This window comes from Mesorhizobium sp. P160187, assembly GCF_057766425.1.
Window position 1 is genome coordinate 1350254 of record NZ_JBYMDX010000004.1, and the last position, 113846, is coordinate 1464099.

The 113846-nt window shown below is 63.4% G+C and carries 105 protein-coding genes (1 of these 105 cut by a window edge); 44 read left to right on the plus strand and 61 right to left on the minus strand.

Annotated features, from left to right (window positions below; genetic code table 11):
* Positions 1-491, minus strand: partial view of an NAD-dependent epimerase/dehydratase family protein gene (locus AC3CCE_RS23540; protein ID WP_023682234.1) — the 5' portion only. 400 nt of this gene lie to the left of the window's left edge; the window shows 491 of its 891 coding nt (coding positions 1-491); the start codon lies at positions 489-491; its stop codon lies beyond the left edge, outside the window.
* A gap of 117 nt (positions 492-608) precedes the next feature.
* On the opposite strand from AC3CCE_RS23540, the gene AC3CCE_RS23545 reads away from it, so the two are divergent.
* Complete coding sequence (locus AC3CCE_RS23545) at positions 609-1547, plus strand: NAD(P)-dependent oxidoreductase (protein WP_023682235.1); 939 nt, start codon at positions 609-611, stop codon at positions 1545-1547.
* Between the two features lie 18 nt (positions 1548-1565).
* Here AC3CCE_RS23545 and AC3CCE_RS23550 read toward each other — a convergent pair whose 3' ends face one another.
* Positions 1566-2348 (minus strand): FadR/GntR family transcriptional regulator, encoded by a 783-nt coding sequence (locus AC3CCE_RS23550; RefSeq protein WP_023673051.1) that lies wholly within the window; start codon positions 2346-2348, stop codon positions 1566-1568.
* A 179-nt stretch (positions 2349-2527) separates the two neighbouring features.
* On the minus strand, positions 2528-3517 hold the full coding sequence (locus tag AC3CCE_RS23555; protein ID WP_023673050.1) for a sugar-binding protein: 990 nt from the start codon (positions 3515-3517) through the stop codon (positions 2528-2530).
* Between the two features lie 465 nt (positions 3518-3982).
* On the opposite strand from AC3CCE_RS23555, the gene AC3CCE_RS23560 reads away from it, so the two are divergent.
* The 12 genes from AC3CCE_RS23560 (at position 3983) to AC3CCE_RS23615 (ending at position 14995) form a co-directional block, all read left to right on the plus strand.
* On the plus strand, positions 3983-4723 hold the full coding sequence (locus AC3CCE_RS23560) for an ATP-binding cassette domain-containing protein (RefSeq protein WP_023673049.1): 741 nt from the start codon (positions 3983-3985) through the stop codon (positions 4721-4723).
* Between the two features lie 41 nt (positions 4724-4764).
* Entirely contained in the window at positions 4765-5763 is a 999-nt protein-coding gene (locus tag AC3CCE_RS23565) for an ABC transporter permease (RefSeq protein WP_023673048.1), read from the plus strand.
* A 39-nt stretch (positions 5764-5802) separates the two neighbouring features.
* Positions 5803-6573: an SDR family oxidoreductase gene (locus AC3CCE_RS23570; RefSeq protein ID WP_031246147.1), complete on the plus strand. Its 771-nt coding sequence runs from the start codon at positions 5803-5805 to the stop codon at positions 6571-6573.
* Between the two features lie 150 nt (positions 6574-6723).
* Positions 6724-7551 (plus strand): AraC family transcriptional regulator, encoded by an 828-nt coding sequence (locus AC3CCE_RS23575; RefSeq protein WP_023673046.1) that lies wholly within the window; start codon positions 6724-6726, stop codon positions 7549-7551.
* A 113-nt stretch (positions 7552-7664) separates the two neighbouring features.
* Positions 7665-8108, plus strand: a complete 444-nt coding sequence (locus tag AC3CCE_RS23580; RefSeq protein WP_352513499.1) for an SRPBCC family protein — start codon at positions 7665-7667, stop codon at positions 8106-8108.
* A gap of 16 nt (positions 8109-8124) precedes the next feature.
* Complete coding sequence (locus AC3CCE_RS23585) at positions 8125-8919, plus strand: FAD binding domain-containing protein (protein ID WP_352627116.1); 795 nt, start codon at positions 8125-8127, stop codon at positions 8917-8919.
* Positions 8920-8979: 60 nt separating this feature from the next.
* Positions 8980-9462 (plus strand): (2Fe-2S)-binding protein, encoded by a 483-nt coding sequence (locus AC3CCE_RS23590; RefSeq protein WP_023746979.1) that lies wholly within the window; start codon positions 8980-8982, stop codon positions 9460-9462.
* An 11-nt stretch (positions 9463-9473) separates the two neighbouring features.
* Positions 9474-10841, plus strand: coding sequence for a xanthine dehydrogenase family protein molybdopterin-binding subunit (locus AC3CCE_RS23595; RefSeq protein ID WP_352627114.1), 1368 nt, complete (start codon positions 9474-9476; stop codon positions 10839-10841).
* 1 nt (position 10842) lies between these two features.
* Positions 10843-11847 carry a xanthine dehydrogenase family protein molybdopterin-binding subunit gene (locus tag AC3CCE_RS23600; protein ID WP_023699673.1) on the plus strand — a complete coding sequence of 335 codons (1005 nt, stop codon included), beginning with the start codon at positions 10843-10845 and terminating at the stop codon, positions 11845-11847.
* 7 nt (positions 11848-11854) lie between these two features.
* Complete coding sequence (locus AC3CCE_RS23605; protein WP_352513495.1) at positions 11855-12736, plus strand: AAA family ATPase; 882 nt, start codon at positions 11855-11857, stop codon at positions 12734-12736.
* Between the two features lie 235 nt (positions 12737-12971).
* Positions 12972-14108, plus strand: a complete 1137-nt coding sequence (locus tag AC3CCE_RS23610) for a vWA domain-containing protein (protein ID WP_352626322.1) — start codon at positions 12972-12974, stop codon at positions 14106-14108.
* Complete coding sequence (locus tag AC3CCE_RS23615) at positions 14108-14995, plus strand: amidohydrolase family protein (protein ID WP_352626359.1); 888 nt, start codon at positions 14108-14110, stop codon at positions 14993-14995. The genes AC3CCE_RS23610 and AC3CCE_RS23615 overlap by 1 nt, the downstream gene beginning before the upstream one ends.
* 45 nt (positions 14996-15040) lie before the next feature.
* On the opposite strand, the gene AC3CCE_RS23620 is transcribed toward AC3CCE_RS23615, so the two are convergent.
* The 7 genes from AC3CCE_RS23620 to AC3CCE_RS23650 all read right to left on the minus strand — a co-directional run bounded on the left by AC3CCE_RS23620 (position 15041) and on the right by AC3CCE_RS23650 (position 24207).
* Positions 15041-15448, minus strand: coding sequence for a carboxymuconolactone decarboxylase family protein (locus tag AC3CCE_RS23620; protein ID WP_023699677.1), 408 nt, complete (start codon positions 15446-15448; stop codon positions 15041-15043).
* Between the two features lie 244 nt (positions 15449-15692).
* On the minus strand, positions 15693-17189 hold the full coding sequence (locus tag AC3CCE_RS23625) for a sugar ABC transporter ATP-binding protein (RefSeq protein ID WP_352626323.1): 1497 nt from the start codon (positions 17187-17189) through the stop codon (positions 15693-15695).
* A complete protein-coding gene (locus tag AC3CCE_RS23630; RefSeq protein WP_023696217.1) occupies positions 17189-18232 on the minus strand; it encodes an SMP-30/gluconolactonase/LRE family protein in 1044 nt (347 codons plus the stop codon). Before AC3CCE_RS23630 ends, AC3CCE_RS23625 begins: the two co-directional genes overlap by 1 nt.
* Entirely contained in the window at positions 18229-20352 is a 2124-nt protein-coding gene (locus AC3CCE_RS23635) for an ABC transporter permease (protein WP_352518736.1), read from the minus strand. The genes AC3CCE_RS23630 and AC3CCE_RS23635 overlap by 4 nt, the downstream gene beginning before the upstream one ends.
* Positions 20353-20431: 79 nt before the next feature.
* Positions 20432-21457, minus strand: a complete 1026-nt coding sequence (locus AC3CCE_RS23640) for a sugar ABC transporter substrate-binding protein (RefSeq protein ID WP_023668177.1) — start codon at positions 21455-21457, stop codon at positions 20432-20434.
* Positions 21458-21516: 59 nt separating this feature from the next.
* A complete protein-coding gene (locus tag AC3CCE_RS23645) occupies positions 21517-22503 on the minus strand; it encodes an ABC transporter permease (RefSeq protein ID WP_023668176.1) in 987 nt (328 codons plus the stop codon).
* 270 nt (positions 22504-22773) lie between these two features.
* Positions 22774-24207: a DHA2 family efflux MFS transporter permease subunit gene (locus AC3CCE_RS23650; protein WP_352626324.1), complete on the minus strand. Its 1434-nt coding sequence runs from the start codon at positions 24205-24207 to the stop codon at positions 22774-22776.
* 109 nt (positions 24208-24316) lie between these two features.
* On the opposite strand from AC3CCE_RS23650, the gene AC3CCE_RS23655 reads away from it, so the two are divergent.
* Entirely contained in the window at positions 24317-25318 is a 1002-nt protein-coding gene (locus tag AC3CCE_RS23655) for an ornithine cyclodeaminase family protein (protein WP_023687938.1), read from the plus strand.
* The gene (locus tag AC3CCE_RS23660; RefSeq protein WP_023752945.1) at positions 25315-26823 is read left to right on the plus strand and encodes an HAL/PAL/TAL family ammonia-lyase; all 1509 of its coding nucleotides are present in this window, start codon (positions 25315-25317) and stop codon (positions 26821-26823) included. The genes AC3CCE_RS23655 and AC3CCE_RS23660 overlap by 4 nt, the downstream gene beginning before the upstream one ends.
* Here AC3CCE_RS23660 and AC3CCE_RS23665 read toward each other — a convergent pair whose 3' ends face one another.
* The 12 genes from AC3CCE_RS23665 to AC3CCE_RS23720 form a co-directional block, all read right to left on the minus strand.
* Positions 26824-27627 (minus strand): 3-methyl-2-oxobutanoate hydroxymethyltransferase, encoded by an 804-nt coding sequence (locus AC3CCE_RS23665; protein ID WP_023682254.1) that lies wholly within the window; start codon positions 27625-27627, stop codon positions 26824-26826.
* An 85-nt stretch (positions 27628-27712) separates the two neighbouring features.
* On the minus strand, positions 27713-28804 hold the full coding sequence (locus AC3CCE_RS23670; protein ID WP_023712101.1) for a fatty acid desaturase family protein: 1092 nt from the start codon (positions 28802-28804) through the stop codon (positions 27713-27715).
* Positions 28805-28822: 18 nt separating this feature from the next.
* The gene (locus tag AC3CCE_RS23675) at positions 28823-29737 is read right to left on the minus strand and encodes a sugar phosphate isomerase/epimerase family protein (protein WP_023705643.1); all 915 of its coding nucleotides are present in this window, start codon (positions 29735-29737) and stop codon (positions 28823-28825) included.
* Between the two features lie 54 nt (positions 29738-29791).
* Entirely contained in the window at positions 29792-30880 is a 1089-nt protein-coding gene (locus AC3CCE_RS23680) for a Gfo/Idh/MocA family protein (protein ID WP_023712102.1), read from the minus strand.
* A 103-nt stretch (positions 30881-30983) separates the two neighbouring features.
* Positions 30984-32051, minus strand: coding sequence for an ABC transporter ATP-binding protein (locus tag AC3CCE_RS23685; RefSeq protein ID WP_023712103.1), 1068 nt, complete (start codon positions 32049-32051; stop codon positions 30984-30986).
* Complete coding sequence (locus AC3CCE_RS23690; RefSeq protein WP_023712104.1) at positions 32051-32839, minus strand: ABC transporter permease; 789 nt, start codon at positions 32837-32839, stop codon at positions 32051-32053. Before AC3CCE_RS23690 ends, AC3CCE_RS23685 begins: the two co-directional genes overlap by 1 nt.
* Positions 32839-33708 carry an ABC transporter permease gene (locus AC3CCE_RS23695; RefSeq protein WP_023712105.1) on the minus strand — a complete coding sequence of 290 codons (870 nt, stop codon included), beginning with the start codon at positions 33706-33708 and terminating at the stop codon, positions 32839-32841. Before AC3CCE_RS23695 ends, AC3CCE_RS23690 begins: the two co-directional genes overlap by 1 nt.
* A 66-nt stretch (positions 33709-33774) precedes the next feature.
* Positions 33775-34836: an ABC transporter substrate-binding protein gene (locus AC3CCE_RS23700; protein ID WP_023668165.1), complete on the minus strand. Its 1062-nt coding sequence runs from the start codon at positions 34834-34836 to the stop codon at positions 33775-33777.
* A gap of 33 nt (positions 34837-34869) precedes the next feature.
* Positions 34870-35844, minus strand: a complete 975-nt coding sequence (locus tag AC3CCE_RS23705) for a PfkB family carbohydrate kinase (RefSeq protein WP_023714831.1) — start codon at positions 35842-35844, stop codon at positions 34870-34872.
* Positions 35841-36869 carry an ADP-ribosylglycohydrolase family protein gene (locus AC3CCE_RS23710; protein WP_352626325.1) on the minus strand — a complete coding sequence of 343 codons (1029 nt, stop codon included), beginning with the start codon at positions 36867-36869 and terminating at the stop codon, positions 35841-35843. The genes AC3CCE_RS23705 and AC3CCE_RS23710 overlap by 4 nt, the downstream gene beginning before the upstream one ends.
* Positions 36870-36872: 3 nt before the next feature.
* Positions 36873-37598 carry a GntR family transcriptional regulator gene (locus AC3CCE_RS23715; protein ID WP_352512554.1) on the minus strand — a complete coding sequence of 242 codons (726 nt, stop codon included), beginning with the start codon at positions 37596-37598 and terminating at the stop codon, positions 36873-36875.
* 196 nt (positions 37599-37794) lie between these two features.
* Positions 37795-38565, minus strand: a complete 771-nt coding sequence (locus AC3CCE_RS23720; protein WP_352512552.1) for an IclR family transcriptional regulator domain-containing protein — start codon at positions 38563-38565, stop codon at positions 37795-37797.
* 116 nt (positions 38566-38681) lie between these two features.
* Here AC3CCE_RS23720 and AC3CCE_RS23725 point away from each other — a divergent pair, with 116 nt between their 5' ends.
* Genes AC3CCE_RS23725 through pcaF form a run of 3 tightly spaced genes read left to right on the plus strand, consistent with a single transcriptional unit; the run spans position 38682 to position 41531 of the window.
* A complete protein-coding gene (locus AC3CCE_RS23725; RefSeq protein ID WP_023685266.1) occupies positions 38682-39539 on the plus strand; it encodes a CoA transferase subunit A in 858 nt (285 codons plus the stop codon).
* The gene (locus AC3CCE_RS23730; RefSeq protein ID WP_023725442.1) at positions 39536-40324 is read left to right on the plus strand and encodes a CoA-transferase subunit beta; all 789 of its coding nucleotides are present in this window, start codon (positions 39536-39538) and stop codon (positions 40322-40324) included. Before AC3CCE_RS23725 ends, AC3CCE_RS23730 begins: the two co-directional genes overlap by 4 nt.
* Before the next feature lies 1 nt (position 40325).
* Positions 40326-41531, plus strand: coding sequence for a 3-oxoadipyl-CoA thiolase (gene pcaF / locus AC3CCE_RS23735; protein WP_352626326.1), 1206 nt, complete (start codon positions 40326-40328; stop codon positions 41529-41531).
* 13 nt (positions 41532-41544) lie between these two features.
* Here pcaF and pobA read toward each other — a convergent pair whose 3' ends face one another.
* The 6 genes from pobA to pcaD are packed head-to-tail and all read right to left on the minus strand — an operon-like array spanning position 41545 to position 46363.
* The gene (pobA, locus tag AC3CCE_RS23740) at positions 41545-42717 is read right to left on the minus strand and encodes a 4-hydroxybenzoate 3-monooxygenase (protein WP_352512550.1); all 1173 of its coding nucleotides are present in this window, start codon (positions 42715-42717) and stop codon (positions 41545-41547) included.
* A complete protein-coding gene (locus tag AC3CCE_RS23745) occupies positions 42717-43769 on the minus strand; it encodes a 3-carboxy-cis,cis-muconate cycloisomerase (protein WP_352626327.1) in 1053 nt (350 codons plus the stop codon). Before AC3CCE_RS23745 ends, pobA begins: the two co-directional genes overlap by 1 nt.
* Before the next feature lie 19 nt (positions 43770-43788).
* Positions 43789-44403: a protocatechuate 3,4-dioxygenase subunit alpha gene (gene pcaG, locus AC3CCE_RS23750; RefSeq protein WP_352512547.1), complete on the minus strand. Its 615-nt coding sequence runs from the start codon at positions 44401-44403 to the stop codon at positions 43789-43791.
* Positions 44403-45158 (minus strand): protocatechuate 3,4-dioxygenase subunit beta, encoded by a 756-nt coding sequence (gene pcaH, locus AC3CCE_RS23755; RefSeq protein WP_352626328.1) that lies wholly within the window; start codon positions 45156-45158, stop codon positions 44403-44405. The genes pcaG and pcaH overlap by 1 nt, the downstream gene beginning before the upstream one ends.
* Entirely contained in the window at positions 45148-45561 is a 414-nt protein-coding gene (gene pcaC / locus AC3CCE_RS23760) for a 4-carboxymuconolactone decarboxylase (protein ID WP_352626329.1), read from the minus strand. The genes pcaH and pcaC overlap by 11 nt, the downstream gene beginning before the upstream one ends.
* A complete protein-coding gene (pcaD, locus tag AC3CCE_RS23765) occupies positions 45554-46363 on the minus strand; it encodes a 3-oxoadipate enol-lactonase (protein ID WP_352626330.1) in 810 nt (269 codons plus the stop codon). The genes pcaC and pcaD overlap by 8 nt, the downstream gene beginning before the upstream one ends.
* A gap of 92 nt (positions 46364-46455) precedes the next feature.
* Here pcaD and pcaQ point away from each other — a divergent pair, with 92 nt between their 5' ends.
* From pcaQ to AC3CCE_RS23810, 9 genes are all read left to right on the plus strand, one after another.
* Positions 46456-47373 (plus strand): pca operon transcription factor PcaQ, encoded by a 918-nt coding sequence (gene pcaQ, locus AC3CCE_RS23770; RefSeq protein ID WP_352626331.1) that lies wholly within the window; start codon positions 46456-46458, stop codon positions 47371-47373.
* 276 nt (positions 47374-47649) lie between these two features.
* Positions 47650-48945: an ABC transporter substrate-binding protein gene (locus AC3CCE_RS23775; protein ID WP_352626332.1), complete on the plus strand. Its 1296-nt coding sequence runs from the start codon at positions 47650-47652 to the stop codon at positions 48943-48945.
* Positions 48946-48968: 23 nt separating this feature from the next.
* Complete coding sequence (locus tag AC3CCE_RS23780; RefSeq protein ID WP_488377206.1) at positions 48969-49709, plus strand: ABC transporter ATP-binding protein; 741 nt, start codon at positions 48969-48971, stop codon at positions 49707-49709.
* Entirely contained in the window at positions 49706-50434 is a 729-nt protein-coding gene (locus tag AC3CCE_RS23785) for an ABC transporter ATP-binding protein (RefSeq protein WP_352626333.1), read from the plus strand. The genes AC3CCE_RS23780 and AC3CCE_RS23785 overlap by 4 nt, the downstream gene beginning before the upstream one ends.
* Positions 50431-51327 (plus strand): branched-chain amino acid ABC transporter permease, encoded by an 897-nt coding sequence (locus tag AC3CCE_RS23790; protein WP_352626334.1) that lies wholly within the window; start codon positions 50431-50433, stop codon positions 51325-51327. Before AC3CCE_RS23785 ends, AC3CCE_RS23790 begins: the two co-directional genes overlap by 4 nt.
* Positions 51324-52388: a branched-chain amino acid ABC transporter permease gene (locus tag AC3CCE_RS23795; protein WP_352626335.1), complete on the plus strand. Its 1065-nt coding sequence runs from the start codon at positions 51324-51326 to the stop codon at positions 52386-52388. The genes AC3CCE_RS23790 and AC3CCE_RS23795 overlap by 4 nt, the downstream gene beginning before the upstream one ends.
* 2 nt (positions 52389-52390) lie before the next feature.
* On the plus strand, positions 52391-53176 hold the full coding sequence (locus AC3CCE_RS23800) for a coniferyl-alcohol dehydrogenase (RefSeq protein ID WP_031201463.1): 786 nt from the start codon (positions 52391-52393) through the stop codon (positions 53174-53176).
* Positions 53177-53271: 95 nt separating this feature from the next.
* The gene (locus tag AC3CCE_RS23805) at positions 53272-54717 is read left to right on the plus strand and encodes an aldehyde dehydrogenase (RefSeq protein WP_352626336.1); all 1446 of its coding nucleotides are present in this window, start codon (positions 53272-53274) and stop codon (positions 54715-54717) included.
* Between the two features lie 253 nt (positions 54718-54970).
* Entirely contained in the window at positions 54971-56002 is a 1032-nt protein-coding gene (locus tag AC3CCE_RS23810; protein ID WP_352626337.1) for a hydroxyacid dehydrogenase, read from the plus strand.
* Between the two features lie 297 nt (positions 56003-56299).
* Here the strand turns inward: AC3CCE_RS23810 and msuE are convergent, their stop codons facing one another.
* Both msuE and AC3CCE_RS23820 read right to left on the minus strand, forming a co-directional pair.
* Positions 56300-56860: an FMN reductase gene (gene msuE / locus AC3CCE_RS23815; RefSeq protein ID WP_352444550.1), complete on the minus strand. Its 561-nt coding sequence runs from the start codon at positions 56858-56860 to the stop codon at positions 56300-56302.
* Between the two features lie 133 nt (positions 56861-56993).
* Complete coding sequence (locus AC3CCE_RS23820; RefSeq protein ID WP_352626338.1) at positions 56994-57650, minus strand: glutathione S-transferase family protein; 657 nt, start codon at positions 57648-57650, stop codon at positions 56994-56996.
* Between the two features lie 126 nt (positions 57651-57776).
* On the opposite strand from AC3CCE_RS23820, the gene AC3CCE_RS23825 reads away from it, so the two are divergent.
* Both AC3CCE_RS23825 and AC3CCE_RS23830 read left to right on the plus strand, forming a co-directional pair.
* The gene (locus AC3CCE_RS23825; RefSeq protein ID WP_198020008.1) at positions 57777-58685 is read left to right on the plus strand and encodes an AraC family transcriptional regulator; all 909 of its coding nucleotides are present in this window, start codon (positions 57777-57779) and stop codon (positions 58683-58685) included.
* Positions 58686-58792: 107 nt separating this feature from the next.
* The gene (locus AC3CCE_RS23830; protein ID WP_352626339.1) at positions 58793-60439 is read left to right on the plus strand and encodes an acetolactate synthase large subunit; all 1647 of its coding nucleotides are present in this window, start codon (positions 58793-58795) and stop codon (positions 60437-60439) included.
* A 29-nt stretch (positions 60440-60468) separates the two neighbouring features.
* On the opposite strand, the gene melA (AC3CCE_RS23835) is transcribed toward AC3CCE_RS23830, so the two are convergent.
* From melA (AC3CCE_RS23835) to melA (AC3CCE_RS23860), 6 genes are all read right to left on the minus strand, one after another.
* Positions 60469-61839 (minus strand): alpha-glucosidase/alpha-galactosidase, encoded by a 1371-nt coding sequence (gene melA, locus AC3CCE_RS23835; protein ID WP_352626341.1) that lies wholly within the window; start codon positions 61837-61839, stop codon positions 60469-60471.
* Between the two features lie 21 nt (positions 61840-61860).
* Complete coding sequence (locus tag AC3CCE_RS23840; protein WP_352626342.1) at positions 61861-63528, minus strand: ABC transporter ATP-binding protein; 1668 nt, start codon at positions 63526-63528, stop codon at positions 61861-61863.
* A gap of 10 nt (positions 63529-63538) precedes the next feature.
* Positions 63539-64675: an ABC transporter permease gene (locus AC3CCE_RS23845; RefSeq protein ID WP_352626343.1), complete on the minus strand. Its 1137-nt coding sequence runs from the start codon at positions 64673-64675 to the stop codon at positions 63539-63541.
* Positions 64676-65683, minus strand: a complete 1008-nt coding sequence (locus AC3CCE_RS23850) for an ABC transporter permease (protein ID WP_023696253.1) — start codon at positions 65681-65683, stop codon at positions 64676-64678.
* Between the two features lie 99 nt (positions 65684-65782).
* Entirely contained in the window at positions 65783-67918 is a 2136-nt protein-coding gene (locus AC3CCE_RS23855; RefSeq protein ID WP_488377207.1) for an ABC transporter substrate-binding protein, read from the minus strand.
* A gap of 97 nt (positions 67919-68015) precedes the next feature.
* Positions 68016-69482: an alpha-glucosidase/alpha-galactosidase gene (gene melA / locus AC3CCE_RS23860; protein ID WP_023687911.1), complete on the minus strand. Its 1467-nt coding sequence runs from the start codon at positions 69480-69482 to the stop codon at positions 68016-68018.
* Between the two features lie 246 nt (positions 69483-69728).
* Between melA (AC3CCE_RS23860) and AC3CCE_RS23865 the strand changes: the two genes are divergently transcribed.
* Positions 69729-70571 carry an AraC family ligand binding domain-containing protein gene (locus AC3CCE_RS23865; protein ID WP_081725414.1) on the plus strand — a complete coding sequence of 281 codons (843 nt, stop codon included), beginning with the start codon at positions 69729-69731 and terminating at the stop codon, positions 70569-70571.
* 72 nt (positions 70572-70643) lie between these two features.
* On the opposite strand, the gene AC3CCE_RS23870 is transcribed toward AC3CCE_RS23865, so the two are convergent.
* From AC3CCE_RS23870 to AC3CCE_RS23900, 7 genes are all read right to left on the minus strand, one after another.
* On the minus strand, positions 70644-71711 hold the full coding sequence (locus AC3CCE_RS23870) for an ABC transporter ATP-binding protein (protein ID WP_352626344.1): 1068 nt from the start codon (positions 71709-71711) through the stop codon (positions 70644-70646).
* Between the two features lie 3 nt (positions 71712-71714).
* Entirely contained in the window at positions 71715-72563 is an 849-nt protein-coding gene (locus tag AC3CCE_RS23875) for a carbohydrate ABC transporter permease (RefSeq protein WP_023668128.1), read from the minus strand.
* Positions 72563-73486 carry a carbohydrate ABC transporter permease gene (locus AC3CCE_RS23880; RefSeq protein WP_352626345.1) on the minus strand — a complete coding sequence of 308 codons (924 nt, stop codon included), beginning with the start codon at positions 73484-73486 and terminating at the stop codon, positions 72563-72565. The genes AC3CCE_RS23875 and AC3CCE_RS23880 overlap by 1 nt, the downstream gene beginning before the upstream one ends.
* A 273-nt stretch (positions 73487-73759) precedes the next feature.
* Positions 73760-75037 carry an ABC transporter substrate-binding protein gene (locus tag AC3CCE_RS23885; RefSeq protein ID WP_023685297.1) on the minus strand — a complete coding sequence of 426 codons (1278 nt, stop codon included), beginning with the start codon at positions 75035-75037 and terminating at the stop codon, positions 73760-73762.
* Between the two features lie 26 nt (positions 75038-75063).
* Positions 75064-76260, minus strand: coding sequence for a PLP-dependent transferase (locus AC3CCE_RS23890; RefSeq protein WP_352626346.1), 1197 nt, complete (start codon positions 76258-76260; stop codon positions 75064-75066).
* Positions 76257-76991, minus strand: a complete 735-nt coding sequence (locus AC3CCE_RS23895) for a FadR/GntR family transcriptional regulator (protein ID WP_023668124.1) — start codon at positions 76989-76991, stop codon at positions 76257-76259. Before AC3CCE_RS23895 ends, AC3CCE_RS23890 begins: the two co-directional genes overlap by 4 nt.
* A gap of 121 nt (positions 76992-77112) precedes the next feature.
* Positions 77113-77820 (minus strand): DJ-1/PfpI family protein, encoded by a 708-nt coding sequence (locus AC3CCE_RS23900; protein WP_023685299.1) that lies wholly within the window; start codon positions 77818-77820, stop codon positions 77113-77115.
* Positions 77821-77906: 86 nt separating this feature from the next.
* On the opposite strand from AC3CCE_RS23900, the gene AC3CCE_RS23905 reads away from it, so the two are divergent.
* On the plus strand, positions 77907-78854 hold the full coding sequence (locus AC3CCE_RS23905) for a GlxA family transcriptional regulator (RefSeq protein WP_023685300.1): 948 nt from the start codon (positions 77907-77909) through the stop codon (positions 78852-78854).
* A 62-nt stretch (positions 78855-78916) separates the two neighbouring features.
* On the opposite strand, the gene AC3CCE_RS23910 is transcribed toward AC3CCE_RS23905, so the two are convergent.
* The 4 genes from AC3CCE_RS23910 to AC3CCE_RS23925 form a co-directional block, all read right to left on the minus strand.
* Positions 78917-79696: an SDR family oxidoreductase gene (locus AC3CCE_RS23910; protein WP_023739508.1), complete on the minus strand. Its 780-nt coding sequence runs from the start codon at positions 79694-79696 to the stop codon at positions 78917-78919.
* Positions 79697-79721: 25 nt separating this feature from the next.
* Positions 79722-80672, minus strand: coding sequence for an L-arabinose ABC transporter permease AraH (gene araH / locus AC3CCE_RS23915; protein ID WP_023815856.1), 951 nt, complete (start codon positions 80670-80672; stop codon positions 79722-79724).
* 11 nt (positions 80673-80683) lie between these two features.
* A complete protein-coding gene (gene araG, locus AC3CCE_RS23920; protein WP_352512525.1) occupies positions 80684-82195 on the minus strand; it encodes an L-arabinose ABC transporter ATP-binding protein AraG in 1512 nt (503 codons plus the stop codon).
* 70 nt (positions 82196-82265) lie between these two features.
* The gene (locus AC3CCE_RS23925; RefSeq protein ID WP_023668118.1) at positions 82266-83255 is read right to left on the minus strand and encodes an arabinose ABC transporter substrate-binding protein; all 990 of its coding nucleotides are present in this window, start codon (positions 83253-83255) and stop codon (positions 82266-82268) included.
* 245 nt (positions 83256-83500) lie between these two features.
* Here AC3CCE_RS23925 and AC3CCE_RS23930 point away from each other — a divergent pair, with 245 nt between their 5' ends.
* Together AC3CCE_RS23930 and dgoD are read left to right on the plus strand one after the other, a co-directional pair.
* On the plus strand, positions 83501-84190 hold the full coding sequence (locus AC3CCE_RS23930) for a FadR/GntR family transcriptional regulator (protein WP_245266096.1): 690 nt from the start codon (positions 83501-83503) through the stop codon (positions 84188-84190).
* Positions 84191-84197: 7 nt separating this feature from the next.
* Positions 84198-85346, plus strand: a complete 1149-nt coding sequence (gene dgoD, locus AC3CCE_RS23935) for a galactonate dehydratase (protein ID WP_023685304.1) — start codon at positions 84198-84200, stop codon at positions 85344-85346.
* A gap of 239 nt (positions 85347-85585) precedes the next feature.
* Here dgoD and AC3CCE_RS23940 read toward each other — a convergent pair whose 3' ends face one another.
* From AC3CCE_RS23940 to uxuA, 5 genes are all read right to left on the minus strand, one after another.
* The gene (locus tag AC3CCE_RS23940; protein WP_023702125.1) at positions 85586-87238 is read right to left on the minus strand and encodes an FAD-binding dehydrogenase; all 1653 of its coding nucleotides are present in this window, start codon (positions 87236-87238) and stop codon (positions 85586-85588) included.
* A gap of 49 nt (positions 87239-87287) precedes the next feature.
* Positions 87288-89000: an aldehyde dehydrogenase family protein gene (locus AC3CCE_RS23945; RefSeq protein ID WP_352512523.1), complete on the minus strand. Its 1713-nt coding sequence runs from the start codon at positions 88998-89000 to the stop codon at positions 87288-87290.
* A 79-nt stretch (positions 89001-89079) separates the two neighbouring features.
* Positions 89080-90252, minus strand: coding sequence for an alanine racemase (locus tag AC3CCE_RS23950; protein ID WP_352626347.1), 1173 nt, complete (start codon positions 90250-90252; stop codon positions 89080-89082).
* Positions 90249-91538: a D-arabinono-1,4-lactone oxidase gene (locus AC3CCE_RS23955; protein WP_023725469.1), complete on the minus strand. Its 1290-nt coding sequence runs from the start codon at positions 91536-91538 to the stop codon at positions 90249-90251. Before AC3CCE_RS23955 ends, AC3CCE_RS23950 begins: the two co-directional genes overlap by 4 nt.
* Before the next feature lie 202 nt (positions 91539-91740).
* Positions 91741-92925, minus strand: coding sequence for a mannonate dehydratase (uxuA, locus tag AC3CCE_RS23960; RefSeq protein ID WP_352512520.1), 1185 nt, complete (start codon positions 92923-92925; stop codon positions 91741-91743).
* 82 nt (positions 92926-93007) lie between these two features.
* Here uxuA and AC3CCE_RS23965 point away from each other — a divergent pair, with 82 nt between their 5' ends.
* Positions 93008-93793: an SDR family NAD(P)-dependent oxidoreductase gene (locus AC3CCE_RS23965; RefSeq protein ID WP_352512519.1), complete on the plus strand. Its 786-nt coding sequence runs from the start codon at positions 93008-93010 to the stop codon at positions 93791-93793.
* A gap of 49 nt (positions 93794-93842) precedes the next feature.
* Here AC3CCE_RS23965 and AC3CCE_RS23970 read toward each other — a convergent pair whose 3' ends face one another.
* Positions 93843-94679, minus strand: a complete 837-nt coding sequence (locus tag AC3CCE_RS23970) for an amidohydrolase family protein (RefSeq protein ID WP_023817860.1) — start codon at positions 94677-94679, stop codon at positions 93843-93845.
* A gap of 69 nt (positions 94680-94748) precedes the next feature.
* Positions 94749-96278 (minus strand): MDR family MFS transporter, encoded by a 1530-nt coding sequence (locus AC3CCE_RS23975; protein WP_352573762.1) that lies wholly within the window; start codon positions 96276-96278, stop codon positions 94749-94751.
* 116 nt (positions 96279-96394) lie between these two features.
* On the opposite strand from AC3CCE_RS23975, the gene AC3CCE_RS23980 reads away from it, so the two are divergent.
* Complete coding sequence (locus AC3CCE_RS23980; RefSeq protein ID WP_352626348.1) at positions 96395-97033, plus strand: MarR family winged helix-turn-helix transcriptional regulator; 639 nt, start codon at positions 96395-96397, stop codon at positions 97031-97033.
* A gap of 74 nt (positions 97034-97107) precedes the next feature.
* On the opposite strand, the gene AC3CCE_RS23985 is transcribed toward AC3CCE_RS23980, so the two are convergent.
* The 5 genes from AC3CCE_RS23985 to AC3CCE_RS24005 are packed head-to-tail and all read right to left on the minus strand — an operon-like array spanning position 97108 to position 102038.
* Positions 97108-98310 carry a mandelate racemase/muconate lactonizing enzyme family protein gene (locus AC3CCE_RS23985; protein WP_352626349.1) on the minus strand — a complete coding sequence of 401 codons (1203 nt, stop codon included), beginning with the start codon at positions 98308-98310 and terminating at the stop codon, positions 97108-97110.
* 8 nt (positions 98311-98318) lie between these two features.
* Complete coding sequence (locus AC3CCE_RS23990; RefSeq protein ID WP_023702115.1) at positions 98319-98645, minus strand: NIPSNAP family protein; 327 nt, start codon at positions 98643-98645, stop codon at positions 98319-98321.
* A 47-nt stretch (positions 98646-98692) separates the two neighbouring features.
* Positions 98693-100051, minus strand: a complete 1359-nt coding sequence (locus AC3CCE_RS23995) for a mandelate racemase/muconate lactonizing enzyme family protein (protein WP_023833966.1) — start codon at positions 100049-100051, stop codon at positions 98693-98695.
* A gap of 55 nt (positions 100052-100106) precedes the next feature.
* Complete coding sequence (locus AC3CCE_RS24000) at positions 100107-101273, minus strand: mandelate racemase/muconate lactonizing enzyme family protein (protein ID WP_023681194.1); 1167 nt, start codon at positions 101271-101273, stop codon at positions 100107-100109.
* A 54-nt stretch (positions 101274-101327) separates the two neighbouring features.
* Positions 101328-102038, minus strand: a complete 711-nt coding sequence (locus AC3CCE_RS24005) for a GntR family transcriptional regulator (protein WP_023833967.1) — start codon at positions 102036-102038, stop codon at positions 101328-101330.
* 204 nt (positions 102039-102242) lie between these two features.
* On the opposite strand from AC3CCE_RS24005, the gene AC3CCE_RS24010 reads away from it, so the two are divergent.
* From AC3CCE_RS24010 to AC3CCE_RS24035, 6 genes are all read left to right on the plus strand, one after another.
* Positions 102243-103721, plus strand: coding sequence for an ABC transporter substrate-binding protein (locus tag AC3CCE_RS24010; protein WP_031204070.1), 1479 nt, complete (start codon positions 102243-102245; stop codon positions 103719-103721).
* Positions 103722-103802: 81 nt separating this feature from the next.
* Entirely contained in the window at positions 103803-104762 is a 960-nt protein-coding gene (locus AC3CCE_RS24015) for a carbohydrate ABC transporter permease (protein WP_023725477.1), read from the plus strand.
* Positions 104759-105649 (plus strand): carbohydrate ABC transporter permease, encoded by an 891-nt coding sequence (locus tag AC3CCE_RS24020; RefSeq protein ID WP_352626350.1) that lies wholly within the window; start codon positions 104759-104761, stop codon positions 105647-105649. The genes AC3CCE_RS24015 and AC3CCE_RS24020 overlap by 4 nt, the downstream gene beginning before the upstream one ends.
* A 124-nt stretch (positions 105650-105773) precedes the next feature.
* Positions 105774-106871, plus strand: coding sequence for an ABC transporter ATP-binding protein (locus tag AC3CCE_RS24025; protein WP_352512510.1), 1098 nt, complete (start codon positions 105774-105776; stop codon positions 106869-106871).
* Positions 106872-106902: 31 nt separating this feature from the next.
* The gene (locus AC3CCE_RS24030) at positions 106903-108066 is read left to right on the plus strand and encodes a mandelate racemase/muconate lactonizing enzyme family protein (protein WP_352512509.1); all 1164 of its coding nucleotides are present in this window, start codon (positions 106903-106905) and stop codon (positions 108064-108066) included.
* 23 nt (positions 108067-108089) lie between these two features.
* Positions 108090-108833, plus strand: a complete 744-nt coding sequence (locus AC3CCE_RS24035) for a ribonuclease activity regulator RraA (RefSeq protein WP_023752140.1) — start codon at positions 108090-108092, stop codon at positions 108831-108833.
* Between the two features lie 71 nt (positions 108834-108904).
* Here AC3CCE_RS24035 and AC3CCE_RS24040 read toward each other — a convergent pair whose 3' ends face one another.
* Together AC3CCE_RS24040 and AC3CCE_RS24045 are read right to left on the minus strand one after the other, a co-directional pair.
* Positions 108905-110002 carry a DUF930 domain-containing protein gene (locus AC3CCE_RS24040; RefSeq protein ID WP_352512507.1) on the minus strand — a complete coding sequence of 366 codons (1098 nt, stop codon included), beginning with the start codon at positions 110000-110002 and terminating at the stop codon, positions 108905-108907.
* 141 nt (positions 110003-110143) lie between these two features.
* A complete protein-coding gene (locus AC3CCE_RS24045) occupies positions 110144-110479 on the minus strand; it encodes a DUF1127 domain-containing protein (protein ID WP_352573764.1) in 336 nt (111 codons plus the stop codon).
* A 54-nt stretch (positions 110480-110533) separates the two neighbouring features.
* Between AC3CCE_RS24045 and AC3CCE_RS24050 the strand changes: the two genes are divergently transcribed.
* The 3 genes from AC3CCE_RS24050 (at position 110534) to AC3CCE_RS24060 (ending at position 113795) form a co-directional block, all read left to right on the plus strand.
* Positions 110534-111403 carry a LysR family transcriptional regulator gene (locus tag AC3CCE_RS24050; protein ID WP_352626352.1) on the plus strand — a complete coding sequence of 290 codons (870 nt, stop codon included), beginning with the start codon at positions 110534-110536 and terminating at the stop codon, positions 111401-111403.
* 318 nt (positions 111404-111721) lie between these two features.
* Positions 111722-112702 carry a cell division protein FtsZ gene (gene ftsZ, locus AC3CCE_RS24055; RefSeq protein WP_023702103.1) on the plus strand — a complete coding sequence of 327 codons (981 nt, stop codon included), beginning with the start codon at positions 111722-111724 and terminating at the stop codon, positions 112700-112702.
* A gap of 451 nt (positions 112703-113153) precedes the next feature.
* A complete protein-coding gene (locus tag AC3CCE_RS24060; protein WP_352512503.1) occupies positions 113154-113795 on the plus strand; it encodes a hypothetical protein in 642 nt (213 codons plus the stop codon).
* Positions 113796-113846 lie beyond the last annotated feature (51 nt).

The following is a 113846-nucleotide window of genomic DNA, read 5'->3' on the forward strand; positions in this document are numbered from 1 at the left end:
TTGACGACCTTGGACAGAGCATAGCTGTCCATCGGATCGACGTCGTATTCTTCATCGAGGGGAAAATATTTGGGGTCGCGCGGTTCGTTGGCGAACACCACGCCATAGGTGGTCTCGCTGGACGCGATCACCACCTTAGGGATGCCGAGTTTCACCGCCGCCTCGATGACGTTGTAGGTGCCCATCGCATTGATGCGGAACACCTCATTGTCGGTCGTGATCATGATGCGCGGTATGGCGGCGAAATGCACCACGGCATCGACCGGCTGCGGGCGCAGCGACGGGTCGAATTCGTGCAGACCCATATAGCTCGACAGCGCGTTGAACACCTGGCCGCTGTCGGTGATGTCGGTGATCAGCGTGCGTACCTTGGGATTGTCGAGCGGCTTGGTGTCGATGTTGAGCACCTGGCAGCCCTGTTCGATCAGATATTGCACGACATGGCGACCGGCCTTGCCGCTGCCGCCGGTGAACATGATCCGCTTCGTCATTTTCGTCTCCAATGCCTAGGATTTCTGTGTATTGTCAGACAATATGGCATTCTGCAACCACCCTCGCCCGCAAGACGGCGGCGCCCAATATCAATCATCGCAACAGGACTTCAAGACATGACCACGACCGCCGCGAGCGAAAAGATCGGCTTTATCGGCCTTGGCCTGATGGGGCACGGCATTGCCAAGAACATCGTCGACAAGGGCTATGGCCTGACCTTCCTCGGCCGCAAGAACCGCAAGCCGGCGGAAGACTTGGCTGGCCGCGGTGCGAAGGAAGTGGCCACCTCGCGTGAGGTGGCAGCGGCATCCGATATCGTCTTCATCTGCGTCACCGGCTCGCGCGAGGTCGAAGCCATCATCCGTGGCCCCGGCGGCCTCAAGGAGGGCCTGAAAAGAGGCTCGGTTGTCGTCGATTGCTCGACCGCCGATCCGGTCTCGACCGTGGCGCTGGCGGCGGAACTGAAGGAGATCGGCGTCGACTTCGTCGATGCACCGCTCAGCCGCACGCCGAAGGAAGCCTGGGAAGGCACGCTCGACGCCATGGTCGGCGCGCCCGACGCGCTGTTTGCCCGTGTGAAGCCGGTCATCGAAACCTGGGCCGGCCGCATCGTCCATATTGGCGATACAGGTGACGGCCACCGCATGAAGCTGCTCAACAACTTCATCTCGCTGGGCTATGCCGCGATCTATTCCGAGGCGCTGGCGCTGGCCGAAAAGGTCGGCATCTCGCCACCGCGTTTCGACAGCGTCATCCGCAACGGCCGCATGGATTGCGGCTTCTACCAGACCTTCATGCGCTGGACGCTGGAGGGCGACCGCGACGCACATAAATTCACCATCGCCAACGCCTTCAAGGACCTGACCTATCTGGAATCGATGGCGGGCGCGGCCGGCATCGCCAACCCGCTCGGCAACGCCACCAAGAACTCCTTCGCCGGTGCCCATGCCACTGGCCCGGCCGAGCAATTCGTGCCGATGCTGGCGACATATATCGGCAAGGTCAACGGCGTCGACCTGATGCCCAGCAAGGATGGCAAGAAGCAGACGATTTGAGGTGGCGAAAAGCCTGTGTCAGCGCCTCGACCGGCCGATAACATCGTCGGTGTTGGCGAGCAGTTTGTGCACCGCATTGCGCGCGGCCGCAGGACGCTGCAGGCGGATGTTCTTCTCGATCGCCTCATGCAGCGCCTGCGCCCGCCGCTGATCGCTGGTCTCGCGTGTGACGAAGACAAAGAGATGATCGAGCGCCGACTCGATCAGAACGCCAAGCGGCACCAGCAGATCGTTGCCCGAGGCGCGCAGTATGGCGAGGTGAAAACGCGTATCGGCGCGGATACGCTCCTGCAGGTTCAGAGCCTCGCCCATCTCACGACAGGCCTGGCTGATCTCGTCCATCTGCTCGTCGTTGCGCCGCGTGGCGGCAAAGGCCGACGCTTCCGGCTCGATGATGTGACGGAACTCCTGCACCGTGCGCAGGAAGGCTTCCCGGTCCGGCCCGGTCGCGTACCAGGCCAGCACATCGCGGTCGAGCAGGTTCCAGCGTTCCCTGGGCTCGACCCAACTGCCGATCTTGGGCCGTGAAGCCAGCAGGCTTTTGGCCATCAGCATCTTGATGGCTTCGCGCACCGCCGAACGACTGACATCGAAGATCTCGGCCCATTTGGCCTCGTTGGGCAGAATGGTGCCGGGCGGATAATCGCCGCGCACGATTCTGAGGCCGATCTCGCCGGCCAGCGAGACATGGACGCTCGCTCCCGGAAAATGCGCGGCACCGGCCCTGCGCATGACAGCCGGACCGCGGCTGGCTTGTGCCTTGGCCCGCTCGGTTCGCTTCTTTGATTTCTCGTCCGGCATTCACGTTCCAATGCGTCGGCCGTCTGCGTCCGGACTGGTCCGAACCTGCACGGCGCGCCGATCTCGTTGCCGAAAATCCAAACTACAGACGCGTCAAAGCCGGAGCCTGCTGCCCCAACCGTTGCGTCCGTCCGGGAAGAGACGGGGCGCCCGTCAAAGGGCGCCCCGAAATCGAGAACCTACTTCTGGATGCAGGTGTCGACCGTGTCCTTTGTGCATTCGTCGAGGCCGGTGAACACCGGATCGGCGACGGCCTTGCCTTCGACCAGATCGATCATCACCGACGGTGCCTTGTAGCCCATTTCGAACGGCCGCTGACCAACCAGAGCGGTTACAAGGCCGTCACGGGCGATCGCCACTTCATCGCCGATCGTATCGGCGGCGCCGATGACGAAGTCGTTGCTGGCGATGCGGTCCTTGAGCGGCCCGAACAGGTCGCGATAGGGCTGCGGTGCGCCAAACAGCGGCCAGCCGCCCATGATGCCGAAGGCGTCGAGCTTGGGATTGGCGGCGAGGATGTCGGTCATCGCCTGCACGCCCTTGGCGCCGTCGTCATTGGTGAACACCGGGCAACCGGCGACTTCGGTCCAGCCGCCTTCGCCGGCAAGTGCCGCCAGGCCTTCCTTGCCCGACAGCGCGTCACGCATGCCCTGCGCGCGGCGCAGGATGTTGTCGGCCGCGGGATTGCCTTCGATGGTACAGATCGTGCCGCCGTTCGGCTTGCCCTTCTTGATGTACTCGCCGATCTTGTGACCCATCAAATAGTTGTCGGTGCCGAGATAGGTCTTGCGCAGCGCGGCATCTTCCTTGCTGAGATCGGCGTCGAGCGTCATGATCGGGATCGTCGGATTGGCGGTCTTGATCGTCTGAGCGATCAGCGGCGCGTTGGATGGCGAAATCGCCATTGCCACCGTGTCGGCCTTGCTCAGCATGTCCTGAACGATCTGCGCTTCGCCGGCCTCGTCGGAGGTCGATGCCGGGCCGGTGTAGAAGCATTCATATTCCGAGCTTGCATTTTCCTTGTTCCATTTCTCGCAGCCCTGGTGGATGGCTTCGAAGAATGGATTGTCGAGACCCTTCACCACGATGACGAGCTGTTTCTTGGCCAAAGCCGGCCCGGCGCCCAGCGCCATGGCGGCGACGGCGGCGAGCAAAAGTGTTTTCCTCATGTCAGTCCTCCCTTGAAACAGACGGACACGGCGTGCCCGCCACACAGATCGACCGGATGCTTAATGACCGAGGTTCGTTTCACGAGCACTCGTGTCGCCAAGACAGATCGATAAGCATTTCCAGATGCGGCATTGGCCCGGCTCACACAAGGGTGGCGCCGCAACCTCGACCGATAAACCTCCGCCGATTCCGCCCGGCTAACCGCCAGCGGCATCGGCATAATCTCCTCCGACGCTTAGCTAATATCGGCTTGCGGCCAACGTCAATGCTATTTGTCCTACAAAACGGATTTTTGGATAACCAAGGCTTCAATTCGTCCGACAATTGATTGACGAGCGCCGGCTTTTGCGTAAAAGAACGCTGACGCTGTTTCCGGGAGGAGATGGGGAGAGCGGGGCCAAAGCAGCGCCGGCATTCACGCCGGGAACAGCAGCGGGTCGCAAAACACGGGGAGGCAAAGACTGGTGGCGGTTCTCGAACTCACCAATATCTCGAGGCATTTCGGCGCCATCCAGGCGGTCAACGACGTATCGCTGTCGATCGAGCCCGGACAGGTGGTCGGCCTGATGGGCGACAACGGCGCCGGCAAGTCGACGCTGGTCAAGATGATCGCCGGCAATTTCCGCCCCAGCCATGGCGTCATGCGCATGGACGGCAAGGAGTTGATCCTGCACAAGCCGGCGGAAGCTCGCCAGCACGGCATCGAGATCGTCCACCAGGACCTGGCGCTGTGCAACAATCTGACCGCTGCCGCCAATGTCTATCTCGGCCGTGAATTGCGCCGCGGCTTCGGCCCTTTACGCATCCTCGACTATGCCGCCATGTACAAGCGCGCCGGCCAGCTCTTCGCCGAGTTGAAGTCCGAGACCCGTCCGCGCGACCTCGTCAAGCAGATGTCGGGCGGCCAGCGCCAGGCAGTAGCGATCGCGCGCACCATGCTGTCGCAGGCGAAGATCGTGTTGATGGACGAACCGACGGCCGCGATCTCGGTGCGCCAGGTCGCCGAAGTGCTGAACCTGATCCGCCATTTGCGCGACCAGGGCATCGCAGTGGTGCTGATCAGCCACCGCATGCCTGACGTGTTCACCGTCGCCGACCGCGTCATCGTCATGCGGCGCGGCCGCAAGGTCGCCGACAAGACGATTGCGTCAAGTTCGCCCGAGGAAGTCACCGGGCTGATCACCGGCGCCATCGAACAGGTTTGATCTCAGCGAATTTCACCACGCACAGCACATGAAGGTCGACGATGGCACTGACAATTGACCAGCCGATCGAACAAAAGCAGCAATCCTTGCCGGCAAGACTGTTTGCCAGCCAGACCTTCTGGGTGGTGATCGCGGTCATCCTGGCCTGCCTGTTCCTGTCTTTTGCCACCGACGCCTTCGCCACGTCGAAGAACCTTTACAACATCACCCGCAACATCACCTTCGTCGCCATCATCGCGCTCGGCATGACCTTCGTCATCATCACAGGTGGCATCGACCTGTCGGTCGGTTCGGTGCTCTGCCTGTCGTCGATGGTGCTGGCCGTCACCATGCATGCCGGCTACTCCATCGAGGTCGGCATCCTCGCCTCGATCGCCACCGCGCTCGCCATAGGCGCCTTCAACGGCATCATGATCGCCTATCTCGGCTTTCCACCCTTCGTGGTGACGCTCGGTATGCTGTCGATTGCCCGCAGCCTCGCCATGGTCGCCTCCAACAACACCGTCGTCTTCCAGTTCGGCCCGGATCACGACAAGCTTCTGGCGCTGGGCGGCGGTGCATGGGTGTTCGGCATCGCCAATCCGGTGCTCTACATGATCCTTTTGGCGCTGATCACCGGCTTCACGCTGCGCTGGACCAAGTTTGGCCGCCACATCTTCGCCATTGGCGGCAATGAGCACGCGGCGACGCTGACCGGCGTTCCCGTCAAGCAGATCAAGGTCGCCGTCTATATGATCTCGGCGCTGGCGGCGGGCATTGCCGGCATCATCCAGACCGGATGGCTGGGCGCCGTCACCACCAATCTCGGAACCGGCATGGAACTGCAGGTCATCGCCGCCACGGTCATTGGCGGCGCCAATCTCGCCGGCGGCGTCGGCACCGCCTTCGGCGCTATTGTCGGTGCCGCGCTCATCGAAGTGATCCGCAACAGCCTTGGTCTGCTCGGCATCAATGCTTTCTGGCAAGGCGTGTTCATCGGCGGCGCCATCCTGCTCGCGGTGCTGTTCGACCGGATCCGCAACTTCAGGCGCAATGACTGAATGTTTTTGGACTGAACCTTTCGGCTGGAAACCGTTGCCTTGACATCGAAATCCCTGTTCGAGCTCAACGGCCGGCTGGCGCTGATCACCGGCTCCGGCCAGGGCATCGGTCTGGCGCTGGCGCGCGGCCTTGCCGAGCATGGCGCAAGTGTCGTGCTCAACGGCCGCGATGCCGGCAAGGTTGCCGGTGCTGTCGCCGGCTTGCGCGACGCTGGCTTCAAAGCGCACCCCTCGACCTTCGACGTGACGGATTTTCGCGCGGTCGATGCCGATGTCGCCCGCATCGAGGCCGAGATCGGCGCCATCGACATCCTGATCAACAATGCCGGCGTGCAGTTCCGCGCTCCGCTCGAGGACTTTCCCGAGGAGCAGTGGGAGCGGCTGTTCAAGACCAATGTCTCCGGCGCCTTCCATGCCGGCAAGGCGGTCGCCCGCAATATGATCGCGCGCGGCAAGGGCAAGATCATCAACATCGGCTCGGTGCAGAGCGAACTCGCCCGGCCCAACATCGCGCCCTATACGGCCACCAAGGGCGCAATCCGCAATTTGACACGTGGCATGTGCACCGACTGGGCGAAATACGGCTTGCAGGTCAATGCCATCGCCCCCGGCTATTTCCGCACCGAGATGAACCAGGCGCTGGTCGACAACCAGGAATTCTCCGCCTGGCTGGAAAAGCGCACGCCGGCTGGCCGCTGGGGGTATGTCGACGAACTGATCGGCGCCGCCGTGTTCCTCGCCTCCGACGCCTCATCCTTCGTCAACGGCCATACGCTTTATGTCGACGGCGGCATGACGGCTTCGGTTTGACGGGAAACCCTATCGCTCAGTCTGAAAATCCACCACTACGGCCGGCAGCACACAGCGGCTTTCGCCCCGCGCCTTGACGCGAGCCCGAACTCAGCCGCACAATGCCGTCGCAGGCGAAGGGAGGCCAGTCGTCTGCGGGAGGTATAACCCATGACGGACGCGATCAGGCTCTATTGGGGCCGGTTCGGACATGTTTCTGTCCTGAATGTCGCCAGCGACTTCGTCACCCATGCGCATGTCGAGGCCCACATCATCATCTGGCTGGAGGGCACGGCCGGCGAGATGACCGTCGGCCGCGAGACGGTGCCGCTGGGTCCCGGCACCGCCGCCGGCATCAATTCCTACCAGCCGCACAGCCACATTCTGTCGCAGAACGGCAGGCCCGGCCTGTTCCTCGCTTTCTACATCGATCCGGATTGGGCGCGCCGGCGCCGCGACCTGCCTTCGTCGGCGCCGTTGTTTGCACAGGCTGCGATCACGCTCGAACCCTGGCTGCACCAGGCCGCCGCCAACCTGCTCGACCATTTGAGCGATAATGAAAGCATCGACGACGTCGCCAATTACGAGATCGAGCGCTTCATCGATAGCCTGCTCGACGCCGCCGACGCCTCGGCGCCGCAGGAGGCGCGGATCCGGGTCAACACAATGCAGGATTTCCGCGTCCGCAAGGCAATCCAGCTGATGAAGGCCAATGTCTGCGAACGCATCTCGTTCGACGACGTCGCCCGCAGCGTCGGCCTGTCGCGGCCGCACTTCTTTGCTTTATTCAAGGAACAGACCAATCTGACGCCCAATGTCTACTGGAACACGCTGCGCATGGAGGAAGCCGTGCGGCAGCTGCAGTGGTCGCAGGAGCCGCTGATCTCGGTCGCCTGCAATCTCGGCTTCACCACCCAGGGCAATTTCTCGCGCTTCTTCCGCGACCATGTCGGCGTGCCGCCGACGCTTTACCGCGAGGCGGCGCGGGCCATGGCCTGAGCCAAGCCGCTCGTTTTTCAGACTCCTTGATAGGGCCGCAAGACCCATTGATAAGCGCAGCGCCGGCCGCCGCCCTACCCTGCAGCGTATCGAATTCGTAGGGGAATGATCATATGGCTGAAGTCACCGTCTCCAGCGTCATCGACGCGCCGGTCGAAAAGGTCTGGGCGCGCATCCGCGACTTCAACGGCCTGCCGGGCTGGCATCCGCGCATGGTCAAGAGCCATATCGAAGACGGCAAGAGCGCCGAAACCATCGGCTGCGTGCGTAATTTCGAGCTCGCCAGCGGCGCGCGTGTCCGCGAAAAACTGCTCGACTTCTCCGATGCGAATTTCCGCGTCAGCTACTCCATCCTGGAGACGCCGCAGCCGCTGACCAATCACAAAGCGACGCTGCAATTGCGCCGCGTGACCGACGGCGACCGCACCTATGCCGAATGGACCGCGAGCTTCGACGCGGCGCCCGAAGAGGCCGACAAGATCGCCGCCGGCATGGCCGCCAATGTCTTCCAGGGTGGCTTCAATGCGTTGAAGAGCCATTTTTCTGGCCAGAGCTGAGTCAGGGGAGACTGCCATGGCGCTTGCCCTCCAGACCTTTTCGGCCGTAAGGGATGCCAACGCGGCGCTGAAGGCGCCCGGCACCCGCTATCTTGGCGGCGGCACACTGGTCGTGCGCGCCGCCAATGAAGGCGATATCTCCGTCTCCGGCCTTGTCCGTTCGACCGATCCGACCCTTTCCGGGATCACCGTTGCCGGCGGCAAGGTCCGCATCGGCGCTTCGATGACGATGGCGGCTATCGCCCGCCATCCCGAGCTTGCGGCGCTGTCCAAGGCCGCGCGCGCCGTCGGCGGCCCGGCGATCCGCAACATGGCGACTGTCGGCGGCAATCTGTTCGCACCCGCGCCCTACGGTGATTTCGCTGTCGCCCTGCTGGCGTTGGATGCGACGGTCGGCACCGATGATGGGGAATTGCCTATCGAGGATTTTCTGGCCAGGCGGGACGCCAGCCGCGCCATCGTCACTTCAGTCGCCTTCGCGTTGCCGAAGGCCGAGAATTTCCGCTTCCTGAAAGTGTCGCGGGTCAAGCCGAAGGGCGTCTCGGTGCTCAGCATCGCCGCCGTTCTCGAACAGGCCGGCGACGGCACTGTCTCCTCGGCGCGGATCGCGCTCGGCTGCATGGCAGACCGGCCGATGCGCGCCCGCGCTGCGGAAAAGGCACTGATCGGCAGCAGGCTTGACCAGGACGGCGTCGCAGCGGCGCTGGCTGCAGCCGGTGAAGGCACTTCGCCAATCACCGATCCGATCGCCAGCGCCTGGTATCGCGCCGAGGTTCTCTCGGTCCATCTCGGCCGGCTGCTGCTTACTTAACCACCGCTTGGGGGGCGCGTGTCTGTCCGATCAACCGGGCAGGCGCGCTGGGAGGAAAACATGGCAAAGGTTCCGGTTCAGTTCACGCTCAACGGCTCGGAGAAGGCCGAATTTGTCGACAGCGGCACGACGCTGCTGCACGCGCTGCGCGACAAGATCGGCGACACCTCGCCCAAGGGCGGCTGCCACCAGGGCACCTGCGGCGCCTGTTCGGTCATCATCGACGGCGAACTCCGGCTCTCTTGCCTGACCCTGGCCGAGACCTGCAGCGGCGCCGACATCCGCACCACATCGGGCCTCGCTGAGGCCGGCGTGCTGCACCCGCTGCAGCGTGCCTTCCTCGATGCCTTCGCCACGCAATGCGGCTTCTGCACGCCGGGCATGATCATGGCCGCCAAGGTGCTGCTCGACCACACGCCCAATCCGAGCCGCGAGGACGTGATCGAGGCGCTGTCCGGCAACATCTGCCGCTGCACCGGCTACGAGCCGATCATCCAGGCGGTGCTGACGGCGGCCCGAGCCAATTCGCAGAACGCGGCCTAAGGACCAAAAGAATGGAACTGCGCAAAAACTATTTCGCCGATCAGCGCAAGGACGGCCTGCACGAGATCGGCCATGGGCGGCCGCGGCTGGATTCGCCGGGACATGTGACGGGCAAGACCGCCTATTTCGCCGACCGCAACTTCCCGAATATGCTTCACCTGAAAATGGTGCGCAGTCCGCACCACCATGCCCGCATCCGTTCGATCGACACTTCCGAAGCGGAGAAGCATCCCGGCGTGGTGAAAATCCTCACCGCCAAGGATGTGCCGCACAATGTCTACACCATCCTGATCCTGATCCAGGTCGGACCGGAAGACGAGACGGTGCTGGCCGACGGCAAGGTACGCTGGAAGGGCGAGGCGGTGGTGGCGGTGCTGGCCGAGACCGAGCGCGCGGCTCAGGAAGCGGCAGCCAAGGTCAAGGTCGACTACGAGGTGCTGCCGGCCGTCTTCGACATGGAAGAAGCGCTGAAGCCTGGCGCGCCTTTGGTCAACGAATATCACGGCCAGAACTATTATCTCTATGACAGCGGCGAATGCCGCAAGGTGCGCTTCGGCGATGTCGAGGCGAGCTTCGCCGGCGCCGACCACATCCTCGAACAGAGTTATCAATCCTCGCCCATCGAGCATGCGCCGACCGAGACCACCGGTTGCGTCGTGGTGCCCGAAGGCAATGACCGCTTCACCTGCTACACCAACACCCAGGCGATGTTCTTCACCCTCGACAACGCCTCGATCATCCTGCAGATGCCCGGCTCAAAACTGCATTTCGTCGGCGGCACTGTCGGCGGCGGCTTTGGGGGCAAGGTCGACGTCATCGTCGAGCCGATCGCCATTCTTGGCGCCAAGCTCACAGGACGTCCCGTCTCCTTCATCTACAGCCGCGAGGAGGAGATGCAGATCTCGTCACCCCGAGCGGCCGAAAAGATAATCATCAAGGATGGCGTGATGAACGATGGCCGCATCGTGGCTCGCAAGGTGACCGGCTACACCGATGCCGGCGCCTATTCGCGCCACTCGCCTTATGGCGCGCAGAAGGGAGCGGCGCACTATCCCGGCCCCTACACCATTCCCAATGTCTGGATCGACACCTACTGCGTCTACACCAACCGCACCCCCTCCTCCGCGATGCGCGGCTTCGGCGTCACCATCGGCGACTTCGCGCTTGAGGTGCAGATGGACAAGCTGGCGCGGCTGATCGGCATGGACCCGCTCGAATTCCGCTTCATCAACGCCTATCGCGATGGCGACATGAAGGCGCATCGCCAGCCGACCGAAGGAGCGGCGCTGATCGAGTGCATGCAGGAGGCGTCGCGCGCCGCCAACTGGCCGGTGGCGGAGAAGTATATGGCGATGTCCTCCTACAAGAAGGGAGCTTGAGATGGCGATAAGGCGCGGACGCGGCGTCGCCGCGATCAACTACCCGACGGGCATGAATCTTGGCGGCGACCCGACGCAGGCGCTGGTGCATTCGACGCCGACCGGCAATTTTATGGTCACACTTTCGTCGGTCGATCTCGGCCAGGGCCTGAAGCAGATCATGGCGCAGATCTGCGCCGAGACCATCGGCGTGCCGACCGACCGGGTCACCATCGACACCGCCGACACCGACACCGGCCCGCACTGCATGGGTACCTTCGCCTCGCGCGGCACCCACCGCGCCGGCAATGCCGTCATCCAGGCGGCCAAGGAAGCGCGCCAGGTGATGTTGGAAGTGGCGGCGGAAGAGCTGGAGGTCAACGCTTCCGACCTTGAGACTGACGGCCAGGGCAATATTCTGGTCAAGGGCGCGCCGCAAAAGTCGATCTCGATCTTCGATGTCGCCTTGTCGGCGCATTTCAAGCGCGGGCGCTCGATATCCGGGCGCGGCATGTTCCTGATCCCGCGCTCCTATCCGGAGAAAGAGACCGGCGCGATGAAGCCGTCGACCTGCTACGCCCATGCCTGCACGGTGGCCGAAGTCGAGGTCGATGACGAGACGGGCGAGGTTACGGTGCTGACCGTGAAGAACGTCTTTGAGATCGGCCGCGCGCTGAACCCGAAAATGGTCGAGCAGCAACTGGTCGGCGGTTCCTGGATGGGCATCAGCCACGCGCTCTACGAAACGACCGAGCCCTATTATCCCAACCGCGACCATGGCGGCACCGACTTCAACCAGTATCTGATGCCGGGACCGGGCGATCTCGCCCAAACCGAGATCATCGTGCTGGAGCGGCCGTCGGCGGATGGTCCTTACGGTGCCAAAGGACCAGGCGAAATGTGCGCGAACCCGCAGATCCCCGCAGTTGCCAATGCCGTCTTCGACGCCGTCGGCGTGCGCATCGACACGCTGCCGATCACACCGGAGCGCATATTGCGCGCGCTGAAGGCGCAAGCGGCGAACTGAGGACGACATGCAGGAGCCGAATGCCGAGACTGTCGCGACCTCGCCGGAGGCGGTGGCACGCCACCTCGCTGGATCGCGCTACCTCGCCGACGACAGCCTGGCCACCGCCATCTTCCTGGCCATACGGCTCGGCAAGCCGCTGCTGCTGGAAGGCGCGCCCGGCGTTGGCAAGACCGAAGCTGCGAAGGCGATCGCGCAACTGCTTGGCCGCGATCTGGTGCGGCTGCAATGCTATGAAGGCATCGACGCAGCAAACGCGCTCTACGAATGGAACTACCAGCGCCAGCTGCTCGCCATCCGCCATGCCGGCGAGCATGAGATCGACATCTATGACGACCGCTTTCTGATCGCGCGGCCATTGCTGCAGGTGCTGCGGGCGCCGGAGCAGCGCGTGCTGCTGGTCGACGAGATCGACCGCTCCGACCACGAATTCGAAGCGCTGCTTCTCGAATTCCTTTCCGATTTCCAAATCAGCATCCCTGAGCGCGGCACGATCCGCGCCGAGGCGCAGCCGATCGTCATCCTGACCTCGAACCGAACCCGCGAACTGGCGGAGGCGCTGCGTCGGCGTTGCGTCTATCACTGGATCGGCTATCCCGACGCCGAGCGCGAAGCCGCCATCATCATGCTGCGCGCCGGCGATGTCGCCGAGACCACCGCCCGCGCCGTGGCGACCGCTGTGCAGGAGATCCGCGTCCGCCCGCTGGCCAAGCCGCCCGGCATCTCCGAGGCCGTCGAATGGGCCAACGCCGCCACCATACTGGAGAAAGGCGGCAGCCCATGGCCGCAAGCCTTCCGCCGAGCCATCGGTGTGCTTATCAAGGACGAGGAGGATTTGTCCGCGATCGCGCCGGAGCTTGGCCAGATTGTCGAGGAGGCGCTGGGGTGACGTGTGAGGTCAACAGCTCGTTCATAGCGAGGTGGCCTCACCTGGGCACTCTGCAACGCTGGCGGGACAGCGCCCCCCTCTGTCCTGCCGGACATCTCCCCCACAAGGGGGGAGATCAGCCGTCATCCTGGCTTTCGCCAATCTCCAGCGGCGCAGAAAGAACCGAAGCGCCAAAGCTGCTGATCTCCCCCCTTGTGGGGGAGATGTCCGGCAGGACAGAGGGGGGCGCGAAGGAATGATGCGTCAGGGAACCCTTCCTCTCGCCTCCGCGCCCTTCCTCCACTTCGCCCGGCTGCTGCGCCGCCACGCCTTTGCCGTCGCCCCCGAGCAGGTCTCCAGCTTCATGCAGGCGGTCACCCTGCTCGGCCCCCGCTCGATGGCCGACATCCGCGAGGCGGCGCTCGCAACGCTTGCCCCCCCGCCCGATCGCCGCGGCGAATTCGAGGCGCATTTTCGCAATCACTTCCATGGCGATGGCCAACCCTCCGTCGAAGGCGAAGACGACGAGGAAACCCGCATCAAGGACGATGGCGGCACGCGCCAGGAGGAGAAACAGACCACGCGCCAGGAGAAAGGCGGCGAGCTGTCGTCGGCAATCGAACAGCTCAGCAGCCGCGATTTCCTCCGCGACGACGATGGCCTTGGGCCCTTCCGCCGCAAGCTCGCTTCAGCCCTGCCCGCGCGCCGCTCCTTCCGCACCGTGCGCACCCATTCGCGCGGCAAGCTCGACCTGCGCCGCTCGCTCAGGGAAATCGTCAGCGCCGATGGCGATATCCCCTCGCCGCAGCTCCGCCGCCGCCAGACCGTTTCGCGCAAGCTGCTGATCCTGATCGATGTTTCCGGCTCGATGAAGCTGTACACGTCGGATTATCTCAAACTGGCGCACGCCGCCGTACAAGGTGCTGACCGTGCCGAAATCTTCACCTTCGGCACGCGGCTCACCCGCATCACGTCCGCACTGCGTATCCGCGATCGCGACCAGGCTCTCGCCCGAGCGGCGGCACTCGTAGACGACTGGGACGGCGGCACGCGCATGGGACCGACCCTGCTCGCCTTCCTCTCGGTGCCGCGTTTCTCAGCTTTCGCCCGCGGTGCCGCTGTGATCATCCTGTCGGACGCGCTGGAGCGCGGCGACCATGCCGATCTCGAGACCGCAATGCGCCGGCTGAGCGCCCGCGCCTTTCGCCTGTCGCTGGCCACACCGCTGGCCGGTGACCCGCGTTTCCTTCCCGCCACGGCAGCACTCCGCGCCATCCTGCCTGATCTCGACGATCTCATCGACGGCTCGTCGCTCGGGAGCCTCACCGATTTCATCCTGTCGCTCGCCCGCCCCGCCCCGGCGGCGTCGGCAATCTGGAAAAGGGTATCGTGATGCAGAAAGCCATCGACGCGCATTTCCACATCTGGCGCCAGCAGGACCAGCCATGGCTGGTCGGGCCGATGGTGCCGCGCATTTTCGGCCCCTACGAACCGATCCGCCGCGACTATCCGATCGAGGAATTTCTCGCCGATCAGCAAGGCGCAGGTGTCGAGAAGGCCGTCTATGTCCAGACCAACTGGGCCAAGGAGGATTTCGAAAAAGAAGTCGCCTTCCTGCAGAAGACTGCCGACGAGACCGGCTGGCCGCACGCTATCGTCGGCTATACCGATATGACCGTCGACGATGTCCGGCCCCAGATCGATCGATTGAAAAAGTACCCGCTGCTGCGCGGCGTGCGCATGCAGATGCATTGGCACGAGACGCCGGCCTTCCGCTTCGCTGCCTCGGCCGATCAGGTCATCGACCCCAAGGTGCGGGCCAATGTCGCGCGGCTTAAAGACTATGGCCTGTCCTTCGACCTGCAGCTTTTCCCTGCCCAGATGAAGGATGGGCTGACGCTGGTCGGCGAGAATCCTGAGACCAACTTCATCCTCACCCATGCCGGCATGCTGACCGGCATGGAGCCGGAAACCACCGAGGCCTGGAAAGCCGGCCTGAGTACTCTATCAACAGCGCCGAACTTCTACGCCAAGCTGTCGGGCCTCGGCACCTTCGCCCACCGCAACGATCCGGCGTTGATTGCCTACATCGTCGACAATGCCATCGACATTCTGGGCGCTGACCACCTGATGTTCGGCTCCAACTTCCCGATAGAGAAGCTCTGGACCAGCCACGCCGAACTGATCAAGGCGCATCGTGCAGCCGTGGCGAAGCACGGTCCGGTGGCGGAAGCGGATATCTTTTGGAATACAGCAGAGAAGGTTTACAGACCGGCATAGCGCACGCTTTCCCTTCTCCCACAGGGGAGAAGGGAAAGCCGCCCCTCACTTCACTTCAAACTCAGGATCGACCGGAATCTGCATCGCAGTCACCAGATGGTTGGTCTGCCCGGCCAGCCCGATGATCGACACCAGCTCGCCATGCTGCGCATCGGTCAAGCCTTTGGCGCGGGCGGCTGCCGTATGCGAATGGACGCAGTAGGAGCAGCCATTGGCGGTCGACACCGCGATATAGATCATTTCCTTGGTCAGCGGGTCGATGGCGCTCTCCGTGGCCATCACCACCTTCACCTGTTCCCATGTCCGTTTCAGCAAGGCCGGATCGTTGGCGAGCCCACGCCAGAAATTGTTGACGAAATCCGATTTGCGCGTCGCGCGGATGTCGTCGAACACAGCCTTCGCAACCGGGATTTTTTCGACCTCAGCATCGCTGAGGAGTTTTGTGGCGGCCATGGCGTTTCCTTTCGTTGAATCGGTGGATCAGGTGGTTGAATCAGGTCTCGAGCAAGGGCGGCTAACCGGCTATTCCGATTCAGTTTTTGATGCAGACAGAACCATGGCGATTGGCCGAAGCATCTCAGCTTCATTCACGTGCGAAGCAGGGGGAAGCGCCGTCGCGGAGACCCGAGGATGACGAAGGCGCTGAGGCCTTCGCCAATTGGCGACGTATGCGCACCCTCAAACACCGACCAGAAACCTAATGAACCGCCGCATACATGATCTTCTCCTCCGTCGCCTCCGCCGGCGAGAACTCCTCCACGATGCGCCCCTGTCGGCACACCAGAATCCGATCCGACAGGTTCATGATTTCCGGCAGGTAGGACGAGATCACCACCACCGCCAACCCCTCGTCGGCCAGCCGGTTGATGATCTGGTGGATCTCGGCGATGGCGCCGACATCGACGCCGCGCGTCGGCTCGTCGAAGATCACGATACGCGGCTGCTGCACCAGCCCCTTGCCGATCACCACCTTTTGCTGGTTGCCGCCGGAAAGCTCGACCACGCGGGCATTGTCGTTGATCGCCTTGATGTTCAGCGTCTTCGTCCATTCAGCGGAAAGCCTGCGCATCTCCTGCTGGTTGATCACCCAGGCCTTTTCGCGGCCCGCCGCCAGGAGCCCGCCGAACAGGTTCTCGGCAATGCCCATCGTCTCGAAAATGCCCTCGCTCTTGCGGTCCTCGGTAACATAGACGATGCCGTCGGCGACCGCCTCACTGGGCACGAGATAGCGCACCGGCCTGTCGTCGAGTTCAATCGCGCCACCGCGCAAAAAATCGCGCTTGTAGATGCCGGAGACGATCTTGAAGGTCTCGGTGCGGCCGGAGCCGATCAGCCCGAACACACCGGTGATCTGTCCCTGAAAGATCGAGAAGGAGGTGTTGCGCACGACATTGCTCATCGAAATGTCCTGCACCGACAGCACCTTCTTGCCGGCCTTGCGCAGCTTCGCCTCGTCGCGCTGGCGGTAGATCTGTCCCGACAAAGTGCGCCCTACCATGGCGGCGACGATCTTGTCGCGATCGAAGGCCGATGTGTCGTCGGTTATGACCAACTCGCCATCGCGCAGGATTGTGATGCGGTCGGCGATCATCAGCGCCTCTTCCAATGCATGGCTGATGAAGACGATCGAGACGCCGTTCGCCTTCAGCCGCCGGATCAGTGCGAAAAAGTGCCGCTTCTCCTCCGGCGTCAGCGTCGCCGTCGGCTCGTCGAAGATGATAATCTCGGCATTGTGGTGAACGGCGCGCGCGATCTCGACCATCTGACGCTTGGCCGCGCCGAGCGTTGCCACCATGGCGTTCGGGTCGACCGGGAAGTTCAGCGATTGCAAAAACTGTTGCGCCGAAATGTAGGTGCCGCGCAGCCGGTTGAGAAACTTTTCGGTGCCGAGATAGAGGTTCTGCGCCACTGTCATCGACGGCACCAGGCTGGTCTCCTGGAACACCATGGCGATGCCGGCCTCGAGCGCCGCATGCGGCGAGGCGTAGGCGATCTCGCGGCCTTTGTGGAACATCTTGCCGGAAGTGGCGTCGACGACGCCGGCAATGATCTTGGTCAGTGTCGATTTTCCGGCGCCATTCTCGCCGAGCAGCGCGTGGATTTCGCCCTTGCGCAGTTCGAAGCTGACTTGTCTGACCGCGGGCACGCCGCGATAGTTCTTGGTGACATTTTCCAGGCGCACGATCGGTTCCATCAGAAACCTCCCGCGTCGAGCACGCAATCGCCGCCCCTGGAGGCGATGAATAGAAGTCCGTCCTTCTCCGCCACGCTGCAAATGCCGTGGCGCGTGCCGTCGGCGCGGCTGTGCAGGCTGAATTGCGGCTGCATGGTCCGGTCGAGCTTCACCACCAGCCCGTAGGAGCGGCTCGGCGACCAGGGCTTGTGGATGCCCATGGTGCGGATGCCGCCACATTGCAGCGGTTCGAGGAAGCTGCGGTTGGAGGCCAGCGCCGGCGCGATCCAATAGGCCGGCGGCACTTGGTCGATCATGTCGCGCCGGTAATGCGTTTCCTGCAGCACGAATTCGATCAGCCGGTTGCGCGGCGCGAACAGGGCCAGCCACGCGCCGCCATCGCCGGCCGGCGCAAGGCGCGCGGGATAGCCGGGCAGATGCGTCAGCACGGTCGAGCGGCTACCGGTTGCACCATCGAAGCGAACGAGCTGGTGACGCCAGCTTTCGCTGACCAGCACATCTCGCCCCGTGGGATGGAGCCCATAGGGAAAGGCGATCTCGCCGGCCACTTTGCGGAACCCGCCGCCGGCTGCGTCCCGCCTCCAAAGCGATCCGGACGCGCCCTTCTTCATCAGGTCGGCGGCCCATAGCGACGGCGCATGCTCAGCCGAGCCATTGGCCAGCCACAACGTGTCGTCCTCGGCATAGGCAAGCGCGGTGATGCAGCTGACGCCAGACGGCAGCGAAACCTCCTTGCCGGCGACCAGCAGCTTGCCGCTCTCAAGTCCGACCGTCAGTTCTCCCGACAGTGATAGAGCCAGCGCAGTGATGGGGGAAGGAAAGGTCTCGACAACCTTCGGCTCCACTTCTGCGGCAAGCGAATAGATGGCGTTGCCGCTGGAAGCGAGCAGCCGGCCATCGGCAACCAGCAGATTGTCGGGTTCGATCAGTCCGGCAAAAACCGGCGCATCATCGAGCCGCGTGTTGGGCCGGAAGGCGCCGTCGAGCGGCGGGATGGTGACGGCCTTGCCGCGAAACATGTCCAAGATGGGATCGAGGATCATGGCTGCGTTCCCCAATAAGAAGCGGAGCTGGTCCAGGTCGGGTCCGCGCCCGCAATCTTGTAGCGGCCGATGCGGTTGTTGAGGATGCCGCCGACGAACAGGAAACCCTTGTGCTCGCGCATCGAGGTGACCATCGGATGCGCGCCGCCGGTGAGGTCGCCCATCGCCTCGATAATGCCGCCCTTGTCGTTGAATTTCACCACGCCGCCGGTGTTGATGTTGGGGAACAGCCACTCGTCCTGCGGCAGCCGGCGCGTCATGCGCTTGCGCATATCGGGATGGCGCAGCGACAGGTCGAAGCTCGGCGTGCGCATGCCGAGCCATGCCATCCAGTAATTGCCGTCGGAGGCGCGGTTGATGTTGTCGGGATAGCCCGGCATGTCGCGGATGACGCATTCGGCGGCGCCCGCCTTCGGCCCTTCCAGCCAGTAGCGATGCACGCGGCAGGCCCAGCTCTCAGCGAAGAACAGCGACTTGCCGTCATGCGCCATGCACACACCGTTGGTGTAGCGGTAGCCGTCGAGCAGTGTCTTCGTCGAACCGTCCTTCGGGTCATAGACCAGCAGCCGGCCGGTGGCGCGGTTCTCGATCGAGTCCAGTGCCCAATCGTGGGCGTCATAGCGCTTGGTGGAGTCAGTGAAATAGATGCGCCCGTCCGGCGCGATGTCGCAATCATTGGGGTCGCGCAGCCGCGCATCGTCGACGATCGAGGTCCAGGAGCGCGACGTCTCGGCCGACAGGCGCTTCACTTCCCGATCCGGCGAGACGGAATAGAGCCCCATGGCGCCGACGCAGCTGATCAGATTGCCCGATTTGTCGAAGGCCAGGCCCAGCGGAAAGCCGCCGATGTGGGCAAACACCTCCGATTTCACATAGTCCGGCGCGAAGAAGCGGACGATCTCGCCATGGCGCGTGCCGCAATAGAGGTGATCGTCGCGGTCGAGGATGACGTCTTCCGGCCCTTCCAACTCGCCGAGCCCGATATGGTCGGCCGCCGACAGCCGGTTGTCGAGCGCGTAGGGCGTGCCTGAGCCCGGCACCGCAGACTGTGTCTCGCCCATCTTGAGATAGACCGGCGCGACATAGACTTCGTTGAGCACCTTATGGCGGTTCTTCAGCCAGCGAATGTCGATCGTCACCGCCACCGCCAGCATGATGCCCAGCACCATCTGGTTGGTGCCGGTGCCATAGCCCAGCCGGATCAGCCCGTTGGTCATGGTCAGCACGATGATGGCGCCCATCAGCCCCTTGATGACCGAGCCGCGGCCACCACCCAGGCTGACGCCGCCGACCACCGCCGCCGTCAGCGCCATGATCTCAAGGTTGAGGCCGGTGCCCGGCCCTGCCCCACTCAGGCGGCAAGCGATCAGGAAGCCGCCGATCGAGGCGCAGAAGCCGGAAAAGACATAGGTCATGAACACGGTGCGGCGCACGCGAATGCCGGCATTGTGCGCCGAGCGCCTGGATCCGCCGACCGCCAGCACATGCCAGCCCGGCCGTGAGCGCGTCAGCGCGATATGGGTGACGATGGCAAGAATGATCGCCAGCCACACCGAGACCGAAAGCCCCCAGAAGGTGCTGTCGCCGATGAAGTCGAGCACATCGGATGTCGCCTGGGAAAGCTGCACGTCTGCGGCATAGGTGGTGACGAGAATATCGAACAGCGCCCGGCCAAAAATGAAGGTGACCAGCGTAGTCAGAAAGGCGCGCAGCCTGAGATAGCCGACGAGGTAGCCGTTGACGGCGCCGAAGATGAGGCCGGTGGCGAGCGATGCCGCCACCGCCAGCCAGATAGACTGTTCGAGAATGAAGAAGACATAGACGGCGGAGAAGCAGGACAGCGCGAAGATCGAACCGACGGACAGATCGATGCCGCCGCCCAGCATCACCACCGTCATGCCGGTGACCACCATCGAGAACTCGCCGAGCTGGCGGGTCGATTCCTGTAGCGAGGTCAGCTTGAAGAAGCCGGGAATGATCGAGCCGAACACGCTGAGCGTCGCCACCAGCGCCAGGAACGGAATGGCGTTGTCGGTCCAGCGTTTTGTCAGGATTTCGCCGACCAGATGGTCGGGCACGAGATTGTAGCGCCAGGACTGGAGGCGTTCGCGAAAGGACATCGGCGGCTGCTATTCCATGAGGGAACGAGGTGACCGGATTGTCCAGCCACCTCGTTTATTTCAGTCGAAAAAGCGCGGCTTACTTCGCCGCCGCTTCGGCCTGCAGCGCCTTCAGGTCCCAGCAGCTGTCGGGCTTGAGGTCGGCCTTGGTCGTAGCCTTCTCCAGTGTGTAGATGTAGGTGTGCGACGTGCCGGCCGGCTGGCCGCTCTGCAGCAGGAACTTGATGATAGCGTTCATGTCGCCGGACTGGCGAGCCAGATCGGTCATCACCACGGCGCCGTAAGTTCCGTCCTGCAATTTGTCGCAATCGGCCGCCTTCTCGCCGCCGCCGGTGGTGACCAAAAAGACCTTGCCGTCGAGCTTGGCGTCGCGGATGGCGGCGGATGCGCCGGTGGCGTCGCCATCCCAGAAGTCGATGATCGAGCAGATGTCGGGGTTCTGCTGCAGCATTGTCGTCGTCACGTTGCGCGACGTCGTCGGATCCCAGTTGGAGTCGGGCTTGGCCACGACTTTGAAGTCGGGGTGCTTCTCCAGCACCTTCATGATGCCGGCATACTGGTAGAGACTGGACGAGTTGGCCTGATCACCCTGCACAAGGCCGATCTTCTTCGACGAATTCTCGCCGCAGCCCTTGATCGCCGCTTCGGCCTCGAGTTGGCCGAGCCGGTCCCAGTCGCTGCCGACAAAGGCGTCGGCCGGGAAGTTGGCGGGATTGTCGACCAGTATGACGTAGGTGCCGGCGGCCTGCGCCTTCTTCATCAGCTTGGAATAGGAGTTGAGGTCCGGCGCATGGATGATCAACACGTCCGGCCTTGTGTCGGACGAGATCGCGTCGGTGATCGCCTGTGCACCGGCATCGACGACCCAGTTCGGATCGCGTGTTTCGAAGGTGCCGCCCCAGGCCTCGACTTCCGTCTTCAGATAGTGCGACCAGCCCTGCGCAAGGTCGAAGCCCATCGCCAGCGGCACCAGCATGACGCGCTTGCCCTTGAGCGCCTGCGCGTATGCGGCCGGGCCCGGATCGTCGGCGGCGAAGGTCGGCGCGACGAAGGCGGTAGCGGCAAGCGCCGTGGCGGCCGCCATCAGTGTTCTGATCAGTTTCATGTCACATCCTCTGTTTTTCACTTATTGCCGGCCGGTCCGCATGACCCGTCGGGTACCCCTTAGATGTCGCCCTGCTGCGCGGTCTGTTCGTCGCGCGGATTGATGATGCCGTCGACGATGATGGCTCCGAGCAGGATCGCCGCCTTGATCAGGTTTTGATAGAGCAGCGGAATGTCGATGATGGTCATCGCGTTCGACAGGATGCCGATAAGTGCAGCGCCCACCAGCACATTGCGCACTCCGCCCCGCCCGCCGGACAGGCCGATGCCGCCGATCACCGCCACCAGCACGATGTCATAGAGCAGCGTCGAGTTGACGACGCGGGTGTTGATCGAGTGCAGGCTCGACGCCGTCAGCAGGCCGGCGATCAGCGCGACGAAGGCCGAAACCACATAACGCAGCACCAGCATTGGCCGCACCGGAATGCCGATGTTGCGCGCGGCGACCGGATTGTCGCCGGCGAAATAGATGTAGCGGCCCCATTTGGTGTAGCGCAGGAACAGGAAGAACAGGAAGGCGAGCCCGGCGAAGACGAACACTTCGATCGGAATGTCGAGGAAACGCAGGCCGCCGAGCAACTCCACCCAATGGCCCTGAGGCACCGGCACCGCATCCTGTGTGATCAGTTGCGAGCGGACATAGCCGAAGACGAAGGAGCCGGTCGCCAGCGTCACGAAGATCGCCGGCACGTCGGCATAAGCGACGAGAAAACCGTTGAGCAGGCCGATGGCGAGCACGCCTGCCAGCACATAGGCGAAGGCGAGCCCATCAGGCGTTCCGGCGTTGAGCAATTGTAGATACCAGGCGACCGACATCGCCATGATCGCCACCGCCGACAGGTCGATGCCCCTGCCGATTATGACGACCGCCATGCCGAGCGCCAAAATGCCCAGCACCGACACCGAGCGGACGATGGCAACGAGATTGTTGGCAGCGATGAAACCAGGCAGCCCAATGGCAGCGGCGACGAACAGCACCACGGCGATGGCAAAGACAATGCCTTCCTGATTCAGGCTCCTGACATTTGGCCAGCCAATCGTGTTCATGTCTGCATTCGCCCCGATGGCAGCTCTGCCACCCCTTCCGAGAAAGCTAATCGGCTCGGCGCCGCTTCGTCAAATGAATCCGCGCTCGGAACACCCGTTGGCAGTGATAATCTTCCAGTGGACGCACCGATGCTAGAACTGGCGCAATCCTAGGAAAAGGCTGCGCTTTTGGCATTTGGTTGCACCATTGCGCGTATGCGCGAAGGTGCCGTTCTGAGGCGAAAGCACAAGGCGGAATTAATTGCCGCCTGAGCGGCGAAAATTGCGAATTCAGGTCCTGGACGTGTGGCCTGAAACTTCGGCGCCTGCACCGGGCGGCAGCACGAGGAACCGCAACGCCGCCGCCAGCCCGATGGCGCCGATGACCAGGAAGGCGATGCGAAAATCGACGAGGTCGAGCGCCGGCCGGTGCCTGACGATCTGCGACAGGTTCAGAATGGCAGCCGCCACCGCTACGCCGAACAGCATCGACATCTGCTGCAGCATGGACGACAAAGTTGCCGCCGAGCTGCGCTGCGCCGCATCGATATCGGCGAAGGCCAGAGTATTCAGCGCTGTGAACTGCATCGAGCGCGTCAGGCCGGCGATCAGCATCAGCGCTACCACCAGCGCCTGCGGCGTCTCCGGCGAGATCGCCGCGCAGGCCATGATCGAGGCCGAGGCGATCAGGCCGTTGACGACCATGACCGTGCGAAAACCAAAGCGCCGCAGCGTCGGCGTCGTCACCGTCTTCATGCCGAGATTGCCGAGGAAATAGGCCAGGATCATCAAGCCGGCATCGACCGGCGAAAGGCCAAAGCCGACCTGAAACAGCAGCGCCAAAAGGAACGGCGTGGCGTTGATCGCCACGCGAAAAATGGTGCCGGCGGCAAGCGTAGAGATGGCGAAGGTCTGCACCCTGAACGCGCTGAGATCGAGCAGCGGATGCGGCGCGCGCCGGAGATGCCGCACCGCCAGCCAGCCGATGACGATGCCGGCGGCAACCAGCAGCACGGCGGGCAAGGCGCCGTCTTCCGGATGTGCGATGCGCTCAAGGCCGTAGAGCAGCAGCGCGAGCTCCAGCGACGTGAGGAAAAACCCCGGCCAATCCAGCGGCTTGGGATCGGCCGCGCGGTCGCCCGGAATGAAGCGCGCGACCAGCGCCAGCCCGACGAGCCCAAGCGGGACGTTGATGAAGAAATTCCAGTGCCAGGAGAGATAGGTTGTGATGAAGCCGCCAAGCACCGGCCCGACCACGGGCGCAAACAACGCCGGCCAGGTGATCAGCGCCGTGGCGTTGAGCAGCTCCGATTTCGACGCATTGCGCAGCACCAGAATTCGCCCGACCGGCGTCATCAGCGCGCTGCCAAGGCCTTGCACGACGCGAGCGGCAACGAACTGAGGCAGACTTTGCGAGAAGCCGCAGGCCAGCGAGGCCAGCGTGAACAGTACGATCGCCAGCAGGAAGATGTTGCGCGCGCCGAAGCGGTCGGCAAGCCAGCCCGACAGCGGCACGAACACTGCCATGGTCAGCATATAGGCGGTGATGCCGATGCTCATCGCCACCGCCGGCACGCCGAAGGATTGTCCCATCTGCGGCAGCGAGGTCGAGATGATCGTCGAATCCAGCAGCTGCATGAAAAAGGCGATGGCAACGATCAACGCCACGCGCCGCGCATTGCTGGCGGTTACGGCGGAGGCCTCGGTGTCGGGAACGGCAGTCATGGCGAACCGCGTTGAACAGCATATGGCTGGCCCCGTCCAGAGCTTATCCAACAAACTTCCGTGTCGGCTCGCAGCCTGTTATGGATGGGCGGGCGGCCAAGGACATTGCATGAAGCCTATCTATATCGACTACCTCAATGGCCTCGATATCGAAGCCCTGGAGATGACCGACGGCGAAATCATTGCCGCTGTCGAAGCCGGGCTTATCGCGCAAGGCAATGGCCAGACGGTGATCGAGCCGCGCGTCCATCTTGAACCCGCCCCTTCCTTCCATGGCCATTTCAACGTTCTGCGCGGCTACGTTGCGCCGCTCGATACGGCGGGCGTGAAAATCGTCGGCGACTATGTCGACAACTATCTGCACGGGCTCCCTTCAGAATTTGGCATTTTGAACCTGTTCGATCCGCGCACCGGCACGCCGCGCGCCATTCTCGACGCCACCGTCATCACCGACATGCGCACCGGCGCCGTCACCGCCATTGGCGCCAAACATCTGGCGCGCAAGAACTCCAAGGTGCTGGCCCATATCGGCGCGCGCGGCACCGCCTATTGGAATGTGCGCCTGCTCGACCATCTCTTCGACTTCGACGAGATCCGCGTCCATTCGCGCCGCCCGGAAAGCCGCGACGGCTTCGCCGCCAAACTCTCGGCCGATCTCGGCAAGAAAGTTACCGCGGTTGCCGACTGGGAAAGCTGCATCAAGGGCGCCGACATCGTCGTCGAGGCCTCGCGGCTGCCGGAGCCGCAGCCGCTGCTCAAGACCGAATGGATCAAGCCCGGTGCGCTGGTCGTGCCCTATGGTACGATGAGCGCGGTGGAGCTGTCATTGACCGACATCATGCAGAAAATGGTCGTCGACGACTGGGGCCAGTGCAAAGGCGGCAAGTTCGGCTCGCTGCGCGCCCATGTCGAGACCGGGCGGCTGAGCGAAGCGACGCTGCACGCCGAGCTCGGCCAGATCGCTGCCGGTCTCAAGCCGGGACGCCAGAGCGACGACGAGACGATCCTGTTCTGGCATCGCGGCCTGTCGCTGTCCGACATTGCGCTGGGCAAGGCGATGCTGGCCAAGGCTGCTGATAAAGGCATCGGCCAGAGGCTGCGCTTCGCATGAGCGCGCTCGTCCTCACCGGCGCCGGCGTCAGCGTCGAGGACGTTGCGCAGGTCGCCCGCGGCGGCCGCAAGGTCGAGGTTGAACCGACAGTCATCGAGAGGCTCGACAAAGCGCGAAAAGTGCTCGATCAGGTCGCCGCGTCCGGTCAGCAAATCTATGGGCTCAACACCGGGCTCGGCGCCAATCTCGGCACATCGGTCGAGGGCGATGCCAGCGCCTTCCAGCGCCAGTTGCTGGAAGGGCGAAGCGGCGCTGTCGGCGAACCGTTGCCCCAAGAGGCGGTGCGGGCGACCATGCTTGCGCGCGCAGCGATGCTGGCAGTCGGCGGCTCCGGCATTTCGCCGGCGGCTTTCACCGCCCTTGTCGATGCGCTCAATGCAGGCGTGCATCCGGTAATGCCGCAGTTGGGCTCGATCGGCGCCGGCGATCTCGTGCTGATGGCGGCACTCGCCCGTCTGCTGACCGGCGACGGCGAAGCTGACTATCAGGGTCGGCGCATGCCGGCGGCCAAGGCGTTGATGATGGCGCGGTTGGCTCCGATCAGCCTGGCGCCGAAAGACGGCCTGTCGCTGATCAACGCCTCGGCGGTATCAGCCGGCACTGGCGCGTTGGTACTGGCCGACGCGCTGTCGGCCTTTGCGCAACAGCAGCAGGCCGGCGCGCTGACCATGGAAGGGTTTGGCGCCAACCGCACCATCCTCGATCCGCGCCTGCATCTGGCGCGGCCGGCAGCCTGCCAGCAACTCGCGGCCAAGGGCTTGCGCTACCTGCTTGCCCGCGACGAAGAGCCGGCGCCGACCACCCTGCAGGACCCGCTGTCGATCCGCTGCATGCCGTCGATCCATGGTGCATTGATCCAGGCGATCGACCAGGCGCGGCTGGCGCTGGAGATCGAACTCAATGCCGCCGCCGACAATCCACTGGTGCTGGGCGATGACGGGCTGGTTCTGTCGACCGGCAATTTCCACACCGCATCGCTGGCGCTTGCCTTCGAGACGCTCGGCCTGGCGATCGCGCAATGTGCCGCGGCAAGCGTTGCCCGCTTCATCCAGCTCGCCGGCTCCGGCCGCAACGGTCTGCCCAGATATCTGTCGCCGGTTGGCGGCGCCTCGGCCGGTTTCGTGCCGCTGCAAAAGACGGCAACGGCAATCCTGGCCAGCATCCGCCACAAGGCCAATCCGGTGATGCTGGATTTCCTGGCCGTGTCCGAAGGCGTAGAGGACCACGCCACGCAGACGCCGCTTGCCGTGTCGAAATGCGCTGGGATGATCGCGCTGTGGCGCCGGCTGATCGCCTTCGAACTGATGGCCGCCGCGCAAGCCGTGGACCTGCGCGACGGTCTCAAGCTGGCGCCCGGCACAGCAGCGGTCCATACCGCGGTGCGCGCGCATGTAGCGATGCTGAGAGAGGACCGGCCGCTGGGAACGGATGCCGAGGTGCTCCATGCCATGCTCGCCGACGGAACATGGCAAGGTGCAGCGATGATCGGCAAGGAGGCCGAGTAGTCAGCCCTTTGCGTCCACCCGTTTCATGAACAGGCTGAGCTCGGCCGGATCCATGCGCACGACATGCCTGTCTTCCGGATAGGCGCCGCTATCGACGTCGGCAACGTACTCGGAAAACGCCGCGACGCGTTCCGCCTGCAGACGATCGTACTCGGCGGCGAAGTTGCGGTAGACCTTGGAATGGCGCGGCATGTGGCCCCGGTTCTGGCCAAGAATATCGTCGGCAAACAGATATTGCGCGTCGCAGCCGGTGCCCGCACCCATCGACAGCATGATCAGCGAGGTCCGTTCCGAGATCGCCTTCGCCACCTCGATCGGCACCACTTCGATCTCGGCGCCGAGAGCTCCAACGGCCTCATACTGCTTGACCGCCTCAAAAATCTGCATGGCGGTGTCGGCGGTCTTGCCGACGGCCTTGAAGCCGCCGGTCCAGGTGGCGCGGGACGGAATGAGGCCGACATGGCCGATGACGGGGATCGCGTCGTCGGCGAGCCGCTTCACGGTGGCGAAACCGGCGCTGCAATAAACGGCGTCGGCGCCGGCCTTGTAGAGCCGGAACGCCCAGCGCAGGAAATCGTCCGCCGTGCCGATCTCATAAAAATTCTCGCCCGGCATGGTGAACAGGCTGGGCGCCGCATCGCGATACTCAGGGTTGAGCACCAGCTCGGGCGGCACCGAGACGATATCGACCCCTGCCCGCTCGGCAGCCTCGGCCTCGTCCATGGTCAGGACGCGCAGCATGGTCAGCTGGCGCTTGCCCTTCATGGCGCGCAGATCGGCGACGGTCGGTCTCTTTCGGCTCATCGGGATGTCCCTGTTGGCTGGTTGCTTTTCCCGGTCACCTTACCGGCCCCGTAACAGGCCGGATAGAAGGCGGGTGGTTTATTCGCTACTCGGCCGCCGCCGACATATCGAGCTCGTGAAATTCACCGCGATAGGGCCGCGCCGTCGGCGGCAATTCGCGCTTGAGGAAATAATCCTCGTACCGCAGCTGCTTCAGCAGCACCGGCCAGACCTCGCGATAGGCATGCCACATGGACGGGTTCGCCGCCGGCAGGTCGTGCTTGACCAGCTCGTGCAGCCTCGGCAGCGCATGGTAGGGCACCATCGGAAACATGTGATGCTCGACGTGGTAATTCATGTTCCAGTAGATGAAGCGGCTGACCGGGTTCATGTAGACGGTGCGCGTGTTCAGCCGGTGGTCGACGACATTGTCGGCCAACCCGATATGCTGCAGCAGGCCGGTCAGAACCATGTGCCAGCTGCCATAAAAACGCGGCAGGCCGATCAGCACCAGCGGCAGCCATGAACCCAGCGCGATCGCGAGGGCGATCGTCGCAACGTACACGGCGACATGCCAGCGCGCCGCCGTGATGGCCTTGCCCTGTTCGGTCTCAGGAATGTAGCTCTTTTCGTCGTCCGACAGCTTGCCCAACGCCTGGCGCGCCAGGATCGGCAGCGAATAACGGAAATCGAGAATGCCGGTGAAGGCAAGCGCCGCCTTGACCAGATTTGGCGGCCGCATTACCGCGATCTCGGCGTCACGGCCGACGATGATCGTGTCGGTGTGATGCCGCGCATGGCTCCAGCGCCATTGCACCGGATTGCGCACCACCATGAAGCTGGCGATTTCGTAGATCGCATCGTTCATCCAGCGTGTGCGGAAGGCGGTGCCATGGCCGCATTCGTGCCAGCGCGAATCGCTCGACGATCCATAGAGCACGCCATAGACGAGCAGGAACGGCACCACCCACCACGTGCCCCAGAACCACACGATGCCGGCGGCCGAGCCCAGGATGGCTGCGATCCAGATCACCGTATCGCGGATCGCCGGCCCGTCGGAGCGCTGCATCATTTCCTTCATTGCCTTGCGCGGCACGTCGGTGTGATACCACTCGGCCGAGGCCAGCCCGGTCTCGATCGCCCGGCGGGTGCTTTCGCCGACCAGGCCGTAATCGCGCTTTGTCTTGGCCGTCGCCATCACCGTCTCGCCCTGCCCTTAGAGACCGTTGGCGCGGAATTTCCCGTCGAGGAATGTCTTTGCGCGCGGCACGTCGTCCTCGGTCAGATGCTCGATGATAACAGGGATGTTCGGGTGCTTCTCACTGAGCCGCTGCAGATAGAGATCGTAATTCAGCGATCCCAGCCCGGGCGCCGGCAGCTCGATCTCGCCGACGCCGCGGAAGGTCAGCCCCTCATGCGCGTCCGCGTCGCCGATATCGGCATGCTTCTCGGTCTTGTCGCTGCCTGAGCGCTTGACGTCCTTGGCGTGCGCGATGCGGATCTTGTCGGCCAGCGTGTCGAACACCTGGTTCAGCACCTGGTCCATGCGGTCGATATTGTGCGCCTCGAAATAATTGGTCGGATCCATCAGCAGGCCGAGGCCCGGATGGTCGACCTGCGCGAACATTTTGACCGTCTCCTCGACCGAACCGACGACATTGTTGACATAGGTTTCGAGCAGGAACACCGCGCCATGGTCGTAAGCCGTCTGGGCAAGATCCGAGATCACCTTGCGGCATTCCTCGAAGCCTTCCTCGGTCTTGTTTTTGGGATGATGCACCCAGTCGGATTCGGTGTTGTAGGTGCCGGTCTCCGAGATCACGTAGGGCGAGCCGAAGTCGCGCGCATTGCGGATGATTTCCTTGAGATAGCCGACGCGCTTCTCGCGCTCGGATTTGTCGGGATGGATGATGTTGGTGTAGCCCGAGATGCAGCAGACCGGCAGATTGTGGTCGCGAAACGTGTCGCGCACTGTCCTCGCCTTGTCCCCGGTGATCTGCCCGGCCGTGAGATCGACATCCCTGAAATGCATGTCGAGCTGCACTGTGTTGAAGCCGAGTGCACGGATGCGGCGGGCGGCCTCCGCCAGCTCATAGGGGAAATAGCCGGTGAAGATACCTGCCTGCATCATGATGTGAACTCCTCCCGGTAAGCGATTCAGCCGCCACACTATTCGGCGGCATGTTCAGTCGATCGATATCTCGGACAGTTTGACGGTGCGGCCTTGCGCCATCGAGCGGTAGCCCGCCTCGACCAGTGCCATTGTCTTGACGTTATCGGCGACGGAGAGCGCCGGCGGCGCGCCTGTCTTCACCGCATGCTGCAATTGCTCCATCACGCCGATGAAGGCATGCGGGAACCACATCGTGTCCCAGCTCGGGCTGACCCATTCGCCGCCGGTCGTCTTGGTCGACGCATAGGTCAGCGTCGAGGCCACGCCTTTCGGCCAGCCGATCGTGCCTTTGGCGACACCCTTGGTGCCGTCGACGCGCCAGTTGATGTGCTGGTCGTCCTCATAGCCCTCCTGGCGCGGTCCGGACCAGACATCCTCCAGCGACACGGCGAGCACGCCGGAGGGAAAGCGCAGCGTCGAGACGGTGATGCCGTCTGAATGGTCGAATGTCGTGCGCGGATCCTTGCGCGTCAGCGTGGTGATTTCCGAGGGATCGCCGAACAGGAAGCGCAGCACGTCCAGATGATGCACGCTCATATTGGCGAGCGTCAGCCGGTCGTAGTCCTGAAGGAAAGTCTGCCAGTGCGGGATCGCATGCATGTCGATCTGCGCAAAGACGATGTCGCCCAGCGCGCCGCTGTCGATGATCTGCTTCAGGACGCGCATCGACTGGTCGTAGCGCATGTTCTGGTTGACCGAGAGGATCTTGCCTGACTTGGCTGCCTCGTCGCGCAGCTTCACGGCTTCATCGACCGACAGCGCCAGTGGCTTCTGCGCCAGGATCGCCTTGATGTGAGGCTGCTTCAGCGCATGGCGGATCAGCGCCGGCTGCTGGTCGGGCGGAAAGGCAAGGTCGACGATCTCGACCTCAGAATCCTCGATCAGCTGTTCCGGTGTGTCGTGGACGGTCGCAATGCTCCAGCGCTTCGCCACCTTCTCGGCGCTGGTCTTGGTGCGCGAGGCGATGGCGACGACTGGGAAACCGGCCTGCGCATAGGCGGCAAGATGGCATTCGGCCATGATCATGCCGGCGCCGATGCAACCGATCCGGTATTCGCTGGTGCGAACCCTCACATCCGGCTCGAAACCCTGGCCTGCCATCCATTCCTCCCTTGGACGACAGGATATAACGCCATGGCCGGCCCATCAGCCAAGGTCCGCTCCATCAATTCCCATCAGAACCATGCCGGGGTGACGGTGCGAACTAGTTTGCGGCAATCAGCACGGTGCTTTCCGGCGACCAGCTGAGCATTACATTCTGGCCCTCGGCCAGCCGGTCACTGCCGGTATTCTGGACGATGACTTTCAACGTCTGGCCGGCACGCTCGACGAAATAGGTGCTGTTGTTGCCGGCGAAAATGCGCTTGGAGATCTGGCCCTTCAGAGCGTTGGCATTGGCCGCATCCGCAACCCCGGCATCGGTCGCGATGCGAATGCGTTCGGGACGCACGGCGCAGCTGGCCTTCGTACCGGCGGCAAGCCGATCACCCACCCCGGCGGCGATCGCCGTGCCGTCAGGCAGCCGGATGCCGTTGCCGGTCGCATCGCCGCGAAAAATGTTTGCGTCGCCAAGGAAGGTGGCGGCGAATTCGCTCTTCGGCCGGTCGTAGATTTCCTCCGGCGGCCCTTCCTGCACGAGCCTGCCGTCCCGCAATATGCCGATGCGGTCGCTCATCGTCAGCGCCTCTTCCTGGTCGTGGGTGACGAAGATGGTGGTGATGCCGATCTCGCGCTGGATGCGCTTCAGCTCGATCTGCATGTCGACGCGCAGCGCCTTGTCGAGCGCGCCGAGCGGCTCGTCGAGCAACAGCACGCGCGGCTTGGTGACGATGGCGCGCGCCAGCGCCACACGCTGGCGTTGGCCGCCGGAGAGCTGGTGCGGCCGGCGCTCGCCGAGCTTGCCGAGCTGAACCAGATCGAGCGCGCGCTGCACTTCGGTGGCGATCGTCGCTTTCGTTTCGCCGCGCACCGACAGGCCGAAGGCGACATTATCGGCGACGCTCATATTGGGAAACAGCGCATAGTTCTGGAACACCATGCCGATGCGCCGCTTTTCGACCGGCACCCGTTCGACGCTCTCGCCGCCAATGGCGATGCGGCCGGAGTCGGGAAAGTCGAAGCCGGCGATTTGCCTGAGCAGCGTGGTCTTGCCGCTGCCCGAGGGGCCAAGCAGCCCATAGAAACCGCCATCGGCGAAATCGATGGAGACGTGGTCCAGCGCCTTGTGCGCGCCAAAACTGCGGGAGACGTTCGATACCTGCACGCCGGCCATTATTTCTCTCCGCCGAATTTGAAGAAGCGCGCCGTGAACAGCATCAGCGCCATCGACACGACAATGATGATGGTCGAGACCGCGTTGATCTCGGGCGTGAACCCCTTGCGGATCGCGGCGTAGATTTCGACCGGCAGCGTCGTCTGCCCCGGCGTCGCCAGGAAGTAGGAGACGACAAACTGGTCGAACGACACGGCAAATGCGAACAAGCCGCCGGCAATGACGCCGGGCATGATCCACGGCAGCGTCACACGCGCGGTCACCTGCCACTGGTTGGCGCCGAGCGAGCGCGCCGCCTCTTCCAGCTCCGGTGCAAAAGTCTGCAGCCGGGCCGAGACGACGACGATGACATAGGGCAGCGCCAGCGCCACATGGCCGAGCAGGATGGCTAACAGGCCGCGGCCAATGCCGACGCCGAAGAAGAAGATCAGCATCGCCGTGCCGGTGATCAGCCACGGAATGGCGATCGGCGGAAACAGCAGCGCCTGCAGCACTTTCTTGCCGCGGAAGTCGTAGCGGAAGAGCGCCAGCGAAGCGGCCGAGCCAAGCACCACTGAGATGAGCGTGGTGATGACCGCGATCTCGAGGCTGTTCCAGGTCGCCGCGATCAGCTGGTCGTTCTGCCAGAGCGAGGCATACCATTCCGTCGTCCATTCGAACGGCAATTGGTAGAAGGGCGAGACGTTGAACGACATCAGCGCCATGATGATGATCGGCAGATAGAGGAAGACGAGCAGCAGTCCGATGTAGAAGCGGCCTAGTCCTTCGATTATGCGGGTCGTCATCATCAAGCAGCCCTCCGCAGCACCGGCGAGGCAACCGCCAGGATCACCAGCACCACCGCCAGCAGGATGAAGGAAAGCGCCGCCCCCAGCGGCCAGTTGAAGACGGCGACGAACTGGTCCTCGATCACCGTGCCATAGAACGTGCCGGTGCGGCCGCCGAGAATGCGCGGCTCCATGAACGAGCCGACGACCGGCACGAAGATCAGTGCCGCACCTGCCACCAGGCCGGGCATAGACAGCGGGATGATCACCCGCTTCAGCACCTGCAGCCGCGAGGCGCCCAGCGAACGTCCGGCCTCGATCAGCGAGTCGTCGATGGCCTGCAAAGTGAGGTAACAGGTCAGCACCATGTAGGGCACGTAGGAGTGCACCAGGCCGATGATGACTGCGGGGTAGGAATACATCAGGTCGATGTTGATATTGAACGGCAGCACGGCGTTGAGCGCCGTGTCGAGGATGCCGCCCTCGCGCAGCACCATCGCCCAGGAGAAGATGCGCACCAGCCCGTTCGACCAGAACGGCAGGATGACCAGCAGGAAGATCGCCTCGCGGCTGCGCCCCTTCAGCACCTTGGCCAACACATAGGCTGCGGGATAACCGATGACGACGCACCACAAAGTCACTTCGAGGCCGAGCCGCAGCGAAGCGAGCAGCAGCGTCAGGTACAGGCTCTGCGAGAAGAAGGCGGCGTAATTGCCAAGGGTCAAGGCCCACGGCTTTCCCGACAGCGGCAGGTCGGTCATGAAGGAGAAGAACACCATGGCCGAGAGCGGCAGGAAGATCGCCACCGTCAGCCAGAGATAGGCCGGCGCCAGCAGCGGCAGGGCCGATCTCAGCCCGCTGCGCGACGCGACCGCACCCTGTACCGCCATGATACCCTCCTCCCCAGGATTGAAGGGCCAGCCGGCGCCAACCGCCGGCTGGTCCGGACGTGAGCGTTACTTCACGTCGACTTTGAGCTGCTGCCACAGCGCCAGATAGGCCTCGCGCTGCGCGTCGGTGATCGGCGCCTGGAACTGGATGCGCTTGGCCACCTCGGGATCGCCCATCACCTTGCGGTTGAAGGAGTCTTCAGGCAGCGCTTCCACCGCCTTGGTGTTGGCCGACACCGGAGCGCCGACCTTGGTGACCCATTCGACATAGAATTTCGGATCGATCATCCAGTTGATGAAGGCCTGCGCACCTTCGACATTCTTCGAGCCCACCGGGATCGAGAACGCGTCGAGCCAGGCGACGGCGCCTTCCTGCGGAACGACCAGCGAGACCGGCAGCTTGAAGTGGGTCTTGGCGCGATCGGCCGAGCCGCTCCAATAGGTGCCGATGTCGATCTGGTTGGAGGCGACCATCTGGTTCCAGTCGTTCTCCGAACTCCAGAACGTCTTGATCTGCGGCATCAGCGAGGTCAGCTTCGCCTTGACCGCTTCCATATCCTTGATGTCGTTGATATTCTGACCGGTGGCGATGGCGCCGAACTGCACCGCTTCGACAGCGTCGTCGCGAATGACGACCCGGCCCTTATGCGCTGGGTCCCACATTTCGGCGATCGAGGTCGGTGGCTTGTCGAAGGACTTTTCGTTGATTGCCAGCGCCGTCAGGCCCCACACCCACGGCACGCCATAGACCTTGCCGTCATGGTCGAGCATCGGCGATTGCGCCTTGTCCTTGCTGATGTCGGCATAGTTCGGCAGCTTCGAGACATCGATCGGCTGGATCAGCTTTTCCGCCATCGCCTGATCGTTGAAGGCGGCGTTGATCATGACCACGTCATAGAGGCCCGGATTGGTGCGGATCTTGGTCAGCATTTCCTGTTCGGAATTGAAGAAGTCGTTGACGACCTTGTTGCTGGTCGCCTTTTCGAAGGCTTCGATCGCCCACGGCTCGTCAGCGCCGTAGCCCTTCCAGTTGAGCACATGCACTTCGGCGGCACTGGCGGCCAGCGTGAGCGCGGAGGTGATGACGGCGGTCGCCGTCAGCAGGGCAGTCAGTCTTGGCATGCGCATGTTCGTTCCTCTCTTGTTTGCCCGCTTGGCGGGTCAGGCTGTCTGATGGGCCTTCTGGTTCTGGCCCGGCTCGCCCGTGGCGGCCTGGCTCAGGAAAGTCTGGATCTCGCTGTCGGTCGGCGCCGATGAGCCGCCATGGCGGGTGACGGAAAGTGCTGCCGCCGCATTGGCATAGCGCGCCGCCTCGAAGGGATGCACGCCGCGCGAGAGTGCACTGACGAAACCGCCGATATGGGTGTCGCCGGCGCCATTGGTGTCGATGGCATCGACCTTGAAGCCGGCAATGGTCTGCGTCTCGCCATTGACCAACCTCACGAAACAGCCCTTGGCGCCGGCGCGGATAACGACGCCTTCGGCCTTTGGGCAGTGGTCGGCGAGCAGCCGGGCGGCGAGTGCCTCGACATCGCCTTGCCCAGCGATCTCGACCGCTTCCGTCATGTTGCAGCTCAGCCATGTCGTACGGGCAAGCACCCGCGAAAGGATGGGACGTGGGATATCCGCGATGACCGGCGTTGGATCGAAAACGAAGGGAATGTTTTCTGGCAGCGCCTCGATCCAGTCGGTCAGCGCGTCGCGGCTGCCGGAATAGCTCAGCGTATAGCCCGACGTGAACACCCAATCATCAGGCGCGACCACCACGGGCCTCATCATCTCGAGGCTGAGAAAGCTCTCCGCACCGGGCCACGACACGAAGGTGCGCTCGGCATCCCCGGAGATCATGGCGACGCAATTGCCGCTGTCCATGACCGGCGATGGCGACGTCAGCGTTATGATGCCTTCGGCCGCAAACGCGGCGCGCAAGAAATCGCCATTCGGTCCGCTGCCGAGCTGGCCGCCGAACACAACCGTCATGCCGGTGCGGCTGGCCGCGACCATCATGTTGAAGCCGCCGCCGGCGACCTGCGCAAAGCTCGACGCGGTCTTCTCGCAGCCCGGCGCCGGCAAGGCGTCGATGCGGTAGACATAGTCGACGACGGCGCTGCCGATATGGACCAGACGCCCACTCATGCCGCGGCATCCTTGCTGGCCTTTGCCGTGCGCGCCGCGACGAGGTCTTCGGCAAGCGAGCGCACCTCCCCCATATCTATGCCGACGAGCCCGGCAATGTGTTGTTGCGGCAGTTGCGAAAAGCCGACGCAGGCGCCGGCCATGCCTGAGGCAATCGCGCCGATCGTGTCGGTGTCGCCGCCGAGATTGGCGCTGATGATTGCCGCTTGCCAGGGATCGCCCTGCGCGACTTCAAGCACGGCGAAAGCTGCCGGCACGGACTCCTGGCTGGCCACACCGGTGCCGACGAGATCGGTGATGAGCCCGATCGCATCCCGCGTGGTCTTGCCGCGCACGAGCTCCTGCGCCCAGGCGATACGCGCGGCGATATCGCCACCAGTCACCCAATGTCCGAGCCTGGCGCCTCGCCGCGCGGCTGCTACCGCGCTGTCGGAAGCGGCACGCCAGTCGCCGCCGGCGACGCCACGGCTGACGGCGGCGGCGACGGCGGCAGCCGTGGCAATGGCGATCGAGGTGTTGTGCGTCGCGCGGCAGGTCTCCGCCACCTTGGCGATAAAAGCGTCGAGCGGTTCCAGCGGCATCATGATGCCGACCGGCGCGATGCGCATGGCCGCGCCATTGGTGTCGCCCCGGCTTCCCGCCTCTTCCGCCGGCACGCCGTCATTGATGGCGTCGATGGCGCGCTTGGTCGATGGTCCCAGCAGGTCATAGCTGCCGCGCGCCTTGACCTCGCGCTCCCAGTCGAGCAGTGCGTTCACCCAGCGCGCATGGTCGAAGCGGTCGCCGGACTGGACCAGAATGCGACCAAGCAGCAGCGCCTGTTCGGTATCGTCGGTGATGGTGCCGGCAACGAGCCCCTTCGACACCGGATGGTCGGCGAAGGGCGCCACGAAATCCTCGACATGGCCGTATAGCTCGGCGATCCGCGCCGGCGACAGAAGCTGTGTCGGCATGCCGAGCGCATCGCCCAGCGCGCCCCCGACAAGCGCGCCCATGGCGCGATCGAGAATGGTGCTGTCTGGCATCGCTCAAAACCTCATATGCAGCGCGAAATGCGCCGGGTTGAGCAGGCTGGTGACATATTCGATCGGCCGGTCGTCAGCCGCACGCGTCAGCCGGCGTCCGCGCAGGAACGGCGTGCCTTGCGGGCAGCCGAGGATGGTGGCGTCTTCGGCGTTGAGCATCTCGATGCCGACCCATTCCTCGCCATGGTCTGGAATGAGACCGGCGGCTCGCAGCGTCTGGTGGAGCGAGCCTTCGCGCAGACCACGCAGCGGCACGTCCTCCAGTTCGGGCGACAGCGGCAGGCGGCTGCGTTCGATGGAGATCGCATGGCCGTCGCTGGCATTGGTGCGCACCCGGTCGACGGCGATGAAGAACGGGCTTTCGATGCCAAGCAGCGCGGCAAGATCGGCATCCTCGATCACTTCAAGCCGCAGCGTCCGGGTCTCGGCATTGGCGCCGGCATTGGCAAGCGCCCGCGACCAGCCAATGCTGTCATCGACCGGCTTGCCGTCGAAAGTGACGAAGGAGCCGATGCCGACCTTGGTGGTGATCAGCCCACGGCTGGACAGCTCCTCGAGGCCCTTGCGGACCGTGTTGCGGCTGACGGAAAAGCGCTGGACGAGTTCGTTCTCGCTTTGCAGGCGGTCGCCGAAGCCAAGCACGCCGGAGCGGATCTCATGTTCGAGAACGGTGGCGATCTGCTCGGGCTTGCCCGTGCCGGGAGACAGTTGAACCGCGCGCCGCTTCATAAGGGTACCTGTTCAATAAACCTGTATAGTCCTGTTCAATATTGGAGTTGAAGGGCGACGTCAACGATATATTTGGATTCACGCATATGCGTTGTGCTCAGGTGCCCCAGGTTCGCATGGCGACGCTAACGCGTAGGGCGTCCTGTCTCCGAGACAGAGCGGGGGCAGCGCTTCCCTCAGGCGATTAGCCTTGCGCTCACACGAAGAAAAATTCCTCAATCTGTTGCTTGGCCGTCCGCAGCGCTGGCAGGATATCCCGCTCCATCGCCTCGACGGAGAACCGCGCCGACTGCGCCGAGACGTTGATCGCCGCCACGGTCTTGCCTGCGCGGTCACAGATAGGCACCGCGATCGAGCGCAGGCCAAGCTCCAGCTCTTCATCGACGACGGCAAAGCCACCCGCCCTCGCCGCGTCGATGGCCTTGGCCAGCGCGGTGCGGCTGGTGATCGTCTTCGGCGTCCGCCGTTCGATCTTGGCTTCTGCAAGGAAGGCCTTCAACTCATCCGCGCCCAGCCCCGACAGCAGGACGCGCCCCATCGAGGTGCAATGCGCCGGCAGCCTGGTGCCGACATCGAGCGAAACACTGAGGATGCGGCGGCCGGGAATGCGCGCGACATAGACGACATCCTCGCCTGACAGCACCGCAGCGTTGCAGGCCTCGTCGAACTGGCCGGCCACGTCGCGCATGATGGGTGCGGCGAAGGTCCACAGCGAGGCGCCGCCGAGCCAAGAGCGCACGATGGCGAGCAGGCGCGGCGACAGCGAAAACTGCCGGCCGGATTGCGTGGCATAGCCGGTGGCGGTCAGCGTCAGCAGGAAGCGACGCGCGCCGGCGCGGGTCAGCCCCGCCTCCTCCGCCATTTCGGTCAGCGTCATCCCGGCCGGATGCCGGGCCAGTATCTCCATGACTGCAAGGCCGCGCTCCAGCGAGCCGACATGGTCGCGCGTCTTTGCCTTGTCCTCCATGCGGCCTCCGCAAGACAATGCGCCGCCTTGACTCGTCTCGGCGGCGCGATGTAAAAATATCTCATACAAAACAAATGTTCGCAATACGAACTTTTTGAACTTCGGAGTTCTTGGCGATGGTCAATTTCCTGCCGCTCAAACAGGCCGTGGCTGAGAACCTGCATGATGGCGATACGGTCGCCTTCGAAGGCTTCACGCATCTGATCCCGACGGCGGCGGCGCATGAGGCCATCCGCCAGGGCTTTCGCGACCTGACGCTCATCCGCATGACCCCCGACCTGATCTACGACCAGATGATCGGCATGGGCATGGCCAAGAAGATCATCTTCTCCTATGTCGGCAATCCCGGCGTCGGCCTGCTGCGCCGCGCCCGCGACGCCATCGAGAACGGCTTCCCCCGGTCGATCGAGATCGAGGAGCACAGCCATGCCGGCATGGCCAACGCCTACGAGGCGGGAGCTGCCGGCCTGCCTTGCGCGGTGTTCCGCGGCTATCGCGGCGCCGGGCTGGCAGCAGTCAATCCCAACATCCGCTCGGTCACCTGCCCGTTCACCGGCGAGGTGCTTGCCGCCGTTCCTTCCATCCGACCGGACGTGACCTTCATCCACGCTCAGAAGGCCGACAAAAAAGGCAATGTGCTGGTCGAAGGCATTATCGGCATCCAGAAGGAAGCGGTGCTCGCGGCCAAGCGCGCCGTGGTGACGGTAGAGGAAGTCGTCGACAATTTCGACGACCTGCATCCCAACCTCACCGTGCTGCCGCGCTGGACCATCGCTGCGATCTCGGTGGTATCAGGCGGTTCGCATCCCTCCTACACGCACGGCTACTATGCCAGGGACAACGCCGCCTATCTCGAATGGGACGACATCGCCGCCGACCGTGAAAAATTCCAGACCTGGATGCAGGCCAATGTCCTCGAGCGCACGGCGGACGATTTCGCCGGCCGCGTAAAGCATCTGAGGAGCGCGGCATGAGCGGCTTTACTCCCAATGAGATGATGACGATTGCCGCCAGCCGAGCCCTGAAAAACGACGATGTCTGCTTCGTCGGCATTGGCGCGCCGTCGGCCGCCTGCAACGTCGCGCGACTGACGCATGCGCCCGACATCACGCTGATCTATGAAAGCGGCACCATCGGCACCGCGCCCGATGTTTTGCCGCTGTCGATCGGTGACGGCGAACTTTGCGACACCGCCGTCACGACCGTCTCGGTGCCGGAGATGTTTCGTTACTGGCTGCAGGGCGGCCGCATTTCGATCGGTTTCCTCGGTGCCGCCCAGCTCGACAAGTTCGGCAACATCAACACCACCATCATCGGCGACTATGCGCATCCCAAGACCCGCCTGCCCGGCGGCGGCGGCGCGCCGGAGATCGCCACTTCGTCGAAGGAGATCTACATCACCATGGCGCAGTCCAAGCGCGGCATGGTCGAGAAGATCGACTTCTTCACCTCCTTCGGCCATGGCGATGGCGGCGACCATCGCCAGCGCCTCGGCATCGAGACATCAGGGCCGACGCTGCTGATCACCGACCTTGCCATCTGGAAGCCAGATCCGGTGAGCAAGGAATTCACCGTGGTGTCGTTGCATCCCGGCGCAACGCGGCTTGAGGTGCAGGACAGCTGTGGCTGGATCGTAAAGTTCGCCGAGGCGCTTGACGAAACGCCGGCGCCGACGGAACTCGAGCTGACGACATTGCGCGACCTGCAGGCCCGCACCAAGGCGGCGCATGAGGGAAGCGGAAAAGAAAAGGCCGCATGACATGACCGAGGCATTCATCTGCGATTACATCCGCACCCCGATCGGCCGTTTCGGCGGCTCGCTGTCGTCGGTGCGGGCCGACGATCTCGGCGCCATTCCGCTGAAGGCGCTGGTCGAGCGCAATTCCGGCATCGACTGGCAGGCCATCGACGACGTCGTCTATGGCTGCGCCAACCAGGCCGGCGAGGACAATCGCAATGTCGCGCGCATGTCGCTCCTGCTCGCCGGATTGCCGCAGGAAGTGTCAGGCTCGACCGTCAATCGCCTCTGCGGGTCCGGCATGGACGCGCTCACCATCGCCGCCCGCGCCATCAAGGCGGGCGAAGCCGAGTTGATGATTGCCGGCGGCGTCGAATCGATGAGCCGCGCCCCCTTCGTCATGCCCAAGGCCGAGACCGCCTTTTCGCGCCATGCCGAGATCCACGACACCACCATCGGCTGGCGTTTCATCAACCCGCTGATGAAGAAACAATATGGCGTCGATTCCATGCCGGAGACCGGCGAGAACGTCGCCGAGGATTTTTCAGTGTCGCGCGCCGACCAGGACGCCTTTGCCGTGCGCAGCCAGGACAAGGCCGTCGCGGCACAGGCCAATGGCCGGCTGGCGAAGGAGATTACCCCGGTGACGATCCCACAGAAAAAGGGCGATGCGATTATCGTATCGAAGGATGAGCATCCCCGCGCCGGCACCACGGTCGAGTCGCTAGCCAAATTGCCGACGCCGTTCCGCCAGGGCGGCACCGTCACCGCCGGCAACGCGTCCGGCGTCAATGACGGCGCGGCAGCGCTGATCATCGCCTCCGAAGCGGCTGTGAAAAAATACGGCCTGACGCCGATCGCCCGCGTCCTCGGCGGCGCTGCTGCCGGCGTGGCGCCACGCATCATGGGCATCGGCCCTGCCCCGGCGACACAAAAGCTCTGCGCCCGCCTCGGCCTGACACCGCAGCAATTTGATGTCATCGAGCTCAACGAAGCTTTCGCCTCCCAAGGCATCGCCGTGCTCCGCCAACTCGGCATCTCCGAGGATGCGGAGCACGTCAATCCGAATGGCGGCGCCATCGCGCTTGGTCATCCCTTGGGCATGTCGGGCGCGCGTATCAATGGCACCGCGGCACTGGAACTGCGCGAGCGCAGCGCCCGCTATGCGCTGGCCACCATGTGCATCGGCGTCGGCCAGGGCATCGCGGTGGCGCTCGAACGGGTTTGAGTTTGCACCGCCCTCAATACGGCAAACCGACATAGTTCTCCGCCAGCGCGGTCGACGCTGCCTGCGAATGCACGAGATAGTCGAGCTCGGCTTCCTGGATGCGCTGGCCGAGCTCGCCCGTATCGGGAAAGCGGTGCAGCATCGTCGTCATCCACCAGGAGAAGCGCACCGCCTTCCACACTCTGGCCAGCGCCTTGGCTGAATAGGCCTCGAGCCCGCTTGGTGATTTGTCCAGATAGAATTCGCGTAGCCCGGCAAAGAGATAGCGCACGTCGCTGGCGGCGAGGTTGAGCCCCTTGGCGCCCGTCGGCGGCACGATATGGGCGGCGTCGCCGACCAGGAACAGCCGGCCGAAGCGCATCGGCTCGGCGACGAAGGAGCGCAGCGGCGCGATCGATTTTTCGAAGGACGGGCCGGTAACGACGGCGGCTGCGGTCTGTTCCGGCAAGCGACTGCGCAACTCGTCCCAGAAGCGATCGTCGCTCCAGGCGTCGACCTGTTCGTCAGCCGCGACCTGCACATAGTAGCGGCTGCGATGCGTCGAACGCATCGAGCACAGCGCAAAGCCCCGCTCATGGTTGGCGTAGACCAGTTCGTGATCGGCCGGCGGCACTTCGGCCAGCACGCCGAGCCAGCCGAAGGGATAGGTCCGCTCGAAGGTTTTCAGCGCCCGCCCAGGCGCCGATTTGCGGCTGACGCCGTGATAGCCATCGCATCCGGCGATGAAGTCGCAGTCGATGCGATGGCCGACGCCGTCCTTGCTATAGGTGACGTAAGGCGCCTCGCCATCGAAACCATGCAGCGCGACGTTGGCGGCCTCATAGACGGTGGTCAGCCCGGCCGCCTCGCGCTTGTCCATCAGATCGTGCGTCACTTCGGTCTGGCCATAGACGGTGACATGCTTTCCCCCAGTCAGTGCCGTGAGGTCGAGCCGGTGCAGGCCGCCGCCGAAGGCAAGCGAGATGCCGGCATGCAGCAGGCCCTCGGCATGCAGCCTTGCAGCTGCGCCCGCCTCTTCGAGCAACTCGACGGTGCCTTGTTCGAGCACCCCTGCCCGCACCCGGCCAAGCACATGCTCCCGGCTCGAACGTTCGAGGATCACCGTCTCGACGCCAATGGTGCCGAGAAGCTGGCCAAGCAGCAGCCCGGACGGTCCGGAGCCGACAATGACGATCTTTGTGCGCATCAGTGTCCCAGGCTTTCGATCTGTCCGGCGAGTTCGGCGGCGAGCCGTAGCGCAGCCGCGGTCGCTATCGCCATTTGCGGCAAGAGCAGCCATTCCAGCGTCCAGGCAGCACCGGAGCGCTCCTGCTCATGCACCAGCGCCTGGTGCATGCCGGAAAGCTGGGTGGCGTTGAAGCGCGCCAGCGTCACCAGCACTTCCGCCTTCACCGGGTTCTGCTTGTGCGGCATGGCCGACGAGCCGCCGCCGCCGGACAGCTTGATGTCGGTTCCCTCTTGCGCCATCAACGCAACGTCCTGGCCGAACTTGCCGAGGCTGCCGGTGATGAGCGATAGCAGCCCGGCGAATTCGGCCAGCGCATCGCGCTGGCTGTGCCATTGCGGCGCATCGCCAAGGCCGAGTTTTGCGGCAAGGGCCGCGCGCACGGCAGGTCCTTTGTCGCCCAGCTTCTCCAGCGTGCCGGCAGAGCCGCCAAACTGCACCAAGAGCAGACGCTTGGATTGCTCCGACAGTCTCTGCTGATGCCGTTGCAGCGGCGTGCGCCACACCGCCACGCGGTCCGACGCCTGAATTGGGATCGCCGGCTGCATGCGCGTCATCGCTGTCAATGCACGGCTGCCAAAACGTTCTTCCAGCCCCACCAGCCGCAGAATGTTTTCAGTCAGCAGCAGGTCGAGATGTTCAATGAGCCGGCGCAGCCGAAGCACCAGGCCAGTGTCGATGACGTCCTGGCTGGTTGCGCCGAAATGCACGCCGGCGTCGTGCGGCGCGCCGACCGCTGCCTTCAACTGGCGCACCAGTTCGGGCACGATCACGCCATCCTTCGCCACACCGGCCCGCAGCCGCGCGGTGTCCGGCTTGTATGACAACAGGACAGGTATAATAGCCGCGGCGGCATCCGTGCCGATAATCCCGCTTTCGGCTTCCGCTTGCGCCAGCGCGCGCTCGAAATCGAGCATGGCGGCGATTTCCGCATCCACCGAAAAATGCCGAGCCGCCTCCTCGTCGCCGAGCAGGCCGGAGAGCAGCGGATGGTCGAAGGGCGATACGGTCATGTCATTGGTTTCCTGACCGTCAGCTGTCGAAGAAGACCGTCTCCTTCTCCCCTTGGAGATGGACGTCGAAAATATAGTTGTCGCCTTGCCGCTCGGCGATCAGCGTCGGCACGCGCACCTTGTGCTCGATGCGGGCCAGGATCGGATCCTCGGCATTGGCCTTGGCCTCGTCTGAGAAATAGAGCCGCGTATGGAGGCCGATATTGATGCCGCGGGCGACGATCCACAGGCTGATATGCGGCGCCATCAGCCGGCCGTCGTCGAACGGCACGCGTCCCGGCTTGATCGTCTGAAAACTGCACAGGCCGGTGTCCATGTCGGTCGGCTGACGGCCCCAGCCCTGAAAATCCGGATCGGCATCGCCGCGCAATTCGGTCGGCGAATTGTAGAAGCCATTGGCGTCCGCTTGCCAGATCTCGATCAGCGCGTCCCGGAGCGGCGTGCCGGTGCCGTCGAGCACGCGGATGCGCAAACCGATGCGCTCGCCCTTGCTGTGGTCGTTGAGCATCGTCGCGCCGAGGTCTGTCGGATAGACGCCGCCGATGCCGCTGAAATTCGGCGTCAGCCCGATATGCACGTAAGGCCCGGCGGTCTGCGACGGACTCTCCTTCAGCCGGCTGAGCGACTGCGCCATCAATTGCCCTCCGGTCGGTTTTCGAACAGCGAGGCGCGACGCCCGCGCAGCACGATGTTGAACTTGTAGGCGCGCGCATCGAACGGGATCGTCGCCTGCATGTCGAGCGCCGCTACCAGCGTCTCAACGGCCGCCTTGTCGCGGATACCGCGCACGATCGGGCATCGCCAGATCAGCGGGTCGCCCTCGAAATACATCTGGGTGATCAGCCGCTGTGCGAAGCCGTGGCCGAACACCGAGAAATGGATGTGCGACGGCCGCCAGTCATTGGGCCCGTTCGGCCAGGGATAGGGACCTGGCTTCACCGTGCGAAAGGCATAACCGCCATCGGCATCGGTGATGGTGCGGCCGCAGCCGCCGAAATTCGGATCGAGCGGCGCGAGATAGCCGTCCTTCTTGTGGCGGTAGCGGCCGCCTGAATTGGCCTGCCAGAATTCGAGCAGCGCGCCGGAGACGCCCTGGCCGCGCTCGTCGAGCACGCGGCCATAGACGATGATACGCTCGCCGATGGCGCTCTCGCCGGGCTTTGCGAAATTGTGGATCAGGTCATTGTCGAGTTCGCCCAGCATGGCGTGGCCGAACACCGGACCGGTGATTTCCGACGCCGTGTTGTCGAAGGCCAGCAGCGCCTTTTGCGGCGAGCGCAGCACCGACGTCTTGTAGTCGGGCGTCAGCGCCGGCGGATGCCAGCCGCGGTCGCGCTGGAAGAAGGCGCCGCTCTCGGGCCTGCGGTTCGAGCCGGCATCAGCTGGCATGGCCAGCCCTGCTTCCGTCCATTTCCGAAAACACCTCCTTGGCGATCCTGAAGGCGCGGTTGGCGGCCGGCACGCCGGCATAGATCGCGACATGCAGGAACGCTTCGCAGATATCGTCGCGCGACGCACCGGTGTTGGCGGTGGCGCGCACATGCATGGCGACCTCTTCATCATGGCCAAGGGCGGCCAGCAGTGCCAGCGTCACGATCGAGCGCTCGCGCTTGCTAAAACCCGGACGCGCCCACACAGTGCCCCAGGCTGCCTCGGTGATCAGCTCCTGGAACGGCCGGTCGAAATCGGTGACGGCATCCTCGCTGCGATCGACATGAGGGTCGCCGAGCACCGAGCGCCTGACGGTCAGCCCGGTTCGGTATCTGGTTTCGTTTTTGGGCAGTTCATCCATGGGTCTGCTTTCTCAGGGGAAGCGCCGCGACGAAATCGCGGATCAGGGTGGTCAGCGCCTCGGGCTGTTCGACGCAAGGGATGTGCGCGGCGTCACGAATGATTTCGAAATGTGCGCCTGGGATCAGATCGGCCAGCCAGCGGACGAGATCCGGCGGCGTCGAGCCGTCCTGGTCGCCAACGACGCAAAGCGTGGGCACCGCGATCGCCTGCGCAGCCTCGGTAAAATCGGCATCGCGCACCGCGGCGCAGGTGCCGACATAGCCGGCGACGGCTTGCCGGGTCATCATGTTCCAGTAGCCGTCGAGCTCGGCGACACGGTCCGCGTGGAAGGCAGGCGTAAACCACATTTTGAGCACGGCATCGGCGATGGCCTGGATGCCTTTGCTTTCGACCGTTTCGATGCGGGTGTTCCAGCTGTCGGCCGTGCCGATCTTGTGGGCGGTGTCGCAGAGGATGAGGCTGTCGACGATTTCGGGGCGCCGGGCATAAAACCCTTGCGCAATCAGGCCGCCCACCGACAGGCCGCACAGCACCGCATTGTTCAGTTCGAAATGATCGATCAGGCCCGACAGATCATCGACATGCTCGTCGATCGAGCTGACGCCACCAATGTCGGACAGGCCATGGCCGCGCTTGTCGTAGACCAACGCAGGCATTTCGCCACCCAGTTCGGACAACACCTCGTCCCAGATGCGGAAGTCGGTACCCAGCGAATTGATGAACACGATCGGCCGCGCATTTCCGTTCGCCTTGATATGGCGATGGTGCAGCGTGATGCCGCCAATGTTGACGAATGGCACGATTTCGATCCTCCGTGTTCACATTGCACAAGGCGTTTGGTTTGGTAAAATGATATTTTACGCCGTTTCATTAACTGCTAGGTTATGAGAACATGTCCGAAAGCCGCATAAGGTTCCGTCACCTGCAGGCATTCCTTGAGGTAGCGCGGCAAGGCAGCGTGGCGAGGGCGGCCGACTTTCTCCATGTCAGCCCACCGGCCGTGACCAAGACGTTGCGCGAACTGGAGGAGGCGCTTGGCATCGCTGTCGTCGAACGCGACGGCCGCGGCATCAGGGTGACGCGGCTTGGCGAAGTCTTTCTCGGCCATGCCGGCACGGCGATCACGGCACTGAAGCGCGGCGTCGATTCCGTCCGCCAGGACGGCGCCATCAACCGGCATCCGATCCGCATCGGCGCGCTCCCGACAGTGTCGGCCAAGGTGATGCCACGCGCCATAAGCCTGTTCCTGAGTGAAAATACCGGTGCTGCGATCAAGATCGTCACCGGCGAGAACGCGGTCCTGCTGGAACAGTTGCGCGTCGGTGCGCTCGATCTCGTCGTCGGCCGGCTTGCGGCGCCGGAAAACATGACCGGCTTCTTCTTCGAGCATCTCTATTCCGAACCGGTGCTGTTCGTGGTGAGGGCCGGCCATCCGCTGCTGCAGCCGGGCCAGGACATCTTCGCCCGGCTCGATGAATTCCCGGTGCTGATGCCGACGCGGGAATCGGTCATCCGCCCGTTCGTCGACCGCTTGTTCATCACCAACGGCATGACGGCGCCTGCGACCGAGATCGAGACCGTCTCGGATTCCTTCGGCCGTGCCTTCCTGCGCCACAGCAATGCGGTCTGGATCATATCGACAGGCGTCGTCGCCAACGAACTCTCCAGCGGCGCCTTCGTCGCCTTGCCCGTCAACACCGAGGAAACCAAAGGGCCGGTCGGCCTGACGATGCGGACCGACACTGCGCCTTCGCCGGCCTTCACCATCCTGCTGCAGACCATTCGCGAGGCGGCCAGCCAGAACGCCTGAGCACCTTTCGCCAATCTGGCGCAGAGCGGGCCTTCAGCCGTATTTCCATAACCTGTTGGTTAACGAAACACCGCAAAATATCATTTTACCAAACCAAACACCTAGGGCACTGTGACGATGGGAGGATCGAAATCGTGCCGTTATCGGCATTGGCGGCGTTCCGCTGCCGCCTCAAGGCCTGCCGGGGCGATCTCCGATCTTAAGAACGGGCGGCATCGATTTTGAGCAGGCCGGCGGTGACCTCCAGGTGCCGTCAGGAAAGGGAGGAATACCAGCATGACCTCAAGCAAATCCGGCGTCTCGCGGCGCCAGTTCATCGCCACATCGCTCGCCGGCGGCGCGGCACTTGCGCTCAGCCGCGGCCAGGCATTCGCGCAGGCCGCCGACACGCTGAAGGTCGGCTTTGTCAGCCCGCGCACCGGGCCGCTCGCCGGCTTCGGCCAGACCGACGGCTATGTGCTCGATCTCGCCCGCAAGGCGCTCGCCAACGGCCTCGACATCGGCGGCAAGAAATACAGTGTCGAGATCATCGACCAGGACACGCAATCCGACCCGTCGCGCGCCGGCCAGCTCGCCAAGGACCTCATCAACAACCAGGCCGTCCTGATGCTGGCGGTGTCGACGCCGGAGGTGATCAACCCGGTCGCCGACGCCTGCGAAGCCGCCGGCGTGCCTTGCCTCTCCACCGTCATGCCGTGGGAGGCCTGGTATTTCGGTCGCGGCGCCAAGCCCGGCGAACCCTCGCCGTTCAAATGGACCTATCATTTCGGCTTCGGCGTCGACGAGTTCTTCCGGACCTACATCTCGCAATGGAACCTGATCGAGACCAACAAGAAGGTCGGCGTCATGTATCCCAACGACGCAGACGGCAATGCCATCCGCACCCATCTGGCGCCGTTGCTGGCAAAGCAGGGTTTCACCATCGTCGATCCCGGCGCCTACGAGACCGGCACCACCGACTATTCCTCGCAGATCGCGCTGTTCAAGCAGGAAGGCGTCGAGATCTTCAACTCCTTCCCGATCCCGCCGGACTTCGCCGCCTTCTGGCGTCAGGCTGCACAGCAAGGCCTGATCAAGCAGATCAAGATCTGCCAGGTCGCCAAGACCGGATTGTTCCCGTCCGACATCGAGGCGCTGGGCGATCTCGGCAACAAGATTTCGAGCGCCGCTTACTGGCACAAGGCCTTTCCCTACAAGTCGCCGCTGACCGGCGTTTCGGGAATCGAACTGGCCGACGGTTATGAGGCCGCCAGCGGCAAGCAGTGGACGCAGCAGCTCGGCGCCTCGATGTCGCTGCTCGACGCCGGCTTCGAGGCGCTGAAGGCAAGCACCGACGCCAAGGACAAGGCGGCCGTCGCCAAGGCGCTGAGCACGCTCAACACCGAGACCATGATCGGCAAGGTCGACTTCACCAGCGGCCCGGTCGCCAATGTCTCTCCCGGCCCGATCATCGGCACCCAATGGGTGGCGGCCAAGGAAGGCGGCAAATTCCCGCTCGACTACGTCGTGACCGAGAACGCCACCGACCCGAAGGTTCCGGTCGAGGCCAAGCTCCAGCCGTATAACGGCTGACGGTCGGTTACGGGGATCGCATCGTGAACGGTTCAGCAAACGCCGCGATCCTCCGCGCTGCCGGCATCCAGAAACGCTTCGGCGCGCTGGTGGTGCTCGACGATGTCTACTTCGCCATGAATGCCGATGAGGCCGTCGGCATCGTCGGCCCGAACGGCGCCGGCAAGACGACGCTGCTCAGCATCTTATCAGGCGCCTTCCCGCCGAGCGCCGGCACGGTCGCCTTCAAGGGTGGCGATGTGACCGCGATGCCGGCTACAGCGCGCTGTCGTCTCGGCCTGGTGCGCACGCACCAGGTGCCCAAGCCGTTCAGCGGCATGACCACGTTCGAGAACGTTTTTGTTGCCGCGTCGCATGGCGCCGGTCTCGCCCGCGACGAGGCCTATGAAGAGGCGCTGGAGTCGCTGAAAATGTGCGGCATGATGGGCGTGGCCAACCGGCGCGCCGAAACGCTCGGCCTGCTCGACCGCAAGCGGCTGGAACTTGCCCGCGCGCTCGCGGCAAGGCCTACGCTGCTTCTGCTCGACGAGATCGGCGGCGGACTGACCGATGGCGAGGCGAGCGAACTTGTCGATACCATCAAGGAATTGCGCCGCCGCAAGATCGGCATCGTCTGGATCGAGCACATCGTCCACATCCTGCTGCAGGTGGCAGAGCGGCTGATCTGTATGGACGCCGGCAAGATCATCGCCGATGGGGAGCCGCAAGCGGTGATGGCCGACCCGGAAGTCGTGCGCGCCTATCTCGGCGGAGGCCCGAAATGAGCCTGCTCGCAATCGAGAATCTGGTCGTCCGCCATGGCCTGTTGCAGGCGGTGCGCGGTGTGAGCTTTACGATCGAGCGCGGCGAAACGCTGGCGCTGGTCGGCGCCAACGGCGCCGGCAAGACGACGCTGCTGCGGGCGATCGCCGGCGCCCATGAGCCGACGGCCGGCCGCGTGCTGCTGAATGGCGCCGATATCACCGGCGTTCCCTCGCACAAGCGCGTCGGCATGGGCGTCGCGCTGGTGCCGGAAGGGCGAAAACTGTTCGTGCAAATGACGGTCGAGGAGAACCTCCTGCTTGGCAAGACCGCCGGCCGTCCCGGCGACTGGAGCGTGGAACGAGTGCTCGACACGTTCCCCAATCTGAAGCCGCGCCGCCATGCCAAGACCGGGCATCTCTCCGGTGGCGAGCAGCAGGCCACCGCCATCGGCCGCGCTTTGATGAGCAATCCCGAACTGCTGCTGCTCGACGAGGTCTCGCTCGGCCTGTCGCCGCTGGTGGTCGATCGCGTATACGCTTCGCTGCAAGGCCTGATCAGCTCCGGCACGACGATCATCCTGGTCGAACAGGACCTCATTCGCGCGCTCTCGGTCTCGGACAAGGTCATCTGCATGCTCGAAGGACGCGTCGCGCTGGAAGGCCCGAGCAAGGGCATGTCCCGCGATGAAGTGACGAAAGCCTATTTCGGCCTGCACAGAAAAAGCGCCGGGAGTGTGCCGGCATGAGCAACCAGATCGTCCAGGGCATCCTGCTCGGCGGCTACTACGCGCTGATCGCCTGCGGCCTCTCCTTCATGTTTTCGGTGATGCGCATAATCAACCTCGCGCATGGCAGCCTGGCCGTGTTTTCCGCCTACGCGCTGTGGTGGCTCGCCTCGCAATTCCATATCTCGCCCTTCGTCGGCCTGCTCATCGTGCTGCCGCTGATGGCGGCCATCGGCTGGGCGCTGCAGCGCTTCCTGCTCGAGCGCAGCGCCCGCGGCGGCGCGCTCCTGCCGATCCTGACCACGTTCGGCCTCGCCATCGTCATCGACAATGCGCTGTTCGAGCAGTTCGGCGCCGACACACGTTCGCTGGCGCCCTATATCGGCAGCCTCTCCTACGATTCCTGGGAATGGCCGGGCAGCATCTATGTCGGCAAGCTTGCCGTGATCATGTTCGCCGCCGCCGTCATATTGCTTGGCGGACTGCAGCTGTTCCTCACCCGCACCAGGCTTGGCCGCTCGATCCGCGCCACGTCGGAAGATCCCGACACGGCCGGTCTCGTCGGCGTCGATGCGCGCCGCGCCAATGCCGTCGCCGCCGCCATCGCCATGGTCACCGTTGGGCTGGCCGGCGCCTTCCTCGCCATGCGCGCCACCTTCGATCCCTATACCGGCGCACCTCAATTGCTGTTCGCTTTCGAGGCGGCGGTGATCGGCGGCGCCGGTTCGCTATGGGGCACGCTGGTCGGCGGCATCGTGCTGGCGCTCGCCCAGACCCTCGGCGCGCAGATCCATCCGCAAGGTTTTCTGATCGGCGGCCATGTCGCCTTCCTGATCGTGCTGTTCATCCGGCTCTCCACCTCCGGCCTCGGCCTGCGCGGCCTGCTGCGCCTGCCCGCGAGGAAAGCATCATGAGCGCGGTTTTAAACGGCCCCGTCATCGAGCGCGGCACCTCCGCCTCGCGCATCTCGGCGATCGCGGTCGTCGTCATCATCGCGCTGCTCGCTGTTGCGCCGCATTTCCTGTCGGCCGGCGCCGTCGACCGCATGACCGCCTTGTTCATCTATGTGATCCTGGCGGCGATGTGGAACGCGCTGGCCGGCTTCGGCGGGCTGGTTTCGGTGGGACAGCAAGTGTTCTTCGGCCTCGGCGCCTATTTCACCATCCGCCTGGCCGATGCCGGCCTCAACCCGTTCGCTTCTCTGTTTGTCTCGGCGATCATTGTCGGCGCGATCTCCTGGCCAATGTCGCTATTCATGCTGAAGCTGAAGAACGGCGAGTTCGCCATCGGCATGTGGGTGATCGCGGCGCTCACCCATCTCCTGGTCAATCTCGACCGGCTGGTGCAAGGCGAGACCGGGACGTCGCTGATCTCGCTCAACGGCTATGACGCCGGCTCCAGGCGGGCAACGATCTACTGGCTGGCGCTGGCCGCGATGACGGCGCTGCTCGCCACCCTGTTTAGCATGCTGCGTGGCAGCACGGGTGCGGCCATCCGCGCCATCAGGGACAATGAGGAGGCCGCGGCATCGGTCGGCGTGCGCGTCACCGGAACCAAGCGGCTGCTCTTCGTGCTCGCCGCCTTCGGCATCGGCATGGCCGGCGCGCTGTGGTTGGCCACGTCGATCACCTTCCAGCCGAAAACCTACTTCAACGTCCAGTGGACCGCCTACATGATCTTCATGGTGCTGGTCGGCGGCATCGGCACCTTCGAGGGCGCCATTCTGGGTGCGCTGCTGTTCTTCCTCATCGAGACCTGGTTCGGCGGCACCGGCGTCTGGTATCTGATCGGCCTCGGCGCCACGGCGGTGCTGTTCTCGCTCTTCCTGCCGCGCGGCCTGTGGGGAACGCTGGAGGAGCGCTTTGGCCTGCGCCTGCTGCCGGTCGGCTATCGCGTCAGGCTCCCGCCAAACGCCGCAGATGGCGACGCGGCGCCCTCGCCGCAACAGGCCGCAACGCATCCAGAAAAGGCGTGACCATGCTGTTCGGCAAGACCATCCTCATCACCGGTGTCGCCTCTGGTATCGGCGCTCGCACGGCCGAACTTGCCGGCCAACTGGGCGCTGACGTGATCGGCGTCGACGTGCGTGAACCTGCCGCACCGGTCGGCTTCTTCGTCAAGGCCGACATCTCGTTCAAGGCCGGCGTCGACGATCTCCTCGGGCGCCTGCCGCAGCGCATCGATGCGCTCTGCAATGTCGCCGGCCTCCCCGGCAACACCGGTGCGGTGTCGACACTGGCCGTCAACTTCTATGGCCTGCGCGCGCTCTCGGAAGGCCTCGCACCCAGACTTCGTGAAGGCGGCGCCGTGGTCAACGTCGCCTCGATCGCCGGCTATGGCTGGCGCGCCAATCTCAACCGCGCGGCATCGATGGTCGGCATCGAAGGCTTTCCCGATGTGGCGGAGGTGGTCGCCGACCATCAGGTGAAGAACGAGGAAGGCTATTCCGTTTCCAAGGAGCTGCTGCTGTTGTGGACGCAGCGCGCCGCGCATCAGGACCTGTTCAGGAGCCGCGGCATCCGCGTCAATGCAGTGAGCCCCGGCCCGGTCGAGACGCCGATCCTCAAACAGTTCCGCAATGTGCTGGGCGACGCCCGCGTCGATAGCGACATCGCCCGTGTCGGCCGCGCCGGCACATCGGGCGACATCGCGCCTGTCGTGCTGTTCCTGTGCTCGGACGGCGCACGCTGGGTCAACGGCGCCAATGTGCCGGTTGACGGTGGGCTTGAAGCATCGATCAATGCCGAGGTGCTCGGCTTCTAGACCATGATCCCGAAAAGTGGGAGCCGGTGTTCGGAATCAGATCGTGGTCGATAATAGGTAGAAAAGACGCTCGACGGCGAGCGAGGGAGAGAACAATGGACATCGGACTTCTGATCGACGGCGATAAAAGGGATGCCTCCGGCTCAGCCTCTTACGAGCGCATGGACCCGTTCACCGGCAAGCTGGCGACCCGCGCTGCCGCAGCCAGCATCGCCGACGCCAATGCCGCGGTCGAAGCCGCTGCTGCCGCTTTCAAGACGTGGTCGAAGACCGGTCCGGGCGAGCGCCGCGCTTTGCTGTCCAAGGCGGCCGATGTCATGGACTCCAAGGTCGGCGAATTCACCAAATTGATGATGGAAGAAACCGGCGCGACCGGCCCCTGGGCCGGCTTCAACGTCATGCTCGCCGCCAAAATGCTGCGCGAGGCAGCCGCCATGACGACGCAGATTTCGGGCGAGGTCATTCCCTCCGACAAGCCCGGCACGCTGGCCATGGCGATCCGCCAGCCGGCCGGCGTCTGCCTCGGCATCGCGCCGTGGAATGCACCGGTCATCCTCGGAACCCGTGCCATCGCCATGCCGATCGCCTGCGGCAACACGGTTGTGCTGAAAGCTTCGGAAATGTGCCCAGGCACACACCGGCTGATCGGGCAGGTGCTGGTCGAGGCCGGCCTGCCCAAGGGCGTCATCAATGTCGTCACCAATCATCCCAAGGACGCAGCGACAATCGTCGAGGCACTGGTCGCGCACCCCGCCGTAAGGCGTGTCAACTTCACCGGCTCGACCAAGGTCGGCAGGATCATTGCCGAACTCGCCGGCCGTCACTTGAAGCCGGCGCTGCTCGAACTCGGCGGCAAGGCGCCGCTGGTCGTGCTCGACGATGCCGACATCGACGCCGCGGTCAATGCCGCGACCTTCGGCGCCTACATGCATCAGGGCCAGATCTGTATGTCGACCGAGCGTCTGGTCGTCGATGAAAAGGTCGCCGACGAATTCGTCGCCAAGCTCGCCGCCCGCGCCGCGCAGCTGCCTGCCGGCGACCCGCGCGGCCATGTCGTGCTCGGTTCGCTGATCAGCGACCAAGCCGCCGACAAGATGGAAGAACTGGTTGCCGACGCCGTCGCCAAGGGCGCCAGGCTTGTGGCCGGCGGCAAGCGCACCGGAACCGTGGTCGAGGCGACATTGCTCGACCACGTGACGCCAGCGATGCGCGTCTATTCGGAAGAATCCTTCGGCCCGGTCAAGCCGGTGATCCGCGTCAAGGGCGAGGACGAAGCGGTATGTGTCGCCAACGATACCGAATACGGCCTGTCTTCAGCCGTGTTCAGCCGCGACATCCGCCGTGCCATGGCGGTTGCCGCGCGCATCGAAGCCGGTATCTGGCACATCAACGGCCCGACCGTCGGCGACGAGGCGCAAATGCCGTTCGGCGGCGTCAAGGGTTCAGGCTACGGCCGCTTCGGCGGCAAGGCCTCGATTGCCGAGTTCACCGACCTGCGCTGGCTGACCATCGAGGATCCGGGGCAGCACTATCCGTTTTGACTCCACCTTCTCTCACAGGGGAGAAGGAAAGGAGCCCTCAGGGCCGTTGCCTGGCGAGCCAACGGATTCCCGCATCAAAACCCGGCAAGGCTCGAGCCACGCGATCGGCGGCCCCTCCCGGAGTTGTAAATCGTTTAATGATGGGTATTTTACCCCTCAAGCACATGCCGCCGGACGGCGGCAAGCGGTTTTGGGGACTACCACAAGTGCAAAGCAAAATACGCGATACGGATCGCGCCGGGGAGGAATCGTCATGCCAAACAAGGCCCTGCCGCTGGTCATCAGCGCGCCGGAACCACGCACGCTCGACCTGATCTTCACCTCACCTCAGCTGGCGCGCCTCAAAGCGCATTACCGCGTCGTCGAGACGACGGCCGAGGGCGTGGCGAACTTGCCCGCCGACGTGCTTGCCGAAGCCCGCTATATTATCGGCCAGCCGCCGATCTCGCCCGAGACCTTGGACCGGATGCAGGCGCTGCGTTGCGTCTTCAATGTCGAGACCAACCTCATCAACAACATGCCCTATGAGACGCTGTTTGCGCGCGGCATCCATGTCGTCACCACCGGCCTCGTCTTCGCCGAGCCGGTGGCCGAGCTTGGCCTCGCCATGGCGCTCAACCTCGCCCGCAACATCGTCGATGCCGACCTCGCCTTCCGCAAAGGCGAAGAGCTGTGGGGCGGCGACGGCAATTTGACGGCGCGGCTTCTGTCCGGCGCCGATGTCGGCATCATCGGCTTCGGCGATCTCGGCCGTGCGCTCAACCGACTGCTGTCGGGTTTTCGCACCCGCACCAAGGTCTTCGATCCCTGGCTGCCGCCATCGATCCTGATCGACAGTGGCGTCGAGCCGGCCTCGCTGGACGAGGTGCTGTCGACCAGCGATTTCGTCTTCGTCGTCGCTTCGGTGACCTCAGAGAATCAGGGCTTTCTCGGTGCCAATGCTTTTGCCTCCATGCGCAAGGGCGCCGCATTCATCCTGCTCAGCCGCGCCGGCGTCGCCGACTTCCCCGCCCTGATGGCGGCGGTGGAAAGCGGCCACATCGTCGCCGCCAGCGATGTCTTCCCTGAAGAACCGCTGGCGCAGGACCATCCGGTCCGCACGATCCCCGGCTTCCTGCGCTCCGCCCACCGCGCCGGTGCGCTTGACATCGCCTTCAAGCGCATGGGCGACATGGTGCTGGAGGACATGGACCTGATCGACCGCGGCCTGCCGCCTCTGCGCTCCAAGCGCGCCGAGCGCGAGACGGTGTCAAGGATGCGTTCGAAGCCGGCGGACAGGAACTAGTTGTCGCGAGAAATCCGCCTGAGATGGATTTCGCAGTTGGCCAAAACCCCTTTGTCATCGCCGCTCAGGATGACCGGGAACCTTCCGGCATTGGCGTTTTTCAGCCGGATCGCTCCCATTCGATCCAGACCCTACTATCGATGCCCCGCCAGGCCTAGCCGGCGGGGTATTGATTTTGAAAGCAATCGGGCTGTGGGAGGCCTGGCCTACTCCAAGGAGGCTCGTCACGATTCGCGTCGGTGGCGGGCCTTTTTATTCATTCCCGAGCAAAGCCGGAGGCGGCCTGCTCGCCTCGCTCTATCCGGCAGCAACGCCGGCTGCCGAGCGATTGGCCAGCACCAGCCCGACCTCGCCGACAACCTGCTCGACGCGCTTCAGGATGGGTTCGGCCCGCAGCACGCCGTCGGAAAAATCCTTGTCCGTGGCATAGACGCCTGTCGGCAGCGTCAGCGCCTCGAAGAAGCCGAACAGCGGCCGCAGCTGGTGCTCGACGATCAACGCATGGCGATCGTTGCCGCCGGTGGCAAGCAGCACCACCGGCTTGCCCCGCAAGGAAGCGGGATCGAAGAGGTCGAAGAAGTGCTTGAACAGGCCGGTGTAGCTGCCCTTGTAGGTCGGCGACCCCACCACCAGCACATCGGCATTGACGACGCTGTCGAAGATTGCCCGTGCCTGGCCGTCGAGATCGCGCGCCCATTTGGCAGCGCCGAGCGACGGGCCGAGGTCTTCGATGTCATAGGTGCTCGCCGACAGGCCATGCTGGCGCGCAATATCCCTGACAACCTGGTCGACGAAACCGCGCGTCTTGGACGGCCTAGTGAAATTGCCGGAAAACCCGACGACGGTTGGATTGGGCATATTCTGGCACCTCTTGCGCGGCGCGCAGGCCCGCTTCATACCGCATGTTTACAGGCTTGCGCCTGCAGCAAGAAGCAAATGACTGACCTTGCAGCACCATAGTGAGGAATTTTTTTCCATTTGCCCGCTCGTCTCAGGCCGCGAGAAGCCGGCCATAGGATTCCAGATAGAAGCCGGTTGACCTAGCGCAGGTCCGCACCGCCTCCCTGGCGGCAACCGTTTCCTGCCACCGCAGCAGGCGCTCGCATTCGGCCGGCATGGCGAAGCCCAGATATTTCTCAAGCACGCACAGCTGTTCGAACCAGGGATAGAAGGAGATGTCGGCGGCGCTGAATTCCGAGCCCAGCAAAAACCGTTCGTCCGCCCCTCGCCTCGCAAAGGCATGCTGTTCCACAAAGCGCAGGGCGTCGGCAAGCTGGGCCTTGATCCGCTCATGAACCATAGCGTCGGAACTGTGCATCATGGTTGCCGTCCTGGCGTAAAGCTGCGTGTCGGCGAAGCTGATCCAGATGCGCGCCTCAGCGCGGGCATGAGCATCCCTGGGGAAAATCGGCCGTTCGGGGAATGCATCATCGAGATATTCGCAGATGATCGCCGACTCCCTGACATATTGCCCCTGATGGCGCAGCAGCGGCACCTTTCCCGTCGGCGTGAGTTTCAGGAACCACACCGGCTTGTTGCGCAGATCGATTTCGATTTCCGTCGCCTGCAGGCCTTTCTCGGCAAGGGCGAGCCTGACACGGTGCGCATAGGGACAAAGCTGCGCGACAAAAAGCTCGATTGGCGGCATGAATAACTCCTGAGTTTCGTTATCGCCGACAAGCGGCCTGTCGGGCATAGCTAGGTCCAGTAAGGCCGGCGCGCTATTCGACAGCGTCTAGATTGATTTATCGATCGTCTGTTTCTGGAGCGAAGCGTGGACCTCCTGGCTACCCTCATGCGCGAATTGCACTTCGCAGCCGCCGGGTACCGGCGCCTCGAACTGGCCGCGCCCTGGGCGATCTCGTTCAGCCAGGCTGGGCTTCGCGGCATTCACGTCGTCATCAAGGGGCGATGCGAAGCGGTGTTCGGTGAGGAAGATGTCGAGCCTCTCGATGCCGGCGACCTGATCATTGCACCGCGCGCCGATCCGCATGTGCTGCGGTCGCCCGGCGCGCTCAAAAGCGCGAACGTCCCCGCCGCCGAACTGGCGACCCAAACCGCAGCTGGGCGTATTCGCAGCGGCGGCGAAGGCGAAAAGACCGTCATCCTGTGCGGCGCCTTCGCCTTTCGTGACGCCGACCATCCGGCACTTGCCGGCCTGCCGCGCATCGTTCACATCCGGGGATCGAATGGCCGTCTGCCCAAATGGCTGCGTGGCTATGTCGAGGCCTTGCTGGTGGAAGCGACCGACGAAGGTCCCGGCAGCGACGTGGTCATGGCTCGCCTGTCTGGGGCCATCGTCACGCGCGCCTTGCGCTCCGGTCTGGAAAGCATGGACAATCCAGGTTGGCTGAGGGGATTGCAGGACCCCGCGATCGCCAGAGCGCTCGCCACCCTGCATGAAGCCTATGGCCACGACTGGACGATCGAGACCCTGGCACGCGCGGTCGGGCTCTCCAGGGCAACCTTTGCCGCCCGCTTTCGCGATCTCGTCGGCGAAGCGCCCATGGCCTATCTCTTCGGCTGCCGCATGCGGCAGGCCAGCCGGCTGCTGCACGAGGGCAAGAGCCTGGGCCAAGTCGCCGAGGCGGTCGGCTACAGCTCGGAAGCCGCCTTCTCCACCGCCTTCAGCCGCCACGCCGGCGTCTCGCCCGGCCAATTCAGGAAACGGAAGGATCTGTAAGGCAGAGCGATATTGGCGGCGGCCGCGCCTCGCGGTAGGACTTTGCCAGCACTATGTCTGATCATATCCCGACGCGGTTCGCCGCCGCTTTGCCCAGGAGATGCTTCGTGCCCAAAGGTTCTGACCTGCTTGTTGCCGCCCTTGAGAATGAGGGCGTCGATCGCATCTTCGGCATTCCCGGCGAAGAAAACCTGGACGTCGTCGAATCCATCCGCAAATCCTCGATCCAGCTCATCCTCACCCGTCATGAGCAGGCGGCGGCGTTCATGGCCGCCACCCATGGCAGGCTCACCGGCAAGCCAGGTGTGTGCATCACCACGCTGGGACCCGGCGCCCTGAACCTGACGACGGGTGCCGCCTATGCGCTGCTCGGCGCCATGCCGATGATCATGATCACCGGGCAGAAGGGCATCCGCTCGTCGCGCCAGGCCCGCTTCCAGATCGTCGACATCGTCGCCGCGATGAAGCCGTTGACCAAGCTGTCACGTCAGATCATCTCGGCGAAGACCATTCCCGCCGTGGTGCGCGAAGCGTTTCGGATTGCCGAAGAGGAGCGTCCGGGACCGGTGCATCTGGAACTGCCCGAAGACATCGCGGCCGAGGAGTGCGACGATGTCGCGCTGATCCCGCCGCATCCGGTCGAGCTTCCGCTGGCCAGCCCGCTTGCGCTCGACCGCGCCGCTGAGATGATCATCAAGGCGCAGCGTCCGCTGGCGATGCTGGGCGCCGCCGCATCGCGGCCGCGCTCGACCTCCGACCTCGCCCAGTTCGTTATCAGAACCGGCATCCCCTATTTCACCACGCAGATGGGCAAGGGCACGGTGCCTGGCGGAACCGAGCTCTATATGGGCACCGCCGCGCTGTCCGAGCGCGACTATGTCCATGAGGCGATAGAGCAGGCCGACCTCATCATCACCATCGGCCACGACACGATCGAGAAGCCGCCCTTCATTATGGGCGACAAGGGACCGAAGGTGATCCATGTCGGCTACCAGCCGGCCAATGTCGAGCAGGTCTATTTCCCGCAGACCGAAGTGGTCGGCGACATCGGCGCTTCGCTCAGGCTGCTTGCCGACCGGATCGAGGGCAAGATCCCCAACGCGCAGGCGCTACTGCCGCTGCGCGAAGGGATTTTGAGCCGCATTGCCGCCCGCGCCACCGAAGACCGTTTCACGCCGCAGCGCTTGGTGCATGACGTGCGCGCGGTGATGCCGGCCGACGGCATCCTGGCGCTCGACAACGGCATGTACAAGATCTGGTTTGCGCGCAACTACCGCACGCGCGTCGCCAACACTTTGCTGCTCGACAACGCCCTGGCCACGATGGGCGCCGGCCTGCCGTCGGCGATGACGGCGGCGATGCTCTATCCCGGCCGCCGCGTCATGGCGATCTGCGGCGATGGCGGCTTCATGATGAACAGCCAGGAGTTGGAAACCGCCGTCAGGCTGAAGCTCAATTTGGTCGTGCTGATCATCGAGGACAATGCTTTCGGCATGATCCGCTGGAAGCAGGCGGTCGACCAGTTCCCCGATTTCGGCATGACCTTCGGCAATCCCGATTTCGTCAGATATGCCGAGGCCTATGGCGCCAAGGGAACCAGGGTCGGCGCCGTCTCAGAAATACAATCGACGCTTGAACAGGCTTTTGCCGGCGGTGGCGTCCATCTCGTCGTCGTTCCGATCGACTATTCGGAGAACGAGCGCGTGCTGGTCGAGGAACTGCGCCACTGGTTGCCGGCGCCACCGGAGGCCTGACGGTGGAGTAGATACCGCCGCAGCAGCGCTCAGGCGGCCCGGACCTTGGCGCTCCCACGCGCCCAGGCCGGCAGCCAGTCGCCATGCGCCGCCAGCAACTCATCGACCAGCGCCCAGATCTGGTCGAGATCGAGTTCGGCCGCCGTATGCGGGTCCATCATCGCCGCGTGGTAGATGTGCTCGCGGTTTTCGGTCATCAACGCCTGCACCGTCAGTTCCTGCACATTGATGTTGGTGCGTATCAACGCGGTGAGTTGCGGCGGCAGTTCGCCAATATAGGTCGGCTGGATGCCGGAGGCGTCCACCAGACACGGCACCTCGGCGGCGCAATTGTCCGGCAGCGAGGTGATGCAGCCATTGTTGCGGACATTGCCGTAGATCACCGAAGGCTCCCCGGTCCACACCGAGTTCATGATCGAGGACGCGTATTCCTTCGATTGCTCGACCTCGATGCGGTCGGCCGAGCGATAGGCCTCGGCCTGGCCCTTCCAGCGCTCGATCTGTTCGATGCAGCGCTTGGGATATTCGTCGAGCGGAATGCCGAACTTCTCGATCAGGTCGGGGCGCCCTTCCTTGATGAAATAGGGCGTGTATTCGGCGAAATGCTCGGAGCTTTCGGTGACGAAATAGCCGAGCCGCGTCAGCATCTCGTAGCGCACCTTGTTGGGGCAGCGCGGGTTCCAGCCCGGCTTCGGCGCCCTGCCTTCGCGATAGGCGCGGACCAGGTCCGGATAGAGGTTGCGGTAAGAGCCATCCGGCTGCCGGCGCTCGAACTTCAGGTAGAAGGCCATGTGGTTGATGCCGGCCGAGCGGTAGCGTATCTCGTCGTAGGGAATGTCGAGATCGTGCGCCAGTTCCATCGCCGTGCCCTGCACCGAGTGGCAGAGGCCTACCTGTTTGATCTCAGGGTATTTCTCTGAGATAGCCCAGGTGTTGATCGCCATCGGGTTGACATATTGCAGCATGATCGCGTCGGGGCAGACGGCCAGCATGTCCTCGCAGATCTTCCACAGATGCGGCACGGTCCGGAGGCCGCGCATGATGCCGCCGACGCCGAGCGTGTCGGCAATGGTCTGGCGCAGGCCGTATTTCTTCGGCACCTCGAAATCGGTGACGGTGCAGGGCTCAAAGCCGCCGATCTGGAAGGCGACGACGACGAAGTCGGCGCCGGCGAGCGCCCTGCGCTGGTCGGAATAGCTCTCAGCCTTCGCCTTCACGCCCAGAGTCGCGATCAGCTTGTTGACGACGATGGCGCTCTCTTCCAGCCGCTGCGGATTGATGTCCATCAGCGCGATCGTCGCGCCTGACAGCGATGGCCGCTGCATCACGTCGCCGACAATGTTCTTCATGAACACGGTCGAACCCGCGCCAATGAAGGTGATCCTGGGATGTCTTGCCACTATTAAGCCTCCGGCACTTTGCTACGCCACGTCGAAGGCGGCCCTGACGAGCCGTTCGGTGTAGGCGGTCTTGGGATGGGTGAGGACCTCGTCGACGGGTCCCTGTTCGACGATCTTGCCGTTCTGCATGACGATGACGCGATGGCAGAGCGCGCGCACCACCTTGAGGTCGTGCGAAATGAAGAGATAGCTAAGGCCGCGTTCGTCCTGCAGCTTGCGCAACAAGTCGATGATCTGCGCCTGCACCGAAAGGTCGAGCGCCGATGTCGGTTCATCGAGCAGGATGAATTCGGGCTCCAGCGCGATGGCTCGGGCAATGGCGATGCGCTGCCGCTGGCCGCCGGAAAATTCGTGCGGGAACCGCGACAGGATATCGCCGGGCATGCCGGCGCTGACCAGGGCGTCGCGCACCCGACCGACCCGCTCGCGCCGTGTCGCGCCGATCCTGTTGACGACCAGCCCTTCCTCGATGATCTGGCCGATCGTCATACGCGGGTTGAGCGACGAGAACGGATCCTGAAAAACGACCTGCATGCGCGAGCGCAGCGGCCGCATCTCCGCGCGCGACAGGCCGTGGATCGGCTGGCCGTCGAAGCTGACCTCGCCGCGCTTGGCCTCGGTGAGCCTGAGCAAGGCGAGACCGAAGGTGGTCTTGCCGGAGCCGGATTCGCCGACCAGCCCCAGTGTTTCGTGGCGGCAAAGTTTCAGGCCGAGATCGTCGACGGCGACCAGTTCGCGCCAGTCCGGCTTCAGGAAGCTGCCATGGCGCAGCATGAAGCAGACGCGCATATCGCGGGCCTCGAGGATGGTGCCGCTGTTTTCCGGCAGCGGCTGCGGCTTGCCGTGCGGCTCTGAAGCGAGCAGCCGCTTCGTATAGGCATGCTGCGGGTCGGCGAACAGCCGCTCGGTGACGTTGTGCTCGCACATCTCGCCATGCTGCATGACATAGACATAGTCGGAGAATTTTCGCACCACGGTGAGGTCGTGGGTGATCAGGATGACCGCCATCCTGAGTTCTTTTTGCAGATTGCGGATCAAATTGAGGATCTGCGCCTGCACCGTGACGTCGAGCGCTGTCGTTGGCTCGTCGGCGATCAGCACATCGGGGTCGTTGGCGAGCGCCATGGCGATCATCACGCGCTGGCGCTGCCCGCCCGACATCTGGTGCGGATACTGTTTGATGCGCGCTTCCGGCTCGGGGATCTGGACATGCCGCAAAAGCTCGAGCGCCCGCGCCCAGGCTTGCTTGCGGCTGACCTTTCGATGCACTCTGATCGCCTCGACGATCTGACTGCCGACCGTATAGATCGGGTTGAGCGAGCTCATCGGCTCCTGGAAGATCATAGAGATGCGATTGCCGCGCAACTTGCGCCGGGCGCTCTCGGGGAATTTCAGTATGTCCTGCCCGCAATAGTGGATGGTGGATTTCGGCGACACGGTGGCCCGCTTTGACAAGAGCCCCATGACAGCGCGCGCCGTCACCGACTTGCCGGAACCGGACTCGCCGACGATGGCGATCGTCTCCCCGCGATAGAGCTGGAACGAGACATCCTTCACCGCGTCGACGACGCCGTGCTCGACCTTGAAGGCGACCTCGATGTTGCGGGCATCGATGATGGGGTGGTCGTGGCGGCCGGCATGGTCGAGCCGGACGGCTGGTGCGAAGGTGGCTGCGAGCGCTACAGTCATCCCGGCCACCTCAATAAGGATCGACGGCATCGCGCAGGCCGTCGCCCAGCGCGTTGAAGGCAAAGACAGTGATCAGCACGAAGCCGACCGGCGACAGGATCCACGGATAGGTACCGATGACCGAATAGGTAGCCGTGTCCTGCAGCATCAGCCCCCACGAGATCAGCGGCGGCTTCACCGCGAAGCCGAGGAAGCCGAGAAAGGCTTCGAGCAGCACCACCGTCGGGATGGCGATCGTCACGGCGACGATGACGTGGCTCATCACATTGGGGAAAATGTGCTGCATGATGATGCGCATGTCGGTGGCGCCGACCGCCATGGCGGCGCGCACATAGTCGATCCGCGCCAGCGCCAGCGTCTTGCCGCGCACCTCGCGCGACATCTGCGCCCAGCCCAGCGCCGACATGACGATGATGACGAAGGCGAGGAAGACGTTGGTCGGCGCGGTCACCGGGATCAGCGTCGTCAGCGCAAGATAGAGCGGCAATTGCGGGAAGGCGAGCACCAGCTCGACAAAGCGCTGCATCCAGACGTCGAAGCGGCCGCCGAAATAGCCCGAGACCATGCCGACCGTGGTGCCGATGACGGTGATGATGAACACCACCGTCAGCGCGATCATCAGCGAGACGCGCGAGCCCTGGACGGCGCGCGACAGCACATCGCGGCCGAATTTGTCGGTGCCGAGAAAATGCACCGGCTGGCCGTTGGCCGAAGCGAAGAAATGCCGGTTGGCGGGGAATAGGCCAAGCAGCCGGTAGTCGGCGCCCTTGACGAAGAAGCCGAGCAGGCGCGGATGCTCGTAATCCGGCCCGACGACCGGCTGGAAGGTGACCGGGTCGAGGTCTGCAGAATCCGCCAGCGCATAGACCCGCGGCTGGAGCACGAAATTCCCGTCTCTGTCGTGAAAACTCATCACTTGCGGCGGGGCGAAAGCGACATCGGTCACCTTGGGGTCCATCGGCGCGAAGAAATCGGCAAACAGCGCCATCAGCACCAGAAGCACGACCAGGATCAGCCCGGCCATGCCGGTCCAGGAGCGCCTCAGCCGGCGCCAGACCAGCGCCATATAGCTCTCATTGCCGCGCGGGGTCGCAATCGCGGTTGCTTCAGCCGGGGGCGGCGGCGGGGATGGGTCGCGCGCCAGCATCTAGCTCTCCCTGAACTGGCGCACGCGCGGATCGAGCAGCGCGAGCAGCATGTCGGCGATGATGTTGCCGACGATCAGCGTTGCCGACAGCACCATCATGAAGGTCGCCGTGACGTAGACGTCGCCGACCGCCATCGAGCCGACGATGGCCGGCCCGACCGTCGGCAACGCAAAGATGATCGCCGTCTCGATCTCGCCGGTCAGCATGTAGGGCAGCACCACGCCCTGATACATGATGAGCGGGTGCAGCGCGTTGGGCACGGCATGGCGCATGACGACGGCGCTGCCGGTCAGGCCCTTGGCCTTGGCCGTCTCGACATATTGCGCGTTCAGCGTATCGAGCAGATTGCCGCGCATGACGCGCATATTGTAGGCGAGCCCGCCGAAGGTGGCGATCGCCACCACCGGCCAGACATGCTTGACGAGGTCGGCGAATTTCGCCCACGACCACGGCGCGCCGCCATATTGCGGCGAGAAGAAGCTGCCGATCTCCGACACGTTGAACTGGAAGACCAGGAGATAGACGATGATCAGCGCCATCAGGAAGCGCGGCACCGTCATGCCGAGGAAGGAGATTGCCGACAGCGCCGAGTCAATCCAGGTGTATTGCCTGGTCGCCGCCCAGATGCCGAAGGTGATGCCGAGCACCGACGCCAGCAGATGGCAGACCAATGCCAGCAGCAGCGTGCGCGGCAGCCGCTCGCCGACCACGGCGGCGACCGGCTTGTTGTAATAGAGGCTGTAGCCGAAATCGCCGCGGGTGATGATGCCGGCGACCCAGTTCAGGTACTGGACGGGCAGCGGTTTATCGAGGCCGTGCTCGACCCGATAGGCCTGCGCCTGCGCGTCGGCTTCGGCAAAAGACGCCCCGCCCTGGTTGATGAGCTGTGAACGGATATAGTCGGCATAGTCGCCCGGCGGCGCCTGGATGATGGCAAAGGTGACCAGGCTCAGGATGACCATGACCGGCACCGCCGATGCTATGCGCATGGCCAGGAATCGCAGCATCGGACCGTTTCTCCTCCTTGGATCTAATCTGTTGCCGCTGACCTTACTCCGTCCCGGCCGCGCGCGCAGCGCGGCCGGGCGTCAGCCAGGGGAGGAAACTCAGTTCGTCGGACCCTTGTCGCCGGGCTTGCCGGGAAGCTGGTCGGGAAAGAGTTCGTATTTCTGCTGCTTGTCGGCGGCGACGAAGACGCGTTCGCGCACGATCGAATCCTCGGCCCAGTTGAACATGAAGATCGGCGTTCCCTGCGGGATGTTGGAGAAGCGCTTGTTGATGATCAGGGCGCCCGGATATTCGGTCAGTCCGATATTGTAGACATGCTCCGTCGAGATCTTCTGGAACGTCTTCATCAGGCTGGCGCGTTCGTCATTGTCTGACGAGGAGACGAACTTGCTGACGATGTCGACAAGCTCCTTTTCGAACGGCATCAGGTCGACCACGCCGCTTTCGGGCGCGCGGTGATCCCAGCTGGTCTTGGGTCCGACGGGCGCGAGTTGCACGGTATTCTGCACGACGGAAGTCAGCTCCTGCTCGTTGCGCCTGATCAGCCAGTCGAAGCGGCCGGAATATTGCGAGGCATCACGCTGGGTGCCGTTGAGGCCGTTGAGCACGACCCTGATGCCAAGCTTTTCCATCTGGCCGACGACGCCTTCGGCGAGGCTCTTGTCAGTGCCGTAGTCATTGTTGACCAGCATCACGATCTCGACATTCTTGCCGCCGGCGGTCCCGGCCGGGAAGTTCACGAAGCCGTCGCCATCCGTATCCTTGAGACCAGCCTTGGCCAGTTCCGCCTTGGCGCCCTCGATGTCGAAGGGATAGTAGACGGTCGAGTTGCGGTCATAGAAGCTGGTGCCCGAGGAAAAGCCACCGGGGTAGATGGCGGTGAACGGCCCCTTGACCAGCGAGTCGCCGAGCGCCTTGCGGTCGAGCGCCATGGTGATGCCCTTGCGGAAGTCCTCATTGCGGTTGAGCTCGCGGATCGCCTGGCCGCGTTCGTCGGGATTGCCCCAGCCATTGGCGGAAAAGTTCATGCGCAGATTGTAGCCGATCAGGCGCGGGCCAAAGGCGAGCCGGGCCGGCGCGTCCTTGTCCGCCGCTCGCTTCAGCGAAGCGACGAAATTCTCCGGCTGCTCGAGGTTGGAGAAGTCGGCGGCCCCTGCCACCGCCTGCACGTCGCGGTCGGCCCAGGTCGACAGCTTGTAGTGCAGTTCGTTGAGATAGGGCAGCTGGTTGCCCTTCTCGTCGACCTTCCAGTAGTAGGGATTGCGGCGCAAGACGATGATGTCGTCGGGCCTATACTCCACCGGCACCCAGGCGCCCATCACCGGAATGTTCATATATTCCGGCGGGAACGCGTTCTTGAACTGCTCGTAGGTATTCTTCGAGTACTTCGGATGCTGCGGCTTGAGGATATGCGCTGGGCCGGGGCAGAAGGTGCCATAGGCCATGGCGTAGAGATACTGTTTGGGGAAAGCGTCCTTGAAGGTCCACTCGACGGTGTAGTCGTCGACCTTCTTCAGCGTCGTGCCGACACCGAAGGTTTCCGCTGTGGCGCCGTTCAACGGCGAGACATTGGGGTCGACGACCTCATCGTCCCAGTAGAACATGACATCGTCGGCATTGAAGGCAACGCCGTCAGACCATTTGGCGCCTTCGACCAGGTGCATGGTCAGCGTGTGGCCATCCTTCGACCAGTCCCAGCTCCTGGCGAGGTTGGGCAGCGGCTCGGTGTCCTTGGCCTCGACCTGGAACAAAGGCGCGGTGCGCGTCAGGCATTCCGAAAGGCCGATGTCGATGCCGCCCCATCCTTGGGTCTGGCCGGCGCCATAATTCCAGCCTTCCGGCCGGCCGCCAATGACGTGGCGCATGGTGTCGCCATAAACGCCGATGCCGTCCGGCATGTTGCCGGTCTTGAACACCAGCGGCTCCTTCGGCAGGCGATCCTTGACCGGCGGCAGCTTGCCAGTCTTGACGTATTTCTCGGTGACCCACTCGGGCTCGTGATATTCGGGCAGCGCCTTGAACTCCAGGATGGAATCGCGGGCGACGTATTTGATCTTGCCCTCGGCGGGAAACGCCGCCGGCGCCGGCGGCGTGGTCGGCTCGGACGCGTATGCACTGCCAAGCGCCAATGCCGAGACGCTCAGCGCCAGCCCGGCGAGAATGCCAATTCTTCGCCCGGCGAGAATGCCAATTCTTCGACCGGCGAGAATGCCAATTCCACGAAAGTTCCTCATTGTGTTCCTCCCAGATGTTTCGACGTCTGCTGCTGCCGCATCTATTCATGACGGCTGATTGGCGAACCGGCCTCCCGCTGTCCGCCTGCCAGCATTCTCAGCCGGCCTGTTTCAGGGCCGTTTTTTCGGCGCGCAGTTCCTCGATCGAGCGCACTTTGCGCCGCGCCGCACCCGCCCAGTCGCGGGTTTTCACCATCGATTTCGAAAGCCGCTCCTTGGCGGCCGGCACGGCATCGGCGTATTGCGGTAGCCAACGCGCCTGGGCGACGACCATCTCGTCGACCATCTGCCAGACCTCTTCCGGCGTCGACACCGCACCCACCAGCGGATCGTGCAGCACCGCGAGCTTGAGCAGGTCAATGTCGCCCGTAACAGCCGCATGCACCGACATGCGCTGAACGTTGATCGAAGCCATGCAGGTGGCCGCGCAGGCTTCCGGCAGCGTGATGCCTGACGCCATGTTGATGCCGAAGCGATCGACGAAACCGGGCGATTCGATGATCGCGTCCTGCGGCAGATTGGTGATGATGCCGGTGTTCTTGACGTTGAAGTGGCCGCGATAGACGCGGTTCGTCTCCAGCGCTTCGAGAATATGGCTGGCATGCTCGTTCGAGCGCTTCGATACGTCGAGCGGCTTCGACGCCGCTTCGAGGAATTGCGGATATTCCGTCTCGAACCAGTTGCGGGTTTCCGTGGAGTAGCGAAGATAGCCGCCGGTCTCGCCATGGATCCAATCGGACATGTCGATCCAGCGGGTGATTTCGTCCGGCCGCTTGCGATACCAGGGCAGATATTCGGAGAGATGACCGTTGCTTTCGGTGGAGTAGACGCCGAAGCGCTTCAGCACGTCGATGCGCAGCTTTTCCTGCTGCGAATAGACCGGATGCGCCTCGAAGGCAGCCACCAGTTCGTCCTTGCCGATCTTGCGGCCGTTGAGCCGCAAATCGATGAACCAGGTCTGGTGGTTGATACCGGAGCAGACATAATCGAGTTCGCTGTGCGACTTGGCGCCGAGCACTTCGGCGATCTGTTCGGCGCCGTGCTGGACACCGTGGCAGAGGCCGACCGTATCGACCTTGCCATATTCGATCGCCGCCCAGGTGTTCATCGCCATCGGGTTGGCATAGTTGAGGAATTTGGCGCCTGGCTCGGCGACCTCCAATATATCCTTGCAGAAGTCGAGGATGACCGGGATGTTGCGCTGGCCGTAGAGGATGCCCCCGGCGCAAATCGTGTCACCGACGCACTGGTCGATGCCGTATTTCAAGGGAATGCGGATATCGTCGGCATAGGCTTCGAGCCCGCCCACCCGCACGCAGCTGATGACGTAGCGCGCGCCTTCCAGCGCCTTGCGGCGGTCGGTCGTCGCCGTCACCCTGGTCGGCAGCTTGTTGGCCTCGACGATGCGGTCGAGGATCGCCTTGATCATTTGCAGATTGTGTTCGCTGAGATCGGTCAGCGCGAATTCGATGTCGCTGAATTCCGGGACGCACAAAATATCGGTGAACAGCTTCTTGGTGAAGCCGACGCTGCCGGCGCCGATAATAGCGATTTTGAAACTCATCACCTCACCTCGATGCATTCGAATGCCGGGTAAGGAGCAACAGGAAAGGGAATGGCGGCTCGCCTCGGCGCGCATGCCATTCGAGCCGGAATTCCGGCTCGTTCTCCTCCCCGCCCGCTCCTCGACCGCGGGTCTTTCGCGTTCTCAGGATTTGGATTATGCCGTTATTCCAGGGCGCGGCCAGAGAACGATTATGCTTTCGAGGGTAATTTTGTGCTGCATGATCTGATCGCCAACGGACAATTGATGCGCACCATTTCGCTGCCGCGCGGCCGCCAGCGCCTGCATGCCATGCCGACCAGCACCGGCTATGAAGTACGCGAGGGCGTGACTTACGACTGGGATGGGCGCAAGCGCGGCCAGACGCCGTTTACCGTGCTGCAGCACACGATCAGCGGCACCGGCCAGCTGCGCTACGAGAACCGCAACTACCGCCTGCAGGCCAACGACACGCTGCTGGTGCTGGTGCCGCACAACCATCGCTACTGGCTGGAGAAGGGCGACCGCTGGGAATATTTCTGGATCTCGATGAATGGCGAGGAGGCGCTGCGCGTCCACAAATCCATACTTAGCGTCTCCGGCCCGGTGTTTCGGCTGCAGCCGGAGACGATCGATCATCTCGCCGATTGCAGCCTGCGCCTGATCAAGGGCGGCGCTTCGCCTGGCGCTGCTTCGGCAATCGCCTATGAGGCGGCGATGGCGCTTTACGACGATGTCTTCGGCTCGCACGCCTTCACTGAGAAACAGAGCGTCATGCAGCCGGTCATCGATCATATCAACGCCAATCTCGACAAGCCCTTGCCCGTGGCTGAGCTCGTCCAGATCAGCGGCCTCAGCCGCGCCCATTTCTCGCGCTGCTTCGCCGAGAGCGAAGGCGTTCCGCCGGCCGAGTTCGTGCTGCAGCAGCGGCTGCAGCGGGCGGCGAAGCTGCTAACCAAAGCCGATTTCCTGCCAGTCAAGGAGGTCGCCATCCTGTGCGGCTTCGAGGACGCCAACTATTTCTCGAAAGTCTTCCGCCGGCTCTACGGCATCAACCCGACGCAGTTCCGCACCACCGGCATGTATGCCAGCCTGGGCAGCCTTCGCTAGAGCCTGATCCCGAAAAGTAGATCCCGGTTTTCGGAAGAGATCATGCTCGGAAAACAGGCCGGATGGCCGTCATCAGCCGATGCGGTTGCCGCTTGCAGGATCGAACAGATGCAGCGCCGCCGGATCGGCAGACAGCCGCACCGTATCGCCCGGTCGGATAGTGCTGCGTCCCATGACGAAGACACAAACCAGTTGGCTGGCGAGCCGGACATAGAACTGCGTCGACAGGCCGAGCGGCTCGACCACCTCGACCTCTGCCATGAGCCCTCCGTCGTCAGCCAGCTGGATGTGCTCCGGCCGTAACCCGACGGTGAGCTTGTCACCATCCGTGAGCGGCAATCCATCCGGCAATCTCAGCTTCTGGCCGTCGGCCAGCACCGCATCCACCTTGCCGCCCATGGCGACTGTCGCCGGAAAGAAATTCATGCCGGGCGAGCCGATGAAGCCGGCCACAAAAGTATTGATCGGCCGATCGTAGAGTTCCAGGGGATGGCCGACCTGCTGCACATAGCCGTCATGCATGACGACGATCCGGTCGGCCATGGTCATGGCTTCGATCTGGTCGTGGGTGACATAGACCGATGTGGTCTTGAGCTGCTGGTGCAGCGCCTTGATCTCGGCGCGCATATGCACGCGCAATTTGGCGTCGAGATTGCTGAGCGGCTCGTCGAACAGAAACACTTTGGGATCGCGCACGATGGCGCGGCCCATGGCGACGCGCTGGCGTTGGCCGCCGGACAGTTGCCTGGGCAGACGTCCGAGGAAACTGTCGAGGCCGAGGCGCTTGGCCGCCGCCCCTACCCTGCCGTCGATCGTCGTCTTCTCCGCCTTCTTCAAAAGCAGGCTGAAGCCCATGTTCGACGACACATCCATGTGCGGATAGAGCGCGTAGGACTGGAACACCATGGCAATATCGCGGTCCTTCGGCGCGACATCGTTGACCAGCCGATCGCCGATATGGATCTCGCCGCCCGACACCTCCTCCAGCCCGGCAATCATGCGCAAAAGGGTCGACTTGCCACAGCCGGACGGGCCGACCAGCACGACGAACTCGCCATCGGCGATCTCGAGGTCGACGCCGTGCAGGATGCGCAGCGAACCGTAGTCCTTCTCGACGTTTTGCAGCGTGACGGAAGCCATCGATTATCCTTTGACCGCGCCGGCGGTGAGGCCGGTGACGAGATAGCGTTGCAGGAAGGCGAAGAAGATGCAGACCGGGATCAGCGCCAGGATCGACGCCGCCATCATCTGCCCCCAGTCGACGGCGAACTTGCCGATATAGGTGAGCAGGCCGACGGCAAAGGTCTTCTGGTCGTCGCTGGAAATGAGCATCAGCGCGAACAGCAATTCGCTCCAGGCGGCGGTGAAGACGAAGCCAAGCGTGGCGCCCATGCCGGGCAAGGTCAGCGGCACGATCACCTTGCGCATCGCCTGCGCCCGCGTGCAGCCGTCGATCATCGCCGCTTCCTCCAGATCCTTCGGAATGCCGTCGAAGAAGGACTGCATCAGGAAGGTGGCGAAGGCGGTGTTGAAAGCCGTGTAGATGATGATCAGACCGACCAGGCTGTTGGTCAGGCCAAGCTCGCCCATGACGCGGTAGATCGGCGGAATGACCATCACCAGCGGAAAGGTTTGCGTCAGCAAAAGCATGATCGCCAGCGTTGCCTTGCCGCGAAAGGTGAAGCGCGACATGGCGTAGCCGGCGAGCGTGGCGATGACTGTCACCAGGGCCGCCGTCGACACCGAGACGATAACGCTGTTGAGGAAATAGCGGGGGAAGTCAGAGGCTTCCAGGACAGTGATGAAGTTGCGGAAGGTGGTCTGCGACGGCCACAGCGTGATGCCCTCGGAATAGAGCAGCCGCTCCGGCGTTACCGAAATCTTCAGCGTCCAGAAGATCGGAAACAGCGCAAAGATCATATAGGCGGCAATCGCCGCGTAGAGGCCGATGCCGCTGAAGATGCGCGAGGAGGTGGAGCGTCCGGCAATCATCAGACGTGCCTCACCAGCAAGCGGCGGATGGCGATCAGCGCGATCGCATAGGCGATCAGCAAGATCAAGAGCAGCACCGCCACCGCGGAGGCATAGCCCTTGTCCAGCGACTTGAAGGCACTGACATAGATGTAGACCGGCACCGTGCTGGTCGAGCCTGCCGGCCCGCCCTCGGTCATGACAAAGATCAGATCGGCGAAGGTGGCGATCCAGATCGTACGCAGCATGACGGTGATGACGATGGTCGGCGCCAGGAACGGCAGCGTCACCTTGGTGAAGCGCTGCCAGGGCGAAGCGCCGTCGATTGCGGCCGCCTCATGCAGTTCCGACGGGATCGACTTCAGCGCCGCCAGCAGCGTGATGGCGAAGAACGGAATGCCGAACCAGATGTTGGCGATGATCGGCCCCCACATGGCGGTGGCCGGATCGGACAGCACATTGGTCGGCTCGGCCTTCAGCCCGAGCGCAAACAGCCAGTGCGGCAGCGGGCCGATGATCGGGTTGAACAGCCATGCCCAGGTCAGGCCCGACAGGAAGGATGGCACCGCCCAGGGCAGGAACACCACCGCCTGCACGAACTTGCGCCCGACAAACGGTTTGTCGAGCAGCAACGCCAGACCCAGGCCGAGGAAGAACTGGAAGAACAGGCTGGCGACGGTCCACCAGAGCGTGTTGACCAGCGCCTGCCCCAGCACCTGGTCGGTCAGCATCGCCTGGTACTGGCCTAGACCGACATATTCGGATTTGAAGGCGGAGAACTTCCGGAACGAATAGCTGATGCCGATGATCAGCGGCACCAGCAGCACCACGACCAGCAGAACGATCGCCGGGCTGAGATAAAGCCAGGGCTCGATGGCCGCATGCGTCAGCCGCTTCTTTCGCGGCCGGCCGGCGGATCGTATTTCGGACACGGCGTAGGTCATTGGGTGCTAAATCGTCTCCTGGAGGAGCGCCGGGATTGGCGACAAGCGTCCTACCCGCTCACGAGGAAGATGCCGGTCCACCCTCCGTAGCTGCAGCGCAGCTGCTGCGGAGGACGGGCAGGCAGATGAGGGGCGGCGCCAGCCTTGGGGTGCTGGTGCTGCCCCTCATCCGGGCCTGTGTGTGCATGTCGTTGTCCCAAAACCGCTACGCACTTTTGGGCGACATGCATTCGGGCCACCTTCTCCCCGTGAACGGGGGAGAAGGAAGAAGAACTACTTCTTGTTCTTGGCCAGCCAGTCCTGCTGTTCCTTGGTCAGGAACGCGGCCCACTGGTCGGCAACGTCCTTGGCCGACTTCTGGCCGAGCAGCACTTCCTGGAAATTCTTGATCGCCACCTGGTCGACGAAATTGCCGAGGTTCTCCAGATGTGTCGGCGGCGTCACCATTTCATATTTGGAAGTGTCGCTGAGCTCGGTGAACCAGCCCTTGAACTGCTCGGTCTTGAAATGGGCGTCCTGGTCGGCGCCGTTGTGGATCGGCACGACGCCGACTTCCTTGGCCCATTCCAGATTGTCCTTGGGCGAGAGCAGCGTCGCCATCAGCTTCCAGGCATCGTCCTTGTGCTGCGAATTGGCGAACATCGCCCAGCCGGCATAGCCCAGCGTCGGATAGGACTTGCCGCTCGGTCCCACAGGCAGCGGTGCCACGGCAAAATCGTCGGCGCTCATCTTGTCGGCGATGCCGATCAGCGCATCCGGATCCTGGTTGAGCATGGCGCAGGTGCCGGAATAGAAGCCGGTGACGGTCTCGTTGAAGCCCCAGCTCACCGCATCCTTGGGCGCCAGCCCGTCCTTGTACATGTCGGCCAGCATCTGCAGGCCCTTGACCGAGCCCTCCTCGTTGATGGTCGAGGTGCCGTCCTCGTTGAAGTAGCCGCCCTTGCCAGCGGCGATGTTCATGAACATGTGCATGCCGTTGAAGGCGCCCGGCCCACCGCGCAGGCAATAGCCGTACTTGCCTGGAATGGCGGAGATCTTCTTGGAGTCGGCGATGAAGTCGTCGAGTGTCGCCGGCGGGCCGTCGAGACCGGCCTCCTTGAACAACTTCTTGTTCCAGAACAGCGCATTCACATAGTAGCCGTACGGGATCATGAACTGGGTGTTGTTGACGGTCGAGCCGAATTGCTTGGCGCGGTCGCCCAGCGTCTTGGCGTCGTCCCATTTGGCCATGTAAGGGCCGAGATCCTCGAGCTGTCCGTTGGTGGCGTACAGGCCCATCCAGCGCTCCGGCATCTCGACGATGTCGGGCGTATCGCCGGCCTGCACCATGGTGAGGAACTTCTCGAACGCCTGGCCCCAGGGCAGCGAGACCACCTCGACCTTGACGCCGGCATTGGCGGCCTCGAACTCGGCGATCTGCTTCTTCAGGAATTCGGTGCGCTGCGGGCTGGTGATGACCTCGACCAGCTTGAGGGTGGTGTCGGCCAATGCGCCGCTGGCGGACATCGCCAGGCCGGCAGCGGTGGCAAGCATGATGCTCAGTCGTTTCATGTTCAGAACTCCCATTTTGAACCCAGTCATTTTTTTGCTTTGTCGAAGGCCTGGCCGATGTCGGCCCAGAGGTCTTCGACGCTTTCCAATCCGACATTGAAGCGGATGGTTCGGGGGCTGACGCCGAAGCGCGCCATCGAATTGAGACCCGGTGTCTGCTCGAGCGAGGCCTTTGCCGGCAAGACGAGGCTTTCATGACCGCCCCAGCTGACGCCGATGCGGAAAAATTTCAGCGCATCGACGAAAGCGGGAATGTCGACATCCTCCGTCACCTCGAAGGAGAACAGCCCGGCATAGCCGGCAAGCGTCTTCTTGCCGGGATGGTTGGAATAGGCGGGATGATTGACCCGCTCGACCTTGTCATGCGCCTTCAAGCGCTCGGCGATGATGAGCCCGCTCTTCATGTGATGCGGCAGTCTCAGCGGCAGCGTGCGCAGGCCGCGCAACAGCAGCCAGCCCTCGAAGGGCGACAGCTTTGCGCCGAGCTGCGAATAGGTCTGGTCGTTGATATGCTTGATGTGAGCGGCCGAGCCGGCCACCACGCCGGCGACGGTGTCGCTGTGACCGCCGAGATATTTCGAGGCGGAATGCAGCACCAGATCGACGCCGTGCAGGATCGGCTTCTGGAACACCGGCGTCGCCCAGGAATTGTCGATGGTGGTGACGATGCCCTGCTCTTTCGCCAGCCGCGTCAGATGTTCGAGATCCTGCAGCTCGAACGTCATCGAGGTCGGGCTTTCCAGGTAGAGCAGTTTGGCGCCGGGAAGAGCCGCGGCCACCGCATCCGGATCGGAGCCGTCGACATAGTCGACCTTGATGTGCAGGCGCGGGAACAACCGCTCGAACAGTCGGTAGGCGTCACCATAGCAGTTGCGCACCGCAACGATGCGCTCGCCGGCGCCGACAAAGGCAAGCAATGTCGCGCTGATCGCCGCCATGCCGCTGGAGAATCCGCGCGCGGCTTCCGCACCTTCGAGCGCTGCGACGCGTGACTCGAATTCCATCACCGTCGGGTTGTCGCCGCGCGAATAGATCGGCTGCTTCCTGCGCCCGGCAAAGGTGTCGGCCATGTCGGCATAGCTGGCGAAGGTGAACAGCGAGGTCTGGTAGATCGGCGGCACCACCGCATTGCCAGGGAACGGGTCGTCATGCGCCAGAAGCGTCGCCGCCTCGGCGAGATAGTCGCTGCCGGAAATGCCTGGGTCGAAGCTGTGCTCGTTCATGTGCGGACCGAAAGTTTGAGGTTGGCGGCGCCGCGCTTCAAATCGTCCTCGACCGTGGCGATCAGCTTCAGCGCTTCGGCCCGGGCGCCTTCCGGATCGTGCGCGGCGATGCAGTCGAACATGGTGCGGTGGTAGGGAAAGCTTGCGTGGCCGAAATCGCGCACGCCGAGCGGATGTTCCCAGAAGCGGTGGAACAGTTCGTGCATGGCGGCGATAATCTGCTCGAACAGCGGATTGCCGCAGGCGCGGTAGATCGCCTGATGGAATTCCCAGTCCTCTTCCGACGACATGCCGGCGCGGCTGAGAAACTCTTCCTCCATGATGTCGAGCTTGCGCTCGATCTCGGCGAGGTCGTCCTTGTCGGCACGAATGGCGCAAAGGGCGGCGGCTTCCGCTTCCAGCGCGCGGCGGATTTCCAGCGTGCGCATCAGGCCGGTGAAATCATTGCCGCCGGCAAGCGTCAGCGGCATGTGCAGCATGTCGAGCGAGACGGCGGCCTTGAGATAGGTGCCCGAGCCCTGCCGGCGCTCGACCAGGCCAAGCCCTTCCCAGCGCGTCAGCGCCTCGCGCACCGTGTTGCGGCTGACCTTCAGACGCTCAGCGAGGATGCGTTCGGTCGGCAGCCTCTCACCGGGTTCCAGCTTCTCGCGCATGACGAAGCCGGCCAACGCCTTCAGCACCGCGTCGTCGCGGGCCGTCGTCTGGATCGGCGGAAGGCTGAATTCGGTCACCGGGGCTATTACCGAAGTGGTTCAATGGTCCAACCAATTTCTGCACAGACGAAGGGACCTGTCAACAGTGGAAACGCAGCGAGGCCGAAGGGCCAGGGGATGCACCTTCGGCCTTGCTGCTTCAGCCGTGGATGCGCGCCGGCGCAGCGGCGGCGCGAGCCTCGCGCCAGCGAGCGAAGATTGCCTCGCGAACCCGCCTCGAACCAGAGAGGCGCTTTTTTGCCTGCGCCAGCACCGCAGGCGACGCCTCGGCGGGCGTGCCGGACCGAAAGGGAGGAGCCGGGGCGTATTCGAGCGAGAGCTGCACGATCTCGGCCTCCTCCTGTCCAAGCAGCCTCGCAACCAGCGCCAGGCCGAAGTCGATCCCCGAAGTGACGCCGCCGGCGGTGATGAGCTTGCCGTCTTCGACGATACGCTCGTCGACCGGGATCGCTCCGAACTCCTCAAGGAAAGCATGCGCATACCAGTGCGTGGTCGCGCGCTTGCCCCTCAGCAGTCCGGCCGCCCCAAGCACCAGGGCACCGCTGCAAACGGAGGTGATGTAGCGCACCTGCCCCGCGCGCTCCCACACGAAATCGAGGACTGTCTGGTCCTCCAGCAGCGCGTTGACCCCGCCCCCGCCAGGAATGCACAGCACGTCGAGGGGCCGGCAATCGTCAAAGGTCGCGGTTGGCGTCAGCGAGAGGCGCGTCGATGACGTCACCGGGTTGCGATCCTTCCAGATCAGTTCCACCTCGGCATCCTTGGCCGATGCCAGGACTTCGTATGGGCCGGTGAGGTCGAGTTGTTGGACGTCGGGGAATACGAGGATGCCGAAACGAAGGGGCATGGAAATCTCCGTGGGTTGACTTCCGGCAATCTACGGCATCATGGTTTGGCACGATTGCCATTCATCCCTCGCTTCGGGCCAAACCAATGCGCCGTATCGAAGTACTTGCCTATCCCGACATCCAGCTCCTCGACGTCAGCGGACCGCTGCAGGTCTTTGCCAGCGCCAATGATTTCAAAAGGCAGGCCGGCGAACCGGCTCCTTACGAGGTCGTGGTCGTCGCCGCCTCACCGCGCATCCGGACATCGGCCGGTCTCGTGCTGGAGGCAGCAGTGCTGCCAACCCACGGAGGTAAGATCGACACGCTGCTTGTCCCCGGAGGATGGGGCGTCAACGCGGCCTGCGACGATCCCGTGCTGGTCCAGTGGATCGCCGGTCGCTCGCGCGATGCCACCCGAACCGCTTCCGTCTGCAGCGGCGCCATGCTGCTGGCGACGGCTGGCCTGCTCGACGGCCGCCGCGCGGTGACCCATTGGGGACGCTGCGCGGAGTTCGCCCGGCGCTTTCCCGCGGTCCGACTCGAACCCGATCCGATCTTCATCCGCGACGGCAATGTCTGGACATCCGCCGGCGTAACGGCGGGGATCGATCTCGCCCTCTCCCTCGTCGAGGCCGACCTTGGCCGGCACACGGCGCTCGGCGTGGCGCGCGAGTTGGTGGTCTTCCTGAAACGTCCCGGTGGCCAGGCGCAATTCAGCCAGACCCTCAAGCTGCAGCAAGGCGACGGGCGCTTCGACCGGCTGCATGGCTGGATCCTCGAAAATCTGGCCGGTGACCTGTCGCTCACGCAGTTGGCCGACCACGCCAATATGAGCCCGCGCAGCTTCTCGCGGCGCTATCGCGAGGCCACCGGCCGGACACCTGCCCGCGCGATCGAGGAGATCCGGATCGAGGCGGCGCGGCGGATGCTGGAGCGGGGCCAGCCCGTCAACCAGACGGCCCGCCGCTGCGGTTTCGGCTCGGAAGAAACCATGCGGCGCGGCTTTCTGCGCGTGCTGGGCACCAATCCGCGCGCCTATCGCGAGCGTTTCTGATCGCGACTGCTTGCTCCATTAGGCCGGCGGTCGATGCGGTAGAAATAGAGCCTCTCCAGCGTTCAGGCGGGATGCTGTAGCTGGCTGAGGCCGCCATCGACGACGAGGGTCGCCGCGTTCATGAACGGGCACTCCTCAGAAATCATGAACACAGCGGCCAGCGCGATCTCGCGCGCCGAGGCGATGCGGCCGCCGGGATGCAGCGCCAGCGTCTTGGCGCGCGCCGCAACCGGATCGGCAAAACTGTTCCAATAGTCGGTCGCCTTCTGCGTCTCGACATAACCGGGCGCCAGCGCGTTCACGCGCACGCCCTGCCCGGCATATTCCAGCGCCAGCGACTTGGTCAGCCCAAGCAGCGCGTGCTTGGCCACGGGATAGGGGAAGGTATGAGGGATGATGGTGAAGCTGTGCGTCGAGGCGATGTTGAGGATCGCGCCACCGCCATTTGCGATCATTGCCGGCAGCACCGCCTTGGCGCAGTTCCAGGCGCCTTTGACGTTGACATCGAAATTGCGATTCCACTCCTCCTCGGTCGCCTCGAGCGGCGTCGAGAACACATTCATCCCGGCATTGTTGATCAGCGCGTTGATCGGCCCGATCGCGTCGGTCGCCCGGCTGACGGCAGCGGCAATCGCGGCCCCGTCGCTGATGTCGGCTGCGGTATGTCCGACATGGCCCTGCGGTGCGGCAAGGCCGGCGACCGTTTTGTCCAGCAGCGCGCCGTCGCGATCGACCAGGAACAGTTTTGCCCCTTCGGCCAGGCAGGCCTCGGCGATGGCAAGCCCGATGCCTTGCGCGGCGCCGGTGAGGAAGATGCGTTTGCCGGACAGGCGCTCAGCCATGGCTGTCACTCCACTGGAAGACGGATCAGCGCCGGCCCAGTGCCGACGAACGCAGATTGTCGAGCAAAACGGCAAGCAGCAGGATCACGCCGCGCACAATGTATTGGTAGAAGGCTGGGATGTTGAGCAGGTTCATGGCGTTTTCGGCGATGCCCATGATCAGCACGCCGACGATGACGCCCGACATGGTGGCGCGGCCGCCGGCAAGCGAGACGCCGCCGAGCACGCAGGCCGAGATGACCGATAGTTCAAGCCCCACCGCCGCATTGGGCTGGCCCGACGTGATGCGCGAGGCCAGAAGGATGCCGGCGATGCCGCAAACCACGCCTTGCAGCGCAAAGATCCAGATGCGCGTCCAGTCGACATTGACGCCGGCCAGGCGCGAAGCCTCCGGGTTACCGCCGATGGCCAGCGTGTTCTTGCCGAACACGGTACGATTGAGGACAAAACCGAAGATGCAGAACAGCACGGCCAGGACCCAGACCGGCGTCGGAATGCCGAACAGCTTCGACAGCGCCAGTTGGTAGAAATCCGGGCTGTTGATGCCGACGGCGCGGCCATCGGATGCGATCAGCGCAAGGCCGCGCACGATCTGCATGGTAGCAAGCGTCGTGATCAGCGCGTTGATGCGGAACTTGGCGATGACGACGCCGTTGATGAAGCCGACGAAGGCGCCGCAGGCGATTGCCGCAAGAAGCCCGAGGATGATCGATCCGGTATAGTTCGACGCCATCACCGCGACCATGCCGGCGAAAGCAACGATCGAACCGACCGAGAGGTCGAAGTCGCGCGCGGCGAGGCAGAACATCATCGTGCAGGCGACGATGCCGACGGTGACCACCGATTGCAGCAGGCCGAGCATGTTGCGGTCGGTCAGAAAATTCGGCACCAGCAGCGACACCAGCGCGAAGGCGACGATGAAGATCACGACGAGGCCCTGTTCGCCGAGCAGGATCTTCTTCAACTGATCGGTCATGGCAAAGATCCTCAGGATGCGATCGCGTCGGGGGTTTTCTGATCGGGAAGAGCGGCGGCCAGGATCGCTTTTTCGGCGAACTGGTCGCGCGCGAGTTCGGCGCTGATGCGCCCGCCGCACATCACCAGGATGCGGTCGCAAATGCCCATCACTTCCGGCAGTTCAGACGAGACGACGACGATCGCCATGCCGTCTTCGGCAAGCTGGTAGAGCAGTTCGTAGATTTCCGCTTTGGCGCCGACATCGATACCGCGTGTCGGCTCGTCGACGATAAGCACGCGCACGCCCTGCTCCGACAGCCAGCGGCCGAGAATGACCTTCTGCTGGTTGCCACCGGAGAGGTTGATGATGTCCTGCTTGCGCGACGGCGTGCGCACCTTGAGCTTCTTGATGAAGGTCTCGGCGGTGGCGATCTCGCTAGCGCGGTTCAAGATTCCGAAGCGTGTGTGATGACGCCGCGACGAGATGTTGATGTTCTCCTCGATCGAGCGGCCCTGGATGATGCCGTCATGCTTGCGGTCTTCCGAGCACAAAACGATCCCGGCGCGGATCGCGTCATGCGGATCGGTGGCATGCACGACCTTGCCATCAACGGTAATGGTGCCACCTGAGCGCGGGTCGGCGCCGAACACCAGCCGCATCAGTTCCGAGCGCCCCGCGCCGATCAGGCCGAAGAAGCCGACGATCTCGCCCGCCCTCGCCTCGAAGCTGGCGGGCGTCGTCAGTTTTACTCCGCAAACAGCGTCGACCTTCAGCCGGACATCGCCGGCCGGGCGTGGGCGAAACCCCCAGATATCGGAGATTTCGCGGCCGACCATTTCGGCGACGACCTGGTCGCGTGTGACGTTTTTCAGCGACGCATGGTGCGCCGCGAGCTTGCCGTCGCGCAGCACGGTCAGGCTGTCGCAGAGGCGGAACACTTCGTCCAGCCGGTGCGAGACATAGATGATGACCTTGCCCTCGCCGCGCAGGCGGTCGATCAGGGCAAACAGGATTTCGCTTTCGCGCGACGACAATGACGAGGTCGGCTCGTCCAGAGCGATGACGCGCGCGTCGAGCATGATCGCCTTGGCGATCTCGACCATCTGGCGCTCGCCGATCGACAGCGTCTTGACCTTGCGGCTGATATCGATGTCGATGCCGGCTGATTTCAGCTTGGCGCCAACATCGTCCAGCATCCTGGCACGGGCGATGATGCCGGCGTTGGCGGGGAAGCGGCCGAGGCTGAGGTTTTCGGCAACAGTGAGCTCAGGGACCAGCTGCAGTTCCTGGTGGATGACGATGACGCCATTGTCGAATGCATCCCTCGTCGATGAATAGGCCTGGACCTTGCCGTCGATGCTGATTGCGCCGTCATCGGCATGCTGGTCGCCCGACAGGATCTTGATCAGCGTGGATTTGCCGGCGCCGTTCTCGCCCATCAGGCCGTGCACGACGCCCTTGTCGACGCTGAACGAGACGCCGGACAGCGCCTTGACGCCCGGATAGGTCTTGGTGATTTCCGAGAAGTCGAGAAAGGACATGGGGCGCCTATCCTTTTGCCATGCCAAACAGGCGGCGACTGTGAGCCGCCGCCTGTTTGTACAGGGAGGATTATTCGATGCCGAGACCCTTGCGGACCGTCTGGTAGTCGTCGCGCTTGGCCAGCGCACCGGCGGTCAGGATGAGCTTCTCGGGTTCCTTGTTGTTGGCGACCCAGTCATACATGTTGAGCGCAGTCTCGTAGCCGTGACGCTTCGGCGAGATGATCACCGTGCCGACGAAGCCGGTGGCGGTCGGCTTCTTGAACTCGTTGATCGCCGAATCCGCGCCGCCAATGCCGACGCCGATCACGTTTTCGGCCGGGATGCCGACGCTTTCGGAAGCGCGCACGGCGCCGAGAACGGCTTCGTCGTTGAGGCCGAAGGAGACCCACTTCTTGATGTCGGCATGGGCGTTGAGTACCACCGTCGCCGCATTGAGCGCAGCCTCGGTATCGGTCTTGGCCTGAGGTGCGTCGAAGATGTTCTCGGCCTTGAAGCCGTTGGCCTTGAGCACCGAGATGGCGCCTTCGACCCGGTCGACGGCGGTCGGCAACTGATCATAGGAGACGCGGATGGCGCCAACCTCGTCGGCCTTCCAGCCGCGCGCCTTCATTTCGTCGACGATCGCCTGGCCGACGGCCTCGCCGATCTTGGTCGCCGAAATGCCCATATGCGGCACGTCTTCCAGCGCCTTGCCGTCTGCGCCGACCAGACGGTCGTCAACGGTCATCAGCTTGAGATTGTTGGCGGCGGCCTTGGCGACGATGCCGGGGCCGAGTTTCACATCAGGTGTGCAGACGATGAAGCCTTGCGCGCCCTGCGCGCCGAGATTGTCGATCGCCGACATCAGCTTCTCACCGTCCTCGGCGCCGATCTTGACCAGGGTAAAACCCTTCTCCTTGGCGGCCTGGTCGGCGAACTTCCATTCGTCCTGGAACCACGGCTCCTCGGGCTGTTTGACGATAAAACCTATCTTGGTGTCCTGAGCATATGCAGCGATGGTCGTGACGGACAGCACGGCAAGGGCGCCCGCGACGAGCGCGGTCTTCAGAAGTCGCATGATTACCTCCCAGCGATGGCCGGGCGCTCAGCCCGGATGCAAAGTCTCTAATTCTTTTTATCATACTCGTCAATTGATCTGGTATGATAATTGAGCTACATGCTCCGACCAGGGATCGCTGGCGCAAATCATCCGCATCCGGTAAGGCCGGGGACGCGAGATCAGTGGTTTCGCCGCCTTGGAGGAGGGCTGAGGTGACCGAAACTTCGAAGAAGGCATCAGGCGACACCCGCCGCCCGCGCGTCATGCCCGATGTGACCAAGGCGCTTGCCTCAGACATCTTTTCCGGACGCTATCCCGCCGGCTCGTCTCTGCCGACCGAAAACGAGCTCGGCGTCGAATATGGCGTCAGCCGCACCGTCATCCGCGAGGCGCTGAAGGTGCTGGCCGCCAAGGGGCTGGTGCTGTCGCGGCCGCGCATCGGCACGGTTGTATGTGAACAGGACAACTGGAACATCATCGACCCGCAGGTGCTGGCCTGGCACGCGCCGCATGTGCTGGACGACAAATTGTTCGACGCCATCCTCGAGACGCGCCGCGCCATCGAACCTCTGGTAGCTGAACTGGCGGCGACTCGTGCGACGCTGCAGGAGATCGCCGATCTCGAAGCCGCCTGGCGCGGCATGGCCAATGCCGGCGAGGATCTCGCCGCCTTCTCGCGCTCGGACATCACCTTCCACCAGATCGTCTATGCCGCGAGCCACAACCCGATCTTCCGCCAGATCGGCAATCTGATCGACACCGGGCTGAAATTCTCGCTTGAAGCAACGGCGACCATTTCGCTCGCTCGGCGCATGGAAGCAGTGGCGGCGCACCGCGAGGTGGTGGAGGCACTGCGCATGCGCGATGCCGCGGCGGCGCGTGCGGCGGCAGGCCGGATCCTCGACCTTGCGGCGCGCGACCTGGTCAGCGCCAAGAAACTCAAGAACAACTGAGACCAGCATGAAAATCATCTCGCTCACCACCTACATCGTCCCGCCGCGCTGGCTGTTCCTGAAGATCGAGACTGATGCCGGCGTCACCGGCTGGGGCGAGCCTGTGGTCGAAGGCCGTGCGCTGACGGTCGAGGCAGCGGTCAAGGAACTTGGCGATTATCTGATCGGCAAGGACCCGCGCCTGATCGAGGACCATTGGACGGTGATGCATCGCGGCGGCTTCTACCGCGGCGGGCCGATCCTGATGAGCGCCATTGCCGGCATCGACCAGGCGCTATGGGACATCAAGGGCAAGGCGCTCGGCGTGCCTGTGCACGAACTGCTCGGCGGCAAGCTGCGCGACAGCATCAAGGTCTATTCCTGGATCGGCGGCGACCGGCCGGCGGAAGTGGCTGATGGCGCCAGGGAAGTGGTGGCGCGCGGTTTTCAGGCGCTGAAGATGAATGGCACCGAGGAACTGCAGATCGTCGACAACCATGACAGAATAGATGCGGCTGTCGAACGAGTCGCCATGGTGCGCGAGGCCGTTGGGTCCAACATTGGCATCGCCGTCGATTTCCACGGCCGCGTCCACCGGCCGATGGCGCGCATGCTGGTCAAGGAGTTGGAACCCTACCGGCTGATGTTCATCGAGGAGCCGGTGCTGAGCGAAAATCGCGAGGCGCTGAAGGAGATCGCCGCCCTCGGCTCGACGCCGATCGCACTCGGCGAGAGGCTCTACAGCCGCTGGGATTTCAAATCGGTGTTCGAACAAGGCGCCGTCGACATCATCCAACCCGACCTCTCGCATGCCGGTGGCATCACCGAATGCCGCAAGATCGCGGCGATGGCCGAGGCCTATGATATTGCGGTCGCGCCGCACTGCCCGCTCGGCCCGATCGCGCTCGCCGCCTGCCTGCAGCTCGATGCCGTCAGCTACAACTGCTTCATCCAGGAACAGAGCCTCGGCATCCACTACAACGCCGCAAACGATTTGCTCGATTATGCCGCCAACAAGGACGTCTTTCGCTACGAGGATGGCTATGTCGCAATCCCCGATGGTCCCGGCCTCGGCGTCGAAATCGACGAGGACTACGTCAAGGAAAGGGCCAAGGAAGGCCACCGCTGGCGCAACCCGGTCTGGCGTCACAAGGACGGCTCCTTCGCCGAGTGGTAGCCCGGCCGACCTTGCGGCCAGGCCTTCAGGACCTCAAGCTCAATTTCGCGGTGGCGCCAGCGTAACGCAGGCCTCTGATGGGCCGCAGCGCCGAGCACCAGCGCATGGGAACCGTCGGCGCCGGCAAGCCGCAACTCGCTGACCGCCTGGGTTGCCGCAAGCGATCGAAAGCAGTCGCTATCCATGGAACATGGCGGATGTCCTGTTCTCATCGACCTTTTCTTGGCCCGCCAGCCGCGTCACCTGCCCGCGGCGTGCCGGCCTGCGTTCCTGCCGGAGAAGATGCAGCTGCCGAGAAATGTCCCTTCCAGCGCATTGTAGCCGTGATAGCCGCCGCCACCGCCGCCGGCCACCTCGCCTGCCGCATAGAGCCCGGCAATGGGTTCGCCATTGCCGTCGAGAACCTGCGAATTGAGATTGGTGTGCAGGCCGCCAAGCGTTTTGCGCGTCAGGATGTTGAGGCGCACCGCGATCAGCGGCCCGTGCCTGGGATCGAGTATCTTGTGCGGCTTGGTCACCCGGAAGATCTTGTCGCCAATGTAGTTGCGAGCGCCGCGGATGGCTGTGACCTGCGCATCCTTGGTATAGGCATGGTCGACCTCGCGATCGCGCGCCACGATCTGGGCGTTGAGCCGGTCGTAGTCGAGCAGATTGTCGCCTGACAGCGCGTTCATCCCGGCGACCAGGTCGGCCAGGTTGTCGCGGACGACGAAGTCCTCGCCCTTTTCCAGGAACGCCGCCACCGATGGCGGCGCCTTGCCGCCGCGCCGGTTCTTCAGCACGGCCCGAAAATCCTTGGCCGTAAAGTCGAGGTTTTGCTCCGAACCCGAGAGCACGAACTCCTTCGAAGCGATCGTCTTGGTCAGCACGAACCAGGAATAATCGTGTCCCGTCGACAGGATACGCTTCAAGGTGCCGAGCGAATCGAAGCTCGGGAAGAACGGCGCCTCCATGCGTTGTCCGAGAGCGTCGAACCATAGCGGCGACGGCGCAGACAGGATGCGGATGCCGTGGTTCGGCCAGATCGGATTCCAGTTCTTGATCCCCTCGACATAGTGCCACATGCGGTCGGCGTTGATGACGGCCCCGCCGGCGTCCTGGGTGATCGCCACCATGCGGCCGTCGACATGGTGCGGCACGCCGGCAACCATACGCTTCGGCGCCGGCCCCAGCCGCCCGACCGGCCAGACCTTGCGAACCAACTCATGATTGCCGCCGATGCCGCCGGAGGTGACGATCACGACACCGGCCGAAAGGTCGAAATCGCCGACGGCCGTGCGGCTCGACTGCTTGCCGCGCTCGACATCGGATGCCTCCAGGATTTCGCCCGCGACGCCGGTGACCGCGCCGTTGGTCTTGATCAGCCGGCTGACCTGATGACGGAATTTCAAAGTGATCAGCCCTTTGGCGACGTGCTCGCGCACGCGCCTTTCGAACGGCGCGACCACGCCCGGCCCAGTGCCCCATGTCAGGTGGAAGCGCGGCACTGAATTGCCGTGGCCATTGGCCAGCGCGCCGCCGCGCTCGGCCCAGCCGACCACCGGCCACCAGCGCATGCCCATGGCGTAGAGCCACGGCCGCATCTCGCCGGCGGCGAAATCGACATAGGCTTCCGCCACTTTCCTTGGCCAATGGTCCTCGGGCCGGTCGAACTGGGCAGAACCCAGCCAATCCTGCCAGGCGAGGTCGCGGCTGTCCTTGATGCGCAGGCGGCGCTGCTCGGGCGTGTTGACCAAAAACAGGCCGCCGAGCGACCAGAATGCCTGGCCGCCGAGAAAACCGCCACCCTCTTGCTCGACGATGATCACGCGCTTGCCGGCATCGCCGAGTTCCGCGGCTGCGGCCAGGCCGGCCAGCCCGCCGCCAACGATGATTGCGTCCGCGTCAGCCATTGTCGTAGCTCCTGTGCCGGCTTTTGTTTTCGAGATCGGATGCTCGTTGCTAGCCGCGCAGCGCGTTCCAGATGATGCGCGGCAGCTTCAGGAGGCTCGGCTGGTAGTTGAACTCGGTGATCAGGCGGCCGACCATGTGTGCCCTTTTGTGGGTCAGGAACCAGGCCGGCTTCGGCATGATGCGGAACGGCGCTTCGAGCACGCTGCGTTCCGGTCTGTCGAACAAATAGGTGTTGTGGACGACGCCGATGCCGCTCTGCACGTCGTCGAGCGTGTGGCCAGGGAAAGCACCCCAGGTCGGGCGCAGCAGCGCGAACAGAACGCCGCTCCAGGAATTGATGCCGATGCCGCCATAGCGCAGTTCGGCAATGATTTCCTCGAAGCGCTGCCGGCCGATCTCGGCGATCGTCCTGGGATGGATGAGGATGTTGGCGGCAAGCGTGCCGTGCAGCTTTTCATTGGCGTAGGCGACAGCGGCGCGCAGATAGGATTCCGCATTGCCCGCCGGCAGCCGCATGACGCTGAGCGCCGGCGCGAACACCTCGGCATTTTCGAGATAGGTATCCGTGCCCGGCCGGAACGGCACCACCACGCAGGCCGGCCCGCCGGGCCGCTCGAATTTCTGTACGCTGTCGGCATGCGCCTCGAAGGCGGCGAGGCGCTCGGTCGCGCCGGGATAATAGGCCGGGCGCGACGGGGCTTTCTGCATCACCTTTTCGAGGGCCGCCAGAAGCGCGTCGGATTTGTCCCAGCGTTCGGGCAACACGAGCATTTGGCAGGCGATACAGTTGAAACCGGAATTGTTGAGCTTCTGTGTGGCGATCAGTTCGGCATGGTAGGCGATGTCGGCATTCGACCATGGGCCGGGCACCACGATGGTCGGCGCCACGCCGCCAAGCTCAGAGGTGATACGCCGGCTGTTGCGCGGCGTGCCCGCCGCCTTGTTCTTGCGGCCCTCCTCGCCGGGACCCCAGACGATCGCGTCATGCGAGGCGGCGGCACCGGTGATGTGGATGTCGTCGACGAGATCGCGGTTGCACAGATACGCACCGACATCGGCGCCGCCGCGCACGATGCGCAGCGCGCCGAATTCGATCAGCGGCCGCAGCGCCGGCCGCAGGAAATCAACGAGGTAATCATTGACCGGGTTCATCTTGAGCAGGACGACCTGATGTTCGACGAGCAGCTTGTGCAGGCAGTCGAGCGGCGCGATCGAGGCGACGTTGCCGGCGCCGAGCACGAGGCCGATCTTGCCCTTGCGGCTGGTGCGCGGCGCGTCATAGGCCGAGGCGGTGTTTGCGGCGAGGTTCGCCTTGGTCACGCCGGGCTGCATCCAGATCTCGGCCTTCAGCCCGGTGAACAGCACCTTGTCCCAGAGCGAATTCGGAACCACCGTCACAGCCACCTGTCCGTTGGGCAAGGTGCGAACCGGCAGACTGTCAAGGAACTTCTTGCCCTCCATCAGGCTCAGCGTGTGGATGAACTGGTTGCAGCCATCCATCAGCGCCGCCGGGCCAGCCAGCCATTCCTCACCTTCCAGCGGCGAGCCGGTCGGGATGCCCTTCTTGCGCGTCGCGGTTTTGACCCACGCCTCGGCGACGTCGCGGATGTGATCCTTGACCTGCCGCAGCAAGGCGATCCGCTCGCCATTCGAGGTCTGCGCCCAGTCGTCCTTCCTGGCGTCGAGATCGGTGAGCGCGAGGTCGAGTTCGGCTGCCCATTCAGGCTGCACTGGCTGGGTTTTGACTGCCTTGGCAACCATCCTATCCTCCTCCACTTCGATCTCTTTGTTTGACGCAATTCCTGTGGGAAAACCGCTTCACACTTTTCCTGGAATTGCTCTACGAAAACGGCAGTGCGGCCCATTGCTCGACGAATTTCCCGCCGGAATAGACCTGGATCGAACCGAACTGCTGTAGCACGAATTCGCTCTGCGTCGGACGCAGGAAGGCGTAGTCGTCAGGCCCGACATTGACGTTGTCGGGCAGCGCCATGAATTGCTGATTGGTCGAAAAGCCGAACGTCTTGTCGGTCTTCATCCCCACGGGATGGACGGGCTTGGCCATCCATTTTCCGCCATAGAGAAAACAGCCGCGCCGCGGCAACAGCCCGAGCTTCTGCAGCAGCCAGGAGCGCTGGTCGAGGCCCGGCGCCTGGACATCGACCACTTTCAGGATCGGCGTCGCGATGAATGCGGCAGGCCGCAATTGGCTGAGGCTCGGCACATCGAAATCGGTCGGCAGCATAAAAGCCGATCCGATGGACAATTCATTGGCGCCGACCCAGCTGTCATAGAGCAATGCGGTGCTGCTGCCGCCAAGATTGAGGATCTTGCGCTGGTCGGCGGCAAGGCAAGCGACATACTGGCGAAACAGGCTGATCGCCTTGACGCGCGCCTTGGCCCGTCCTCCCAGCAGTTTGGGGATATGGCCGATATGCGCCTCGTAGGCCATGACGCCTTCGCATTTCAGCCGCGGGTAATTCGCCACCGCGGAAACTGCCCGGGCCAGTGAGTCGGGATCGCTGATACCGCCGCGATGAAGGCCGACATCGACCTCGAAGCAGACGCGCAGCTCGCGGTCGAGCTCGGCGGCAAGCGAGCCATAGGCGGCCAGCCGCTCCTCGGTATCGATCAGCCAGACGATGCGCGACGTAGCTTCGCCGAGCCCGGCGAGAACGCCCTTCGTCAGCGCGTGCCTGGCGCCGGCAACCGGCATCGGCTTGCCCAACAGGAGATCGACTTGGGGAAACACTTTCAGCATCTCGGCGCTGATCGGCAGATGAAAGGTCATCAGCCTGTCGGTCGCAAACGCCGCGCGGATATAGTCGATCAGCGGCAGGCATGGCAGCGACTTGTCGACGAGGCGCAGATCGAGGCCCGTGGCGAACTTCGCCTTGATCGCAGCGATGTTGTGATCGAGCCGGTCGAGATCGAGCACCAGGCAAGGCTGAAAGATCCCGGCTGCCCTGAGCGCGCCCGACATTTCCGCGAAATAGGTGTCGGTCAGGCTCATGCCGCGACGCCGAGCAGCCTGGCAATATAGGGCGACACGAAGCGGTTGTCCGGGTCCATCTCGCGGCGGACCGCCATCGCATCGTTCCAGCGCGGATAGAGCGCGCTCAATTCCCTTGATGTCAGGCTGTGCATCTTGCCCCAATGCGGGCGGCCGCCGCGCTTCCTGAAGATCGGCTCGGCGGCGTTGAAGAACGCCATCGGATCGCGCTCGACGCCGTGATGGATGGCGATGGAACAGGTTGGGCGCTTGTAGAAGGGGCTGAGCCAGACATTGTCGGGCGCGACGACGCGCACCTCCATCGGAAAATAGACCTCTGGAAACCGCGTCTCGAGCAGCGCAATGATTTCGCTGAGTGCGGCCGCCCCTTCCTCGAACGGCAGGTGGTATTCCATCTCGTTGAACTTGACGTTGCGCTCGGAGGTGAAGACCTTCAGCCACTCCTCGATATAATCCTCGGCCGGCACCTTGGCGAAGGCCGAGCCGATGAGACGGCGGCGCAGCCAAGGGAGCCAGCTGAGATAGTCGCGCAGTTTTCTCAGCGTCGTCACCGCATCGTCGTCTTCCGTCGGCGGACGCACCGTCGCCGGCGCCTCGGTGATGTCGCTGGCAATCAGCAGCGCCTGGCCCGAAAACGGCACGTAGTAGAACTCGGCCGAACGATGCGCCGTCATGGTGCTTTCGAATTGCGCAAGCACATCGGCGATCGGCGCCGTCCAGCGGCGGTGCCGCATCCGGTAGCTCGCCACGTTGCGGATCGTCACTTCGGTGACGGCGCCGAAAGCGCCGAGCGAAGCGCCCATGGCTTCGATCATGTCGGGGCTCTTGGCACGGTCGAACTCTTTCAGCGCGCCACGCCCGTCGACGATCTGCATCGCCTCGAGCTGGGTGTGGTACGCGCCAAGTGTGATGCCCGAGCCGTGCGTGGCGGTGCCGAGGGCCCCGCCGAACGCCTGCTTGTCGATGTCGCCCATGTTCGGCAGCGCCTGGCCGACGCCGTGCAACAGCTTTGCCAGCGCGCCGATCTTGGTGCCGGCGCCGACCCGCGCCGTCAGTTTTTCGGGATCGTGCGACCTCAGGCCCTCGAAGCGGTCGAGCGACAGGATGGTGCCGTCATTCTTGACCAGCGGCGTAAAGGAATGGCCCGTGCCGACAAATCGAACTGGTCCCGGCGAGTTGCGAATGGCACCACTCAGCTCATCGAGACTCTGCGGTTCGGCAAAAGCCTGCGGCGTGGCCGTGACATAGCCCGACCAATTGCTCCACTGGCTGATAGCCTCTCCCACGATCCCTCCCTAGGGCGCCGGCTTTGCCGGTCTTTCCCCTAGCGCTAGATAATATGATACATAGTCAGCTTTTCCGGATATGATACATTGTCAGCTTTCTGTCAACCTGGCAATCGGAGGTGTCTTGCGTCCGCGCCGGCCGCATTATCTACAGCGACGCACGCTGAGCCGGCGTCGGCATTGAACGCAGTTCGTTGCCCCTTCAAGCCAGCCCAAACGTTTCCACGGCCCGCATGATGCCGCGCAATTCGGCCAAGCCCTTCAGGCGGCCGATCAGCGAGTAGCCGGGATTGATCCTTGTCTTGCCGATATCGTCGGCGAGCAGGTGGCCATGGTCCGGCCGCATCGGGATTTGCCAGTCGGCGCGGCCCTCCTTGCGGCGGCGCGCCTCCTCCTGCATCAGCGCCAGGATGACATGCGCCATGTCGGTGCCGCCTTCGAGATGCTCGGCCTCGTAGAACGAGCCGTCATCCTCGATGGTGATATTGCGCAGATGGGCGAAGTGGATGCGGTCGGCGAATTCCTTGACCATGGCGACGATGTCGTTGTCGGCGCGCGTGCCGTAGGACCCGGTGCAGAACGTCAGCCCATTGGCCTGGCTGTCGACGGCATTGAGAATGAAACGCGCATCCTCGGCGGTCGAAACGACGCGCGGCAGGCCGTAGAGCGAAAACGGCGGATCGTCGGGGTGGATACACATGCGCACCCCCTCCTCTTCCGCCACCGGAATGATCTCGCGCAGGAACCACGCGAGGTTGTCGCGCAACTCCTTCGACCCGATCCCGTCATAGTCCGCAAGCGCCTCGCGAAAACTGTCGCGGTCATACTTGCGCTCTGTAGCCGGCAGGCCGGCGATCAGATTGCGCTCGATCTGGTCGATCTTCTCGGGCGGCAATTCCTTCAGCCGCGCTTCCGCCTGCGCAATACGCGCCGGCGTATAGCTTGCCACGCCGTTTCTGCGCTTCAGCACGAACAGATCGTAAGCGGCGAAATCGATCGCATCAAAACGCAGGGCGTAGCCTGTCGTCGGCAGACGGTAGGCTAGATCGGTGCGGGTCCAGTCCACCACCGGCATGAAATTGTAGCAGATCGTGGCGATGCCGGCCTTGGCCAGCGCGCGGATCGAATCGCGGTAATAGCCGGCATAGCGCTCGCGTTCCGGCGCGCCGATCTTGAAGGAATTGTGGACCGGAATGCTCTCTACGACCGACCAGGTCAGTCCTGCTTCCTCGATAATGCGCTTGCGCTCCAGCACTTCGGCCTCAGGCCACGCCCGGCCGTCATAGATATGGTGGAGCGCCGAGACCACGCCGGTGGCGCCCGCCTGCTTGACATGATCGAGCGTCACCGGATCATCGGGCCCATACCAGCGCCAGCATTGTTCCATTTCGGCTTTCCTTCTGCGAGAGGTTGGCAACTTATTGTTGGACCGCGATGGGAGTCGATAGAAAATGGAGGAGTTTTTAGAAATGAAGGATTTCGACGGCAAGGTAGCTCTTGTGACGGGGACGACCGGCATCGGCCTGGCAACCGCCAAGCGCCTTGCGGCCGGGGGTGCTGCAATCATCGCCTGCGGCATCGACCGCGTGGCCAATGCGGCGATGAAGGCGCAGTTGGAAAGCGCTGGAGCCAAGGCGCTGGTCATCGACACCGACGTCTCCGTTTCCGACCAGGTGCGCGACGCGGTGGCGGCTGGCGTCGCAAGGTTCGGCGGCCTGGATGTCATCGTCAACTCAGCCGCCGTCCATCCCTATGGCACCGCGACGACGACCGACTGGGAAACCTGGAACCGAACGATGACGGTCAATGTCGGCTCGATCTACCTGACCGCGCATTTCGGCATCCCCGAAATGATCAAGCGCGGCGGCGGCGCCATCGTCAATGTCGCCTCGGTGCAGGGCTTTGCCTGCCAGCAGAACGTTGCCGCCTATGCCACGACCAAAGGGGCCATCCACACGCTGACGCGCTCGCTGGCGCTCGACTACGCGGCATCAGGCGTTCGGGTGAATTCGGTCAGCCCGGGCTCGATCCGCACGCCAATCCTGGAGAAGGCCGCGCGTGGCGGCAATGGCAGCGATGCCGATGTCGAAGAGGCTTACAAGCGCTTCGGCGCGGCGCATCCGCTCGGCCGTATCGGCGAACCGGAGGAAGTGGCGGAACTCATCGCCTTCCTGTGCTCGTCGAAGGCCGGTTTCTGCACCGGCGCGGACTACAGGATCGATGGCGGCCTGACGGCAGGTATCGGCGTGAAGTAGCGCTATGATGGCGTTCTGCGCGCTTGCAGGCAATCGGTGTCCGACCGCGCTACAGCTTCCACATCCGCTTGGCATTGCCCGACAGCAGTTTCGTCCTCTCCTCAGGACTGGCGCCCGCGATCAGCGCGTGTGTCGCCGCCACCCAAGTGGCAAGGCCACCGCCAAGCGTGCACACCGGCCAGTCGCTGCCCCACACGACGCGGTCCCAGCCGAAAATGCCGATCGTGTGCTCGACATAGGGGCGCAAGGTCTCGACGGTCCATGAGCCGGCATCGGCATAGGCGACGACGCCGGAGATCTTGCCGATGACATTGGGACGCCGCGCGATCTCGGTCATATGCTCGCGCCACGGATGTTCCGCACTGGCCTTGATGTCGGGCACGCCGCAATGGTCGAGCACGAACTGCACATCCGGCGCCAGATCAGCGAGCGCAACCGCCCTTGGAATCTGATGCGGCAGGACGACGAGGTCGAAGGTCAGGCCGGTGCCGGCAAGCCGCTTGATGTTTTCGCGAAACAGCGCGCTGTCCGAAAGCTCGTCCGGCATGACGTGCAGCACGCGACGGAACCCCTTGACGAAGGGATCGGCCTGCTGGCGCTCGAGATAGGCGGCGAAACCGGCCTCCTCCGGGCGGCAGGAGGCGATCGCCCCGCGCAACAGACTGCCCTTCTCCAGCGACTGCGCCTTCACATGGCTGGCCTCGGCCTGGATGTCGGCTTCATCGACGTCGACCTCCATATGCAGCGCGGCCTCGATGCCGGCCCGGCGGGCCTGGATCGCATATTCTGCGTGCGGGAAATCGCGGTTGAGCGCCGGCTCGCGGCTGAGCCAGGGATAGCGCAGCGCCGAAAGGTCGATCAGGTGCAGATGAGTGTCGATGATCATGGCTGTCCTCCTCGGTGATTTCAGATCATCGCCAAATGCCTAAACCCAGCGCATGACACAAGCTTTGGCTCAGGCCCGCTTCGGGATCTCTTTGTCCTCGAGCAGCAGCGTCAGCCCCATGGCGACGAAATAGAGCGCCGCCACCCAGATGAACATCACGTTGAAGCCACTGGAGTAATGGTCGAGCACCACTTCGCGGATCGCGCCCGGCAGGCTCGATGCGAGGTGCGGCGTCAACCCGTTCAGGCCACTGGGCAGCAGGGCGGCGGCGTCTGCAGGAAGCTCGGCTGTCTGCCGGTTCAGCGCCCAGATCATCACCGCGCCGTTCAGCGCCAGTCCGAGCGAAGCTCCGAGCGTCCGCGCCTGGGTGATCAGCGACGTCACCGCGCCGATATCCTGCAGCGGTGCTGCCGCCTGGATCGCCACGATCAGCACCTGGAACTGCAGGCCCATGCTGATGCCGAACACTGCCATCATCGTCGCCAATACCCAGATCGGCGTATGCTGGTTGGTGAGGACGAAGCCCAGCATCAGAAACCCGCCAATACCCATGGCGACCACCGGCATCCATTTGTAGCGTCCGGTTGCGGCGATCACCCGCCCGGCCACGATCGAGATGACCATGGACGTGAGCGACGCCGGCAGGAACAGGAAGCCGACTTCGGCGGGGCTCAGGCCCGTCAGCGTCTGCATGTAGAGGGCGAAATAGAAGAACATGCCCAGCGTCACCGTTCCGGCGACCAGCGACACGCCCGAGACGATGCTGACCGTCGAATTGCCGAACAGCCGCAGAGGTACGATCGGCTCTTCGGCCCGCCGCTCGACCATGACGAACAAGGTGATGGCGACCAGCGCCAGCAGCGGCAGCGCGAAGGTGATGAGGTCCGGTCCGCTGGGGTCGAGCACGTGATAGCCCCAATAGACGATCGCCGTCGTGCCGGTGGCGAGCAGCACGCCGCCGAGATAGTCGATGCGGTGCCGCTTTTCGTTGAACCGGCTGCGCATGGCGAAGGCCAGCACCGCCAGCACGATGATCCCTATCGGCAAATTGACCAGGAACACCCAACGCCAGCCGAACAGGCTGGTGATGTAGCCGCCGGCCAGCGGGCCGAGCACCGACGACAGCGCGAACACCGCCGAACTGTAGCCCTGATATTTGGCGCGGTCGCGCGGCGAAAACAGTTCGCCGATCATCGCGAAGGCCGAAACCATCAACCCACCCCCGCCGATACCCTGCAGCACGCGCGCGGCGATCAAGCTCTCCATCGACCATGCCATGCCGCAGACCAGCGAGCCCAGCAGGAACAGGCCGATCGCCGTCAGCACGACATTCTTGCGGCCATACATGTCGCCAAGCTTGCCGTAGAATGGCGAGACCGCGGCGGTCGAGAGCAGGTAGGCGGCACCGACCCAGCCGAACAAATGCAGATTGCCGAGTTCGCCGGCAATGGTGGGCAAGGCGGTGACGACGATCTGCATGTAGATGGTTGCCATGAACATGGCGATCAGCGCGCCGAAATAGACGATCAAGGTCGTAAGGTCGGGCCTGACTTGGGCCTCCACGGGCGCTGTGTCCGGCAGCGTCTGCTCGACAGTCATCGGTGTCTCCGTAACTTGGGGCGCGATTTATGTGCCCACAGCCGAGAGGTGTCAACCAGATATGTGCGCTCAGCATATAATTGACATCAGCATATATTCTTGCTAACGCGCTATGGATGAGCAGCAACGCATCCAGCAGTCCGGACCGATTTCCATCCCTGTTCCAGACGCGCGGCGATCGGGACCTCGCCGGTCTGGCGCGCGGCAGCGGCCTGTCCGAACCGGCGGCCGAGGCCGTGGCCGCCATCGATGCGGTAATGAGCAAGGTGCGCCGCTCGATCCAGCGCCGCGACTTCGGCCGCATGATCCTGGCGCGCGTAGACCCTTCGCTGGAAGTGAGCCATCTCGATGCGATCAGCGCCATCGCGAACAATCCGGTTTTCAGCGCTACCCAGCAGGATGAGGTGACGGTTGGCGTCATCGCCGAGCGCCTCGAGATCGATCCGTCGCGCGCCAGCCGCATCGCGGCCGACCTCGTCGAACGCGGCTATGCCTGCCGTGTCGCATCGCAACGCGATGCCCGCCGCATCTGCCTCAAACTCACCGCCAAGGGTGAGCGCCTCGTGGCGGCGGTGCGCCAGACCAAATGGCGGATTTTCGCCGGATCGCTGGCACAGTGGGATGAGCAGGACCTAGTAAGGTTCGCCACCTTGCTGGAACGCTTCGCCGGTTGGGCCATGGACGAAGCCGGGATGAAAAGATCCGCCGAGGCCGTCAAGCAGTTGATGGACGAGATGCTGCCCGAAACGAATTAGGCGGCACGGCGTGGACGCTCACCCATGTGTGCGAGCCGTTCGATAGCCCTTGACGCTCAGGTCGCGTCGGATCGTTATCGGTCGAAGAAACCGGCGTCCTCTGCCGCGAGATACTTCTTCGCCGCCTTGGCGTCGATGTCGAGGCCCAGTCCCGGAGCTTCGAGCAGGTCCACCATGCTATCCCTGACGATCTGCCCCTTGGGCAGGCCGATGACGATGTCCTCCCACCACGGGTCGGAGGCGCTGGGATATTCGAAGGCGATGTAGTTGGCCGGCAGCGTGGCGCAGACATTGATCAGCGCGCCGAGGCCCAGCAGACCGTTCGCCGTGCCGTGCGGCGCCATCATGATCGAGTGCATATAGGCATGCTCGGCCACCCATTTGAGCTCGGCGATACCGCCTATATCGGCAGGATCCGGGCCGATGACGCGCACCGCCTGTGTTTCGATCAGTTCCTTGAAATTATGGCGCAGATAAATCTGTTCGCCCGTATGGATCGGGGTGGACGTCGATGTCGTGAGTTCGCGGTAGGCCTGCGGATTGACCCACGGCACGTAGTCGCCGGTCAGCATATCCTCCAGCCACATCAGATTGTATTTTTCGACGGCCCGCGCGAAGCGGATGGCGTCGGGCAGGAACCAGCCGGGGCCGCAATCCAGCGCCAGCGAGACCTTGTCGCCGAGCACATCCTTCATGGCGATGACGCATTCGATCATATGCGCCATGCCGCGCTCGCTGATCTGCCCCTGGTCCATCGCGCCGTGATAGGTCGGCGGCTGACGCACGCCGTAGTGGAAGTCGGGGACGCTGGTCTTCATGTTGGAATGAAAGCTGATGCCTTGCTTGACCATGAAGAAGTTTTCCGGCCGCTCCATCATCCATTTGACGTCGGCCGCGTAATCCTCCGGCCTGTCGCCGGTGCGCTTCTTGCGGATGGAACCGTTATAGACCCGCACCTTGTCGCGCACCTTGCCGCCGAGCAGCTTGTAGACCGGAACGCCTGCCGCCTTGCCGGCGATGTCCCACAGAGCATGCTCGATAGCGCTGACGGCGGCGCCATAGGGCTTGAACGAGCCGCGCTGGCGGATTTTCAACATCACGCGTTCGACATCGGTCGGGTCCTCGCCGATCAGCGCGTCGCGGAAATGCAGCACCCAAGGCTTGAGATAAGGCTTGGTGTACTCGACCTCGCCGAGGCCATGGAGGCCTTCGTCGGTGACGATGCGCACGATGGGATGCTTGCCGATGACGGCGCACCTGAGATCGGTGATCTTCATGATGTCCTCTATTTCACCGACGAGAAGGCGGTTGGCGCGAGAAACTGGCTGGAAATATTGGCCAGGATCGGGCCATCGCGCTCGGACTCGTCGCGGGCCTCGAGCCATGCCCGATCGGTGGTGAAGGCCTTCCATTTCACTTCGCGCTCGGCAAGGGATTCCCAGGCGATGAAATAGGTCAGTCGATTGCTGCTTTCGCCGACCACCGTGGTGAAGAACCCGGCTTGGCGGATGCCGTGCTTGTCCCACAGCGCCAAGGTATGGTCGTTGAAACGCTTGAGCAGCGCCGGCAGCTGGCCCGGCACGCAGTCGTAAATGCGAAGTTCGTAGATCATGGTCCATCCTTCTGTTTACCTCTCCCTCCGAGGAGAGAAGTGTAGAGTCAGCTCCAGGTGCGGTCCCAGGAATATTCGTCGTCCCAGTGATCGGTCGGTTGCCAGATGCCGGTGACGCCGGGCTGCAGGTGCTGGCTGATCACTTCGTCGACGATGTCGTCGATGCCCAGACCAGGCTTGTCGGGCACGGTGATGAAGCCGTCCTTGACCAGCGGCTTGGGCAGGCCGGTGACGATATCGTCCCACCAGTCGACTTCGACGCTGTGATATTCGAGCGCCATGAAGTTTTCCGTGGCTACAGCGACATGCGCGGCGGCCATTGCCGCGATCGGGCTTTCCGCCATGTGAATGGCCATGGCGACGCCATGCTCCTGCGCTGCGTCGCCGATCTTCTTGGTCTCGAGAATGCCGCCGGTGGTCAGCAGATCCGGATGGATGACCGAGATGCCGGCGTTGAGCAGCGGCTGGAATGCTTCCTTGAGGTAGATGTCTTCACCGGTGCAGATCGGCACGGAGGTCGCCTGCTGCAACTGCCGATACTGCTCGGTGTACTGCCAGGGGATCACGTCCTCGAGCCAGGCCGGTGCATACTTCTCGATCCGCCGGGCCAGACGGATGCCGTCCTGCAGCGAGATGTGGCCGACATGGTCGATGGCGAGCGGGACCTCGTAGCCGATCACCTCGCGGACCTCGTGAATATATTGATCGAGCAGGTCGAGGCCCTTTTCGGTGAAATGGAGGCTGGTGAAGGGATGCGGCACGTTCTGCGCATCATAGGCGGCGTTGCGCGCCCGGCGCTCGTCCAGCGTGCGTGCCGGACCGCGCGCGGCATGGCTGCGGAAACCGTCGAGCACGCCGGCCGGCGCCACCACTGCGCCCGATATGTGCGCGATCTGCGCCAGACCGAGATCCATCTTGAGGAAGGTGAAGCCAAGATCCATCCGCGCCTTGAGCCGCTTGCCGGTCTCGGTGCCGCTGGGCTTGTCCGCGTCGGTGTCGCAATAGACCCGCACCTTGTCGCGGAACCGTCCGCCAAGCATCTGGTAGACCGGCACGCCGTAGGCCTTGCCAGCGAGATCCCACAGCGCGATCTCGACTGCCGAGACACCACCACCTTGCCGTCCATGGCCGCCAAATTGCTTGATGCGGCGGAACAGCCGGTCGACGTCGCAAGGGTTCTCGCCTAGCAACCGGCTCTTCAACATCAGCGCATAGGTCGCGCTGGCGCCGTCGCGCACTTCGCCCAGGCCGACAATGCCTTGATTGGTGTAGATCTTGATCAGCGCCGAGGTGAACGGCGCGCCGACGATCTCGGCGACCCGCAGGTCGGTGATGCGCAGGTCGCTCGGCCTGGAGTTCGTATTTACCCGATTGAGCGCCTCGCCGGCGCTACCCGTCTTTGCCATGGCTTATCCTCGTTCTGATGGTGGCGCCCCGCACCCCCGGCCTGCATAAGCGTTGCTAGCCAAGCTCTATCTCGTGGGCCTGCAGGTAGTCTCGGTTCATCTCGACGCCCAGACCCGGCTTCGACGCCAGCTTGAGGCTGCCGTTCGAAACATCGAGTGGCTCGTCGATGAGGTGGTTGTATTTATCGAGATTCCACTCCGACGTTTCGAGCTTGTAGAAGTTGGGAACCGTCATCATCACCTGCGCTCCCGCAACCACATTGATCGGTCCCGCGGCGTCATGGGGCGAGACCGGGATGTAGTAGGCTTCGCACAGGGCGGAAATCTTCTTCAGTTCGGTAATGCCTCCGGTCCAGGTAACGTCCGGCATGATGTAGTCCGCAAGCCTGTTCTCGAGCACCGGCACGAAATCCCATTTGGTGTGGCCGCGCTCGCCCCACGAGATGGCGGCACTGACCTTCTCACGCACTTGCTTGAGAGCATTGAGGCTTTCTGGCGGGCATGGCTCCTCGAACCAGTCGATCTGGCCGGCTTCCTCGAGGCTTCGGCAGAGGCGAATGGCGGTGGGGACGTCGAAGCGGCCATGCGCGTCGATGAGAATGTCGACATCGGGCCCCGCCGTTTCACGGATCAAAGCCGTTAGTTCGGCAGCCTCGCGCTCGTCCTTGCGGGTCATGCTGCCATCGAGGTAGCCGTCCCGCTGTTCGCGCGCCAAGCCATCGGCGATGCGGCCCTGGTGGGGGAAAGGATCGAACTTCAGCCCGGTGTGTCCGGATTCGACGATGTCTCGAATTTCGCGGACCACAGCCTCCTTGCTGGTAAACTTGGCCTGGTTGGGGTGGGTATAGAGCGCGATTTCATCGCGTACCGGACCGCCCAGCAGCTCGTAGATCGGCTTGCCTAGAACTTTGCCGCGAATGTCCCAGAGCGCTATGTCGATAGCGCTCACGCATTCGACTGCGGCGCCGCGGCTGCCCATATAGGTGAAGCTGCGGAAAATCTTGTGCCAGAGATGCTCGATGCGCGCCGGATCCTCACCTGTGACGGCAACACCGATCTGCCGCAGGATCGTGCACAGCGCGCGGTTGGCGAGCCTTGTGGTGGTGGTGATTTCCCCCCAGCCACTGACCCCTTCGTCGGTCGTCACCTCGACGAACAGGAACTCTCCCCAATAGGAAGCATCGGACTTGATCAGCCACGGCCGAACGCTCGTGATTTTCATCTCTCAACTACCTCTGTCTGATGGCCGGACCAATGATTTTCTGGGCTGGAAGTTCTATCCGGCCCGAGCGGCGTTGCGCGCACGCATCTGTTCGAGAACGTGCCGGCCGGAACCCTCGACATGGCGGGCAATGAGTTCGGCCGCCTCGTCGGCATTTCCCGCTTTGATATGCGCGATGAGCTCGCGGTGTTCACGCATGATGGCGGCCCGCCGCGCGAGCGTGAAATTGAAACGCCGGCTCACCGCCCGCAGCACTTCGCGATGCTTCCACCAAAGCTCGGCGGCATGGCGGTTGTAGTGGCGCTGGTACATTACGGTGTGGAAGGCGGTATCAAGTTCACTGTGCCGCAATGTGTCGGTGAAGTTGTTCTCTTCGATCAGAGCCTGGATGCGTTCGAGTTCGGCGATGTCCTCGCCGGTCGCCATGTTCACGAACCATCGCGTCAGGGCCGGCTCGATCAGGACGCCGATCTCGTAGATATCCCGGACAAAATCCTGGTCTATGGGCCGGACGCGCGCGCCACGGTTGGCGACAAAGGTGACGAAGCCCTCCCCTCGCAACAGCTGCAGCGCCTCGCGTACGGGGTTGGTCGAGGTGCCGTGACGCCGGGCGAGATCGGTAACCACAAGTCGTTCGTTGGCGGCGAGCCGTCCCTCGATGATGTCTTCCCGGATCAGCTCATAAAGCGAGGCGCCCTCGCTGGACGCCGCGATGGGATCAATCCCCGCGGGTGGCTCTGCTTTGAAATCACTTGTTTCGGCCAAAGCCGGCTCCCCCGATTAGTACATCACATGCTCGATATCATACACGCGTTTTGCAAACAATGTACGATCGGGTGCGTTGACAGGCAATCCACGATCTGAAAACGTACCAGATGATCGAAGGGATACATTGAGCAGAAGGACACATCCCGCACGGTCGAACGAGCCCTTGGCGCACGGCGGCATGGGAGAATCTGGGAGGATACTATGACGAGGATTACACTCGGCGGTGCCGTCCTGCGCGGCACAATCGCCACTGCTTTGATGGCGTCGCTCATGTCGGGATCGGCGCTGGGTTCGCCGCCAGTCGATTTGAGCAAGTGGTCGCCGGAATATGTGCGCTCCATCGCCGGCACACAGGATTTCGACACGGCCGCCGATTGCGGCAAGGTCACTCCGCTCGACTACAAGGGGCGACTGACGTTCTGGTATCAGGGCGTGTTCGAGGGCGACCCCGACCTGCTGCGTCAGTACTACAAGGATTTCTTCGAGACCTTCCGCAAGACCTATCCGAACATCCAGCTCGAGGATCAGGCCCTCACCTACAACGACCTTCTCGACAAGTTCCGCACGGCGCTGCTGGGCAATGCCGCGCCGATGGCGGTCCGCCTGCAAATCCTGGGCGGAACCGAGTTCGCCTCGAAGGGTTATCTGCAGCCGCTCAAGCCGGAAGATGTGGGCTATCCCACAGAGGATTTCTGGCCCGGCGCCATGAAGGCGGTAACCTGGGATGGCGTGACCTACGGCATTCCCACCAACAATGAGACGATGGCGTTCATCTGGAACGCCGACATTTTCAAGCGTGCGGGCCTCGATCCGGACAAGGCTCCAGCGACCTGGGACGACGTCGTCAAATATTCCAAGCAGATCCATGACAAGCTCGGCATAGCCGGCTACGGCCTCGTGGCGCGCAAGAACGCCGGCAACACGCCGTACCGCTTCATGCCGCAACTATGGGCCTATGGCGGCGGTGTCTTCGACGAAGCCTCCGCGAACCCGACCTATAAGGAGGTCGAGCTCAATAGCCCGCAGAGCAAGGCGGCGTTGCAAGCCTCCTACGACATGTATGTTCGCGACAAGTCGGTTCCGGTCTCGGCCCTCACCAACCAGCAGGCCGATAACCAGCCCCTGTTCGTCGCCGGCCAACTCGGCATGATGGTCTCGCACCCGTCCGACTATAACGTCATGCTCGACCTGCAGAAGAAGGCAACGGGCGCCGACAAGGACAAGGCGCAGACCGTCATCGACAACATGCGCTATGGCCTGATTCCGACCGGCCCCGACGGCAAGCGCGCCGTCGTGTTTGGCGGCTCGAACATTCACATCCTGAAGCCCGAATATGTCGAGGGCGGCAAGGTGGACGAGCCGGCTGCAAAGGCCATCATCTGCATGTGGACGAGCCCTGAATGGTCGCTGAAGATGGCGTATGCCGGCTCGAACCCGGGCAACCTCAACGGCTTCAAGACCAAATGGATGAAGGAACGTCTGGACAACATCAAGTTCCTCGATGTCACGACCTCGATGTTGCCATACGGCATCCCGTTCCCGGCGCTGCCGCAGTCGCCCGAGATCATGAATATCATCGTCCCGGACATGCTGCAGAACGCCCTGACCGGAGCGATGACCGTCGACCAGGCAGCGGACGACGCGGCCGAGAAGGTGAAGAACCTGATGGACGGACTCTAGTCCGGGCCTGACCTGCGATCCGACCGGCTGTGCCGATAGTGCGTGCAGCCGGTTTGCTCCGAAGAACAAGGGCACGCCATCGTGACGATCGTGACCGGCAAGGCCGAGGCTCGCCAAAGATTGCAACCCGGTAGCTCCGGCGTGCTGCGGAATATCTGGGAGCACCGCGCCGACTACGCATACGTGCTTCCAGCGATCGCCGTGATGCTCATCGTCATCGCCTATCCGATCTACTACACGGTCGAGCTGTCGTTCTTTAAGACACCGCCTGGCCTGCAGCTCCGCGACAAGACCTTCATCGGATTGGACAACTACACGGCCATCCTTACCAGTCAGGTGTTCTGGAAAGTCACCTTGAACACCCTGATCTGGACGATCGCATCTACCTTCGTTGCCTTTGCCTTGGGATTTGCCGCCGCGCTGGCCCTCCACCGCGAGTTTATCGGCCGGGGTGTCCTGCGCGCTATCCTGATCATTCCCTGGGTCATCAGCGCGGTTGCCGCCTCCTATATCTGGAAGTGGATCTACCATTCGGACTTCGGCATCATCGGCGCGGTGCTGGTCGGCCTCGGATTGGCTGACCGGCCGCCGAACTTCATCGACAACGTCAGCACGGTGCTGCCCTCCTTGATCGTCGTCAATATCTGGCGCGAGTTTCCGTTTGCCATGATCATGATGATGGCCGGTTTGCAGACGGTCCCCGACCAGTTGTTGCGCGCCGCGGAAGTCGACGGGGCCAATGCATGGCAGCGTTTCTGGCACGTCACCTTCCCGCATCTGCGCAACGTCTCGACGGTGACGATCCTGCTGCTCGCAGTGGCCAATTTCAATTCCTTCATCATCCCGTGGATCATGACCGGTGGCGGGCCGTCGAACGCTTCGCACATCTGGATCACCCACATTTATGAGCTCGCCTTCGGCCGGCAGCGATGGGGCGTCGCATCGGCCTATTCGGTACTCCTGTTCCTCATGCTGATGGTGCTGGGCTACTTCTACGTCCGTGCGCTGGCCGGCAACGAGCGCAACGAGGGGAGCGCATGAGCACGATCGTCGAGACAGTCCCTCAACGTCCGGCCCGGCGCCGCATGCTCATCGACGGATGGCGTTGGGCCGGGCGCATCTTCCTCGTGTTCATGCTGCTTTACACCGCGTTGCCGATGATCTGGATGCTGATCACCTCGATCAAGTCCGGCTTCGCGGCGATGCAGTTCCCGCCGCAGTGGTGGCCGGAAGAGCCTACCCTGGCCAGCTACCAGAAGCTGCTCGATCCGCAAAACAGCGTCGGCCAGGACTTCCTGCGTTTTTTCTGGAACAGCCTCTACGTGTCGACCGTCACCACAATCCTTTCGGTGATCGTGGCCGTTCCTGCGGCCTACGCCTTTTCGCGCTTTCGTTTCCCCGGTCGAAACTTCCTGTTCTTCACCGTGCTTTTGCGCAACATGTTCCCGGCGGTGATCTTTCTCGTGCCGCTCTTCATCCTGATGCGCGCGATCGGGCTGGTGAACACGCATGGCTCGCTCATTCTCACCTATCTCACCTTCGGCCTGCCGCTGGCGATCTGGCTGCTCAAGGGCTTTTACGACAACATTCCGGTGCAGCTCGAGCAGGCGGCGCGGATCGATGGGGCGACCCGGTTCCAGGCCTTCATCCTGATCGTGATGCCTCTCTCGACGCCCGGAATCATCGCCACCGCGATCTATTCCTTCATTGGCGCCTGGAACGAGTACATCTATGCCTACACCTTTCTCTCCAAGAACGAGCAGTTGACCCTGCCAGTCGGCATACAGCGTTTCTTCTCGGAGAATACGACGGACTTTCCGGGCCTGATGGCGGCCAGCTTCATGATGAGCGTGCCCGTCGTGGTGCTGTTCCTCCTCCTGCAACGATACTTCGTACGCGCCCTTACAGAAGGCGCGGTCAAACACTAGAGCCGGATGATTTCAGGTCTGTTCGACCTGAAATCTGAATCCGCCTCTAAATCAAAGAGATAGAGCATGATGTCGTCCGAAAACCACTTCACACTTTTCGGCATCATGCCGTAGGGAGTTGCCGATGGCCCACGTGGTCCTGAGAGATCTCGTCAAGACCTATGGCGGCTTCAAAGCTGTCAACGACGTTTCGCTGACGGTCAATGACGGCGAGTTCGTTGCGCTCGTCGGCCCTTCGGGCTGCGGCAAGACAACCACGCTCAATCTTGTCGCGGGATTGATCCCGGTCACATCGGGCGACATCGTCATCGGCGACCGCGTGGTCAACGACCTCGACCCCAAGGACCGGGACATCGCGATGGTGTTCCAGAACTACGCGCTCTACCCGCAGAAATCGGTCTACAAGAACCTGGCGTTCCCGCTGCAGATGCGCAAGCTGCCCAGGGACGAGATCGACAGGAAGGTCAAGGAAGCGGCGCGCGTGCTCGACATGACGCACCTTCTCGAGCGCAAGCCGCGCGAACTTTCAGGCGGGCAGCAGCAACGTGTCGCCTTGGGGCGCGCCCTCGTCCGCGACCCCGCCGTTTTCCTCATGGACGAGCCGCTCTCCAACCTCGACGCCAAACTGCGGGTCCAGATGCGCTCGGAGATCAAGCGCTTCCACCAGGACCTCAAGGCGACCATCATCTATGTCACGCACGACCAGCTCGAAGCCGTGACCATGGCCGACAAGATGGCGGTGATGAACGGCGGCTACCTGTTGCAATACGATTCTCCGGCGCAGGTCTTTGCCCATCCGGTGAACATGTTCGTCGCCAGCTTCATCGGCAGCCCGGCGATGAGCCTTGTTCCACTGGAGGCATCGACAGCAAACGGCAACACTGCGTTGACCGGCGCGGAGGGCTGGAGCCTTGAGCTCTCGCCGCTCAACGCCCGGAAGGTTGCGGGGGCAACGTCGAGGAAAGTCGTGCTCGGCGCACGTCACTCGACCATCAGGCTCCACAAGAGCGCGGCGCCAGGCAGCGTCCCGGCCAGGGCCTATACAGTGGAGCCGACCGGAGACGTCACCTTCGTGCAGGCGTTGCTGTCAGGCGCCATCGTCAACATCAGCGTGTCCCCCAACATCGCCGTCGCACCTGACGAGCAGATCTGGCTCGAGTTCGACCAGGAGCGGCTGCATCTGTTCGATGGCGAAACTGAACTGGCCCTCAAGGCCGGCTGAGACAAGACGGGGTTCATTGGGAACGTTGGGGATGACTGAAAAGCTTAAGATCACCGCGATCAAACCCTATCCTGTATGGGTTGGAACGCGTAATCAGATGCTCGTCAAGATCGAGACCGACCAGGGCGTCTTCGGCTGGGGCGAGAGCGGCTTGAGCGGGCGCGAAAAGGCCGTTGCCGGCGCGGTCGAGCATTTTCGCGAGTTTCTCATCGGCCGTGACCCGATGCAGATCGGGCGGATCTGGCAGGAGGCATATCGCAGCCAGTACTTCGAAGGCGGGCGCGTTCTGCAGGCGGCTATCTCCGCCATCGACATCGCCCTTCACGACATCAAGGGCAAGGCGCTGGGGGTGCCGGTCTACGAACTGCTGGGCGGCAAGCAGCGCGACCGCATCCCCACCTTCGCCTCGACCGGAGACGAGGCCGAGGGCGACCTCGCCATCGAACGAGCCCGGGAGCTGCGCGCACGGGGGTGGCAGGCGATCCGCTTCTTCCCCGTAGGGCAAAGCAGCAGGGACATCTTCGAACCCCGCGAGTCGATCGGCGCTACCGCGAGCATGCTGAACAAGGCGCGCGAGGCGCTGGGCGACGACGTCGTCCTCGGCATCGACTATCATCATCGGCTGTCGGTGGCAGAGGCGGCGAGCTTCTGCAACAAGCTCGGCCGCGGCGTGCTTGATTTTCTCGAGGAGCCGATCCGCGACGAGACACCTGAAGCCTACGAATCCCTGCGCAGGATGACCGACATTCCCTTTGCCATCGGCGAGGAATTTGCCAGCAAGTGGCAGTTCCTGCCCTACATCGAGCGCGGCATCCATCAGTTCAACCGTCTCGATGTCTGCAATGTCGGCGGGCTCACCGAGGCGATGAAAGTCGCCGGCTGGAGCGAGGCGCACTATGTCGACCTGATGCCGCACAATCCGCTTGGTCCGGTGTGCACGGCCGCGACCCTGCATCTCGCCGCCGCGGTACCCAACTTCGCGTGGCTCGAGACCAGGGAACCCGAGACGAAGCTGGGCTTCGACAATTCCGACTTCTTCCCCGTGCAGCCACGGCTCGACGGTCCCGACTATCCGGTCAGCGACCTGCCGGGGCTCGGCGTCGAGGTCAACGAAGCGGCGGTCCGGGCGGAGGCTTTTCGTTTCTGGGAAGCGCCTCACCTCAGGCGCCGGGACGGGTCTGTTACGAACTGGTAGTTCCATCTCAACCGGAGTCCACAATGACGCATATCCCTGACATCACGCGACCGTCCAAAGACCTCATTGACGCCCTGAGGGAAATCGGCGCCGCGACGGTTGCCGGCACGCTGGGCCACATGGGTTTCCGCAATCCGCACATGGTCGGTCCGGTGGCGCAGAACCATGGGAAGTCGATCGTCGGGCCGGCGCTGACGCTGCAGTTCCTGCCGCAGCGGCCGGACCTCTTCAGCGAGGGAGAATACGCCGACCCGGAAACGCAACTGCACCGGCACGTGCTCTATCACGCGCAGGAAGGCGATGTGGTCGTCGTCGACGCGCGCGGCGACATGAGCTCGGGCGTCTTCGGCGATATGATGTCGACCTACTTCAAGGGCAGAGGCGGCGCGGGCATCGTCATCGATGGATGCATGCGCGACCGGCCGAATGTCGAAAAGCTCGATCTGCCGCTATGGCTGCGCGGCTGGACGCCCAACTACCATGTGCAAACCAGCATCTATCCGAACGCCGTCAACGTTCCGATAGCCTGTGGTGGTGTCACGGTGATCCCGGGCGACATTATCATCGCAGACGACGACGGGGCGGTTGTGCTTCCCGTCGCAATGGCGGCAAAGGTAATTGAAGAATCGAAAAAACATCACGATTGGGAGGAGTTCTCGCGCGAGAAGCTCATGCAGGGCGCCCCGCTGCAGCGCTATTATCCGCTGCACGACGATGCTCGCGGCGAATATGAGGAGTGGCGCAAAGCCAACCGCCCGGCGGATTGAAGCAGGCATTCAAAACGATCCATATGCGGTGAAATTTGATGTGCGCCCCGACAGACTACTGGGAGGACGTCTCAGCCAGGACCGCGCCGCCGACGAACGTCCCGATCAAGAAAGGCGCTTTCGTCTGGCGAGGCGGCGGCTCCGACACGGAAGGCGAACGACGTGACCCGCGTCGCATTGATGTCGATACCGCACCGGAAGCTCAGATGGTACCATGTCGTTGCCGTGCGGAAAGCGGTGTCTGGGGCGTCAAGAACATTGCCGGCCTTGAGCGGAATGCTTGGGATCAGTTGGGGAGAATAAGAGGCGTCGTTCAACTCTTGCTCAAGAACGCTGGCGCAAAGTCTGGCGGCCCGTTGATCGCGAGGCACGTCGGCCATCGAGTTCGTTGCGAACACATCACCGGTAGCGCCTTGCGAAAAGAGTTTGCGAACGCCCGGAAGGCCCGAATATGGCCGCGGTGTAGCCGAGGCCACGTCGATGGAGTTTGGCTCTTCGGTGATTCCGCGTCCTGACTTCGTAGCCTTTGCCGGGCGGCGTTTCGGCACGTTTTCGGGTCTGGTCCGAGGCGCCTGAGCCGACGCGGGAAGCTCGATCTCACCGTCGTCCCCATGGGCAGCCAAAGGCATTGCGGCCGCGGATGCCTGTTTGTCAGCGGGAGGGGTCGCAGCCTCCTGTTTGTCCGCTTCCGGCTTCTCATTAATCTTGGCTGACTCTGCCGGCCCTCCGGCGTCTGGCGCTGGGGCGGGTTTACTCTCCGCATCCTTTGGCGCGACAGCCGACTGTGGCTCGTTATCCTTGGCCGGCGATGGCGCATTGTCATGAGCGCTGCCTCCATCCAAGGATTTTTTGGGGCCAGTGTCTTTGTCGCCGAACTGAAAAACAGGCTTCAGGACCTCGATTGGCGGCAGCTTTTCCGGTGCCGGCTTTTCAACCTTCTGCTCCGGCGGCTTTCCAGGTTGCGGTGGAGGCGGCGCGGGAGCGGGCTCAGGCTTTGGCGGTTCGGGCGGCGGCACGAGCGCGACGTTCACCGCTTGCTCCTCCTGCGGCTGCTGGGCAGGAACGGGCAGGCCATAGACCAGGAACGCGGTGATGAGCGCATGCAGGACCAGCGATGCGGGCAAGGCCCACAGCAAAGTCCGACGCCGCTCGGATGTCTCGGTCTTCATCCCTCACGATGTGGAGCGAAACTGCGGCGGCATCAAGCGTGGCAACCGTATTGGCGCATTCAGCCGCAGCTCAGCAGTGAGGAGACGACGCATGATTGCTTCTCGCCGCCGGCTCCATTCTCTGCATGCCCGCCTCCAATCTCAGCGACGCAGGCTGGCGTCGCGGGCACGCTCGCGGAGCTCTTCGCGAGAAAGGCCCGCATCCGCCAATATGCTGTCTGGAAGCCGCCTCAAGCTCGCAAGCGTCTGGCGATAGGCAAGCCAGCGGGCGAAACGGTGTCGAAGTTCATGCAACATGATCGTCTCCTTGGGAGCGAAATACCTCACGCTCTTGAGTTGGTCGAAAACGCAAAGCAATCGCGCAAAGCGTATGCACGATCGAAGGATTGGACTGACTTCCTGGCCAACCGAGGTGCCTGTCATTGTCCCACCAGGGCAGGAATTTCCAGCGCCTCTAACGGCTGCATACTTGCGCATGATGTCCGCTTCGCGCTACAGCCACGGTCGCAAGGAGTTTTTCATTTCTGCAATATGGATATTGGCTGGGACGATCTGAGGTTGTTTCTCGACGTTGCGCGGCTGGGTGGTCTGAGCGCGGCTACGGCAACCACGCGCCTCAGCGCAGCCACACTCGGACGACGTGTCACCGCGCTCGAAAAGCAGATCGGCGAAGCGCTGTTCGTACGGCAGCAGACCGGCTACCGGCTAACCCCGGTCGGTGAAGAACTGCTGCGGCGCGCCGAAGACGTCGAAGCAGCAATGCAGTCGCTAACCCGCTGGCGCGAGGGAAACCTGCCCGACCGCATTGTCCGCGTCTCGGCCGGGCCTTGGACCTCGGCCTTCGTTTCGGCCCATATCGGCGAAATCTGGACGGTCGATGACGGCATCAGGGTGGAACTCGTCACCACGACCGATCGGGTCGACATCGGTCGCCGCGCCGCCGATATCGGCATCCGCAGCGAGCGCCCAACCGAACAGTGGCTGGCCGGCCGCCAGAGCGGCAAGGTCGCCTATGCCATCTATTCCGGACGCCACCTGATTAACGGCATCGCTGCCGGCTTGTTCGTCGGCGTCACCGGCGAAGGAGCGAACGTCGCCTCGGCGCGCTGGCTGCAAGCCCATCACGGCGACCGCATCGCCGTGCGCGGGAACAACGTCCATTCGGTGCGAGAACTTGTGGCCGCGGGCGCCGGCCTTTCAGTGTTTCCGTGTTTCGTCGGCGACAGCGACCTGCGGCTGGTTCGCGTCGCTCAGCCTATCCCAGAACTCGAAACCGACCAGTGGATCGTCACCCACCATGAGGAACGCCACTCCCCGCCAGTACGAAAGATTGCCGACCGGATTGCCGCCCTGATGCGGACCCGTCAGCCGTTGTTTAGCGGCAAGATGCCGATCCGGTAAGCCTCAGGGGTCGATCGGCCGCCACATTCTCAGGTTCTGGCGCGTGAGGCGGGCGCGTGAAGCTTGAAGGGGTTGGATCCCGGATGTGGATTTTCGCTGGCCAGAATCCGAGCCGGTTCCGGAAGATTGAACTGGAGACTCGTTCAAAAGGTCGGCTCATTCAGGCGTATATGGCACAAGTCCCACATCTTGTCTTGCCGCAAAGATCACCCTCTGATTCCCTGTGCCAAGGCGATAGAACCTGATTCTTGCACCTGGCGTGTTCAAGCGGCGCGTTCCGGGAACTTTTTTATCGATCAATTCCAAGGAGACAAGACGATGAGCACCGCGGCAAGGCCCGTCATCTCGGAAATGCGGCCGAAGATAACCGTTATCGGTGTCGGCGGTGGCGGCGGCAACGCGGTCAACAACATGATTGCCGAAAATCTGCAGGGTGCGGAGTTCATCGTCGCCAATACCGATGCCCAGGCACTGACCATGTCGAAAGCATCGCGGCTGATCCAGCTGGGCGCCCATGTCACGGAAGGCTTGGGCGCCGGGTCCCTGCCGGCGGTCGGCCGCGCGGCAGCCGAGGAATCGATCGACGAGATCAGGGACCACCTTGCGGGAACCCATATGTGCTTCGTGACCGCCGGCATGGGAGGCGGAACTGGAACCGGTGCCGCGCCCGTCATAGCGAACGCTGCACGGGCAGCCGGCATCCTGACTGTGGCGGTCGTCACCAAGCCGTTCACCTTCGAAGGGAAGCGCCGCATGCAAGCCGCCGAAGAGGGCATCGAGCAGCTTCGCGAATGCGCCGATACCGTGATCGTTATTCCGAACCAGAACCTCTTCAGGATCGCCGACGCAAAGACGACTTTCGCGGACGCCTTCGCCATGGCTGATCGCGTCCTTTATTCCGGCGTCGGCTGCATAACCGATCTCATCGTCAAGGAGGGGCTGATCAATCTCGACTTCGCCGACGTGAAGTCGGTGATGCGCGACATGGGCCGCGCAATGATGGGTACCGGGGAAGCCACGGGCGAGGACCGCGCCAGGAAGGCCGCCGAAGCGGCGATAGCAAACCCGCTTCTCGACGAAGCCTCGATGATCGGCGCCAAGGGCGTCCTGGTCTCGATCTCGGGCGGCATGGACATGACGCTGTTCGAAGTCGATGAGGCCGCCACCCGCATCCGCGAGGAGGTCGACGCCGACGCCGACATCATCGTCGGCGCCATATTCGACCGGGCACTCGCCGGAAAATTCAGGGTCTCAGTCGTCGCGACAGGATTGCGGCAGGGCCTGGAGATACCGCAGTAGGCAGGATCCGGGCTGCTGATTTATGAGTTTGGTGGACCGTGGTCATGGGCTTCGCCACCGAAAAGTCGGCCCGCAAGCCCGCACCATTGAACTTGCCGGTGAAGTTGCCGGCCTAGGGACCGAATTCGTTTCGAGGCCGCTGCCACGAATGCGCGAACTCGCATCAGCGCCGCCGCGGAACCGCTCCCAACTGCAACCGCGCCGCGAATGCGCTTCGACCCGGATCCCCAACCGGAGGCCATACAGATTGACCGCGGCAGACATTTCGCCTGCGATATGGCCACTGTCTGCTGACCACATGATCGGCCCTTTCTGATCGGTGATGCGGGCTCGCTGGATATGGCACAATAAAAACCGGCATGGGTCAGACGTCGGGAGCATCCAGTGGCGGCCAGCCTCGCAAGCGCTATATCGAAGAAAAACTCAGGTCGACCCGACAGGAGCATACTCCATGGCTGACACGCCGACACCCGATGCTTCGTTTCTCGCGGCCCTGACGACAGAGCATTTCGTGCAGCAGACAGCGATCAGCACGTCCATAAGTGAAATGGCGTCGCGGACGACCATCTACATTATGGCTCTGTCGAGCGCTCTGGTGGCAACGGGCTTTGTTACGCAGTCCTCCGAGTTCTTCCTGCCGTTTGTCGCGGTTGTGCTGCCATCGGTCTTTTTACTGGGTGCCTTTACCGTCTTGAGGTTGGTCGACATCGCCGCTGAGAACATGCAGGCCCATATCGGCATTGCCCGGATCAGAGCCTACTATCGAACTTTGGGCGACGAGGCTGCCTTCCAGTTTTCCAAGGAATTCGGTCGCTGGCCCGAAAATGACGCCGAACCTTCTCTTCGTACTGGGCCTCTCCTGGCGTACCTGACCACTGCAGCGACTATGATCGCATTCATAAATGCCATCGTCGCGGCGGCGGGCGTTACTCTGCTTGCGTTTCGTGTCGGTGCAGACCTATTGCTCGCGCTGTGTCTTGGCGCTGGAACAGCAATCGGCTTGATGACGATTTTCTATTTATACCAGCGCCTCCGGACGAAAGGCATGGTCCGCATTGCCAAACCCTATGGTTCTGAAAAGAGCGTGCTTTGAGCGGGTAATAAATGTGGTGTTTGTCTGAACGCCACCGGCATGGCAATTCCG

Excerpts from the sequence above, each read along its gene's own strand:
- AC3CCE_RS23985 (WP_352626349.1), bottom strand. The coding sequence starts at position 98,310 with ATGAAGATCACCGATCTCAGGTGCGCCGTCATCGGCAAGCATCCCATC.
- AC3CCE_RS23550 (WP_023673051.1), bottom strand. The coding sequence starts at position 2,348 with ATGCCGGACGAGAAATCAAAGAAGCGAACCGAGCGGGCCAAGGCACAA.
- AC3CCE_RS23660 (WP_023752945.1), top strand. The coding sequence starts at position 25,315 with ATGAGCGCGCTCGTCCTCACCGGCGCCGGCGTCAGCGTCGAGGACGTT.
- AC3CCE_RS23965 (WP_352512519.1), top strand. The coding sequence starts at position 93,008 with ATGAAGGATTTCGACGGCAAGGTAGCTCTTGTGACGGGGACGACCGGC.
- AC3CCE_RS23640 (WP_023668177.1), bottom strand. The coding sequence starts at position 21,457 with ATGAAACTGATCAGAACACTGATGGCGGCCGCCACGGCGCTTGCCGCT.
- AC3CCE_RS23980 (WP_352626348.1), top strand. The coding sequence starts at position 96,395 with ATGAGCAGCAACGCATCCAGCAGTCCGGACCGATTTCCATCCCTGTTC.
- AC3CCE_RS23710 (WP_352626325.1), bottom strand. The coding sequence starts at position 36,869 with ATGCCAGACAGCACCATTCTCGATCGCGCCATGGGCGCGCTTGTCGGG.
- AC3CCE_RS23650 (WP_352626324.1), bottom strand. The coding sequence starts at position 24,207 with ATGACTGCCGTTCCCGACACCGAGGCCTCCGCCGTAACCGCCAGCAAT.
- AC3CCE_RS23705 (WP_023714831.1), bottom strand. The coding sequence starts at position 35,844 with ATGAGTGGGCGTCTGGTCCATATCGGCAGCGCCGTCGTCGACTATGTC.
- AC3CCE_RS23875 (WP_023668128.1), bottom strand. The coding sequence starts at position 72,563 with ATGATTGCCGGACGCTCCACCTCCTCGCGCATCTTCAGCGGCATCGGC.
- AC3CCE_RS23590 (WP_023746979.1), top strand. The coding sequence starts at position 8,980 with ATGGCAAAGGTTCCGGTTCAGTTCACGCTCAACGGCTCGGAGAAGGCC.
- AC3CCE_RS23630 (WP_023696217.1), bottom strand. The coding sequence starts at position 18,232 with ATGATCCTCGATCCCATCTTGGACATGTTTCGCGGCAAGGCCGTCACC.
- AC3CCE_RS23865 (WP_081725414.1), top strand. The coding sequence starts at position 69,729 with ATGCGCACCATTTCGCTGCCGCGCGGCCGCCAGCGCCTGCATGCCATG.
- AC3CCE_RS23940 (WP_023702125.1), bottom strand. The coding sequence starts at position 87,238 with ATGGCTGACGCGGACGCAATCATCGTTGGCGGCGGGCTGGCCGGCCTG.
- AC3CCE_RS23545 (WP_023682235.1), top strand. The coding sequence starts at position 609 with ATGACCACGACCGCCGCGAGCGAAAAGATCGGCTTTATCGGCCTTGGC.
- pobA (WP_352512550.1), bottom strand. The coding sequence starts at position 42,717 with ATGCGCACAAAGATCGTCATTGTCGGCTCCGGACCGTCCGGGCTGCTG.
- AC3CCE_RS23970 (WP_023817860.1), bottom strand. The coding sequence starts at position 94,679 with ATGATCATCGACACTCATCTGCACCTGATCGACCTTTCGGCGCTGCGC.
- AC3CCE_RS23845 (WP_352626343.1), bottom strand. The coding sequence starts at position 64,675 with ATGCTGGCGCGCGACCCATCCCCGCCGCCGCCCCCGGCTGAAGCAACC.
- AC3CCE_RS23910 (WP_023739508.1), bottom strand. The coding sequence starts at position 79,696 with ATGGCTGAGCGCCTGTCCGGCAAACGCATCTTCCTCACCGGCGCCGCG.
- AC3CCE_RS23600 (WP_023699673.1), top strand. The coding sequence starts at position 10,843 with ATGGCGATAAGGCGCGGACGCGGCGTCGCCGCGATCAACTACCCGACG.
- AC3CCE_RS23930 (WP_245266096.1), top strand. The coding sequence starts at position 83,501 with ATGCCCGATGTGACCAAGGCGCTTGCCTCAGACATCTTTTCCGGACGC.
- AC3CCE_RS23950 (WP_352626347.1), bottom strand. The coding sequence starts at position 90,252 with ATGAGCCTGACCGACACCTATTTCGCGGAAATGTCGGGCGCGCTCAGG.
- AC3CCE_RS23690 (WP_023712104.1), bottom strand. The coding sequence starts at position 32,839 with ATGATGACGACCCGCATAATCGAAGGACTAGGCCGCTTCTACATCGGA.
- pcaH (WP_352626328.1), bottom strand. The coding sequence starts at position 45,158 with ATGCCAGCTGATGCCGGCTCGAACCGCAGGCCCGAGAGCGGCGCCTTC.
- AC3CCE_RS23555 (WP_023673050.1), bottom strand. The coding sequence starts at position 3,517 with ATGAGGAAAACACTTTTGCTCGCCGCCGTCGCCGCCATGGCGCTGGGC.
- AC3CCE_RS23925 (WP_023668118.1), bottom strand. The coding sequence starts at position 83,255 with ATGCGACTTCTGAAGACCGCGCTCGTCGCGGGCGCCCTTGCCGTGCTG.
- AC3CCE_RS24060 (WP_352512503.1), top strand. The coding sequence starts at position 113,154 with ATGGCTGACACGCCGACACCCGATGCTTCGTTTCTCGCGGCCCTGACG.
- AC3CCE_RS23720 (WP_352512552.1), bottom strand. The coding sequence starts at position 38,565 with ATGGAGGACAAGGCAAAGACGCGCGACCATGTCGGCTCGCTGGAGCGC.
- uxuA (WP_352512520.1), bottom strand. The coding sequence starts at position 92,925 with ATGGAACAATGCTGGCGCTGGTATGGGCCCGATGATCCGGTGACGCTC.
- AC3CCE_RS23810 (WP_352626337.1), top strand. The coding sequence starts at position 54,971 with ATGCCAAACAAGGCCCTGCCGCTGGTCATCAGCGCGCCGGAACCACGC.
- AC3CCE_RS23975 (WP_352573762.1), bottom strand. The coding sequence starts at position 96,278 with ATGACTGTCGAGCAGACGCTGCCGGACACAGCGCCCGTGGAGGCCCAA.
- AC3CCE_RS23675 (WP_023705643.1), bottom strand. The coding sequence starts at position 29,737 with ATGATGCAGGCAGGTATCTTCACCGGCTATTTCCCCTATGAGCTGGCG.
- dgoD (WP_023685304.1), top strand. The coding sequence starts at position 84,198 with ATGAAAATCATCTCGCTCACCACCTACATCGTCCCGCCGCGCTGGCTG.
- AC3CCE_RS23645 (WP_023668176.1), bottom strand. The coding sequence starts at position 22,503 with ATGAACACGATTGGCTGGCCAAATGTCAGGAGCCTGAATCAGGAAGGC.
- araG (WP_352512525.1), bottom strand. The coding sequence starts at position 82,195 with ATGTCCTTTCTCGACTTCTCGGAAATCACCAAGACCTATCCGGGCGTC.
- AC3CCE_RS23850 (WP_023696253.1), bottom strand. The coding sequence starts at position 65,683 with ATGCTGCGATTCCTGGCCATGCGCATAGCATCGGCGGTGCCGGTCATG.
- AC3CCE_RS24025 (WP_352512510.1), top strand. The coding sequence starts at position 105,774 with ATGGCCCACGTGGTCCTGAGAGATCTCGTCAAGACCTATGGCGGCTTC.
- AC3CCE_RS23685 (WP_023712103.1), bottom strand. The coding sequence starts at position 32,051 with ATGGCCGGCGTGCAGGTATCGAACGTCTCCCGCAGTTTTGGCGCGCAC.
- AC3CCE_RS23890 (WP_352626346.1), bottom strand. The coding sequence starts at position 76,260 with ATGAACGAGCACAGCTTCGACCCAGGCATTTCCGGCAGCGACTATCTC.
- AC3CCE_RS23575 (WP_023673046.1), top strand. The coding sequence starts at position 6,724 with ATGACGGACGCGATCAGGCTCTATTGGGGCCGGTTCGGACATGTTTCT.
- AC3CCE_RS23820 (WP_352626338.1), bottom strand. The coding sequence starts at position 57,650 with ATGCCGCCAATCGAGCTTTTTGTCGCGCAGCTTTGTCCCTATGCGCAC.
- pcaC (WP_352626329.1), bottom strand. The coding sequence starts at position 45,561 with ATGGATGAACTGCCCAAAAACGAAACCAGATACCGAACCGGGCTGACC.
- AC3CCE_RS24050 (WP_352626352.1), top strand. The coding sequence starts at position 110,534 with ATGGATATTGGCTGGGACGATCTGAGGTTGTTTCTCGACGTTGCGCGG.
- pcaQ (WP_352626331.1), top strand. The coding sequence starts at position 46,456 with ATGTCCGAAAGCCGCATAAGGTTCCGTCACCTGCAGGCATTCCTTGAG.
- AC3CCE_RS24035 (WP_023752140.1), top strand. The coding sequence starts at position 108,090 with ATGACGCATATCCCTGACATCACGCGACCGTCCAAAGACCTCATTGAC.
- AC3CCE_RS23995 (WP_023833966.1), bottom strand. The coding sequence starts at position 100,051 with ATGGCAAAGACGGGTAGCGCCGGCGAGGCGCTCAATCGGGTAAATACG.
- AC3CCE_RS24040 (WP_352512507.1), bottom strand. The coding sequence starts at position 110,002 with ATGAAGACCGAGACATCCGAGCGGCGTCGGACTTTGCTGTGGGCCTTG.
- AC3CCE_RS24010 (WP_031204070.1), top strand. The coding sequence starts at position 102,243 with ATGACGAGGATTACACTCGGCGGTGCCGTCCTGCGCGGCACAATCGCC.
- AC3CCE_RS23880 (WP_352626345.1), bottom strand. The coding sequence starts at position 73,486 with ATGACCTACGCCGTGTCCGAAATACGATCCGCCGGCCGGCCGCGAAAG.
- AC3CCE_RS23885 (WP_023685297.1), bottom strand. The coding sequence starts at position 75,037 with ATGAAACGACTGAGCATCATGCTTGCCACCGCTGCCGGCCTGGCGATG.
- AC3CCE_RS24000 (WP_023681194.1), bottom strand. The coding sequence starts at position 101,273 with ATGAAAATCACGAGCGTTCGGCCGTGGCTGATCAAGTCCGATGCTTCC.
- ftsZ (WP_023702103.1), top strand. The coding sequence starts at position 111,722 with ATGAGCACCGCGGCAAGGCCCGTCATCTCGGAAATGCGGCCGAAGATA.
- msuE (WP_352444550.1), bottom strand. The coding sequence starts at position 56,860 with ATGCCCAATCCAACCGTCGTCGGGTTTTCCGGCAATTTCACTAGGCCG.
- AC3CCE_RS24020 (WP_352626350.1), top strand. The coding sequence starts at position 104,759 with ATGAGCACGATCGTCGAGACAGTCCCTCAACGTCCGGCCCGGCGCCGC.
- AC3CCE_RS23700 (WP_023668165.1), bottom strand. The coding sequence starts at position 34,836 with ATGCGCATGCCAAGACTGACTGCCCTGCTGACGGCGACCGCCGTCATC.
- AC3CCE_RS23695 (WP_023712105.1), bottom strand. The coding sequence starts at position 33,708 with ATGGCGGTACAGGGTGCGGTCGCGTCGCGCAGCGGGCTGAGATCGGCC.
- AC3CCE_RS23805 (WP_352626336.1), top strand. The coding sequence starts at position 53,272 with ATGGACATCGGACTTCTGATCGACGGCGATAAAAGGGATGCCTCCGGC.
- AC3CCE_RS23580 (WP_352513499.1), top strand. The coding sequence starts at position 7,665 with ATGGCTGAAGTCACCGTCTCCAGCGTCATCGACGCGCCGGTCGAAAAG.
- AC3CCE_RS23800 (WP_031201463.1), top strand. The coding sequence starts at position 52,391 with ATGCTGTTCGGCAAGACCATCCTCATCACCGGTGTCGCCTCTGGTATC.
- pcaG (WP_352512547.1), bottom strand. The coding sequence starts at position 44,403 with ATGGCGCAGTCGCTCAGCCGGCTGAAGGAGAGTCCGTCGCAGACCGCC.
- AC3CCE_RS23595 (WP_352627114.1), top strand. The coding sequence starts at position 9,474 with ATGGAACTGCGCAAAAACTATTTCGCCGATCAGCGCAAGGACGGCCTG.
- AC3CCE_RS23680 (WP_023712102.1), bottom strand. The coding sequence starts at position 30,880 with ATGGCAGGCCAGGGTTTCGAGCCGGATGTGAGGGTTCGCACCAGCGAA.
- AC3CCE_RS23670 (WP_023712101.1), bottom strand. The coding sequence starts at position 28,804 with ATGGCGACGGCCAAGACAAAGCGCGATTACGGCCTGGTCGGCGAAAGC.
- AC3CCE_RS24030 (WP_352512509.1), top strand. The coding sequence starts at position 106,903 with ATGACTGAAAAGCTTAAGATCACCGCGATCAAACCCTATCCTGTATGG.
- AC3CCE_RS23795 (WP_352626335.1), top strand. The coding sequence starts at position 51,324 with ATGAGCGCGGTTTTAAACGGCCCCGTCATCGAGCGCGGCACCTCCGCC.
- AC3CCE_RS23725 (WP_023685266.1), top strand. The coding sequence starts at position 38,682 with ATGGTCAATTTCCTGCCGCTCAAACAGGCCGTGGCTGAGAACCTGCAT.
- AC3CCE_RS23635 (WP_352518736.1), bottom strand. The coding sequence starts at position 20,352 with ATGTCCTTTCGCGAACGCCTCCAGTCCTGGCGCTACAATCTCGTGCCC.
- AC3CCE_RS23900 (WP_023685299.1), bottom strand. The coding sequence starts at position 77,820 with ATGCCCCTTCGTTTCGGCATCCTCGTATTCCCCGACGTCCAACAACTC.
- AC3CCE_RS23625 (WP_352626323.1), bottom strand. The coding sequence starts at position 17,189 with ATGGAACCGATCGTGCGCCTGGAAAATGTCACCAAGAACTATCGCGGC.
- AC3CCE_RS23665 (WP_023682254.1), bottom strand. The coding sequence starts at position 27,627 with ATGAGCCGAAAGAGACCGACCGTCGCCGATCTGCGCGCCATGAAGGGC.
- AC3CCE_RS23585 (WP_352627116.1), top strand. The coding sequence starts at position 8,125 with ATGGCGCTTGCCCTCCAGACCTTTTCGGCCGTAAGGGATGCCAACGCG.
- AC3CCE_RS23785 (WP_352626333.1), top strand. The coding sequence starts at position 49,706 with ATGAGCCTGCTCGCAATCGAGAATCTGGTCGTCCGCCATGGCCTGTTG.
- AC3CCE_RS23990 (WP_023702115.1), bottom strand. The coding sequence starts at position 98,645 with ATGATCTACGAACTTCGCATTTACGACTGCGTGCCGGGCCAGCTGCCG.
- AC3CCE_RS23840 (WP_352626342.1), bottom strand. The coding sequence starts at position 63,528 with ATGACTGTAGCGCTCGCAGCCACCTTCGCACCAGCCGTCCGGCTCGAC.
- AC3CCE_RS23730 (WP_023725442.1), top strand. The coding sequence starts at position 39,536 with ATGAGCGGCTTTACTCCCAATGAGATGATGACGATTGCCGCCAGCCGA.
- AC3CCE_RS23620 (WP_023699677.1), bottom strand. The coding sequence starts at position 15,448 with ATGGCCGCCACAAAACTCCTCAGCGATGCTGAGGTCGAAAAAATCCCG.
- AC3CCE_RS23655 (WP_023687938.1), top strand. The coding sequence starts at position 24,317 with ATGAAGCCTATCTATATCGACTACCTCAATGGCCTCGATATCGAAGCC.
- AC3CCE_RS23855 (WP_488377207.1), bottom strand. The coding sequence starts at position 67,918 with ATGAGGAACTTTCGTGGAATTGGCATTCTCGCCGGTCGAAGAATTGGC.
- AC3CCE_RS23905 (WP_023685300.1), top strand. The coding sequence starts at position 77,907 with ATGCGCCGTATCGAAGTACTTGCCTATCCCGACATCCAGCTCCTCGAC.
- AC3CCE_RS23945 (WP_352512523.1), bottom strand. The coding sequence starts at position 89,000 with ATGGTTGCCAAGGCAGTCAAAACCCAGCCAGTGCAGCCTGAATGGGCA.
- AC3CCE_RS23870 (WP_352626344.1), bottom strand. The coding sequence starts at position 71,711 with ATGGCTTCCGTCACGCTGCAAAACGTCGAGAAGGACTACGGTTCGCTG.
- AC3CCE_RS23615 (WP_352626359.1), top strand. The coding sequence starts at position 14,108 with ATGCAGAAAGCCATCGACGCGCATTTCCACATCTGGCGCCAGCAGGAC.
- pcaF (WP_352626326.1), top strand. The coding sequence starts at position 40,326 with ATGACCGAGGCATTCATCTGCGATTACATCCGCACCCCGATCGGCCGT.
- AC3CCE_RS23745 (WP_352626327.1), bottom strand. The coding sequence starts at position 43,769 with ATGACCGTATCGCCCTTCGACCATCCGCTGCTCTCCGGCCTGCTCGGC.
- AC3CCE_RS23565 (WP_023673048.1), top strand. The coding sequence starts at position 4,765 with ATGGCACTGACAATTGACCAGCCGATCGAACAAAAGCAGCAATCCTTG.
- AC3CCE_RS23610 (WP_352626322.1), top strand. The coding sequence starts at position 12,972 with ATGATGCGTCAGGGAACCCTTCCTCTCGCCTCCGCGCCCTTCCTCCAC.
- AC3CCE_RS23715 (WP_352512554.1), bottom strand. The coding sequence starts at position 37,598 with ATGAAGCGGCGCGCGGTTCAACTGTCTCCCGGCACGGGCAAGCCCGAG.
- AC3CCE_RS23775 (WP_352626332.1), top strand. The coding sequence starts at position 47,650 with ATGACCTCAAGCAAATCCGGCGTCTCGCGGCGCCAGTTCATCGCCACA.
- AC3CCE_RS23605 (WP_352513495.1), top strand. The coding sequence starts at position 11,855 with ATGCAGGAGCCGAATGCCGAGACTGTCGCGACCTCGCCGGAGGCGGTG.
- AC3CCE_RS24045 (WP_352573764.1), bottom strand. The coding sequence starts at position 110,479 with ATGCGCAAGTATGCAGCCGTTAGAGGCGCTGGAAATTCCTGCCCTGGT.
- AC3CCE_RS23790 (WP_352626334.1), top strand. The coding sequence starts at position 50,431 with ATGAGCAACCAGATCGTCCAGGGCATCCTGCTCGGCGGCTACTACGCG.
- araH (WP_023815856.1), bottom strand. The coding sequence starts at position 80,672 with ATGACCGATCAGTTGAAGAAGATCCTGCTCGGCGAACAGGGCCTCGTC.
- melA (WP_023687911.1), bottom strand. The coding sequence starts at position 69,482 with ATGAGTTTCAAAATCGCTATTATCGGCGCCGGCAGCGTCGGCTTCACC.